Origin of the sequence: Nioella nitratireducens, from assembly GCF_001879715.1 — a bacterium.
Taxonomy (GTDB): domain Bacteria; phylum Pseudomonadota; class Alphaproteobacteria; order Rhodobacterales; family Rhodobacteraceae; genus Nioella; species Nioella nitratireducens.
Genome location: NZ_MNBW01000010.1, coordinates 1 through 112,732 on the forward strand (window position 1 = coordinate 1; position 112,732 = coordinate 112,732).

The 112,732-nt window shown below is 64.7% G+C and carries 110 protein-coding genes (1 of these 110 cut by a window edge); 43 read left to right on the plus strand and 67 right to left on the minus strand.

Annotation, left to right across the window (positions count from 1 at the left end; all coding sequences use genetic code 11):
• Positions 1-302: 302 nt before the first annotated feature.
• Positions 303-2,279, minus strand: a complete 1,977-nt coding sequence (locus tag BKY27_RS11355) for a hypothetical protein (RefSeq protein WP_146636230.1) — start codon at positions 2,277-2,279, stop codon at positions 303-305.
• Positions 2,280-2,516: 237 nt separating this feature from the next.
• Positions 2,517-3,515 (minus strand): NAD(P)-dependent oxidoreductase, encoded by a 999-nt coding sequence (locus tag BKY27_RS11360; protein ID WP_324610000.1) that lies wholly within the window; start codon positions 3,513-3,515, stop codon positions 2,517-2,519.
• Here BKY27_RS11360 and BKY27_RS11365 point away from each other — a divergent pair.
• Together BKY27_RS11365 and BKY27_RS11370 are read left to right on the plus strand one after the other, a co-directional pair.
• Positions 3,514-4,263 (plus strand): SDR family NAD(P)-dependent oxidoreductase, encoded by a 750-nt coding sequence (locus tag BKY27_RS11365; protein WP_071674608.1) that lies wholly within the window; start codon positions 3,514-3,516, stop codon positions 4,261-4,263. The two genes, BKY27_RS11360 and BKY27_RS11365, sit on opposite strands and share 2 nt — an antisense overlap.
• A gap of 26 nt (positions 4,264-4,289) precedes the next feature.
• Positions 4,290-5,480, plus strand: a complete 1,191-nt coding sequence (locus BKY27_RS11370; RefSeq protein ID WP_071674609.1) for a Gfo/Idh/MocA family protein — start codon at positions 4,290-4,292, stop codon at positions 5,478-5,480.
• A 4-nt stretch (positions 5,481-5,484) separates the two neighbouring features.
• Here BKY27_RS11370 and BKY27_RS11375 read toward each other — a convergent pair whose 3' ends face one another.
• Entirely contained in the window at positions 5,485-6,633 is a 1,149-nt protein-coding gene (locus tag BKY27_RS11375; protein ID WP_071674610.1) for an HPP family protein, read from the minus strand.
• 249 nt (positions 6,634-6,882) lie between these two features.
• Between BKY27_RS11375 and BKY27_RS11385 the strand changes: the two genes are divergently transcribed.
• The 3 genes from BKY27_RS11385 (at position 6,883) to BKY27_RS11395 (ending at position 8,763) form a co-directional block, all read left to right on the plus strand.
• Positions 6,883-7,302, plus strand: coding sequence for a DUF2852 domain-containing protein (locus tag BKY27_RS11385; RefSeq protein ID WP_071674612.1), 420 nt, complete (start codon positions 6,883-6,885; stop codon positions 7,300-7,302).
• Positions 7,303-7,375: 73 nt separating this feature from the next.
• Entirely contained in the window at positions 7,376-7,831 is a 456-nt protein-coding gene (locus BKY27_RS11390) for an RDD family protein (RefSeq protein ID WP_084667950.1), read from the plus strand.
• Between the two features lie 107 nt (positions 7,832-7,938).
• Complete coding sequence (locus BKY27_RS11395; protein ID WP_071674613.1) at positions 7,939-8,763, plus strand: arginyltransferase; 825 nt, start codon at positions 7,939-7,941, stop codon at positions 8,761-8,763.
• Between the two features lie 43 nt (positions 8,764-8,806).
• Here the strand turns inward: BKY27_RS11395 and preA are convergent, their stop codons facing one another.
• Positions 8,807-10,111: an NAD-dependent dihydropyrimidine dehydrogenase subunit PreA gene (preA, locus tag BKY27_RS11400; RefSeq protein WP_071674614.1), complete on the minus strand. Its 1,305-nt coding sequence runs from the start codon at positions 10,109-10,111 to the stop codon at positions 8,807-8,809.
• 4 nt (positions 10,112-10,115) lie between these two features.
• Positions 10,116-11,453 carry an NAD(P)-dependent oxidoreductase gene (locus tag BKY27_RS11405; RefSeq protein WP_071674615.1) on the minus strand — a complete coding sequence of 446 codons (1,338 nt, stop codon included), beginning with the start codon at positions 11,451-11,453 and terminating at the stop codon, positions 10,116-10,118.
• 288 nt (positions 11,454-11,741) lie between these two features.
• Here BKY27_RS11405 and accB point away from each other — a divergent pair, with 288 nt between their 5' ends.
• From accB to aat, 3 genes are all read left to right on the plus strand, one after another.
• A complete protein-coding gene (gene accB, locus BKY27_RS11410) occupies positions 11,742-12,251 on the plus strand; it encodes an acetyl-CoA carboxylase biotin carboxyl carrier protein (protein ID WP_071674616.1) in 510 nt (169 codons plus the stop codon).
• 11 nt (positions 12,252-12,262) lie between these two features.
• Positions 12,263-13,609 carry an acetyl-CoA carboxylase biotin carboxylase subunit gene (accC, locus tag BKY27_RS11415; RefSeq protein WP_071674617.1) on the plus strand — a complete coding sequence of 449 codons (1,347 nt, stop codon included), beginning with the start codon at positions 12,263-12,265 and terminating at the stop codon, positions 13,607-13,609.
• An 82-nt stretch (positions 13,610-13,691) separates the two neighbouring features.
• Positions 13,692-14,357: a leucyl/phenylalanyl-tRNA--protein transferase gene (gene aat / locus BKY27_RS11420; RefSeq protein ID WP_071674618.1), complete on the plus strand. Its 666-nt coding sequence runs from the start codon at positions 13,692-13,694 to the stop codon at positions 14,355-14,357.
• On the opposite strand, the gene BKY27_RS11425 is transcribed toward aat, so the two are convergent.
• The 4 genes from BKY27_RS11425 to ald form a co-directional block, all read right to left on the minus strand.
• Positions 14,300-14,737: a DUF2155 domain-containing protein gene (locus tag BKY27_RS11425; RefSeq protein WP_071674619.1), complete on the minus strand. Its 438-nt coding sequence runs from the start codon at positions 14,735-14,737 to the stop codon at positions 14,300-14,302. The genes aat and BKY27_RS11425 overlap by 58 nt on opposite strands.
• On the minus strand, positions 14,734-15,192 hold the full coding sequence (gene mlaD, locus BKY27_RS11430) for an outer membrane lipid asymmetry maintenance protein MlaD (RefSeq protein WP_071674620.1): 459 nt from the start codon (positions 15,190-15,192) through the stop codon (positions 14,734-14,736). The genes BKY27_RS11425 and mlaD overlap by 4 nt, the downstream gene beginning before the upstream one ends.
• Positions 15,193-15,229: 37 nt before the next feature.
• Complete coding sequence (locus BKY27_RS11435) at positions 15,230-15,607, minus strand: NADH:ubiquinone oxidoreductase subunit NDUFA12 (RefSeq protein WP_071674621.1); 378 nt, start codon at positions 15,605-15,607, stop codon at positions 15,230-15,232.
• A gap of 198 nt (positions 15,608-15,805) precedes the next feature.
• Complete coding sequence (gene ald, locus BKY27_RS11440; protein ID WP_071674622.1) at positions 15,806-16,924, minus strand: alanine dehydrogenase; 1,119 nt, start codon at positions 16,922-16,924, stop codon at positions 15,806-15,808.
• A 133-nt stretch (positions 16,925-17,057) separates the two neighbouring features.
• Between ald and BKY27_RS11445 the strand changes: the two genes are divergently transcribed.
• Both BKY27_RS11445 and BKY27_RS11450 read left to right on the plus strand, forming a co-directional pair.
• Positions 17,058-17,513: an Lrp/AsnC family transcriptional regulator gene (locus tag BKY27_RS11445; protein ID WP_071674623.1), complete on the plus strand. Its 456-nt coding sequence runs from the start codon at positions 17,058-17,060 to the stop codon at positions 17,511-17,513.
• Positions 17,514-17,586: 73 nt separating this feature from the next.
• Positions 17,587-18,462, plus strand: coding sequence for a hypothetical protein (locus tag BKY27_RS11450; protein WP_071674624.1), 876 nt, complete (start codon positions 17,587-17,589; stop codon positions 18,460-18,462).
• A gap of 31 nt (positions 18,463-18,493) precedes the next feature.
• Here BKY27_RS11450 and BKY27_RS11455 read toward each other — a convergent pair whose 3' ends face one another.
• From BKY27_RS11455 to BKY27_RS11535, 17 genes are all read right to left on the minus strand, one after another.
• A complete protein-coding gene (locus tag BKY27_RS11455; RefSeq protein ID WP_071674625.1) occupies positions 18,494-19,042 on the minus strand; it encodes an RSP_2648 family PIN domain-containing protein in 549 nt (182 codons plus the stop codon).
• Positions 19,039-20,241, minus strand: coding sequence for an RSP_2647 family RNA methyltransferase (locus BKY27_RS11460; RefSeq protein WP_071674626.1), 1,203 nt, complete (start codon positions 20,239-20,241; stop codon positions 19,039-19,041). Before BKY27_RS11460 ends, BKY27_RS11455 begins: the two co-directional genes overlap by 4 nt.
• Positions 20,242-20,278: 37 nt before the next feature.
• Positions 20,279-20,896 (minus strand): DUF6778 family protein, encoded by a 618-nt coding sequence (locus BKY27_RS11465; RefSeq protein ID WP_071674627.1) that lies wholly within the window; start codon positions 20,894-20,896, stop codon positions 20,279-20,281.
• Positions 20,897-21,116: 220 nt separating this feature from the next.
• On the minus strand, positions 21,117-21,941 hold the full coding sequence (locus tag BKY27_RS11470; protein WP_071674628.1) for a fumarylacetoacetate hydrolase family protein: 825 nt from the start codon (positions 21,939-21,941) through the stop codon (positions 21,117-21,119).
• A gap of 57 nt (positions 21,942-21,998) precedes the next feature.
• Positions 21,999-22,964, minus strand: a complete 966-nt coding sequence (locus BKY27_RS11475; protein ID WP_071674629.1) for a FliM/FliN family flagellar motor switch protein — start codon at positions 22,962-22,964, stop codon at positions 21,999-22,001.
• 72 nt (positions 22,965-23,036) lie between these two features.
• Complete coding sequence (locus BKY27_RS11480) at positions 23,037-25,718, minus strand: ATP-binding protein (protein ID WP_071674630.1); 2,682 nt, start codon at positions 25,716-25,718, stop codon at positions 23,037-23,039.
• The gene (locus tag BKY27_RS11485; RefSeq protein ID WP_071674631.1) at positions 25,718-26,002 is read right to left on the minus strand and encodes a hypothetical protein; all 285 of its coding nucleotides are present in this window, start codon (positions 26,000-26,002) and stop codon (positions 25,718-25,720) included. Before BKY27_RS11485 ends, BKY27_RS11480 begins: the two co-directional genes overlap by 1 nt.
• Positions 25,999-26,385 carry a response regulator transcription factor gene (locus tag BKY27_RS11490; RefSeq protein WP_071674632.1) on the minus strand — a complete coding sequence of 129 codons (387 nt, stop codon included), beginning with the start codon at positions 26,383-26,385 and terminating at the stop codon, positions 25,999-26,001. The genes BKY27_RS11485 and BKY27_RS11490 overlap by 4 nt, the downstream gene beginning before the upstream one ends.
• A gap of 116 nt (positions 26,386-26,501) precedes the next feature.
• On the minus strand, positions 26,502-27,833 hold the full coding sequence (locus BKY27_RS11495; protein ID WP_071674633.1) for a helix-turn-helix transcriptional regulator: 1,332 nt from the start codon (positions 27,831-27,833) through the stop codon (positions 26,502-26,504).
• Positions 27,834-27,908: 75 nt separating this feature from the next.
• Positions 27,909-28,217, minus strand: coding sequence for an EthD family reductase (locus tag BKY27_RS11500; protein WP_071674634.1), 309 nt, complete (start codon positions 28,215-28,217; stop codon positions 27,909-27,911).
• 194 nt (positions 28,218-28,411) lie between these two features.
• Complete coding sequence (locus tag BKY27_RS11505) at positions 28,412-29,398, minus strand: ABC transporter substrate-binding protein (RefSeq protein ID WP_071674635.1); 987 nt, start codon at positions 29,396-29,398, stop codon at positions 28,412-28,414.
• A gap of 54 nt (positions 29,399-29,452) precedes the next feature.
• Entirely contained in the window at positions 29,453-30,382 is a 930-nt protein-coding gene (locus tag BKY27_RS11510; RefSeq protein WP_084667952.1) for an ABC transporter permease, read from the minus strand.
• A complete protein-coding gene (locus tag BKY27_RS11515) occupies positions 30,379-31,371 on the minus strand; it encodes an ABC transporter permease (protein ID WP_071674636.1) in 993 nt (330 codons plus the stop codon). The genes BKY27_RS11510 and BKY27_RS11515 overlap by 4 nt, the downstream gene beginning before the upstream one ends.
• A 95-nt stretch (positions 31,372-31,466) precedes the next feature.
• Positions 31,467-32,252 (minus strand): ABC transporter ATP-binding protein, encoded by a 786-nt coding sequence (locus BKY27_RS11520; protein ID WP_071674637.1) that lies wholly within the window; start codon positions 32,250-32,252, stop codon positions 31,467-31,469.
• A gap of 90 nt (positions 32,253-32,342) precedes the next feature.
• Positions 32,343-33,806, minus strand: coding sequence for a dihydropyrimidinase (hydA, locus tag BKY27_RS11525; protein WP_071674638.1), 1,464 nt, complete (start codon positions 33,804-33,806; stop codon positions 32,343-32,345).
• 93 nt (positions 33,807-33,899) lie between these two features.
• Positions 33,900-34,181 (minus strand): hypothetical protein, encoded by a 282-nt coding sequence (locus tag BKY27_RS11530; RefSeq protein WP_071674639.1) that lies wholly within the window; start codon positions 34,179-34,181, stop codon positions 33,900-33,902.
• A 120-nt stretch (positions 34,182-34,301) separates the two neighbouring features.
• Positions 34,302-35,552 carry a Zn-dependent hydrolase gene (locus BKY27_RS11535; protein ID WP_071674640.1) on the minus strand — a complete coding sequence of 417 codons (1,251 nt, stop codon included), beginning with the start codon at positions 35,550-35,552 and terminating at the stop codon, positions 34,302-34,304.
• Positions 35,553-35,844: 292 nt separating this feature from the next.
• On the opposite strand from BKY27_RS11535, the gene BKY27_RS11540 reads away from it, so the two are divergent.
• Positions 35,845-36,468 (plus strand): TetR family transcriptional regulator C-terminal domain-containing protein, encoded by a 624-nt coding sequence (locus BKY27_RS11540; protein WP_146636231.1) that lies wholly within the window; start codon positions 35,845-35,847, stop codon positions 36,466-36,468.
• Between the two features lie 112 nt (positions 36,469-36,580).
• Here the strand turns inward: BKY27_RS11540 and BKY27_RS11545 are convergent, their stop codons facing one another.
• The 4 genes from BKY27_RS11545 to BKY27_RS11560 all read right to left on the minus strand — a co-directional run bounded on the left by BKY27_RS11545 (position 36,581) and on the right by BKY27_RS11560 (position 41,992).
• Positions 36,581-37,291, minus strand: coding sequence for a hypothetical protein (locus BKY27_RS11545; RefSeq protein ID WP_071674641.1), 711 nt, complete (start codon positions 37,289-37,291; stop codon positions 36,581-36,583).
• Positions 37,292-37,478: 187 nt separating this feature from the next.
• On the minus strand, positions 37,479-39,836 hold the full coding sequence (locus BKY27_RS11550; protein ID WP_071674642.1) for a TRAP transporter large permease: 2,358 nt from the start codon (positions 39,834-39,836) through the stop codon (positions 37,479-37,481).
• A 15-nt stretch (positions 39,837-39,851) separates the two neighbouring features.
• Complete coding sequence (locus BKY27_RS11555; RefSeq protein ID WP_071674643.1) at positions 39,852-40,784, minus strand: TRAP transporter small permease subunit; 933 nt, start codon at positions 40,782-40,784, stop codon at positions 39,852-39,854.
• A gap of 125 nt (positions 40,785-40,909) precedes the next feature.
• Positions 40,910-41,992, minus strand: a complete 1,083-nt coding sequence (locus tag BKY27_RS11560; RefSeq protein ID WP_071674644.1) for a TRAP transporter substrate-binding protein — start codon at positions 41,990-41,992, stop codon at positions 40,910-40,912.
• Positions 41,993-42,604: 612 nt separating this feature from the next.
• Here BKY27_RS11560 and BKY27_RS11570 point away from each other — a divergent pair.
• The 5 genes from BKY27_RS11570 to ilvN all read left to right on the plus strand — a co-directional run bounded on the left by BKY27_RS11570 (position 42,605) and on the right by ilvN (position 48,738).
• Positions 42,605-44,356, plus strand: coding sequence for an acetolactate synthase 3 large subunit (locus BKY27_RS11570; RefSeq protein ID WP_071674646.1), 1,752 nt, complete (start codon positions 42,605-42,607; stop codon positions 44,354-44,356).
• 11 nt (positions 44,357-44,367) lie between these two features.
• The gene (locus BKY27_RS11575; protein ID WP_071674647.1) at positions 44,368-45,612 is read left to right on the plus strand and encodes a glycosyltransferase family 87 protein; all 1,245 of its coding nucleotides are present in this window, start codon (positions 44,368-44,370) and stop codon (positions 45,610-45,612) included.
• 227 nt (positions 45,613-45,839) lie between these two features.
• Complete coding sequence (locus tag BKY27_RS11580; protein ID WP_071674761.1) at positions 45,840-46,259, plus strand: universal stress protein; 420 nt, start codon at positions 45,840-45,842, stop codon at positions 46,257-46,259.
• 66 nt (positions 46,260-46,325) lie between these two features.
• Positions 46,326-47,969 (plus strand): BCCT family transporter, encoded by a 1,644-nt coding sequence (locus BKY27_RS11585; protein ID WP_071674648.1) that lies wholly within the window; start codon positions 46,326-46,328, stop codon positions 47,967-47,969.
• A 208-nt stretch (positions 47,970-48,177) separates the two neighbouring features.
• Positions 48,178-48,738, plus strand: a complete 561-nt coding sequence (gene ilvN / locus BKY27_RS11590; protein WP_071674649.1) for an acetolactate synthase small subunit — start codon at positions 48,178-48,180, stop codon at positions 48,736-48,738.
• Positions 48,739-48,814: 76 nt separating this feature from the next.
• On the opposite strand, the gene BKY27_RS11595 is transcribed toward ilvN, so the two are convergent.
• Positions 48,815-49,090, minus strand: coding sequence for an EF-hand domain-containing protein (locus BKY27_RS11595; protein ID WP_071674650.1), 276 nt, complete (start codon positions 49,088-49,090; stop codon positions 48,815-48,817).
• Between the two features lie 296 nt (positions 49,091-49,386).
• Between BKY27_RS11595 and BKY27_RS11600 the strand changes: the two genes are divergently transcribed.
• The 3 genes from BKY27_RS11600 (at position 49,387) to BKY27_RS11610 (ending at position 51,430) form a co-directional block, all read left to right on the plus strand.
• Positions 49,387-49,920 carry an RNA polymerase sigma factor gene (locus BKY27_RS11600; protein ID WP_071674651.1) on the plus strand — a complete coding sequence of 178 codons (534 nt, stop codon included), beginning with the start codon at positions 49,387-49,389 and terminating at the stop codon, positions 49,918-49,920.
• 135 nt (positions 49,921-50,055) lie between these two features.
• On the plus strand, positions 50,056-51,219 hold the full coding sequence (locus BKY27_RS11605) for an aromatic ring-hydroxylating oxygenase subunit alpha (RefSeq protein ID WP_071674652.1): 1,164 nt from the start codon (positions 50,056-50,058) through the stop codon (positions 51,217-51,219).
• Positions 51,209-51,430: a hypothetical protein gene (locus BKY27_RS11610; protein WP_071674653.1), complete on the plus strand. Its 222-nt coding sequence runs from the start codon at positions 51,209-51,211 to the stop codon at positions 51,428-51,430. Before BKY27_RS11605 ends, BKY27_RS11610 begins: the two co-directional genes overlap by 11 nt.
• Positions 51,431-51,528: 98 nt before the next feature.
• Here BKY27_RS11610 and BKY27_RS11615 read toward each other — a convergent pair whose 3' ends face one another.
• Complete coding sequence (locus tag BKY27_RS11615; RefSeq protein WP_071674654.1) at positions 51,529-51,780, minus strand: YciI family protein; 252 nt, start codon at positions 51,778-51,780, stop codon at positions 51,529-51,531.
• Positions 51,781-51,817: 37 nt separating this feature from the next.
• The gene (locus BKY27_RS11620) at positions 51,818-52,396 is read right to left on the minus strand and encodes a lytic transglycosylase domain-containing protein (protein WP_233491823.1); all 579 of its coding nucleotides are present in this window, start codon (positions 52,394-52,396) and stop codon (positions 51,818-51,820) included.
• Positions 52,397-52,554: 158 nt separating this feature from the next.
• Here BKY27_RS11620 and ssb point away from each other — a divergent pair, with 158 nt between their 5' ends.
• The 4 genes from ssb (at position 52,555) to trpE (ending at position 57,821) form a co-directional block, all read left to right on the plus strand.
• Positions 52,555-53,082, plus strand: coding sequence for a single-stranded DNA-binding protein (ssb, locus tag BKY27_RS11625; protein ID WP_071674655.1), 528 nt, complete (start codon positions 52,555-52,557; stop codon positions 53,080-53,082).
• 95 nt (positions 53,083-53,177) lie between these two features.
• On the plus strand, positions 53,178-54,365 hold the full coding sequence (locus tag BKY27_RS11630) for an aminotransferase (protein ID WP_071674656.1): 1,188 nt from the start codon (positions 53,178-53,180) through the stop codon (positions 54,363-54,365).
• A gap of 81 nt (positions 54,366-54,446) precedes the next feature.
• Positions 54,447-56,303 (plus strand): peptidylprolyl isomerase, encoded by a 1,857-nt coding sequence (locus BKY27_RS11635; RefSeq protein ID WP_071674657.1) that lies wholly within the window; start codon positions 54,447-54,449, stop codon positions 56,301-56,303.
• A gap of 6 nt (positions 56,304-56,309) precedes the next feature.
• Positions 56,310-57,821: an anthranilate synthase component I gene (gene trpE, locus BKY27_RS11640; protein WP_071674658.1), complete on the plus strand. Its 1,512-nt coding sequence runs from the start codon at positions 56,310-56,312 to the stop codon at positions 57,819-57,821.
• Positions 57,822-57,856: 35 nt separating this feature from the next.
• On the opposite strand, the gene BKY27_RS11645 is transcribed toward trpE, so the two are convergent.
• Positions 57,857-58,744, minus strand: a complete 888-nt coding sequence (locus BKY27_RS11645; protein ID WP_199559099.1) for a LysR family transcriptional regulator — start codon at positions 58,742-58,744, stop codon at positions 57,857-57,859.
• Between the two features lie 86 nt (positions 58,745-58,830).
• On the opposite strand from BKY27_RS11645, the gene BKY27_RS11650 reads away from it, so the two are divergent.
• A complete protein-coding gene (locus BKY27_RS11650; protein ID WP_199559100.1) occupies positions 58,831-59,454 on the plus strand; it encodes a class I SAM-dependent methyltransferase in 624 nt (207 codons plus the stop codon).
• Between the two features lie 71 nt (positions 59,455-59,525).
• A complete protein-coding gene (locus tag BKY27_RS11655) occupies positions 59,526-59,933 on the plus strand; it encodes a hypothetical protein (RefSeq protein ID WP_071674660.1) in 408 nt (135 codons plus the stop codon).
• A 107-nt stretch (positions 59,934-60,040) separates the two neighbouring features.
• Here the strand turns inward: BKY27_RS11655 and BKY27_RS11660 are convergent, their stop codons facing one another.
• Both BKY27_RS11660 and BKY27_RS11665 read right to left on the minus strand, forming a co-directional pair.
• Positions 60,041-60,901, minus strand: a complete 861-nt coding sequence (locus BKY27_RS11660) for a VHL beta domain-containing protein (RefSeq protein ID WP_158514979.1) — start codon at positions 60,899-60,901, stop codon at positions 60,041-60,043.
• A 102-nt stretch (positions 60,902-61,003) separates the two neighbouring features.
• Positions 61,004-61,423, minus strand: coding sequence for a DUF6314 family protein (locus BKY27_RS11665; protein ID WP_071674662.1), 420 nt, complete (start codon positions 61,421-61,423; stop codon positions 61,004-61,006).
• 82 nt (positions 61,424-61,505) lie between these two features.
• Between BKY27_RS11665 and purB the strand changes: the two genes are divergently transcribed.
• Complete coding sequence (gene purB, locus BKY27_RS11670; protein WP_071674663.1) at positions 61,506-62,813, plus strand: adenylosuccinate lyase; 1,308 nt, start codon at positions 61,506-61,508, stop codon at positions 62,811-62,813.
• A gap of 73 nt (positions 62,814-62,886) precedes the next feature.
• On the opposite strand, the gene pcaQ is transcribed toward purB, so the two are convergent.
• Positions 62,887-63,816, minus strand: a complete 930-nt coding sequence (pcaQ, locus tag BKY27_RS11675) for a pca operon transcription factor PcaQ (protein WP_233491824.1) — start codon at positions 63,814-63,816, stop codon at positions 62,887-62,889.
• Between the two features lie 114 nt (positions 63,817-63,930).
• On the opposite strand from pcaQ, the gene pobA reads away from it, so the two are divergent.
• Genes pobA through BKY27_RS11705 form a run of 6 tightly spaced genes read left to right on the plus strand, consistent with a single transcriptional unit; the run spans position 63,931 to position 68,552 of the window.
• Positions 63,931-65,100, plus strand: a complete 1,170-nt coding sequence (gene pobA / locus BKY27_RS11680; protein WP_071674665.1) for a 4-hydroxybenzoate 3-monooxygenase — start codon at positions 63,931-63,933, stop codon at positions 65,098-65,100.
• Complete coding sequence (gene pcaD, locus BKY27_RS11685) at positions 65,100-65,888, plus strand: 3-oxoadipate enol-lactonase (RefSeq protein ID WP_071674666.1); 789 nt, start codon at positions 65,100-65,102, stop codon at positions 65,886-65,888. Before pobA ends, pcaD begins: the two co-directional genes overlap by 1 nt.
• Positions 65,881-66,258 carry a 4-carboxymuconolactone decarboxylase gene (gene pcaC / locus BKY27_RS11690; RefSeq protein ID WP_071674667.1) on the plus strand — a complete coding sequence of 126 codons (378 nt, stop codon included), beginning with the start codon at positions 65,881-65,883 and terminating at the stop codon, positions 66,256-66,258. Before pcaD ends, pcaC begins: the two co-directional genes overlap by 8 nt.
• 48 nt (positions 66,259-66,306) lie before the next feature.
• A complete protein-coding gene (gene pcaH, locus BKY27_RS11695; protein ID WP_071674668.1) occupies positions 66,307-67,035 on the plus strand; it encodes a protocatechuate 3,4-dioxygenase subunit beta in 729 nt (242 codons plus the stop codon).
• On the plus strand, positions 67,035-67,655 hold the full coding sequence (gene pcaG, locus BKY27_RS11700; RefSeq protein WP_071674669.1) for a protocatechuate 3,4-dioxygenase subunit alpha: 621 nt from the start codon (positions 67,035-67,037) through the stop codon (positions 67,653-67,655). Before pcaH ends, pcaG begins: the two co-directional genes overlap by 1 nt.
• 57 nt (positions 67,656-67,712) lie before the next feature.
• On the plus strand, positions 67,713-68,552 hold the full coding sequence (locus BKY27_RS11705) for a BKACE family enzyme (protein WP_071674670.1): 840 nt from the start codon (positions 67,713-67,715) through the stop codon (positions 68,550-68,552).
• 139 nt (positions 68,553-68,691) lie between these two features.
• Here the strand turns inward: BKY27_RS11705 and BKY27_RS11710 are convergent, their stop codons facing one another.
• From BKY27_RS11710 to BKY27_RS11775, 14 genes are all read right to left on the minus strand, one after another.
• A complete protein-coding gene (locus tag BKY27_RS11710) occupies positions 68,692-70,260 on the minus strand; it encodes an acyl-CoA dehydrogenase family protein (protein WP_071674671.1) in 1,569 nt (522 codons plus the stop codon).
• Between the two features lie 5 nt (positions 70,261-70,265).
• The gene (locus BKY27_RS11715; protein ID WP_233491825.1) at positions 70,266-70,724 is read right to left on the minus strand and encodes a DUF3237 domain-containing protein; all 459 of its coding nucleotides are present in this window, start codon (positions 70,722-70,724) and stop codon (positions 70,266-70,268) included.
• On the minus strand, positions 70,721-71,593 hold the full coding sequence (locus tag BKY27_RS11720; RefSeq protein WP_071674673.1) for an amidohydrolase family protein: 873 nt from the start codon (positions 71,591-71,593) through the stop codon (positions 70,721-70,723). Before BKY27_RS11720 ends, BKY27_RS11715 begins: the two co-directional genes overlap by 4 nt.
• A 28-nt stretch (positions 71,594-71,621) precedes the next feature.
• The gene (locus BKY27_RS11725; protein ID WP_071674674.1) at positions 71,622-73,436 is read right to left on the minus strand and encodes a feruloyl-CoA synthase; all 1,815 of its coding nucleotides are present in this window, start codon (positions 73,434-73,436) and stop codon (positions 71,622-71,624) included.
• A gap of 4 nt (positions 73,437-73,440) precedes the next feature.
• Positions 73,441-73,920 (minus strand): MarR family winged helix-turn-helix transcriptional regulator, encoded by a 480-nt coding sequence (locus tag BKY27_RS11730; RefSeq protein ID WP_071674675.1) that lies wholly within the window; start codon positions 73,918-73,920, stop codon positions 73,441-73,443.
• 4 nt (positions 73,921-73,924) lie between these two features.
• Positions 73,925-74,689 carry a crotonase/enoyl-CoA hydratase family protein gene (locus BKY27_RS11735; protein ID WP_071674676.1) on the minus strand — a complete coding sequence of 255 codons (765 nt, stop codon included), beginning with the start codon at positions 74,687-74,689 and terminating at the stop codon, positions 73,925-73,927.
• Between the two features lie 11 nt (positions 74,690-74,700).
• The gene (locus tag BKY27_RS11740; RefSeq protein WP_071674677.1) at positions 74,701-75,465 is read right to left on the minus strand and encodes an SDR family NAD(P)-dependent oxidoreductase; all 765 of its coding nucleotides are present in this window, start codon (positions 75,463-75,465) and stop codon (positions 74,701-74,703) included.
• A gap of 104 nt (positions 75,466-75,569) precedes the next feature.
• Positions 75,570-77,066, minus strand: a complete 1,497-nt coding sequence (locus tag BKY27_RS11745; RefSeq protein ID WP_071674678.1) for a TRAP transporter large permease — start codon at positions 77,064-77,066, stop codon at positions 75,570-75,572.
• Positions 77,063-77,647 carry a TRAP transporter small permease gene (locus tag BKY27_RS11750; RefSeq protein WP_071674764.1) on the minus strand — a complete coding sequence of 195 codons (585 nt, stop codon included), beginning with the start codon at positions 77,645-77,647 and terminating at the stop codon, positions 77,063-77,065. The genes BKY27_RS11745 and BKY27_RS11750 overlap by 4 nt, the downstream gene beginning before the upstream one ends.
• Positions 77,648-77,715: 68 nt before the next feature.
• The gene (locus tag BKY27_RS11755) at positions 77,716-78,765 is read right to left on the minus strand and encodes a TRAP transporter substrate-binding protein (RefSeq protein ID WP_071674679.1); all 1,050 of its coding nucleotides are present in this window, start codon (positions 78,763-78,765) and stop codon (positions 77,716-77,718) included.
• 212 nt (positions 78,766-78,977) lie between these two features.
• Positions 78,978-80,198, minus strand: a complete 1,221-nt coding sequence (locus tag BKY27_RS11760; RefSeq protein ID WP_071674680.1) for a 3-hydroxybenzoate 6-monooxygenase — start codon at positions 80,196-80,198, stop codon at positions 78,978-78,980.
• A 105-nt stretch (positions 80,199-80,303) separates the two neighbouring features.
• Complete coding sequence (maiA, locus tag BKY27_RS11765; RefSeq protein ID WP_071674681.1) at positions 80,304-80,954, minus strand: maleylacetoacetate isomerase; 651 nt, start codon at positions 80,952-80,954, stop codon at positions 80,304-80,306.
• Entirely contained in the window at positions 80,951-81,649 is a 699-nt protein-coding gene (locus tag BKY27_RS11770) for a fumarylacetoacetate hydrolase family protein (RefSeq protein ID WP_071674682.1), read from the minus strand. The genes maiA and BKY27_RS11770 overlap by 4 nt, the downstream gene beginning before the upstream one ends.
• Entirely contained in the window at positions 81,646-82,683 is a 1,038-nt protein-coding gene (locus BKY27_RS11775) for a cupin domain-containing protein (RefSeq protein WP_071674683.1), read from the minus strand. The genes BKY27_RS11770 and BKY27_RS11775 overlap by 4 nt, the downstream gene beginning before the upstream one ends.
• A 101-nt stretch (positions 82,684-82,784) precedes the next feature.
• On the opposite strand from BKY27_RS11775, the gene BKY27_RS11780 reads away from it, so the two are divergent.
• On the plus strand, positions 82,785-83,252 hold the full coding sequence (locus tag BKY27_RS11780; protein ID WP_071674684.1) for a MarR family winged helix-turn-helix transcriptional regulator: 468 nt from the start codon (positions 82,785-82,787) through the stop codon (positions 83,250-83,252).
• Between the two features lie 44 nt (positions 83,253-83,296).
• A complete protein-coding gene (locus BKY27_RS11785; RefSeq protein WP_071674685.1) occupies positions 83,297-84,238 on the plus strand; it encodes a formylglycine-generating enzyme family protein in 942 nt (313 codons plus the stop codon).
• Between the two features lie 44 nt (positions 84,239-84,282).
• Here BKY27_RS11785 and nadC read toward each other — a convergent pair whose 3' ends face one another.
• From nadC to BKY27_RS11840, 11 genes are all read right to left on the minus strand, one after another.
• Positions 84,283-85,131 (minus strand): carboxylating nicotinate-nucleotide diphosphorylase, encoded by an 849-nt coding sequence (gene nadC, locus BKY27_RS11790; RefSeq protein ID WP_407668419.1) that lies wholly within the window; start codon positions 85,129-85,131, stop codon positions 84,283-84,285.
• Positions 85,131-86,687: an L-aspartate oxidase gene (locus BKY27_RS11795; protein ID WP_071674687.1), complete on the minus strand. Its 1,557-nt coding sequence runs from the start codon at positions 86,685-86,687 to the stop codon at positions 85,131-85,133. The genes nadC and BKY27_RS11795 overlap by 1 nt, the downstream gene beginning before the upstream one ends.
• A 4-nt stretch (positions 86,688-86,691) precedes the next feature.
• A complete protein-coding gene (gene nadA / locus BKY27_RS11800) occupies positions 86,692-87,744 on the minus strand; it encodes a quinolinate synthase NadA (RefSeq protein ID WP_071674688.1) in 1,053 nt (350 codons plus the stop codon).
• Positions 87,745-87,889: 145 nt separating this feature from the next.
• Positions 87,890-88,093, minus strand: coding sequence for a formate dehydrogenase subunit delta (locus tag BKY27_RS11805; RefSeq protein WP_071674689.1), 204 nt, complete (start codon positions 88,091-88,093; stop codon positions 87,890-87,892).
• A complete protein-coding gene (fdhD, locus tag BKY27_RS11810; protein WP_071674690.1) occupies positions 88,083-88,904 on the minus strand; it encodes a formate dehydrogenase accessory sulfurtransferase FdhD in 822 nt (273 codons plus the stop codon). Before fdhD ends, BKY27_RS11805 begins: the two co-directional genes overlap by 11 nt.
• Positions 88,905-88,908: 4 nt before the next feature.
• Positions 88,909-91,809 (minus strand): formate dehydrogenase subunit alpha, encoded by a 2,901-nt coding sequence (gene fdhF / locus BKY27_RS11815; RefSeq protein ID WP_071674691.1) that lies wholly within the window; start codon positions 91,807-91,809, stop codon positions 88,909-88,911.
• Between the two features lie 91 nt (positions 91,810-91,900).
• Complete coding sequence (locus BKY27_RS11820; protein WP_071674692.1) at positions 91,901-93,418, minus strand: formate dehydrogenase beta subunit; 1,518 nt, start codon at positions 93,416-93,418, stop codon at positions 91,901-91,903.
• The gene (locus BKY27_RS11825) at positions 93,415-93,891 is read right to left on the minus strand and encodes a formate dehydrogenase subunit gamma (protein WP_071674693.1); all 477 of its coding nucleotides are present in this window, start codon (positions 93,889-93,891) and stop codon (positions 93,415-93,417) included. Before BKY27_RS11825 ends, BKY27_RS11820 begins: the two co-directional genes overlap by 4 nt.
• A gap of 87 nt (positions 93,892-93,978) precedes the next feature.
• The gene (locus BKY27_RS11830) at positions 93,979-94,869 is read right to left on the minus strand and encodes a LysR family transcriptional regulator (protein ID WP_071674694.1); all 891 of its coding nucleotides are present in this window, start codon (positions 94,867-94,869) and stop codon (positions 93,979-93,981) included.
• 60 nt (positions 94,870-94,929) lie between these two features.
• Positions 94,930-95,370: a type II 3-dehydroquinate dehydratase gene (aroQ, locus tag BKY27_RS11835; protein ID WP_071674695.1), complete on the minus strand. Its 441-nt coding sequence runs from the start codon at positions 95,368-95,370 to the stop codon at positions 94,930-94,932.
• 67 nt (positions 95,371-95,437) lie between these two features.
• The gene (locus BKY27_RS11840) at positions 95,438-96,355 is read right to left on the minus strand and encodes a DMT family transporter (protein WP_071674696.1); all 918 of its coding nucleotides are present in this window, start codon (positions 96,353-96,355) and stop codon (positions 95,438-95,440) included.
• Positions 96,356-96,553: 198 nt separating this feature from the next.
• On the opposite strand from BKY27_RS11840, the gene BKY27_RS11845 reads away from it, so the two are divergent.
• The 5 genes from BKY27_RS11845 to BKY27_RS11865 all read left to right on the plus strand — a co-directional run bounded on the left by BKY27_RS11845 (position 96,554) and on the right by BKY27_RS11865 (position 102,343).
• Entirely contained in the window at positions 96,554-97,432 is an 879-nt protein-coding gene (locus tag BKY27_RS11845; RefSeq protein ID WP_071674697.1) for a LysR family transcriptional regulator, read from the plus strand.
• Between the two features lie 107 nt (positions 97,433-97,539).
• Positions 97,540-98,991, plus strand: coding sequence for an aldehyde dehydrogenase family protein (locus BKY27_RS11850; RefSeq protein ID WP_071674698.1), 1,452 nt, complete (start codon positions 97,540-97,542; stop codon positions 98,989-98,991).
• Positions 98,988-99,968 carry a membrane dipeptidase gene (locus BKY27_RS11855; protein ID WP_071674699.1) on the plus strand — a complete coding sequence of 327 codons (981 nt, stop codon included), beginning with the start codon at positions 98,988-98,990 and terminating at the stop codon, positions 99,966-99,968. Before BKY27_RS11850 ends, BKY27_RS11855 begins: the two co-directional genes overlap by 4 nt.
• A 39-nt stretch (positions 99,969-100,007) precedes the next feature.
• The gene (locus BKY27_RS11860; protein WP_071674700.1) at positions 100,008-101,702 is read left to right on the plus strand and encodes a hypothetical protein; all 1,695 of its coding nucleotides are present in this window, start codon (positions 100,008-100,010) and stop codon (positions 101,700-101,702) included.
• A complete protein-coding gene (locus BKY27_RS11865; RefSeq protein ID WP_071674701.1) occupies positions 101,699-102,343 on the plus strand; it encodes a DUF3726 domain-containing protein in 645 nt (214 codons plus the stop codon). The genes BKY27_RS11860 and BKY27_RS11865 overlap by 4 nt, the downstream gene beginning before the upstream one ends.
• On the opposite strand, the gene cueR is transcribed toward BKY27_RS11865, so the two are convergent.
• Together cueR and BKY27_RS11875 are read right to left on the minus strand one after the other, a co-directional pair.
• Positions 102,340-102,759: a Cu(I)-responsive transcriptional regulator gene (cueR, locus tag BKY27_RS11870; RefSeq protein ID WP_071674702.1), complete on the minus strand. Its 420-nt coding sequence runs from the start codon at positions 102,757-102,759 to the stop codon at positions 102,340-102,342. The two genes, BKY27_RS11865 and cueR, sit on opposite strands and share 4 nt — an antisense overlap.
• A gap of 11 nt (positions 102,760-102,770) precedes the next feature.
• Positions 102,771-105,281, minus strand: a complete 2,511-nt coding sequence (locus BKY27_RS11875) for a heavy metal translocating P-type ATPase (protein ID WP_071674703.1) — start codon at positions 105,279-105,281, stop codon at positions 102,771-102,773.
• 167 nt (positions 105,282-105,448) lie between these two features.
• Here BKY27_RS11875 and BKY27_RS11880 point away from each other — a divergent pair, with 167 nt between their 5' ends.
• A complete protein-coding gene (locus tag BKY27_RS11880; RefSeq protein ID WP_071674704.1) occupies positions 105,449-105,646 on the plus strand; it encodes a heavy-metal-associated domain-containing protein in 198 nt (65 codons plus the stop codon).
• A 233-nt stretch (positions 105,647-105,879) separates the two neighbouring features.
• A complete protein-coding gene (locus tag BKY27_RS11885; protein WP_071674705.1) occupies positions 105,880-106,281 on the plus strand; it encodes a DUF4177 domain-containing protein in 402 nt (133 codons plus the stop codon).
• Positions 106,282-106,284: 3 nt separating this feature from the next.
• Here BKY27_RS11885 and BKY27_RS11890 read toward each other — a convergent pair whose 3' ends face one another.
• Positions 106,285-106,542, minus strand: coding sequence for a BolA family protein (locus BKY27_RS11890; protein WP_071674706.1), 258 nt, complete (start codon positions 106,540-106,542; stop codon positions 106,285-106,287).
• A 76-nt stretch (positions 106,543-106,618) separates the two neighbouring features.
• Between BKY27_RS11890 and BKY27_RS11895 the strand changes: the two genes are divergently transcribed.
• Complete coding sequence (locus BKY27_RS11895; RefSeq protein WP_071674707.1) at positions 106,619-107,245, plus strand: J domain-containing protein; 627 nt, start codon at positions 106,619-106,621, stop codon at positions 107,243-107,245.
• Positions 107,246-107,344: 99 nt separating this feature from the next.
• Here BKY27_RS11895 and BKY27_RS11900 read toward each other — a convergent pair whose 3' ends face one another.
• On the minus strand, positions 107,345-108,028 hold the full coding sequence (locus tag BKY27_RS11900) for an SIMPL domain-containing protein (protein WP_071674708.1): 684 nt from the start codon (positions 108,026-108,028) through the stop codon (positions 107,345-107,347).
• A 166-nt stretch (positions 108,029-108,194) separates the two neighbouring features.
• On the opposite strand from BKY27_RS11900, the gene BKY27_RS11905 reads away from it, so the two are divergent.
• The gene (locus BKY27_RS11905; protein ID WP_071674709.1) at positions 108,195-111,482 is read left to right on the plus strand and encodes a hypothetical protein; all 3,288 of its coding nucleotides are present in this window, start codon (positions 108,195-108,197) and stop codon (positions 111,480-111,482) included.
• Positions 111,483-111,486: 4 nt separating this feature from the next.
• On the opposite strand, the gene mgtE is transcribed toward BKY27_RS11905, so the two are convergent.
• Positions 111,487-112,732 carry the 3' portion of a magnesium transporter gene (gene mgtE, locus BKY27_RS11910; RefSeq protein WP_071674710.1) on the minus strand. 140 nt of this gene lie beyond the right edge of the window, so only the last 1,246 of its 1,386 coding nucleotides appear in the window; its start codon lies off the right edge, out of view — the gene reads right to left on this strand; its stop codon occupies positions 111,487-111,489.

A 112,732-nucleotide genomic window follows, 5' to 3' on the forward strand; every position in this document is an offset into this window, starting at 1 on the left:
TGGCTGCCAGACGGGTATGCTGATCCAATACGGCTGGTAAGCGCCAACCCCCTGGTCCCACTCGGCTTTCTCGCGCCACCCCCGCGCTCCGGACCGGCGCGAGACCCCGCTGTCCCCCATTGGCCGCACGGGCTTTCCTGGACCCCGCCCGAGCCGCCAAGCCCCCCGCGCCATGGTCCCACGGCGCGGGGGAATTTCCCTTCGATCCCCCAAAACCCCCCGTCGCCCCCCCGTGCACCCCGCGTACACCCCCGGTACACCCCCCGTGCACCGGTTTGGCCGCTTTCGGGGTCTGGAGCGGTTCAGGGCTTGCGGTCACCAGAGCCGGGCGTGGCCCCGTTTGCACTGGCGCAATCCATGGCATCGGTGAATTCGAAACAGAGGCCGGTTCCCCCGGATGGCTCGTCGCAGATGCCGTCGAAGGACAGGTCGCAACTGTTGTTCAGCGCATCGGCGCGACCGGGCGTGCCGCGATGCGGATCACAATCGGCACTGTCGCTGAAGGGTGCGCAGATGTCCTCGAGGGTGACCAGCTCTTCGCAGTGCTGGCCAGAGGCGGTTATGCCACTTTCGGGGCACAGGAAACGGCCAATCCTGAGTTCGTCGCACTGACGGTCAAAGGCCGTGTCGCAAGTATTGGACGCGCGGACAGGCGCGCAATCGGCGGTATCTGTCAGCAGGTCGCACATGCCGGTGCCGAGGATCGGTTCGTCGCACACCCCATCCCGCGCAGTCGGACAGGCATTGACCCCGCCCGTTGTTGCACCGGGCGTGTCGCAATCGAACGCGTCGGTGCCAGCGGCGCAGCGCCCGCCCCCGGAACCGGGGGCGTCGCAGGCAAGGTCGAAGGAGAACAGGCACTGGTTTGCGCCGCCAAAGCGCGACAGGCCAACCCCTTCGTTCCAGCAATCGGTCAGATCGGTCCCGGCCGGGCACCGGCCGCCGCCGCTGCCGCCCGGTTCATCGCAGCGGCCATTGTTTGACCAAGGGCACGCCTCTTCCCACAGATCGACACGGCGCGCCCGGCAATCGCGCGAATCCGTCCCGAAGGCGCACCCGCCGTCGCCGAGGTCCGGCTCATTGCACCGCCCGTTATCGGCGAGGGCACAGGAATTTCGCTGGATGTTCGGCTCGCAATCGAAGGTATCCGTCCCCGGCGCGCAGGCACCATTGCCAATGCCGGGATAATCGCACTCGCCATCAAAGGCGCTGTCGCAGCTGTTCAGCATCTCTTCTGTGCAATCGGTCTGGTCGGTGCCCGGACGGCAGAGGCCCGACCCGATCCGTGGTTCATCGCATTGATCGTTGAGCGCGAATGAACAGGAGTCCGGCCCGCCGACCGGGAGACTGCAATCTGCGGTATCTGTCCCGGTCTCGCAAAGCCCTGTCCCGATCCCCGGTTCATCACACATCCCGGTGAACGCGTATTCGCAAGTGTTTGCGCGCCGTGTTGCCGCGCAATCCGCAACGTCTGTGCCAAGGGGACAGAGCCCGGTTCCGATGACGTCTTCGTCGCAGACACCATTGCGCGCCGTTGGACAGGCATTGCAATCCAGATCATCGGTTCCGGCGGGACAAAAGCCTGTTCCCCCGAGGATGACCGGATCGTCACAGATCCGATCCGCAGCGCGATCGCAGCTGTTTCGCGCCATCACCTCTCGACAGTCTTCGGCATCGCTGCCTGCCTCGCATTGGCCGGTGCCAAAGGTCGGGGCGTCGCAAATACCGTCGCGGGCCGTCGGGCACGCCGCAGGGGGCCCCGCAGCCTGACAATCGACCAGATCCGTCCCTGCCGGACACAGGCCGGTGCCACCGGGATCGTCACAGATACCATTTGATGCGGACGCGCAGCTATTGTCGGAGCGGGCGGTGGCGCAATCTGCTGTATCCGAGCCTGCATAACAATTTCCGGTGCCGATGACGGGTTCATTGCACACGCCGTCACGGGCAAGCCGACAGGCATTCAGACCGAAATAGCAATCATACCCATCGGTGCCGGCCGCACAGGTGCCGTTGCCGATATAAACTTCGTCACAGACATCGTTGGCGGCGGTTTCACAGCTATCCCCGGCGCTGCAATCAACCCAGTCCGATCCCCTCGGGCAGAGCCCGCTGCCGAAGATATTTTCCTCGCACACGCCGTTCCGAACCAACTCGGGCCGACAGGCGGCAGGTTGCGCGCGGGCGCTTGGCGAGGTGGACAAGACCAGAAGGACGGTGGCAAGTCCGATCCAGCCAACGCGTTTCTGGCGTGGGGTATGGCTTGTCCCAATTCTCATCTTTCCCCCTTCCGCCGCATGACCTCTTTGAGGGTAAAGGCGGGTTGGGGGATGCTCGATGATCGGGATCAAGCCCCCGGCCGGGGTCTGGCGATCCTTGGTGGCGGTCTTGGCCACGCTGCGTCCTGCAAGCTGTTTCGCGGCCCGGCGATGCGCGGCGGCCTGCCGCCGCTGTTTCACGCAGGGCGCAGGGTGGCAAAAGGGGCTGGGCGGGGATCGTTCGTCATGTGGGGCAGCCTAGGTTTCAGCCTGCTCCGGCAGCCCGTTCGCGTCGGCGATGTAGTCGACCAGATGCGGCACGTAATCCTCGGCCCCGTTGCCGCCGGTGGCGCAGGCGAGCGCGTAGCTGTTCTTGACCGCGTTGCCGATGGGATTGGACAGCCCCGCCGCGTCGGCCATGCTTTCGAGGTAGCGCATATCCTTGTGGGCATTGGTCAGGGTGAACTTGTGGCTTTCGCGGTTGCCTTCCAGCGCGTAGCCCATGAAGGTGCGGTAAAAGCCGTTGTCCATGCGGCCGCCCCGGATCACGCTGTCGAAGGTCTCGATCGAGATCCCGACTTTGCGGCTGAGCGCCAGCGCCTCGGCATAGAGCGCGCCATAGCCGAGCGAGAGGAAGTTGTTGATCAGCTTCATGCGGTGGCCGTCGCCAGTCTGGCCAATGTGGACGATGGCGCCCGCCCATGTTTTCAGGATCGGCTCGATTCGGGCGAAGGTGGCAGCATCGGCGCCGACCATGGTCGAGAGGTCACCTGCCTCGGCCTGCACCGGGGTGCCGCCAAGCGGCGCATCGGCCAGCGCCACCCCCTGCGCGGCGAGACGCTTGGCGAGGGCTTCGGTCGAGACCGGATCGGCGGTGGAGCAATCCACCACCACGCTGCCCTTGGCCAGCGCGGGGGCCAGGGCCTCGACAATGGCCTCGACCTGCGGCGAGCCGGGGGCGCAGAGGAATACGACATCGCTGGCGGCGGCGAGATCGGCGAGGGTTTCGGCCTCGGTCGCGCCCATGGCCGTCAGATCCTCGACGGGCGCGCGGTTGCGATGGGCAATCACGGTCAGGGCATAGCCCCCGGCGAGGATGTTTTTCGCCATGCCGTGGCCCATCAGGCCCACGCCCACGAATCCAATGCGGTCGGTCATGTTTTGCACTCTCCTTGTCCTGTCGTTGGCATTGTCAACATCTGGCGCCCGGACGCAAGCTGCGCTAGGCCGGGGGGAAACCTGAAAGGAGACACCGATGAGCCAGTTTGCGACTTACCCCAGCCTCAAGGACAAGCGTGTGCTGATCACCGGGGGGGCGTCGGGCATCGGCGCCCGGATGGTGGCGGCCTTTGCCGAGCAAGGCGCGACCGTGGGCTTTCTGGACCGCGACGAGGCCCTGTCCAAGGACATCGCGGCGCGGCACGGGGCCGCGTTTGCACTATGCGATCTGCGTGACATCGCGGCCACCCGCGCCGCGATTGCAGAGCTGGCGGCCCGGACCGGCGATTTCGACGTGCTGGTGAACAACGCTGCCCGCGACGACCGCCATGACTGGCGCGAGGTGACGCCGGAGTATTGGGACGAGCGGATGCAGACCAACCTTCGCCATATGTTCTTCGTCTTGCAGACCGTGGCCGCGGGCATGATCCGCAAAGGCGGCGGGTCGGTCATCAACATGGGGTCCAACTCGTGGTGGGAGGCGGGCGCGGGCTTTCCCGCCTATGCCACCGCCAAGGCCGCCGTGCACGGGCTGACGCGCACCATGGCGCGCGAGTTGGGGGGGCATCGCATCCGCGTCAACACGGTGGTGCCCGGCTGGATCATGACCGAGCGGCAGAAAGAGTTGTGGGCGACGCCCGAGGCGCTGGAAAACCATCGCAAACGCCAATGCCTGCCCGACCTGATCGACCCGGACTACGTGGCGCGGATGGTGCTGTTCCTGGCCTCGGACGACGCGGCGATGTGCACGGCGAGCAATTTCATGGTCGAAGCAGGCTCTATCTGAGCCCGGACCAAAGCGGAGGACGCCAGATGACCCGGACCCCGGATTTTTCCCTGTCGCAAGGGCTGCGGGTGCCGCCGCTTGGCCGCCGCCTGCGGCTTGGCTTCGTGGGCGGCGGGCGCGGCGCCCTCGTGGGCACGTGGCATCGCAACGGCGCTTGGCTGTCGGGGCAATGGGATGTGGCGGCGGGCGCGCTGTCGACCGACCCCGAACGGGCGCGGATATCGGCGGCGGATTGGGGCATCGCGCCGGATCGCGCCCACGCCGACTATCGACACATGGCCGCGGCAGAGGCAGCGCGGGCCGACGGGATCGAGGCGGTCACGATCTGCACCCCCAACAGCAGCCATGCCGGGATCGCCAGCCATTTCTTGCGGGCGGGGATCGACGTGATCCTCGACAAGCCGATGACGATCAGCGTGGCCGAGGGCGCGGCGCTGGTGGCGCTGGCCAAGGAAACCGGTCGCGTGCTGGCCGTCACTTACCCCTATCCCCATCACGCCATGGCGCGACAGGCGCAGGCCATGATCCGCGAGGGCGTGATCGGCACGGTGCGGCAGGTGGTGGTGGATTATGTGCAGGATTGGGGCACCGCACCGGAAGACCCGGCCAACGCGCCGTGGCGGCGGGATCCGGCGGTGGTCGGGCGGACCTCGGCCACCGGCGATATCGGCACCCATGCCTATCACCTTCTGAGGGTGACAACGGGGCTGCGGGCAACGGCGCTGCGGGCCGATTTCCACCGCTGCGGCGGGGCTGCGGCGCTGGAGGACACGGCCTTTATCAAGCTGCGCCTGGACAATGACGCCCCGGCCCATATCTGGGTGACACAGGCCGCGCCGGGCAATGCCTGCGGGCTGCGCATCCGGGTGTATGGCGAAAAAGGCGGCATCGCGTGGGATCAGGAAGATCCGGAACGGCTGCATGTCTCCCTGCTGGATGCGCCAACGCAGGTGATCCTGCGCGGGCATGGCGCGGGGATGCGCCCGAGTGCCGAGCGTCTGGTGCATCTGCCGCGCGGCCATGGCGAGGCGCTGACCGATGCATGGGCCAATCTATATTCCGAAATCGGCATCACCATCGCCGCCCATCGTGCCGGGGTGGATCTGCCCGAGGGGCTGGTGCAATATTCCGACGGCGCCGCCGGGCTGGAGGGCGTGCGCTTCATGACCGCCTGTGCCGACAGCGCCGAGGCGGGATCGGTCTGGGTGCAGATCTGAGGGGTTAGCCGCCGCGCAGGCTGCCGCGAGCGAGGGCACCGATCAGGTCGGTGCGGGTCACGATCCCGACAAGGCGCGGACCATCGAGCACCGGCACGGCATCAACCTCGCCATCGGCCATCATCGGCAGAAGCGCGGCAATCGGCGTTTCGGGCAGCGCGCGAGGACCGGAGACATTCATGATTTCTTCGGCGTGTGCCGGGGCCTCGCGGCCGCGGTCGACCAGCCGGGCCATCGCGGCCCCCAGACCCCGGCGCAGGCGCCCGGCATCTTGCTGGGCACGGGCAATCAGGTGGATCTGGAAGATCACGCCGAGATAGCCCCCCTTGGGGTCGACCACCGGAAGCGCGGTGAACTTGTGCCGGCGAAACAGTGCCGCCACGTCGCCCAGCCCGGCCCGCGGGCCAACCGTGATCAGGCTGCGCGACATGATATCGGCGACCGTCATCGGCCCGGTCCTGTGGGTCGCGGCCTGTAATTCCGCCGCCCCGATCAGGCGGGCCAGATCCTCGACCCCGAGGTTGAAGGACTGGCGATAGCGGTCGAGGATGTCGGACAATTCCCCTTCGGACAGGCCGAGACGCTCGCTTGGGGCCGGATCGCCCGTGCCATGGGTGTTGGGATCGTCGAACTGGCGGAACGGGTAGTGCCGCCCGGTGGCGCGCGCATAGGCGATAGCGACCAGCACCAGCACGATAGTGCCAAGCGCCACCGGCATCAGCACGAACCAGAAACCAAGATGCTGGACGGCCTGCGGGCTCATCGCGGCGGTCATGGCGACGGCACCGGCGGGGGGGTGAACGGCGCGCACAAGGATGGTCGCGGTGATCGCCAGCCCAACGGCAAGGGCAATGCGCAAGGTCGGGTCGGGCACCAATCGGCAGACCGCGACGCCAACGGCGGCGGCCACCGAATTGCCGACCACGGCGGACCATGGTTGCGCCAGCGGACTGTTGGGCACGGCGAAGAGCAGCACGGACGTCGCCCCGAACGGGGCGATCAGGTAGAGGCCAAGCCGCAGATCGACTGACGGCGACAGCACCAAAAGCCCAGCCAGCCCCAACCCGATCAGCGCGCCCAGCCCGGCGCGGATGGCCTCGACCGGGGATGTAGCGGCAACGGCGGGGCCGAGAGAACGGAGAAGATGGGACATGGCGCGCGGGTTCCTTGGGGCTTTTGCCAAGGTGACAGCGCCCGCGGGGACGGGCAAGCCCGTCGCCGCCGTTGCAACCTGTCGGAGCGACGCGACGGACGGGGTGCGGGTTGGCGATCCGCCGGGGCGGCGGGCGATGGTCGTGGAAAATGTAAAATCTTTTTACATTCCCTCTTGAAGGGCCGCGCGGCCTCCCCATCTGATGTAATGTAAAGCGAATTTACATTCACATCCGAGACGGAGGACACAATGACCGCAACCGCAACCGAGACCACGGCCAAAGGCTATTTCGCCCAGGCCGAAGCGTGGCTCGACGACAAGGGAAAAGGGGCCTGGATCGCCGCAATGGTGCTTGGCTTCATCTTTTTCTGGCCCGTTGGCCTCGCCTTTCTTGCCTACATGATCTGGAGCAAACGCATGTTCAAATCCGGCTGCCGCAAAAGCCACCGCATCCACGCACGCCACAATTTCCGCACTTCTGGCAACACCGCGTTCGACAGCTACAAGGCCGACACGCTGCGCCGTCTGGAAGAGGAACAGGACGCGTTCGAATCCTTCCTGCAACGCCTGCGGGACGCCAAGGACAAGGCCGAGTTCGACCAGTTCATGGATGACCGTGCCCGCCGCGCCCGCGACGAGGCGGTGGATGCCGAAACCGTAGAGGCCTGACGCCCCAAGCATGGCCCCTGCCCCGCCGGTTGCGCGATGTCCCCCGCGCAACCGGCCCTTTCTTTGACACCGGATGACACTTATGATTCTCGCCATGACGTCCACTTTGCCCGACCCCGACCGCCAACCCGTCTTTTATGATGGCATTCCCGCCAAGCGCCTGCTGGCGTGGGTGGTGGATGTCATCCTGATTTTCGCCGCCATGATCGTGGTCGGTCTGGCGACCCTGACGCTGGCGTGGTGGCTGTGGCCGCTGTTTTGGGTCGCGGTCAGTTTTCTCTATCGCAGCCTGACCATCGGCACCGGTTCGGCCACGCTGGGGATGCGGTTGATGAATATCCAGCTTCGCAACGCCGAGGGCCATGTGCTGAACGGCAGCGAGGCGATGGTGCACACCGGCCTTTACCTGATCTGCGCCAGCTTCTTCCTGCCGCAAATCCTGTCGATCGCCTCGATCGCGCTTGGCCAGCGACATCAAAGCGTGCCCGATCTTTTGCTGGGCACTGCCGCGATCAACCGCCCGCGCTGATCTGCCTGCTTGGGCAACGTCGGGTCAAAAGGTATTGCCCGGCGTTGCGTCCTGTTGCAGGCTTTTGTCACAGGACGGAAACAAAAGCCCGACGCGGACCCATCAAAATGCGCCACAGTCTTCCACTCGCGCCACAGTTCTATGTGACTGCCCCCCAGACTTGCCCATATCTAGAGGGCAAGCGCGAACGCAAGCTGTTCACTGCCCTGCAAGGCGATCATGCCGAGAAGCTGAATGATTCGCTCTCCAAGCAAGGCTTTCGCCGGTCGCAGAACGTGCTTTATCGTCCGTCCTGCTCGGACTGTTCGGCCTGCCTGTCGGCCCGTATCCGGGTGGCGGATTTCAACCCATCGAAAAGCCAGCGCCGCGCCCGCAACCGTAATCAGGGCCTGACCCGAGAGGCGCGCAGCCCGTGGGCCACGGAAGAGCAATACACCCTGTTCCGCACCTATCTGGACAGCCGCCACGCCGATGGCGGCATGGCCGATATGGACGTGTTCGAATTCGCCGCGATGATCGAAGAGACGCCGGTGCGCAGCCGGGTGATCGAATATCGTGACCCGGACGACGACAACAGCCTGATCGCCGTCTGCCTGACCGATGTTCTCGATGACGGGCTGAGCATGGTGTATTCCTTTTTCCGCCCGGATCTGGAGCGACGCTCGCTCGGGAGTTACGTGATCCTCGATCATATCGAGATCGCCCGCGAGGCGGGGCTACCTTATGTCTATCTCGGCTATTGGGTGCCCGGCAGCGACAAGATGGGCTACAAGGCCAAGTATTCGGAGCTGGAGGTCTATGTCGGCGGCCAATGGCAGCGCCTGCGAGACCCCAAGGATTACGAGGCCGAGACCCACCCGCTGTCGATTGACCCGATCGCGGAACAGGTCGCACGGCTGAGCCTGCCCGACACCCGCCCCGTCAAACCGTAACGGCCCGGCCAAGGGCGATGCGCCCCCGGCCGGACCCGATGCCCTATTCCGCCGCCGTCGCGCCGGGGTTGTTCGGATGCGTCGTCCAATTGGCGTAATCGTCCGAGACCACCTTGCCCGTGCGCGGGTCGGTCGTGCCGGCCTCCATCCGCTCCATGGTGATGCAGCCCTCGACCGGGCAGACATCGACGCAGAGGTTGCAGGCCACGCATTCGGCGTCGTTCACCTCGAAGACGCGGCCCTCTTTCATCCAGATCGCCTGATGGCTGGTATCTTCGCAGGCAATGTAACAGCGGCCACACTTGATGCAGGCATCCTGGTCGATCTTGGCCTTGGCGACGTAATTGAGGTTCAGATACTGCCAGTCAGTCACGTTGGGCACGGCGCGGCCCACGACCTGGTCGACCGAAGTATAGCCCTTTTCATCCATCCACTGGGACAGGCCCGAGATCATCTCTTGCACCACCTTGAAGCCATAGGTCATGGCGGCGGTGCAAACCTGCACATTGCCCGCGCCGAGCGACAGGAATTCGGCCGCGTCGCGCCAGGTGGTGACCCCGCCAATGCCGCTGATCGGCAAGCCGTAGGTTTCGGGATCGCGGGCGATTTCGGCCACCATGTTCAGCGCAATGGGCTTGACCGCCGGGCCGCAATACCCGCCATGGCTGCCCTTGCCGTCGATGGACGGCTCGGGGCTCATCGTGTCGAGATTGACGTTGGTGATCGACGAAATGGTGTTGATCAGACTGACCGCATCGGCCCCGCCTGCCTTGGCTGCGCGGGCAGGTTTTCGCACATCGGTGATGTTGGGGGTGAGCTTCACGATGACCGGGCGGTCATAATACTGTTTGCACCACTCGGTGACCATCTGGATGTATTCCGGCACCTGTCCCACGGCGGCGCCCATGCCGCGCTCGCTCATGCCGTGGGGGCAGCCGAAGTTCAGTTCGATCCCGTCGGCGCCGGTATCGGCCACGCGGGGCAGGATGGCTTTCCAAGACGCCTCGTCACAGGGCACCATGATCGAAGCGATGAGCGCGTGGTCGGGGTAATCTTTTTTCACGCGGGTCATTTCCTCGAGGTTCACCTCCAGCGGGCGGTCGGTGATCAGCTCGATATTGTTGAGGCCGAGCAAGCGGCGGTCGGCGCCGTAGATCGCGCCGTAGCGCGGGCCGTTGACGTTGACGACGGGCGGGCCTTCGGAGCCGAGCGTTTTCCACACGACGCCGCCCCAGCCCGCGTCATAGGCGCGGCGGACATTGTATTCCTTGTCCGTGGGCGGCGCCGAAGCCAGCCAGAACGGGTTGGGGCTTTTGATGCCCAGGAAATTGGTGGTGAGATCGGCCATTGTCTTACCCTCCCGTCAGGCTGGTGTGGATGTCTTCGGCGGCATCGCGGCCCTCGGCCACGGCGGTCACGGTCAGGTCATCGCCGCCGCCGGCACAATCGCCCCCGGCCCAGACCCCGGCAACGCTGGTGCGCCCGGCGCCGGTGACAGCGATCTTGCCGCCCTCGATGCTGACCCCGTCCGGCGCGCCCTGCAATGTCTGGCCGATGGCCTTGAGCACCTGATCGGCTGGGATCGTGAAGGTTTCGCCCGTCCCTTTCAGACCGTCCGGCCCGGACACGGTGTATTCCGCCTCCAGCGCCTGCGCTGCCCCGTTCCCTGTGACGCGGACGGGACGCGCATTGAAGACAAGACGCACGCCCTTCGACGCGGCCAGATCCTGTTCGAAGCGGCTGGCAGGCATGTCATCGCGGCTGCGGCGATACAGGATGGTGACGTTTTCCGCCCCCAACAGCCTGGATTGCACGGCGGCGTCGACGGCGGTCATCCCGCCGCCGATCACCACCACGTTGCGCCCGACCGGAAGCGAGGAGACATCCCCGGCCTGACGCAGGGTTGCAATGAAATCAACGGCATCGGACACGCCGTCCTTGTCCTCGCCCTCGGCCCGCAGCGCGTTGACGCCGGCCAGGCCCATACCAAGGAAAACCGCTTCATACCCGGCCTTCAGCGCATCGAGCGACAGATCCGCCCCAAGCGCCTTGCCGGTATGCAGGGTGATCCCGCCGATCTGCATCAGCCAGTCGACCTCGGCCCCGGCAAAGCCGTTCACCGTTTTATAGGCCGCGATGCCGTATTCGTTCAGACCGCCGCCCTTGGGGCGCGCGTCGAACAGATCCACGTCATGGCCCTTCATGGCAAGGCGGTGCGCGCAGGACAGGCCAGCAGGCCCGGCCCCGACAACGGCGATCCGCTTGCCGGTGGCGTCGGCGCGGGCAAAGGGGTGCACGCCCTGCGTCATCAGCGTATCGGTGGCGTAGCGTTGCAGGCGGCCAATCTCGACCGGTTTGCCTTCAGCCTCTTCGCGCACGCAAACCTCTTCGCAGAGCGTTTCCGTCGGGCAGACGCGGGCGCACATGCCGCCAAGGATGTTTTGTTCCAGAATCGTCTTGGCCGCCGCTTCGGGCGTGCCGGTCGAAATCTGGCGGATGAAAAGTGGAATGTCGATCGACGTGGGACACGCGGTCATGCAAGGCGCATCGTGGCAAAAATAGCAGCGATCCGCTGCCACCAGAGCCTCATGCGCATCCAAGGGCGCGTGCAGATCGTCGAAATTCGCGGCGTAGTCCTCGGGCCGAAGCCGGCCGGGGGCGATTCCCGGGGTAAACGGGCTGTTCGTCATGGGGCCTCCCTGATCGAATGGCGTGTTTTCGCTGTCAGAAAGGCTGGCACAGGGTCGTTTTTTTATCAACTGGTAAAAAATGAATACTGCCGAGACGCAGCCACAAACGACATTTTCCTGCGCCCTTGCCTGCAAAACGGGCACCCGACAGAGCCAGCGCTGCTCGACTGACACGTTTTCCGGGCCAGTTTGCCTTTTCACCTCGAAGGGGAACGCGTATACACCCCCCGATATGATCATTCGTGCGGGGCCGGTTCCGACCCCCCGCCAAAACATCCGAGGGCAGAGATGGCAAACAAGACGCATGACGGGGATGTCGCTTTCATCAAGGCGCTTGCAGAGCTTCTGAACGACAACGATCTGACCGAACTGGAGGTCATGCGCGAGTATAGCGACAACGACAGCCTGACTGTCCGTGTCAGCCGCCAGACCTACGCCGCGCCCGTTGCCGCACCGGCCCCGCTGGCCGCACCGGCCCCAGCAGCCGCCGCCCCGGCCCCTGCCCCGGCAGCGACACCGGCAGCGACACCGGCCGCCGCCGCACCGGCCGATCCGGCAGACGACCCCGGCGCCGTGACCTCGCCGATGGTGGGCACCGCCTACCTGCAAGCCGAGCCGGGCACGCCCCCCTTCGTCAGTGTCGGCGACCAGGTCAGCGAGGGGCAGACCGTCCTGATCGTCGAAGCGATGAAGACCATGAACCAGATTCCCGCGCCCCGCTCGGGCAAGGTGGCCCGAATCCTCGTCGGTGACGGCGACCCGGTCGAATTCGGCACCCCGCTGCTGATCATCACCTGAGGGGCGGGCCTATGTTCACCAAGATCCTCATTGCCAACCGGGGCGAAATCGCGCTTCGCGTGATCCGCGCCGCGCGCGAGATGGGCATCCAGACCGTCGCCGTGCACTCGACCGCCGACAGTGACGCGATGCATGTGCGCATGGCCGACGAGGCGATCTGCATCGGGCCGCCCTCGGGCACGCTGAGCTATCTGTCGATTCCCGCGATCATCTCGGCCTGTGAAATCACCGGCGCCGAGGCGATCCACCCCGGCTATGGCTTCCTGTCGGAAAACCAGAGCTTCGTGCAGATCGTGGAAGACCACGGCATCAAGTTCATCGGCCCATCGGCTGCGCATATCGGCATCATGGGCGACAAGATCACCGCCAAGGAAACCATGAAAAACCTCGGCGTGCCATGTGTTCCCGGCTCGGACGGGGGCGTTCCCGATCTGGAAACCGCCCGCACGGTGGCCGAAGAGATCGGCTATCCCGTCATCATCAAGGCCACCGCAGGCGGTGGTGGACGCGGCATGAAGCTGGCCAAGACCGCCTCCGATCTGGACAACGCCTTTCGCTCGGCCCGGTCCGAGGCCAAGGCCGCCTTCGGCAATGACGAGGTATATCTGGAGAAATACCTTGGCGCGCCCCGCCATATCGAGGTGCAGGTGTTCGGCGACGGAAAGGGCGGCGCGGTCCATCTGGGGGAACGCGATTGTTCGCTGCAACGCCGCCACCAGAAGGTCTTTGAAGAGGCCCCCGGCCCCGCGATCGACGCGGAAACACGCGCCCGTATCGGCAAGACCTGCGCCGACGCCATTGCCGCCATCGGCTATGAGGGGGCGGGCACGATCGAGTTCCTGTTCGAAAACGGCGAGTTTTATTTCATTGAAATGAACACCCGCCTTCAGGTGGAACACCCTGTAACCGAAGGGATTTTCGGCGTCGATCTGGTGCGCGAACAGATCCGCGTGGCCGAGGGGCTGCCAATGTCCTTCACGCAGGACGATCTGCAAGTCGAGGGCCATTCCATCGAAGTGCGGATCAACGCCGAAAAGCTGCCGAACTTTACCCCCTGCCCCGGCAAGATCACCCAGTATCACGCCCCCGGCGGTCTGGGCGTACGGATGGATTCGGCGATTTATACCGGCTATTCCATCCCGCCTTATTACGACAGCCTGATCGGCAAGCTGATCGTGCATGGCCGGGATCGGGAAGAAGCCCTGTCGCGGTTGCGCCGGGCCTTGGGCGAGTTGATCATTGACGGAATCGACACCACCATTCCGCTGTTCCACGCGCTGCTGGATGAAGAGGCGGTCCTGACCGGGGATTACAACATCCACTGGCTGGAAAAATGGCTTGAAACCAATCTCGGCTGATCCTTGCCAGTCAACACATTGTTCACCAAGTAAGCGGCGGAAACCACAAGCGTTTCCGCCGCTCTGCTGTTAGTGTCTCTGCATGGCTCATGACGTTCTGCACCCCGCGCGCCCGGCGCTGACACCCGACTTGTTGCTGCGGGCCTACGCAGCCGGAATTTTCCCGATGTCGGAATCGCGCCAAGCCGACGAGGTGTTCTGGGTCGATCCGCGGATGCGGGGAATCATCCCGCTTGGCGGCCTTCACATCTCGCGCAGTTTGGCCAAGCGCATTCGCCAACAGCCCTATCAGATCCGGGTAAACCACGATTTCGCGGCCACGGTCACCGGCTGTGCCGAGCGCGAGGAAACCTGGATCAACCCGCAGATTTTCGACCTCTACGTGCAGCTTCACCTGGCCGGGTTTGCCCATTCGATGGAGGTCTGGGACGGGGCTTACCTGGTGGGCGGCGTCTATGGCGTGGCGCTTGGCGCGGCCTTTTTCGGGGAAAGCATGTTCTCACGCCGCACCGATGCCTCGAAGATCGCCCTGGCCTATCTGGTCAACCGGCTGCGCTATGGCGGCTTCCAGCTGTTCGACACGCAATTCGTGACCGACCACCTGCTGTCCCTCGGGGCCATCGAGATCCCTCGCGCGGAGTATCACAAACGTCTGGAGCGGGCGCTAAGCTGGGACGCGGATTTCCTTGCTCAGCCGTCCTCGGTGCCGCCGGACGAGGTGTTGCACCGCAGAACCCAGACATCGTAGCGCGGATGTTCCAGCGCCGACAGCGCGGGCGATGACGCGATCATCCAGCCATTGAACAGTTCCACCCCGTCAAGGTCTGTGATCCGCAGATGCGCATAGGCATCGGTGTCGGGGCTTTCCTCGGGGTAGCGGCATTCCAGCAATTGCACTGAAATGCGGCCCAGAACCGATGTCTCGCCATTGGCAAGGGTCAGGTCGTTCGACCGGCCCACGGTCTTGTCCAGAACCCGCAACCTTGCACCGACGGCGGTGGCGACGGGGCCGACATCGGCCACCGACGGGCCGTCTTCAATGGTCAGTTGAACGCCGCTCTGTTGTGCCGCCCCGGCCAGTGGCAGGGCGCACAGCATCAGGGCAAGGGCGATCCACGCCAGCCTCATTGGCCGCCGCCTGTGGCGCCCCCCACGGCGCGCAGGATCAGTGTGGTCAGGCTGACCGCGCTCTGGGTTTCGTAAACCTCGTCTCCGGAGGCAAGGTTGAACGGCGAGCCACCGGGCACCAGTTCGAGGAAATTGCCCCCCAGCAGCCCTTCGGAGGCGATCACCGCCTGCGTATCATCGGGCACCTCGATGCCCTCGCTGACCGAGAAATCCACATCGGCGCGGAACGTCTCGGGGTTCAGGTCCAGCGACAGAACCGATCCCACGCGGACACCGGCAAGGCGCACATCGGTGCCGACGCCGATCCCGTCAGCAGACCGGAAGGACGCGGTCAGCGGGTAATTGCCGCTGTTGCCGGAATTGAACCCGGTGATCTGGCCTGCATAAAAGAAAAAGCCGACCGCCGCCGCCAGAACGGCGCCGCCGACAAGAACCTCTGTGGCATTCTCGGACATCGGCTTCCCCTTTAGGGTAGACGGAGGATTGATGCGGTTATTCGGGGCTCCACGCCTCGTAATCGCTGCGCTCGACCGGCTGCACACGTCGCAGCGAGCCTGCCGGGGCGTAGGCGCCCGCGGTGCCGGTCAGGTTGGGCAAGTGCGCCTTTTCCCACGGCTTGTGAACCATTGGCCGCGAGGCAGGCGTTTCGTCATAGGTGTGGTGCAGCCAGCCATGCCAGTCGGGCGACACGCGCGACGCCTCGGCTTCGCCGTTGAAAATCACCCACCGGCGCTTGGCGTCGGCAGTCTGGTAGTAGATATTGCCCTGCTCATCCTCGCCGACCTTCTGGCCTTTGCGCCAGGTGAACAGCTGCGTACCGATGGTCTGGCCATTCCACCAGGTCACGAGACGATTGAGGAAAGAGAGCATGGGCGGTGCCTCCGGCAAGATACGCTTTCCTGTCTAATGCCGCATGTCAGCGCCAAGGTCCAGCGAGAAACCCTGTTGGAAAGTGTCGCGGGCGGGCGGATGCCACCAGTGAAACGAAATGGCCCCGGACGGGAAGGGAAACCGTCCGGGGCCTGTCCTGCCGGGACTGGAGCGCCCGGCAAGGGAGGATTCGCAGGATCAGGCGGCGAGCGCCTGTTCGGTTGCCGTGAAGTCGAGCCCCAGGTCGCGGGCCACGGCCTCGTATGTCACCTTGTGGTTCCAGACATTCAGCCCGTTGGCCAGATGCGGGTCGCGGGCCAGCGCCCCCTTCCAGCCCAGATCGGCGATGCGCAGGGCATGCGGCAGGGTCACGTTGTTCAGCGCATAGGTCGATGTGCGCGCCACGCCGCCCGGCATGTTGGCCACGCAGTAGTGCACGATCCCGTCCACGGTGTAGATCGGGTCGGCATGAGTGGTGGCATGAGAGGTCTCGAAGCAGCCACCTTGGTCAATGGCCACGTCCACCATCACCGCGCCGGGTTTCATCGTCGGCAGCATCGCACGCGTCACCAGCTTGGGCGCGGCGGCGCCGGGAACCAAAACCGCGCCGATCACCAGGTCGGCCTCGGCCACGCATTCGGCCAGGTTGGCCTGATTCGAGAACCGGGTTTTCGCCCGTGCTTCGAAATAGGTGCCCAGTTTTTCCAGCACTTCCGGGCTGCGATCGAGGATCGTCACATCGGCACCAAGGCCCACGGCCATCTGCGCGGCGTTGAAGCCGACGACACCGCCGCCGATCACGGCAACCTTGCCCGGCATCACACCCGGCACGCCGCCAAGCAGCACACCGCGCCCGCCATGGGATTTTTCCAATGCGGTTGCACCGGCCTGAACCGACATGCGGCCCGCGACCTGGCTCATCGGTTTGAGCAGCGGCAGGCCCCCGCCCGCACCGGTCACGGTTTCATAGGCAATACAGGTCGCGCCCGAGGCGATCAGGTCTGCGGTCTGTTCCGGGTCCGGCGCAAGGTGCAGATAGGTATACAGCACCTGACCCTCGCGCAGCATCTTGCGCTCGGTCGCCTGCGGTTCCTTGACCTTCACGATCATGTCGGCCTTGGCGAAGACCTCTTCGGCGCTGTCCACGACGGTCGCGCCCGCAGCGCGGTAATCGTCATCCATCGCGCCGATACCGGCGCCGGCCTGGGTCTCGATCAGGACGCTATGGCCATGGGCCACCAGTTCGCCGGCGCTTTCCGGGGTCAGACCGACCCGGTATTCGTGATTCTTGATCTCTTTGGGGCAGCCGACGATCATCGGATCCTCCTCCTTGCGCGTTTATCTTTCAGGGATGATATGCGGATATGGATGGAATTTTCTTGATATTTCACCGGAAATTTGCGGAACATGTGCAAGTTTCTTGCGCCATTCAGATAGATTTCAGGAAAAAATGGATCAGACAGACACCCGAATCCTGCGCGCCTTGCAGCGAGAGTCAAATCGCCCCGTGGCCGACCTGGCCGCCGAGCTTGGGCTCTCGGCCTCGGCCTGTCATCGCCGCATCAAGGCGCTGGAGGGGGCCGGGATCATCAAGGGCTATTCCGCCCGCCTCAGCCGCCGCAAACTGGGCTTCAACATCCTCGTCTTCGTGGAAATCACCCTGCGCAGTCAGGAGCGCAGCGTTCTGGAAGGGTTCGAGGCGGCAGTCCGCGCCTCGCCTGACATCCTCGAATGTCACCTGACCAGTGGTCAGGCCGATTACACGCTGCGGGTCGCCGCCCGTGACATGGATGACTATGACCGCATCCACCGCGATTGCCTCGCCGCCCTGCCCGATGTCTCGGCCATGCACACCACCTTTGCCCTGCGCCCGATCAAGTTCTGGCAAGGATACCCGGTGCGTTGACAGCAAAGGCCTTTTTCTTGCCGACGCGCCCGTATAGGGTCGTCCCTGTTGGGCAGCAGAGAGGACAAGTCAGATGCAGGTCGTGTTTCATATCGGCGCGCCATGCACGGATGACGACCGGCTGGTCAAGTCGCTGATCCGCAACCGCGACGCGCTGAGCAAGGATGGCGTGGCCGTCCCCACGCCGGGGCTTTACCGCGATGTCATCAAGGACACCCTGCGCGCCCTCGACGGGGCCCCGGCCCCGGAAGAGATGAGCCGCGCGATCCTGGAAACCGCCCGCGTGCCCGAGGGGACGGAACGGGTGATTTTCTCCGATCCCAAGATGGTGTCGATCAACAGGCTGGTGGTGATCGGCCCGCAATTCTGGCCGATGATCGACCGCGTGGCGCGGTCGCTGCGCAACCTCTTCCCGCGCGATCAGGTCGAATTCATGCTCGGCCTGCGCGACCCGGCCACGCTGATCCCGGCCTTGTTCAAAAGCTCGGCCTTTCGCAAATTCGAAGAATTCACCGAAGACATGCAGCCGCACGCACTGGCATGGTCGGAAATGCTGGCCCGCCTGCGCGAGGCCGCCCCGGAATGCCCGGTGACCACGTGGTATAACGAGGATACGCCGCTGATCTGGGGCGAGATCCTGCGCGAAATGGCCGGGTGCGAGCCGCTGCACCCCCTCGACGGGGTCGATGACCTGATCGAGGAGTTGATGGACCCCGCCGGTTTCCGCCGGATGCAGCGCTACCTTGAAGAAAACCAGCCGGAAAACGAGGTGCTGCGCCGCCGCGTGGTGGCGGCCTTCCTCGACAAATACGCGCTCGACGACGCGCTGGAGGAAGAGCTCGACACGCCCGGCTGGTCGCATGACATGCTGGAAGAGATGACCGCGGCCTACGAGGACGACATGGATGCCATCGCCCGTGTTCCCGGCGTCACGCTGATCGCGACCTGATCCCCGCCACGCCCGCGCGGGCCATTCCCTGTCAGCCGAGGGACGACAGCGCCTTGCCAAGGCGGGGCAGCCGCGCGCGTTTCAGCAGCCCGCGCAACGGCAGACTCTCGCCCGACAGCGCCTCTGCCGTGGCATGAACGCGCTTGGCCACGGCCTCGATCCGGTCGGGGCCATCCAGCCAGAATTGATAAAGCAGAGCGTCGGGATGGTGCAGGTGTTGGCCGTGGGGCCGCAATTCCCCGGCCGGAAAATCGCGCAGGTTCAAGGTGACAATCCCCTCGCCCCCCCCCGCAATCGCCGTGGCCAGAACGTGAATGTCATCGGGATCGGGCAGCCAGAGGCACTGCTCCAACGCGGCATCTGCGGGCACCAGCGCCCCCGGCCACCGCGCATTGAGCAGTGCGATCTCGCCTTCGGCCACCGCCGCATCACCGGGGCCGCGGCGTATCGCGGTGCGGCGCCATTCCTCCAGTATCCGGTCCGACCAGATCGGGGTGAACAGCCCCTCGCCCGCCGCCCCCAGCACCAATTCGCGCAGCACCGTGGGGTACAGCACGCAGGCGTCAACGCAGAGGATCATGGCAACAGTCGGAATGCCAGCGCCTTGAGATAGCCAGTCTCGGTCAGGGCCGGATGCTGCGGATGATCGGGACCGGCAAACCCGGTATGGATCAGGCGCGGATCCCGCCCCGCCCGGCCAATGCCGCGCAGGCAGGACTGCCGGAACTTGCCCAGGTCTGCGGCATGAGAGCAGGAGCACAAGATCAGCGTGCCCCCCGGCGCCACCAGCGACGCGGCAAGGCGCGCCACACGTTCATAGGCGCGCAGGCCTTGTGACAGCGCGGTCTTGGACGGCGCGAAGGCGGGGGGATCGGCGATCACCAGATCGAAATGCGCGCCCTCGTCGGCCAGCGCCTCCATCACCGCAAAGGCATCGCCCTGACGGGTGTCGACCCGATCCGCGACCCCCATGGCCGCAGCGCCCTGCCCGGCAAGCTCCAGCGCGGGTGCCGAGGAGTCGATGCACAGGGCATGGGCCGCACCGCCCGCAAGACCGGCCAGCGCAAAGCCCCCCACATGCGAAAACACGTCCAGCACCCGCGCGCCCTTGGCAAGGCTGGCGGCAAAGGCGTGGTTGGGCCGTTGGTCGTAAAAGAGGCCGGTCTTCTGTCCGCCCATCACATCGGCCAGATAGGTGGCCCCGGTCATCTGCACCGGGATCGGCGCGGTGGGGGCCGCGCCGCGCAGCACGGCCATCTCTTCCGGCAGGCCCTCTTGCGCGCGGGCACGGCCGCTGCCGTTTTTCAGAATGGTGGTCGCGCCGGTCAGGTCGGCCAGCAAGTCGGCGATCATGTCCAGCCGTTCTTCCAGCCAGATCGCATTGGGCTGCACCCCCAATACATCGCCGAAGCGGTCGACGATCAGGCCGGGCAGCGCGTCGCCCTCGGCATGGACCAGCCGGTAGAACGGCTGATCGAACAGCCGCCTGCGCAGGTCGAGCGCGGCCTCCAGCCGGGCGCGCAGCCAGTCGGCGTCGATCCGGGCGGCGGGGTCGCGGTCCAGCACGCGAAAGGCGATCTTGGCATCGACCGTGGCGACGCCCATGGCGAGCGGGTTTCGCTCGGCGTCCTCCAGCACGGCCAAGGCGCCCGGCGCGATGGCGCGCGAGCGGCGGTCAAGAACAAGCTCATCCGCCCAGGCCCAGGGGTGACCATGGCGGATGCGGCGCGAGTCGCCCTTGGGTTTCAGGCGCAAAACGGGAAAAGGAGGCGTTGTCATACGCCCCCTTACCCGGTTTCAGCGGTCTTGCAAACTGTCAGAACACCATGTCGGTGGTCTGGCTTGCGAGGCCGAATTCCTGCCGCGCCCAGCCGATGATCTGGGCCTGGATGCGGTCACGCTGGAAAATGCCCTGCGCCTCTGCCTCGATGGCGTGTTGGCCTCCAAGACCGCGGAACGTGATGTCGATCGGCATTGGGCCGGTCAGCGTCTCGCCGGTTTCGGCATTGCGCACCGTGAAGATGAACTCGATCTCGTGCTCGCCGCCGATGGTATAGCGGGTCCGCTCGGTCAAGGCGTGAAAGCGCGTGATTTCCAGGTTCACGGAAATCGGGGTCGTGCCCTCGGACATCGGGGCAAGGGCGACGCCCAAAGCCTCGTCAAAGATGGCTTGCACCTGCGCGCGGCGGTCGCCGAGCGGGTCTTCACGCCAGACGATATCGGCGCGCGGCTTGATCGAGTTGGCTTCCGAGACCGTCAAGCTCTCGGGCACGACGACGTTGATCTCTTCGACCCGCCAATCGGCCTCTTGTGCCATGATGGCAAGGCGCGACGGCATGGTAACATTCTGCGTCACGTCAACGGGGGGAAGGCTGCTGCATGCGGATACGGCCATGGCGGCCAGTCCAACAAGGATAAGTGCGATACGGTTCATGTCTCTGTCTCCTGCCTGAAAAGCTTCAAACGGCTTTTTTACTGGCGACAGGTTTGACCCCGAAATCGGGCACGATCGTGGAGAGATCTGAGCATTCCCGCGATTTCTGCAATTGCGGACCTGCGATTCCTGCAACATCCGGCCAAACGCCCCGGAATTGTGGCGTATTCAGGGCTGGGGCGCGCGGGGGCGCACCCCGCACGCCCCCGCGCGTCCGGCCTTAGCCCTGCACCACGCGCATACGCTGTTGGCCGAGTCCCTCGACCTCCAGCACCACATCATCGCCCGCGCGCAGGAAGCGCTGCGGCGACATGCCCATGCCGACGCCCGCCGGCGTGCCGGTGGCAAGGATGTCGCCTGCCTGAAAGCTCATGAACTGGCTCAGATGGGCGATCGACTCGACGATGCCGAAGACCATGTCGGCGGTGGTGCCATTCTGCATCGTCTCGCCATTCACCGACAGGCTCAGCGACAGTGCCTGCGGATCGGCGATCTCATCCCCGGTCACCAGCCACGGGCCGACCGGACCGAAGGTGTCGCAGCTCTTGCCCTTGGTGAACTGGCCAGAGCGGTGGATCTGGAAATCGCGCTCGGACACGTCGTTGATGGCAACAAAGCCCGCGATGTGATCCATCACCTCGTCCGGCTCCAGATATTTGGCGCTCTTGCCGAAGACCACGCCAAGCTCGACCTCCCAATCGGTGCTGACCGAGCCGCGCGGCAATTCGATCGGATCATTGGGGCCGCAAATGGCCGATGTCGCTTTCATGAAGATCATCGGCTCTTTCGGTGGGGTCATCTTGGCCTCGGCGGCGTGGTCGGAATAGTTCAGACCGATGCAGACCATCTTGCCGGTGCCCGCGACGGGCGGCCCAAGGCGCGGGTTGCCCTCGACCAGCGGACCATCCGCCCTGAGCGTGCCAAGCCGCCCCAAAACCTCACCCGACAGATCCGGGATCTGGTCCGACAGGTCGCGCAGCTTGCCATCCGCATCCAGAACACCCGGTTTTTCCCGGCCTTTTTCACCGTAGCGCACGAATTTCATTGGGTCGCCCCTCCTTTACCATTTCGGCGCGCATCAAAGGGGCAACCGGCACAGAGGTCAAGCCGGTGGCGCAGCCTCTTTCGACAGGGTCAGCGGCGTCGCGGCAGGGGCGGATGGCGGCGGCGCGGGCGGGGTCAGGCCCGCCCCTTGGGTCAGCCGCAGCGCCCGGTGGCCATCGACCCGCCCCAGCCGGGCGCGGAACCGCCGGGTGCCGGACAGGTCGCACAGCTCAACTCCGGCCAGATCGCCCCGATCCAGCGGCAGCACATCCCCCACCGACAGCGCCTCGATCCGGTGCAGCGGCAGCCAGCGGCGCTGCAGCACCGCCTCCAGCGCCGCGGGTGCCGAAAGCACCGCCTCGCGCCACGCGGCACGCCATGCGCTGTCATCGGGCGGCGGCCCGTCGGGCGGATCGGCCGCGCCGGTGACGGGAACCGCCAACAGAACCCAACCGGTCTTGGCCCCGCCACCAAGGTCGAGCGTCGCACGAAGCAGGTGATAGGGCCGTTCGGGCAACAGCAAATCCAACTGGCGGGCATCGAGCAGCGGCGCGCCATAGGTCAGGGTCTGTGGCCAGTCGATTCCGGTCAGATCGGCCAACTCGCCCTCCAGCGCGCCCAAGAAAAGCCCTGTGAAATCCTTGGCCAGCGCCGCGTCGATCCGTGTCGGCGCGCGGGCCAGTCCCGGCCCGTCATCGACGCGGCCCGTGGTCTGCACCTCGACCAGAGCATCGACCAGACCGGGGTCGAAGAGGCACACCGCCCGCCGGTCTTCGCCCGCCTCCAACAGGGCGATCAACCCGTTCTCGGGCATCGCCGCCATCAGGTCGGCCACGTGCACATCCCATTGCGGGGCTTCGCCCGTGGCCTGTGGCCGAAGGCCGGCATAGGGCGCGCCCGCTTTGCCAAGCGCGCGGGCCAGCGCCGTTTCCACCCCCTTGGGACGGGGCGGGGCATTGGGCGCGCGCGCGCCGCGGGCGCGGATCTTGCGCCGCAGGCCCGGATTGAAGCCGCTGCTGGACATGACTCTCCTGCTCATGCGGGACGGGGGCCGCCCTGCATCCCCCGTTATCAGCCACAGGAGGTTAAGAAACCGTCAAGCTGCCTTCAGCGACCGCGACGGCAGCCGCACCCGGAACGAGCCGCCGCCGCCGCGATGGTTATAGGTCAGGCGGCCGCCAAGGCGCTGCATGATCTCGCGGCTGATCGCCAGACCCAGCCCAGCCCCCTGCGCATCGCGGGCGGTCTCCAGCCGGGTGAATTTCTCGAAAATCAGCGTCCGCTGCCGTTCGGGAATGCCAGAGCCGTTGTCGGCGAATTCCACCTCCACCAGCCCCGGCTGGCGCACCACGCGAATGCGCAATTCGGGACGGTCGGCATCGCAATATTTCTGCGCGTTCGAGATCAGGTTGATGAAGACCTGCACCAACCGGTCGGCATCGGTGTGCAGGGCGATCTGCTCGGCGGCACGGTCACGCAGGATGTGGATGCGCCCCCCCGCTTCCAGCACGCCCGAGGCCGCCTCGGCCTTGTCCAGCACTTCGCAAAGCGTCGCATCGCTTTCGTTCAGGGTGACGCGCCCATGTTCCAGCACCGACAGGTCCAGCAGATCATCCAGCAGCCGCGTCAGACGCAGGCTCTCGTCATGGATGATGTTGGAAAACCGCAGCCGCGTTTCCGCATCCAGCGCGTCCTCTTGCATCAGCAATTCGGAAAACGCGCGGATCGAGGTCATCGGCGTGCGCAACTCGTGGCTGATCTGGCTCAGGAACGTGTCCTTCTGGTCGGCCAGTTCGGTCAGCTTCTGGTTGGCCTCGCGCAGCCGGGCGGCGGTGCGGGTCAGTTCCAGCGATTGCCGTTCCAACCGGCTGGAATATTCCATCATCTGCGCGGTCTCGTCGGCCACTGCCAGCAGATCATGCACCGATACCGTCGCCCCCCCGGTGATCTGGTAAACCATGGCATGGGCCGTCGCCGCGCCCACCGATCCCGCCAGCTCGCGTTCCAGCATCTTCAGGAAATCGGGGTTCGGGTCGGGCAGGCTTGCGGCGCGCCCCTGCGCCGCCGCCGCCTCTTGAAACAGGCGCCCGGCCCGTCCGGTGCCCAGAATCCGCTGCGCCATGATCAGCAAATCATCCGCCGCAGCCGCCGCCCCCTGCCAGCCCGGCGTCGGGGCGGAATGGTCGAAGACATTGACGAATTGCGCGCCCTGCAACCGTTCCATCGGCGACGGAAAGGTGATCAGCGAAATCAACGTAAAGAAAAACGCGTTGGCCCCAAGCGACAACACCATCGCGGTCAACAGCGGATCGGCGCCGCGCAGCCCCAGCGGGGTCGAGGGCCGCAGCCAGCCGATCCCGAAAGGCCCATGCGCCAGAACCCCGCCCATCAGGTCCGAGGTGGCCGCATTGGGCAACAGCAGCACCCACGCCCAGATCACGAACCCCACCGAAATCCCCGATGCCGCCCCGGCCCGCGTCGCCCCGCGCCAGAAAATGCCGCCCAACAACGCTGGCAGCACTTGCGCCACGCCCAGAAAGGCGATCAGCCCGATCGACGCCAGGGCCTCGGACCCGCCGGATAATTGATAATAGATCAGCCCAAGCGCCAGCACCCCGATGATGCTGAGCCTGCGCGCCATCAGCGCCACGCGCCGCATGTCGCCCGACATCGGGTCTTCGCCCTGCGTCACCTTCAGCCAGATCGGCACGATGATATGGTTCGACAGCATGGTCGACAGCGCCAACGCCGCCACGATCACCATCGACGTGGCCGAGGAAAACCCCCCAAGGAACACCAGCAGGGCCAGCCCGTCGCGGTGAAATGCCTGCGGCAGGGTCAGAACATACAGGTCCGGGTTCGCCCCCTCGGGCATCACCTGCAACCCCACCACCGCAATCGGCACCACGAAGAGCGACATCAGCAGCAGGTAGAGCGGAAAGGCCCAGGCCGCCGTCGCAAGGTGGCGCTCGTCGGCGTTTTCCACCACCAGCACCTGAAACATGCGCGGCAGGCACAGGATGGCCGCTGCCGACAAGGTCGTCAGCCCGACCCAACGGGCGCCGTTCGAGGTCCAGTCGGCAATCGGGCTCGCCTCGATCCGCGCCAGAATATCCGCCGGGCCGTCTGCCACGCCCCAGACCACGAAACAGCCCACGGCAATCAGCGCGGTCAGCTTGACGATGGCCTCCAGCGCGATGGCCGAGACAAGACCGGGGTGGCGTTCGTTCACATCCAGCGACCGCGTGCCGAAGATGATGGTGAACAGCGCCAGCCCCCCCGCGACATAAACCGCCGTCGTGTCCGTGCCATAGGCCGCGAAAGACCCCGGCTCGGCAAAGACCGAGAACGACAGCGTCACCGACTGCAACTGCAGCGCCAGATAGGGCGTCGTGCCGATCACCGCCAGCACCGTTACCAGCGCCGCCAGCATCCCCGATTTGCCGTAGCGGCTGGAAATCATGTCGGCGATCGAGGTGATCCGCTGCGCCCGCCCGATCCGCACCATCTTCCGCAACAGCCAGAACCACCCCACGAAGACCAGCGTCGGCCCCAGGTAGATGGTCATGTACTCCAGCCCCGACCGCGCCGCCGACCCGACCGCGCCGTAAAAGGTCCAGGCGGTCGTGTAGATCGACAGCGACAGCGTGTAGACGAAAGGGGAATTCAGCCACGCCGCCCGCCCCTGATCGGCGCGCTTTTCCGCCAGAAAGGCAATCGCGAACAGCCCCGCCACATAGACAAGGCAGAAAATGACCAGCCGGTCCAGCGACAGCATCAGCCGCCCTCCGGCCCGTCACCGGGCCCGCGCTGGCCGTCCTCGCTCGGAAAGGCCCGCCCCAGCGGCACCGACAGCGCCGCGGCCAGCCCCACCAGCGCCAGCCAGACGAAAAAGAAATAGACCAGCCAGCCCGCCGTGCCGCCGCCCACCCCGGTATCCGAGGTCAGGATGAAGACCGGCCCGAAAAACAGGAATGTGCCCAGCACCGGCGCCAGCCGCGCGGCATCCTGCAACCGGTTGCGCCGATAGGTCCGGCGTTCGAGAAACAGCCGCCGGTTCATGTCCCGGCCGCCGCCCCGCCCTCGGCCACCCGGCGTAGGGTCTCGACCATCTCGGCATTGGAAAACGGCTTGGTCAGATAGGCATTGGCCCCAAGCGCCAGCGCAAGATCGCGGTCCTTGGACTGGCCCTTGGCCGTCAGCATCAAGACCGGCAGGTCGGCGGTCTCGGCCTGCCCGCGCAGATCGCGCAGGATATCCAGCCCCGAACGCCCCGGCAGCATCACGTCCAGCACCAGCACATCGGGGTTCAGCCGGGCAACCTCGGCCACCGCCGTGGCGCCGTTGCCATGGCCGCTGACCTCCCATCCGTCACGCGACAGGATGAAGCTGATCGCCTCGAAAATGTTGATCTCGTCCTCGACGAGCAGAACGCGGCTCCCCAACCTGGTCCTCCCCACCATTTTGCGGACTGTCGGGATAGGTTGCCGATGGCCCGCCCATTGTCAAACATTTGTTCCTTTTTGACGCTTGCTCGGCGCAGCCCCCTCCGCACATCCCCCTATCCGAAACGCCCCTCGGCGCGACGCGCAGGGCAGGCCTCGCGCGGGCACAGCGCGCAGCCCGGTCCCACCGGCAAGGTCTCGCCCACGGTCGCTTCGTCCTCCGGCAGGGCGCGCAGCAGCATGGTCGCCTCCAGCACCGGTGCCCCGCCGAACCCCGCCGGGCCAACCGGCTGGCTGACGGCCCAGGCCCGGAACAGCCCCCCTTCGGGCAGGTCCAGCACCGCGCTGTCGGGCACCATAGGCCGCCCCAGCGCCCGGTACATGGGCCACAGCGGGCAGCCCGAGCCATAACGCGGGATCGAAAAGGCGCTGATCCGGCGACGGAACAACAGCGCCCCCGAGGCGTCGCAGATCGCAAGGCCAAAGGCCGGCACCGCCTCGGAGCCACCCTCCGGCAAGGTCGCCAGCCGTCGCAACAACAAGGCCGCATCCCCGCCCGCCATCGCCAAAAGCGCCTGCGGCTCGAACGCCGCCGCCGCCGCCGCCGCCAGAAACCCCTCGAACGGCAATCGCGCCGCGTCCTCGGCATACCGGGTCAACACCTGCTCGGCCAACGCCCGCGCGCTCGGCTCCTGCAAGGTCTCCATCGTATCCAGAACGGCCGGAATCGCCGCCGCTCCCTCGGCTTCGATCCCCGGAAAATGATGGCCCGACTGTTCGAACGCCGCCTCGACCTGTTCCTGCGGGGTGGTCAGCACACCCTTGCGCGCGCCCTGCCCCTCGAAATGCGCCAACAGGTCGGTGGCGCTCAACGACAGCCGCTCCGCCTCCTCGTGCAGGTTGCGGTGAAAGCGCCCGCGCCAGACCGGATCGAGGTCGGCCTCGCGCACAAGGATGTCCGACGTCGAGCGAATGGCGGCCACGGTCGACAACACCTCATGCATCGAGCCCGCCAGCACCGGGTCATGGCCCAACCGGTCCTGCAACCCCTCGACCGCCGCCTCCAGCGCCGCGATCCGCTTCTGCTGGTCCGCGATCAGCCCGGTCCAACCGGGAAACCGCCCGGCCAACTCGTCGATCCGCGCGGTCTCGGGTGGCGGGCCAAAGCGGGGCCCCGCCTTGCGCGCGGCGGCCTGCAACATGTCCTGCAAGGTCGCGTCCATGCCTTGGCTCAGCCGCGCCGGTTCCACCTGCAAGGCCTTGGCGATATCGAGCAGCAGCTTGCCCCCGATCCGGCGCCGGTTGTGTTCGATGAGATTCAGGTAACTGGCGGAAATCCCCACCATTTGCGCCAGGTCGCCCTGCCGCACCGCCTGCGCCAGCCGCCGTTCGCGGATACGGGTGCCGGTCAGGGTCTGGCGGCGGGGGGGCGGGGGTTTCACGGGCATGGCAGCGGCTCCGGCCGGTCTTGACACCGCCAGTTAACAGGAAAACTGTTTTTGGTCAAAGACCTGTTGTCGTGTTTACAACGTCACCCCGATCAACATGTCCGGCTGGCTATTGGTGAAATTGGGGATGTCCTCCAACAGCGGCCCGGCCTTGGCCAGCGCCGTGTTCATCGCCGCCTCGTCGGGAAAAGACAACGTTGCGATGGCGAAATAACCCGGCGGCGTATCCGGTCCGCCCGCCAGCCCGCGCGAAACAGAGGCGTTTTCGGCGACCGTGTGCCCCCAGACCTCGCTCACCAGCGGCAAATGCGTGTTGACGTAGTAGTCAAAGTCGAAGGTCTTGCCTTCCCCCGTCGGGTAGATCACCTGAACTGTCATGGCCATGGTCATGTCCTCCCACAAAACCAGACTATATCACAGCTCGCGCCGCCCCATTTCATCTTGGCAAAAATATCTCTGCAACTACCCCATTCCCGCTCTGGCCGGGCTCCCTGCAACAGGGGCCCACAGGCACCAGAATAGAGCGGCGCGGCCCGCACCAGCGGACCGCGCCACATTTTGACAAAAGGACGAACCGCTTATTCAGACAGCGCCATGTCCGTCACCACATGGGTGAACGCGCCGTCCGGTTGCATGGTGATCACCGGGTCCGAGCCACCGGCCAGCAACGTGTCCACCGTGCGCTGATAGGCGTCCTCGTCCAGCGTCCCGTCCGAGCCGTCGGTCAGCTGCGCGACTTCGCCCATCATGCGGATCTGGTGCTGTTCGGTCTGCGCGCCGCTCTCGTCATAATCCAACACGATCATCGCCGCCTCTTCCGGGTGCTCCGCCGCCCAGTCCCAGCCACGCATCGACGCGCGCACGAAGCGGGCCATGCGGTCGACGAAGGCCGGATCGTCAAGAGACTCTTCCAGCACGTAAAGCCCGTCTTCCAGCGTCGCCACTCCCTGATCTTCATACTGGTAGGTGATCAGGTCGTCGGGGCTGACGCCCGCGTCGATCACCTGCCAATACTCGTTGTAGGTCATGGTCGAGATACAATCCGCCTGACGCTGCAACAGCGGATCGACGTTAAAGCCCTGTTGCAGAACCTCGACGCCGTCGGCGCCGCCCTCGGTCGGAATGCCCAACTGGCTCATCCAGCTCAGGAACGGGTATTCATTGCCGAAGAACCACACGCCCAGCGTATGACCGGGGAAATCGGCGGGGCTTGCGATGCCCGCATCCGCCCAGCAGGTCAGCATCATGCCCGAGCGGGCGAAGGGCTGCGCGATGTTGACCAGCGGCAGACCACGTTCGCGCGCCGCCAGCGCGGCGGGCATCCATTCCACGATCACATCGGCCCCGCCACCGGCCAGCACCTGCGGCGGCGCGATGTCCGGGCCACCGGGGTTGATCGTGACATCCAGCCCCTCGTCCTCGTAATAGCCGTTCTCCAACGCCACGTAATAGCCGCCGAACTGCGCCTGCGTGACCCATTTCAACTGTAGCGTCACCGCGTCCTGTGCGGCTGCCGCGCTTGCGGTCAGGCCAAGCGCCACCGCCGTTGTCATCAGGATTTTCATGGGAAGTACCTCCGTGTTGGTCGTTGGTTTTTTCAGGTTGTTGTCGTGTCGTTTTTACCGCCCGGCCCTCTGCGAGGGATGCCAGAAGGTGAGCCGTTTCTCCGCCAGCGTCACCACTCCGTAAAAGGCCGAGCCCGCGACCGCGGCCACCGCGATCTCTGCCCAGACCATAGCCAATTCCAGCGTGCCGAAAGAGGTCTTGATGCGAAAGCCCATGCCGACGATGGGCGAACCGAAGAATTCGGCCACGATTGCCCCGATCAGCGCCAGCGTTGTCGAAACTTTCAGCCCGTTGAAGATGAAGGGCATCGCCGCGGGCAGCCGCAATTTCAGAAAACTCTGCCAATAGCTGGCCGCATAGGTGTGCATCAGGTCGCGCTGCATCGCCTGCGTATCCTTCAACCCCGCCACCGCATTCACGAGGATCGGGAAGAACACCATGACCACGACCACCGCCGCCTTCGATTGCCAGCCAAAGCCGAACCACATCACCAGGATCGGCGCCGTGCCGACGATGGGCAACGCGGCGATGAAATTGCCCACCGGCAACAAGCCCCGTTGCAGGAAGGACGACCGGTCCACCGCAATCGCCGCCCCAACGGCCAGCACCGCGCCCATGACATAGCCCGACAGCGCGCCCTTCACGACGGTTTGCACGAAATCGGCCCACAGGATCGCGGGCGAGTCGATCAGCGCCACCCAGATATCCGACGGCGCTGGCAAGATCACCGGGCTGATCTCGAAAAGCCGAACGGCCATCTGCCACAGCACCAACAGCGTGATGCCGAAGATCGCAGGCACGACGAAGCGCCTGGCCGCGCCGCCCCTGCCCGACAGCACGATGTTCAGCCCCCATGCCGCCAGCCACACTGCCAGCACAAGGCCCAGACGCCAATCCGTCACCGCGCCGATCACCACCGCCGCAACCGCGACGCCAATCCCGCGCAGGCCAATCTGCGTCTGTCCCAGACTCATCGCCGTCATCGCACCAGCCCCAGTCTTGTCAGCGTCCGCTTCTCGATCGCCCCGATCAACCATACCAGCCCCGCCGCGCAGACCGCCGCCATGATCAGAGCGGCCCAGATCTGCACCGTCTGGCCATAGTAGCTGCCCGACAGCAGCCGCGCCCCAAGGCCGAAGCGGGCCCCTGTCGGCAGTTCTGCCACGATGGTGCCGACCAGCGCCGCCGCGATGCCGATCTTGAGCGAGGCAAAGAGATAGGGCAGCGAGCTTGGCAGGCGCAGTTTCCAGAACTCCTGCGGGCGGCTCGCGGAATAGGTGCGCAACAGGTCAAGGTCCATCGACCCCGGACTGCGCAACCCCTTCACCATGCCGACCACGACCGGGAAGAAACTGAGATAGCTGGAAATCAGCGATTTTGGCAGCAGGCCCTGGATGCCCATGGCGTTCATCACCACGATGATCATCGGTGCAATGGCAAGGATCGGGATGGTCTGGCTGGCAATCGCCCAAGGCATGACCGACAGGTCCATCGTCCGGTTATAGACGATCCCCACCGCCAGCAGGATGCCAAGGCCAGTGCCGATGGCAAAGCCGACCAGCGTCGGCGCCAGCGTCTTCCACGCATGGTAGATCAGCGACCGGCGGTTCTCGATCACCCGCAGGCAGCCGTCCGACAGGCCGGTCCAGTTGTCGCTCTCGGCCCCCCAGCCCTGCCATTCGCAACCGCGGGCAAGGCCGACCGTATTGTCGTAGATTTCGACCACCACGTCCTGTGGCTGCGGCAGGCGCGGCCGTTCAAAGGCATAGGCCGCGGGCAGAACATCGGGATTGTCCAGCATCAGGCGGATCAGCCCGGTCTCGGATTGCTCATCAGGCGTCGCCGGCGTCACCGCCTCGCCGCCTCGCGTCGCCGCATCCAGCGCAAGGCGAAAGTTCATCGGCCCCACGGCCAGATACCAAAGCCCGAGGATCACCGCGACCACGGTCAGGATGGGAACCGCGCTACGCATGGCCACCCCCCCGGAATGTGTCCAAACCGGCGTACGGGGGGTGTACAGGGGGTGTACGGGGGGTGCACGCCTGACAACGGCCCATTTCAGCGCCCTCAGTCATCATAGGCATGGCCAGCCCGCAGCCCCTCCCGCACCCGGTGGGCCACTGCCAGAAACTCCGGCGTGTCCCGAATATCAAGCGGCCGCTCTTTGGGCAGAGGGCTGTCGATGATGTCGGTGATGCGCCCCGGTCGCGGGCTCATCACCACGATTTTCGTAGATAAATAAACGGCTTCCGGGATCGAGTGGGTGACGAAGGCAATGGTCTTGTCGGTCCGCGCCCAAAGCTGCAGAAGCTGCTCGTTCAGGTGGTCGCGCACGATCTCGTCCAGCGCGCCGAAGGGCTCGTCCATCAACAGCAGATCGGCATCGAAGGCCAAGGCCCGCGCAATGCTCGCCCGCTGTTGCATCCCGCCCGATAGCTGCCAGGGATACTTCTTTCCAAACCCTTCCAGATCAACCAGTTGCAAGACATTGTTCACCCGCTTTTCCTGCTCGGACCGGAGAAAACCCATGATCTCCAGCGGCAGCTTGATATTGCCCGCGATCGTGCGCCACGGATACAGCCCCGCCGCCTGAAACACATAGCCATAGGCCCGGTTGCGCCGCGCTTCGTCCGGGCTCATCCCGTTCACCGTCAGGCTGCCGCCCGTCGGCTCTTCCAGCGCCGCGATACACCGCAGAAGCGTGGTCTTCCCGCAGCCCGACGGCCCGATGAAACTGACGAACTCGCCCTTGTCGATCCCCAGATCCACGTCCTTCAACGCATGGACCGGGCCGTCATTCGTCTGGAAGACGAGATTGAGGCCCTCGGCCTTGATCACTGTTTGCTGGCTCAAACCTTATCCCTTCGGCTGCCCGGGTTCGTGCCCCGGATCTTGGCTGGCAACCGCCCCGCAACACGCGGGGCGGCAACGGTTTTTTTCGGCTCAGATCCCCGCCGGAATGTTCATCGGATCACGATGGATCTGCTTGGGCGCGGTCAGCGCCTTCCATTTCGACAGCGCCTCATGCGCCGAGGGGAACGGCGGGCGTGGCACGAAACGGCCCCGGCCCGGCTGCGGTTGGCTGTTCTGCCCCCAGGCCCAGATCACCTCGCCCCGGCTCAGCGTGTAGCGCGCCTGCGCCTTGACCTCGAAGCCCTCGAAAACGTTGTAATCGAGGATCGAATGGTGGTTCGAAGAACTGATCGTCTTCGAAATCTTCGGATCCCACACCACGATATCGGCATCCGCCCCTTCAACCAGCGCGCCCTTTTTCGGGTAGATATTCAGGATCTTGGCGACATTGGTCGAGGTTGCGGCAACGAATTCATTGGGCGTCAGGCGGCCGGTTTCGACACCGCGCGTCCACAGCACCGCCAGCCGTTCTTCCAACCCGTTTGAGCCATTGGGAATCTTGGTGAAATCTTCGACGCCCATCCGCTTCTGCTCGGTCGAGAACGCGGCGTGGTCGGTGGCCACCACCTGCAAGCTGCCGGCCTGAAGCCCGTGCCACAGGCTGTCCTGATGCTCCTTGTTGCGGAAAGGCGGGCTCATCACCCTGCGCGCGGCGTGGTCCCAGTCCTTGTTGAAATATTCCGATTCATCCAACGTTAGGAATTGTATGAGAGGTTCTCCGTAAACGCGCATCCCCTTCTGCCGCGCGCGCCGGATCGCCTCATGCGCCTGCTCGCAACTGACATGCACGATATAAAGGGGCACGCCCGCCGCATCGGCGATGGTGATCGCGCGGTTGGCCGCTTCGCCCTCGAACTCGGGCGGACGGGAATAGGCGTGGCCCTCGGGTCCGGTGATGCCCTGCTCCAGCATCTGCTGCTGCATGTCGGCCACGAGGTCGCCATTCTCGGCATGGACCATGGGCAGCGCGCCCAGTTCCTTGCACCGCTTGAACGAGGCGAACATTTCATCATCCTCGATCATCAACGCGCCCTTGTAGGCCATGAAGTGCTTGAACGAATTGACGCCCATGTCGACGGCGTCCTTCATCTCGTTGAAAATGCTCTCGTTCCAGCCCGTGACGGCCATGTGGTACCCGATATCCGAACAGATCTGCGGCGCCGATTTGCGGTGCCATTCATTGATCGCGTTCTTGATGCTGCCATCGGCCCCCGGCAGGCAGAAATCGACCAGCATCGTGGTGCCGCCAACAGCAGCGGCCCAAGTGCCGGTCTGAAACGTTTCCGCCGCCGTGGTGCCCATGAAGGGCATTTCCAGATGGGTATGCGGGTCGATCCCGCCTGGGATCACATAGGCCCCTTCGGCGTCGATATATTCGTCGCCCTTCAGATCCTCGCCGATCTGCTTGATGGTCTCGCCTTCGATCAGCACGTCGGCTTTCCACGTGCGGTCGGCGGTGCAGACCATGCCGCCCTTGATGACCTTGGTCGTCATTGTCGTTTCTCCCTGTCGTCTGTCGCCCCGCCCTTTCGGCGCGGCGATTGGCTTTTCGGTTTCAGGACACGGGCGGCGCACCACCTTGCCCTGTTACATGTCGTCGGGCCTTTCGCGCGGCGGGTCGCAGACCGGAATGCTCTCTTCGTCGCGGACCGGAACCCAGACGGTTTCCAGCGGGCCGTAGCGCAGGTACCAAAAGCAGCCATCCGGCCCTTGCAGCAGCTCATCCAGCGGGGTCGAGGCGGGAACCCGCGCCCAGACTGCCTGCGGCACCTGATCCCGGCTGGTCGGGGTCGAGCTGGTCCCGACACAGCCCGCAAGCAGGGCGCAGAGCCCCGCAATCCCGATCACGTTCAAACTGTTATGGCGCATATGGTTCCCGGCCCCTGTTGGTTTTGTCACAGAAAGCGAGGGGCGGCGCCGATCCCGGCCCGGCCCTCTGCGCCCCGACCTTAGAGCAAGAGGCCGAGACCGCGAAGACGCCAGAGGCCCTCACTCCACGATCTCCGCCGTTTCGACGACCGCGTGGAACAGGACGTTGGCCCCGGCCTCGGCCCAGGCGGGGCTGATCTCTTCGGCCTCGTTATGGGACAATCCATCGACACAGGGACACATGATCATCGCCGTGGGGGCCACATCATTGATCCAGCAAGCATCGTGACCCGCGCCCGAGACGATGTCCATATGGCTGTAGCCAAGGCGTTCGGCGGCATCGCGCACGGCCGCCACACAGCCGTCGTCAAAGGCGGGCGGGTCGAACTGGCCGACGATCTCGCACGAGAATTCCACCCCGATCTCTTCGCAAAGCTTGGGCGCGCGCTCCATCAACTCGTCGACCATGCCGTTCAGTTTGTCCAACAGGTGGGTGCGCATGTCGACGGTGCAGACCACCTTGCCGGGGATGATGTTGCGGCTGTTGGGATAAACATCGATATGGCCGATCGCGCCCACGGCATTGGGCTGGTTCTTCATCGCGATTTCGTGGACCAGTTCGGTCACCAGCGCCAGACCGCGCCCGGCGTTCTTGCGCATGGCCATCGGGGTGGAACCGGTGTGGCTTTCCTTGCCGGTGATCGTGCATTCGATCCAGCGCAGCCCCTGCCCGTGGGTGACGACGCCGATATCCTTTTTCTCAGCTTCAAGGATGGGCCCCTGCTCGATATGCAACTCGAACATGGCGTGCATCTTGCGGTCGCCAACCGTTTCCGCGCCCTTCCAGCCGATCCGTTCCAACTCGTCGCCGAAACGCTTGCCCTCGGCATCGACGCGATCATAAGCCCAGTCCTGCGTGTGTTTCCCGGCAAAGACGCCAGATGCCAGCATGGCGGGCGCGAACCGCGTGCCCTCTTCGTTGGTCCAGTTCACCAGAACGATCGGGTGTTTGGTCTTGATGCCAAGATCATTCATGGTGCGGAAGGCCTCCAAGCCGCCGAGCACGCCGAGCACCCCGTCATATTTCCCGCCCGTGGGCTGTGTGTCGATGTGGCTGCCCATATAGACCGGCAACGCATCCGGGTCGGTGCCCTCGCGGTAGGCAAACATGTTGCCCATCGTGTCGAGTCCCATGGAACAGCCCGCCTCTTCACACCATGTCTGGAACAGGGCGCGGCCCTTGGCGTCGTCATCGGTCAGGGTCTGGCGGTTGTTGCCGCCCGCGACACCGGGGCCAATCTTGGCCATTTCCATCAGGCTGTCCCAAAGACGCGCACCGTTGATCTTGAGGTTTTCGCCGGGGGCGGACATGTAAACTCTCCCTGTTGTTCACCAGACCTTGGCGGCCATCTTGTGGGGCGTCGGCCCCGCAAGCACGGGGTCGGCGCAGCCGCCCTTGCCACTCGGGCCGGGTCGCCTGCGCAATGCTGTTTTGACCAACTGGTCAAGAACACGCTATCAAAGGTCAGGAGCCAGTCAAGAAATTGAATGCCCCGGCTTGCATAAACGCCAGTCCATTGGGCACAAGGCGGGCGTGGTGCAGGGGATGGCGGCACTGGAAGAACGCCCAATGCCGCCCGTCAAGGGCCGAGGACCGAGTGAGATGACGAGTATGAAGATCAACACGCCCAAGACGCGCATCCAGCGCAAGAACACGCAGGCGATTCTGGACGCGGCCCTGGAGGTGTTTTCCCGGCAGGGGTTTCGCGGTGCGACGCTTGACCAGATCGCCACCGAGGCCGGGTTGTCGAAACCCAACCTGCTTTATTATTTTCCCTCGAAAGAGGCGATCCATGTCACCCTGCTGACGCAGCTTATGACAACATGGCTCGACCCGCTGCGCGAAATGGACGCCGCGGGCGACCCGACCGAGGAATTGCTGGGCTATATGCGCCGCAAACTGGAGATGTCGCGCGACTTTCCCCGCGAAAGCCGCCTTTTCGCCAACGAGATCCTGCAAGGCGCGCCCCGCATGATCGGCGCACTGGAGGGCGAGTTGCGTGACCTGGTCGAAGAAAAATCCACCGTTATCCGCGGCTGGATCGCCGCGGGCAAGATCGCAGCGATGGACCCGCATCACCTGCTCTTCTCGATCTGGGCCATGACCCAGCACTACGCCGATTTCGACGTGCAGGTGCGCGCGGTTCTGGGACCGGGCCATGACCCGTTGGCCGAGGCCGAGGGGTTTCTGACCACGCTGTTTACCAAACTGCTGCGGCCCGAATAGGCCCGCGTCCGGCCTATGGGCCGCAGACGCGGGGTCGGGTTGTGGGACGCCGCCCCTCAGACGGGCAGCGCCCAAGCGCCGAAGGAACGGGCGGGGCCGGGCTGGTCCCTCCCTAGCCGAACTGGAGGAACAATCTGGAATAGGGCACTTTCAACCCGCCAACAGCCGTCCGCAGGGCAGCATCGTCTCCGGCTCGGGCCGCCGCCACGAACTGATCGACAGAGGCCTGCATGGCCGCCGCAAGGGGGGCATATTCGGCGTTGTCGCGGGCCACGGCGGGCGGAGCCGACAGGACGTCGCGGGCCAGATAGGCGAGCACCGCGGAATGCTCCAACAGGCGTTGCCGGGCGGTCGCATCGACAAGGTCCAGATCCATTTCAAGGATCGCTTCCATCTCGGCGTGATAGGCGTTCATCCGGTCGGAAAAGGTCTCGATGTTGTTGCGGGCATGCAGCGAGCCAAGCGCCTCGCGGATGCCCTCCAAGGTGCCATGCGCCGCGGGCAGATCACCGGCAGCGACCTGCGTGGTCGCCGCATCAAGAATGGTCGTGACCTCTTCGATGGTCTCATCCCACATCGGATCGGCTTCGTATTGCGGCGGCGGGCTGGCACGGTATTGCGCCATCAACGCGGACCACGCGCTGTCCAATTGCCCCAGAACGGCCACGGAGCGTTCGGCATTGCCCGCGTTCGTTGCGAACAGGGCGGTTCGATACTGCGCATAGGCAGTGTCGTAGACCGATTCGAAATCCTCCACCGGACCGGCCATGGCCGGGGCGACATGAAGTGAAAGACTCAATGCGGTGGCAAGCAGGCGATTCATCTGTATTTCCCTTGGTAGATGGTCCGTTACGGTCAAGGCATACATCGCCGGTTGGATGACGCGTTGACATGGATCAGCCCGTCCAGAAAGCCGGGTGCCAAAGACCGCTCGCCGTGTCCAAGGCAGCAAGCGGCCTCAAACGAAAACGGGCCCCGCGAAGGAGGCCCGTTTTTTTCATGTGATGCTGTCAGTTGTTCGGCAGCAGGTCCGGCACGATGGTCACGATATCGGGGAACCACCAAAGGATCGCCAGCCCCAGAACCTGGATCAGCACGAAGGGAATGACCCCGCGATAGATATGTCCGGTGGTCACGCTCGCCGGGGCCACCCCGCGCAAGTAGAACAGCGCGAAGCCGAACGGTGGCGTCAGGAAGCTGGTTTGCAGGTTCACCGCGATCATGATCGTCACCCATTTCGGGTCCATCGTGCCGCCGTAGATGACCGGCCCCACGATGGGAATGACGATGTAAATGATTTCGAGGAAGTCCAGCACGAACCCGAGCAGGAACAGGATTCCCATAACCAGCAGGAAGACAACCCATTCTTCATCGAAGCTGCGCAGGAAGGCCTGGATATAGTGCTCGCCCCCGAAAGAGATCACCACGAGGTTCAGCAACTGAGACCCGATCAGGATGGTGAAGACCATCGACGTCACCTTGGCGGTTTCCCGCACGATCGGTGTCAGCACCTTGCCTTTCAGCAACACCCAGCACCCGTAGAGCAGCCCGAACAGCGCAAAGTGATAGGCCGCCAGCGTGATCAGGTAAGCGATCCAGTCCTGCACGGCCACATCGCTGCGGGTCACCCGCAGATCGAAGTTGATGCCGAAGAGGATCATGACCACGATCGACAGGCTCGCCCATAGGATCACCTTGCCCGACTTGTTGTCCTCGGTCAGCTTGCGGTAGGCCGCCAGCATGATCGCCCCACCAGCCCCAAGAGCCGCGGCGGGCGTCGGGTTGGTGATACCGCCGAGGATCGAGCCGAGCACGGCCACGATCAGGACCAGCGGCGGGAAGACCACGCGCAGGAGATCGTTGGTTGCCAGCCGCTTCATCCCTTCCACGACCCCATACATCGTCACCGCGAAGGGGATGGCGAGGATCAGGAAGGTCGTGCCCGGAGTGGTATTTGGACCAATGGCCACGATGTCCGTAACGAAGGCGGCAACCACCCCGAGACCACCGATGATCAGCGGGCGCGGATCGGCCGACGGCATGATGCCGCGCGCGGTGGCCAGCACCAAGGACAGCAGCAGGAACAAGACCGCAACACCGGTGCCGATGGGCGCGATGTTGGACAGGGCGTCCGAGCGGGCCGTTGCCATTTCCTCGTCGCTGCGGGCATGTGATTGCTCGGCCCCGCCGGATGCGTCGATGGCCGCCTGTTGGGCGACGGCGGCATCCCATGCCTCTTGCCCGTGCAGGTCGATCATCGCGGCCCGGCAGGTGTCGGACACGGTGGTGCGCAGATCGGCGGTGTCCCCGGCCTCGGAATAGGACGAGATGAACACCGACTGGCTGCCCACAAGACCCGCCTGTCCGGCCAGCACGATCGCAAGTATCAGCGCCACCGGCACGCCGAGGAACCAGGTCAGCGCCTCATTGCGGGTCACAACCTCGCCGGTGCCGCCTTCGCTGATGACGGCGGGCGCCTTGGACGGGTTGAGCAACGCATATCCAAAGGCATAAGCGCCATAAAGGAACGCCAGGAACACGCCGGGCAGCAGCGCCGCCTGAAAGAGCGTGCCGACCGACAGAACCGCCGGCTGGCCCAGATAGGTCAGCGCGTCACGGCAGCCCGCCGCGATGGCACGGCTTTCCTGCCCGATGGAATAGAGATCCCCGGCCAGAGTGCCCAGAAGCACGATCACGATGGACGGCGGAATGATCTGCCCCAGCGTGCCCGAGGCGGCGATCACGCCCGTCGCCAGTTCCGGGCTGTAGTTGTTGCGCAGCATGGTGGGCAGGGCCAGCAGACCCATGGTCACCACGGTCGCGCCGACAATCCCGGTCGAGGCCGCCAGAAACGCGCCCACGATAACAATGGACACGGCCAGACCGCCGGGCAGCGGGCCGAAGACCCGCGCCATGGTGGTCAGCAGATCGTTTGCGATCTTGGAGCGTTCCAGCGTGATGCCCATCATCACGAACATCAGAACGGCCAGCAAAGTCTCGATCGACTGGCCCGCGATGACGCGTTCGTTCATGCGGTTGACGATGAAGCCGAGATTGCGGTCCAGTGCCTGTTCCCATCCGCCGGGGAACAGGTGTTCTTCGACCCTTGGCAAATCCGGGTATCGGAATATCGAGATCGATTCCCGCGTTATCCCCTCTGCCAGAAGCGATGCGTAATCCGCCGAGCCGGTGTCGATGGCGGCGTGAATGAGAAGCCCCGCATTGTCCAGCGCGGCGATGATTCCGAAGGAAATCACACCTGCCCCACCGATGGCAAAGGCCACCGGGAAGCCGGTCATGATGCCTCCGAAGAGACAGAGGAAGACCACGATCAGGCCGACCTCGACTCCGTCAAGTCCGAATAGCATTAGTCCCTCGTCCCCTTAATGTGCGCCTTCGTAGGCTTCTTCGCCCTCGCCAAGCGTGTCTTTGTCCTGATAGCGCCCAATGGATTCTTCGCCTTCGGCCCATTCCAGGAAAGAGCGCCAGAAGAACGCCATGGCCTGAAGGAAGACCAACGCGCAGTATCCGATGATCATGATCTTGAAGACGAAATAGGCGTTGAAGCCGTTGGGGCTGAACCCGATGGTTTCCACGTTCCAGCGCAACGCCCGGGCCTGCATCATCAGCCGGTCCAGCGCCGCCCCCGCGTTCGGGTTCGGCGTCACCAGATGGCGCCACAGGAAGAACCACGCATACATCCATGTCAGCGTGACCACCGGCATCATGAAGAAGATCGAGCCGAACATGTCGATCATGCGCTTGGTGCGGTGGCTGACCGCGGCGTAGACGAGGTCCACCCGCACATGTCCGCCCTGCACGAAGGTGTAGGTGACACAGAGCGCGACGATCATGGCGTTATAGAGTTTCAGTTCTTCCGAGAACCAGCTCAGGTCATGGGTGAAGCTCAGGCCACCCGGGCCGAACGAGATTTCCGCCACCCGAAAGATCCGTTGCAGAAACACGATAATGATCTGTTGCAGCACCATGATCAGGCCGGCCCAAGCGAAAAACCGGCCGACTCCATTGGCCAGCCCTTCAAGCCCGCGCACGAGACCCCACATGAAGCTGCGTTTCCAGATCCCGATCGCGGTCAGCACCAGGAATGTGGTGAACACCACGAAGAAAAACTCGACCGACCCGCCGTAGTAGATGAAACGCGCCAGAGATTGCTTGATCTCAAGGGCCCGCTCGCCTTCGGCATTGGCCCATCCGCCAAGCCATGCCAGCCACGACCCCGGATGCGTAATCGCATAGCCGAGATTGTAGAAGGACATGGCGATATTCTCCAGCGCCCAGAGAATGCCATCGAACATGAAGATGCTCCCCGTTGGACCGTCCCGGCGCTGTCAGCGCCCCCCGAAGCGGTCTGAAATGACGCCACCGCCCCCCGACTTTTCGGCCGGGGGGCGGGGCTTGTTCATTGGTCCGTCACACCGGCTTAGCCGAGCACACGGTCACGCTGCGCGCGATAGGTGCCTTCCGACGCCTGGATCCAGGCCGAAGAGGCTGCCATCGACTCCATCGCGCTGTTGCGGATGCGGGCGAACAGTTCGTCGCTCATGTTTTCGTCGAGCACTTCCTGCGACGCACGACCGAACGCATCCCAGACCGAGTCGGGGAAGGAGCGGACCTGCACGCCACCGGCAACCAGCTGCTGAAGTGCCGCACCGTTGTTGGTGAGAAACTGGGCGAGGTTCCACTGGTGACATTCGGCAGCAGCGACTTCGCAGATCTTCTGCTGTGCCGGGGTGAAGCTGTCGAACACGTCGCGGTTGAAGGCGACCGACAGGCCGGCGCCCGGCTCGTGGAAGCCAGCGGTGTAGTAGATCTGGGTGATTTCCTGGAAACCCGCCGATTGGTCCGCCCAGGGACCGATCCACTCGGTGCCGTCGATCGCGCCAGAGGCCAGCGCCTGGTAGACTTCGCCGCCGGGCAGGTTCTGCACCGATGCGCCAAGGCGACCAAGGGCCTGACCGCCAAGACCGGGCATACGGAAGCGCAGGCCCTGGAAGTCTTCGGGGCCGGTGATCTCGTTGCGGAACCAACCGCCAGACTGCGCGCCGGTGTTGCCACCGAGGAACGACTTGAGGCCGAAGATCTGGCCCAGTTCGTCATGAAGTTCCTGGCCACCCGCGTGGTAGTACCAGTCAGCCAGTTCCTGCGCGGTCATGCCGAAGGGAACGGCGGTGAAGAACGCGTAGCCGGGATGCTGGTTCACGAAATAGTAGTCTGCACCGTGATACATGTCGGCCTGACCAGAACTGACGGCGTCGAACACTTCGAACGCACCGACAAGCTCGCCTGCGGCGCGCACATCGACGGTCAGCTGACCGTCCGTCATTTCGGTGATCGAGTTGGCGACATGCATCGCGGCGTCATGCACACCGGCCAGACCGCGACCCCAGGTCGTGACCATGGTCAGTGTCCGATTGCCTTGCGCGTAAAGCGGTGCAGCCAGCGTGGTCGACGCGGCAGCAGCCGTGCCGATTGCAGACGTTCTCAGAAAAGAACGACGATCCATATGGTATCCTCCCCATTTGGCAGTCCACGACCCCCGTTGAGCCGCAGATCTAGGTTATTAGTGAAGGCACGTTACCGAAGCCTCGGTTTTGAACAAACCTTAAATTCGGTCGTTTGGCCAGAAAATTGTAAAATCTTCTTACCAATATGGCTCGAAAAAGTGTCGCACCCCTTGCTCTGCCGCCCAGTTTGGGGCGCAACGCGGCCCTTTCAGTGCCGTCAGCCCAGGCCGCAGATGGCGCAGCCAGCCCGGAACAACGGCGGCGGCGGCCCCCAATTGCCGCGGCTTGTGTGGGCAGCCGACGCGGCCCATTGCGCGGCCACGGCATCTTGGGACAGAAAGTTGCTGAAAAACGCCACCCCGCGACATTCTTTCGGCCATGTGCGCTTGACGATGTTTTTCAGCCGTGCATAAGCTGCCGCCACTTGCAGAAAGGAGCCCGCGAATGCTTGGCATTCTCGTACTTGTAGGACACACGCGCATGGGTCGGTAACGGCATCCATACTGGAAACCCATGCGCCCCCGTCAGACCGGGGGCTTTTTTATGCGACAAAGACCGGACCCAAACGATGACATGCCCATGAGGGGCAGCGGCTGGAAGGAGCAAAAGCCATGACACAGATGACCGGCGCCAAGATGGTTGTCGAAGCCCTGAAGGAACAGGGTGTCGATACCGTATTCGGCTATCCCGGCGGCGCCGTGCTTCCGATTTACGACGAGATCTTCCAGCAAAACGAGATCCGCCACATTCTGGTGCGGCACGAACAGGGCGCGGTGCACGCGGCCGAGGGCTATGCCCGATCGACCGGCAAGCCCGGCGTTGTGCTCGTCACGTCCGGCCCCGGCGCGACCAATGCCGTGACCGGAATTACCGACGCGCTGATGGATTCGATCCCGATCGTCTGCCTGACCGGGCAGGTTCCCACCTTCATGATCGGCTCGGACGCCTTTCAAGAGGCCGACACCGTGGGCATCACCCGCCCCTGCACCAAGATGAACTGGCTGGTCAAGGAAACCGACGAACTGGCCAGCACCATCCACGAGGCGTTCCACATCGCCACCTCTGGCCGTCCCGGTCCAGTAGTGATCGACATTCCCAAGGACGTGCAATTCGCGACCGGTGAATACAAGGCCAAGCCGAAGGTCAGCCAGTCTTACTACCAGCCCCGCGTCAAGGGCGATGCCGAGATGATCACCGCCCTCGTTGCCGCGATGGAAGAGGCCGAACGGCCGATCTTCTACACCGGTGGTGGCGTCATCAACTCTGGCACCGGCGCCAGCCAGCTCTTGCGCGAACTGGTCGAGGCCACTGGCTTTCCGATCACCTCGACCCTGATGGGTCTCGGCGCCTACCCCGCTTCGGGTGAGAAGTGGCTGGGGATGCTGGGGATGCACGGGCTCTACGAGGCCAACCTCGCCATGCACGGCTGCGACCTGATGATCTGCATCGGCGCGCGGTTCGATGACCGGATCACCGGCCGCATCGCCGATTTCAGCCCGAACAGCCGCAAGGCGCATATCGATATCGACCCGTCCTCGATCAACAAGGTCATCCATGCCGACTTTCCAATCATCGGCGACGTGGGCCATGTTCTGGAAGACATGCTGCGCATCTGGAAGAGCCGCGGGCGAAAGACACGCTCGGACGCGGTGAAACGGTGGTGGGGCCAGATCGAGGATTGGAAGAAGATCCGCTGCCTCGACTACAAGCCCTCTGAAAAGACCATCAAGCCGCAATACGCGCTGGAACGGCTGGAGGCCCTGACCAAGAACCACGACCGGTATATCTGCACCGAAGTGGGCCAGCACCAGATGTGGGCGGCGCAGTTCCTGGGCTTTGACGATCCCAACCGCTGGATGACCTCGGGCGGCTTGGGCACCATGGGCTACGGCACCCCTGCCTCCATAGGTGTACAGGTCGCGCACCCCGACGCGCTGGTCATCAACGTGGCGGGCGAAGCGTCATGGCTGATGAACATGCAGGAGATGGGCACGGCGGTGCAGTATCGCCTGCCGGTCAAGCAGTTCATCCTGAACAACGAGCGGCTCGGCATGGTGCGCCAGTGGCAGGAGCTGCTGCATGGCGAACGCTACAGTCATTCCTGGTCCGAAGCGCTGCCCGATTTCGTGAAGCTGGCCGAGGCCTTCGGTGCCAAGGGTTTCTGCGTGTCCGATCCCGCCGACCTCGATGACGCGATCATGGAAATGCTGGCCTATGACGGCCCGGTGATCTTTGACTGCCTCGTCGAGAAGCACGAAAACTGCTTCCCGATGATCCCCTCGGGTAAGGCGCATAACGAAATGCTGCTTGGCGAGGCCGAAACGCAGGGCGCCATCGAGACCGGCGGCGCGGTTCTGGTCTGAGGACCACACGGGTGCCCCTTTCCCCCGCTCCGCCCTCTCCCGATCCGTCGGGGGAGGGTCGCCTGCGGCCCCTGACGGGGCGCGCCGCAACCCGTTTCGCGCTGATTGGCGCGGGCCTTACAGTTTTGATCACGGCCCTCTACATCGCACTGACGTGGCGCCTGAGCACCGCCTCCGGGGCCACCGTCTTCAACGTGGATTTCCGGGTGTTCTGGGCGGCGGCGCGGTTGGCCATCGACGGCCACCCACTCGACGCATTCGACGTGAACCGGCTGGCCGAGGTACAGGATTTTCCTGCCGACGACTGGATGCCGTGGGTCTATCCGCCGGGCTTTCTGCTGATGATCCTGCCCCTTGGGCTTGTGTCCTTCTTCATGGCATGGACGGTCTACACCGGGGCCTCGATCGCCGCGATGCTGGCGGCCCTGCGGCCGTTTACCCGCACTGTCCCCGCGCTCTGGATCGGGTTCGCGTTGGCACCCACCGCGCTCGTCACCCTGATGCTGGGGCAGATCAGCCTGTTTTGGGGCGCGGGTCTGGTGGCGGCCCTCGCGGCGTTGCGCAGCGACAGGCCGTTTCTGGCCGGCGTCTTTCTTGGCCTGCTTACCGCGAAACCGCAGCTTGGCCTCTTGATCCCGGTGGCGCTGATCGCCGCCGGACACTGGCGCACGATCGGCGGCGCAGCCCTGACAACCCTTCTGCTGATGGGGGGCGCCACAGCCCTGTTCGGGTTGGATTACTGGCCCGCATGGCGTGACCTGGCGGGCATTCACCTTGAGGTTTTGCGCAGCGATGTGGCGGGCAGCCCGCGCATGATCAGCGTCTATTCCTTTCTGGCCAGGCTTGGACTGGCCGAGCCGGTGGCCTTCGCGACGCAAGGCATGGCCACCGTGCTGGCTGGCGTCGGTGTCTGGCTGGGCTGGCGTCGCCCCGGCCTGTCCTTCGACCTGCGTGCGGCGATGCTGCTGACGGCAATTCCGCTGTGCACACCGTATCTGTGGTATAACGAGACCGCGCTTTTTGCCCCTGCCTTGCTGTTCCTGCTGCGATCGGGGGCACTGCCAATGACGACGCCGGGCCTGATCTTTGCCTTTTTTTACTGGATTGGCATTGGCCCGATCACCGTTGCCACCGTCGCCGGGCTCGGGCCTTTGCCGCCACCGCGTCTGGTCGCCGTGCCCTTGATGCTGGTGGCATTCGCCCTTGCCCTGCGGCCCGTTCTGATGGCACGAAGCCCCCGTCCCAAGCGCTGCTGACGCGGGCGGCTTTCCGGCACGGCAGCCGCCCGCAGTCGGTTTGCAATCAAAAAACTTCTGCACTACCCTCGAAAATACGACCTTCAATGTCGCTTTTCGGCGCAGGCTGGTCGCACTGCCCCATGTCCATCGGGGTATTTCGCGTCCCCATGGCGGACAACCTTTGGTTGCGATTTTGCGCCGGGGCGACAATCGAAAACACTTACCAACGAACGAGGGAGAATGACGTGTTCAGACGGATCATGATACCGGTTGATCTCGGGCACATCGCCGCTCTGGAGCGCGCGCTTCAGGTCGCGGCGGACCTCTCGGGCCATTACGGCGCCGAGGTGGTCTATGTGGGGCTCAGCGGCGAGCAACCGAGCAACCTTGCCCACAACCCTGAGGAATATGCCGCGAAACTCGATGCCTTCGCCAAGGAAGACGCAGCCAAGCGCGGCGTGTCCAAGGCCACCGCTCACCCGGTGATCGCCCACGACCCGGCGGTCGAGATCGACACCCTGCTGACCAAGACCGTGACCGATGTCGGGGCCGATCTGGTGGTGATGGGGTCGCATATTCCGCGCCGCTTCGAGATGGGGTCGCATGGGGGCCGGATGGCCTCGCACACCCCGGTTTCCGTAATGCTGGTGCGCGACGCCGACTGACATCCCCCGACCTCCACCTTCCCAGCACGCGAACGGGAAACGGAAACGGACAGGAAAGGACTTTTCATGACGGACGATACGGAGCTTCAGGGCATACCGGCGCCAGAGGGCGCCGCGGACCTGATCGACACCGATTACGAGATCGGTCAAGACAACCTCGAAGGGACAGTAGGCCCCTTCGGTTTCGATATTCACAACCCGGTCTTCGTGATCTCGGGTCTGGCCATCGTGGCCTTTGTCTTCTACGCGCTCGCCCTGCCAGAGCAGTCAGGATCGCTGTTCACGTGGCTGTTCAACTCGACCACGCAGACCTTCGACTGGTTCTTCATCGGTGCGGCCAACATCTTCGTGCTGTTTTGCCTGTTCCTGATCGTGACACCCTTTGGCTCGGTCCGGCTTGGCGGCGCAGAGGCGACACCGGATTACAGCTATATCGGCTGGTTCGCGATGCTGTTCGCGGCCGGTATGGGCATCGGCCTGATGTTCTACGGCGTGTCCGAACCGATGAGCCACTTCTCCAGTTCCTTCGGCGGCACCGCCATGGGAGAGAACGGGGCGCGCTCGGACTGGGCGCCACTTGGCGCGGCCAGTGGCGATGAACAGGCGGCGATCCGGCTTGGCATGGCGGCCACGATCTTCCACTGGGCCTTGCACCCATGGGCGATTTACGCGGTGGTGGCGTTGGCACTTGCGCTGTTCAGCTACAACAAGGGTCTGCCACTCACGATCCGCTCGGCGTTCTACCCGATTCTGGGCGAACGCGTCTGGGGCTGGTGGGGCCACGCCATCGACATCCTTGCGGTCTTCGCCACGCTCTTCGGGCTGGCCACGTCGCTTGGTTTTGGCGCGACACAGGCCAATGCCGGTCTGAACTACCTGTTCGGCATTCCAGTCAGCGACACGACCGAGGTCATCCTGATCACCGGCATCACCTCGATCGCGCTCATCTCGGTCCTGCGCGGCCTTGATGGCGGCGTGAAGGTGCTGTCCGAGATCAACATGGGGCTGGCGTTCCTGCTGCTTCTGTTCGTGCTGATCGCGGGACCGACGCTGGCAATCCTGACCGGCTTTGCCGACTCGCTCTGGGCCTACATCGAATACCTGCCCGCGCTTTCCAACCCGGTTGGCCGCGAAGACGTGAACTTCAGCCAGGGCTGGACGTCGTTCTACTGGGCCTGGTGGATTTCCTGGTCCCCCTTCGTCGGCATGTTCATCGCCCGCGTCAGCCGGGGCCGCACCGTGCGCGAGTTCATCACCTGCGTGCTGCTGATCCCGTCGCTGGTCTGCGTGCTGTGGATGTCGGTCTTTGGCGGCGTGGCGATCCAGCAGGTGGTGCAAGACGGCTACACCGCCGCGCAAGAAGCCGACCTGCCGCTGCAACTGTTCCTGATGCTGGAGCAACTGCCGCTGACGCAGATCACCTCCCTGATCGGCATCGTGCTGGTGATCGTCTTCTTCGTGACCTCGTCGGACTCCGGCTCGCTGGTCATCGACACGATCACGGCGGGCGGCAAGGTCGACGCCCCGGTGCCGCAGCGTGTGTTCTGGTGCGTGTTCGAAGGGGCCGTGGCCATCGTGCTGCTGCTTTCGGTCGGCGGGCTCAGTTCGCTGCAATCCATGGTGATCTCCACTGGCCTGCCCTTCACCATCGTGCTTCTGGTGATGTGCTGGGCAATCTTGCGCGGCCTGATCGCCGAACGCCGCAACTGACGGGTCACTGCCCTCCGCCCCCCCTCCTTCTTCTTGGTGAAAATACTCCGGGGGGTGCGGGGGGCAGCGCCCCCCGCGGGTCGCCGCCGCAAGGCGGCGATACCGCACCGCGAAACGCCACAGAATGACACCCCCGCCCGATCCGGCCTTGATCGCGCGGGGGCTTCGTGTAACTGAACTCCGACCAACTCAAAGCGCGAGGAACCCCATGTCGCCGCTCAACATCGAAAAAGGCTCGTCCAGCCATTCCGCCTATGATCTCCGCAGCCATATGTCCGACGTTGTGGAAACCCACACCCTCGCCATTCTGGTCGCGAACGAGGCTGGCGTATTGGCACGGGTGATCGGCCTGTTTTCCGGGCGCGGCTACAATATCGAAAGCCTGACCGTGGCCGAGGTCGACCACGCCGGGCACCGCTCGCGCATCACCATCGTCACCAGCGGCACGCCGCAGGTGATCCAGCAGATCAAGATGCAGCTCGAACGCATGGTGCCGGTGCACGAAGTGTCCGACCTCACCGTCGAAGGCCCCCATGTCAGCCGCGAACTGGCCCTGATCAAGGTCGAGGCCAAGGACGAATCCCGCGTGGAAAGCCTGCGGATCGCCGAGATCTTCCGCGCCAATGTGGTCGACTCGACGCTGGAAAGCTTTATCTTCGAAATGACGGGCACCCCTGAAAAGATCGACGCCTTCGCAGACCTGATGCGCCCGCTCGGCGATGTGCGCATGGCACGCACCGGTGTCGCGGCGATGGCCCGCGGACTGTAAAACCCACATGGATCTCCGATAGATCGGGCGCGGCGGGCCATCCCGCCGCGCCCGATCCATATCAATGGGTCAGCCCTCAGGACTCGTCAGCCGGCAGCAAACCAGCGTCCATCGCCGCCGACAGCTCTGCGTCGTCAAGCGCGCCGTCGCCGTTGGTGTCCATGGTCACGAAGGCCTCGGCGCTGATCTCGGGCATCACCGCCTGCACCTCTTCGAGCGTCACCATTCCGTCGGAATCCGCGTCGAGGGTCATGTCCTCGGCCGAAACCGAGGCCGCCAGCAGGGCCGCGCCTGCCAGCGTGAACCCGAAAATGCCGTCGATCCCGGTGCGGGTGAGTTTGGAAAAGGTCATGTCCTGTGCTCCTATTCAGTGTCAGGGCGGGACGCTGCGGTATTGCAGCTCCCGACCTTACAGGACGCAGCAGGGCACGGTTCCTTCCCGGCAGGGCCAAGTCGCGCTACGGTTGCGCGACGGTCCGCCGAAAGCGCGCTGTCTTGCACGCGACAAGACGCCGGGCAAAATTCCGCCGCGCGGGACACCGCGCATGACGGGCGGGACGTGGCCGGTTTTCGCAGATCGCGGCACCGGGCCATTGTCCCGGCGCGCCCAGACCGCAAGATCACCGGCGAGACCTGTTGGAGCCGCCCATGCCCCCTGCCCCCCGCACGATCCCGCCCCGCGCTGCACCCCAGCTTGAAGCGTTGATGCCCGACTTGCTGCGCCTTGCCACATACCTGCTGCGCGACAGACCCGCGGCCGAGGACATGGTTCAGGACATCGTCCTGCGCCTGTGGACGAGGATGCTTGACCCCAAGGCCCCCCCGATCGACGATCTCCGCAGTTACGCTTTCACGTCCCTCCGTAACCGGCTGCGCGACCGGCGCAGCCCCAATGCCGCGCCCCCCGACGCCCTTGCCGACGCCGCCGACCCACGGGCCGAGACCGAGGCCCCCGCCCGCCTCGCCTGCGCGGAAACGCTGGCGGCACTTGCAGGCCTGCCCGAGGATCAGGCCACCCTGATCCGTCTGCGCGCCATTGACGGGCTGTCCTACGAGGAAATCGCCACGCGGCTCGATCTGGCCCCTGGCACCGTCACCTCGCGGCTGTCGCGGGCCCGCGCTTCCTTGCGCGACCGGCTGGACCTGCCCGCCGGCGCGCCGGTGACCTTCCTTATGGACTGACGCCGCCGCCTCTTTGCCCCAAAACCCGACACCCATGTCAATTTCCGTCACGCGCTTGTCGTTGGCGGGCAAGACGCATCGGTCGGCCCCGACTATCAGGGGCTATCAACACAGGGTGAGAGTGGAGGATTGGATATGCCCAGAGATCAGGATCTGAACGCACTGGATGCGGTGCGCGCGCCCATCGCCGTCGCCCGTGGCCTGCCCAATGCGCATTACACCGACCCGGCCACCATCGCCGAAGAAAACGAGGCCGTGCTGCGGCGGACATGGGCGGGGCTTGCCGTGGGCGCCGATATCCCGGAACCGTCAGACTGCAAGCCGATCGAATTCCTCGGCCAACCGCTTCTTTTGGTGCGCGACAAGGACGGCACCTTGCGCGTCTTTGAAAACATCTGCCGCCACCGGGGCATGATCCTGGTCGAAGACGCCCGCAAGATCGAAGGCGCGATCCGCTGCCCGTATCACAGCTGGTGCTACGCAAAGGACGGCCGCCTGGTCTCGACCCCGCATGTGGGCGGACCGGGCCAGAACACACACCCCGACATGGACCGCGCCACGCTCGGCCTTGTCGAGGTGCGCAGCCACGTCTGGCGCGACGTGGTCTTCGTCAACCTCTCGGGCGATGCCGCCCCCTTCGAAGAGATCCACGCCACGCTGCTCAGCCGCTGGAAAGACGTGGAAAAGCCGCTCTTTCACGGGGGATGGGACAGCCAGTTTGCCCTCGACGTGCAGACCAACTGGAAGCTCGCGGTCGAGAATTACTGCGAGAGTTATCACCTGCCATGGGTCCACCCCGGCCTGAACAGCTATTCGCGGCTGGAAGATCACTACCATATCGAAGAGCCGGGCCAGTTCTCGGGTCAGGGCACCTATGTCTATCGCCAACTGGAAGGTCAGGAAGGCGAGAGATTCCCCGATTTCGATGGGTTGCCGAAGTTCTGGGATGCGGGCGGCGAATATGTAGCCGTCTACCCCAATGTTCTGCTCGGCGCGCAGCGCGACCATGCCTTCGCCATCGTGCTGGAGCCGGTCAGCCACACCCAGACCCGCGAACATGTGCATCTCTACTACGCCACAGCCGAAACCGACGCGGCCCTGCGGCAAAAGAATGCGACCCAATGGAAGACCGTCTTCACCGAAGATGTCTTCGTGGTGGAAGGGATGCAAAAGGGCCGCAGCGCGCCGGGCTTCGACGGCGGTCGCTTCTCGCCCGCGATGGATGGCCCGACGCATCTGTTCCACGCTTGGGTGGCAGAAAAGGTGAACGCCTTGCGGAGCGAGCAAGATGCGGGATGATCTGGACAGGCGGCTTCTGGCGGCCCATGCGGCAGACGACCGGTCGGCGCTGATCGCGCTTTATACAGAGGCCGCCGAGATGGCGACCCAGACCGTTGCGCGCAATTTCTTCCTGACCCACGCCTATGTCTTCGCCCTCGAGGCTGGCGTGGCCGTGGCGGCAGACTTGCGGGCGCGGCTGGTGGCGTTCGGGGCCGAAGCGGCAGAGTGAGACCTCAGGCCCCCATGGTCCAGGGCGGTCGCACGGCGGAGCCATCGACCCGGACCTCGCCGGCCTCGTTGTCCAGCATCACCGGGTTGTCAAAAATCTCAAGGCTGGGGCGCACCCCCAAAGCGCCCCTCCATCCAGTCGGCCCACCCGTCATTGAACCATGCCTCGGCGGCCTCGCGGCTGTCGAATTCATAGACCCCGCCGCCACCCGTATCGCCGTTTAGGAAATACTTGCGCCGCAAGCCCTTGACCGCGTGAAAGATCTCGGTGTCCTGCAAGGAACGGGCCGCGACCTGATCGTGCGGACGTTTCGGGCCGTCGATCGGGATTCTGACAATTGCGATTATCATGGGGGCCTCCCTTGGTTCCGGCCCGTGTCTGCCGGTGTCACACGCCCAGAATGGCGCGCACGTAGTCTTGGGTTTCGGCAAAAGGCGGAATGCCGTCATGGGCCACCACCGCCTCGGGCCCCGCGTTGTAGGCCGCAAGCGCCAGCCGCCACGAGCCGAAGCGGCGGTATTGCTGCGCCAGATAGCGCGCGCCACCGTCGAGGTTCTGGGTCTCATTCAACGGATCGACGCCGAGCCGCGCGGCGGTGTCGGGCATCAACTGCGCCAGTCCAAGCGCACCGCGCACCGATTCCGCACGCGGATCCCAGCCGCTTTCCTGTGTGACCAGCCGCAGAAACAGGTCTTCTGGCACACCGTGGCGCCGGGCGGCTTCGCGTGCCACTTGCAGCCAAGGGCCGTCATAGCCGCCCCGATAGGAGGGAATGGACTCGGCCTGATCGGCATCCGGGCGCAGACGGTCCGAGAATTCATATTGCGTGGCCGCGCGGGAATCGAGCAGGTCGAGCTGGTTCTGAAAGCGGCTCAGCCGGTCCGAGGACACGCCCTGCGCCGCCGCCAGCCCGGACGACAGCACCGCCCCGACCAGAAGCCCGGCAAAGAAACGCGCTGCCATCATTGCAGTCCCCCCGTCATCAACCGCCCGAAAATATACGCAAAACCCGCAGGATGAAAAGATATGCACGGAAAATCAGGCAAAGCTTCGCGCATTCGGCTTTTCTTAACCAACATGCGATGGTCTAAGGTGCGTCTGAATCGAACGAACGGGGAGAGAACATGGCAGGCTCGGTCAACAAGGTCATTCTGGTAGGTAATCTGGGCCGCGACCCCGAAGTGCGGTCCTTCCAGAATGGCGGCAAGGTGTGCAACCTGCGCATCGCCACGTCTGAAAACTGGAAAGATCGCAACACCGGCGAGCGGCGCGAACGGACGGAATGGCATTCGGTCGCCATCTTCTCGGAACCGCTGGCGCGCATCGCCGAGCAATATCTGCGCAAGGGCTCCAAGGTCTATATCGAGGGCCAGCTGGAAACCCGCAAATGGCAGGACCAGAGCGGGCAAGACCGGTATTCGACCGAGGTCGTGCTGCGCCCCTATCGCGGCGAACTGACCTTGCTGGATTCGCGCAGTGACAGCGGCGGTGGCGGCGGTTACGGCGGCGGATCGGGCAGCGGCGGTGGCGGCGGCGGTTACCCAGATGACCGCGACGGCGGCTTTGGCGGCAGCAGCGGCGGTGGCGGCAATCAGGGCGGCGGCTTCGGCGGCGGACGCTCGAACGACATGGATGACGAGATTCCGTTCTAAGCGGCGTCATCAAGCCTGCGGGGGCTTTCTTCGGCAGAAAGCCCCGGCGGGGACGTTTTGAAACCCCTAGCCGGACGCCCTGTCGGAGGCCCCAGATGCATGTGCTGAACCCCAGATTCGCCGCCACCTTTCCGCCCCCGGTGATGGAGGCGCGGCGCTGGATCGAGGGGGTCACCTTTGCCGACGACCGGCCACTGATCAACCTGAGCCAGGCGGCGCCGGTCGATCCGCCCCCCGAACCACTGCGTCAGGCCATGGCCAACGCGCTGCTGACCCGGCCCGAAAGCCACCTTTACGGTCCGGTTCTGGGCCTGCCGGAATTGCGCGCCGAACTGGCCAGCCAGACCGGCGGCCATTACGGCGGCGGCGTGCGGGCCGATCAGGTGGCAATCACCTCGGGCTGCAATCAGGCCTTTTGCGCGGTGACGGCAACGCTGGCGCAGGCGGGCGATGCGGTGATCCTGCCGACACCCTATTACTTCAACCACAAGATGTGGCTCGACATGAACGGGATCGAGGCAAAAACGCTCTCGACCGGAGAAAGCCTGATCCCCGACCCACAGGCCGCCGAGGCGCTGATCTGCGACCGCACCCGCGCCATCGTTCTGATTTCGCCAAACAATCCCGGCGGCGTGGAATACCCGGCAGATGTGCTGGCGGCCTTCCGCGACCTCTGTCGCCGCCGCCAGATCGCCCTGATTGTAGACGAGACTTACCGCGATTTCGACAGCCGAGAGGGCGCGCCGCACGACCTCTTTGCCGATCCCGACTGGGACGATACCCTGATCCATCTCTATTCCTTCTCCAAGTCCTACCGGCTGACCGGGCATCGCGTGGGGGCCATCGTGGCCGCGCCCTCCCGGCTGTTCGAGGTCGAGAAATTCCTCGACTCCGTCGCCATTTGCCCCAGCCAGATCGGCCAGATCGGGGCCCTCTGGGGGATGCGGAACCTGTCTGACTGGCTGGCCGGTGAACGGCTGGAAATCCTCGCGCGCCGTGCGGCGATGGAAAGCGCCTTCCAGCGGCTGTCCGGGTGGGAACTGCTCGGTTGCGGCGCCTATTTCGCCTATGTGCGCCATCCGTTCGACATGCGCTCGGATGACGTGGCCCGGCGCATGGTGGGCGACGCGGGCCTGTTGACCCTGCCCGGCACCATGTTCGGCCCGCTGCGCGACGAGGGCGGAGACGGGCTGGCCGAAGGGTCGCTGCGGTTGGCCTTTGCCAACGCCGATGCACAAGGATTGGCCGAGGTCGGGCGCCGTCTTGCCGCGCTTTCCTTCTGAGGGCCTTGCTCCCTTTGCAGCTTGCCAATAAACCTGCGCTGCAGGTCCCGAACCGCGGGCCAAACCAGGGAGAGTGCAGGCATGGCCGAACGCAAGAAGAAAAAAGCCTCCGACTTTATCGTGTGGGGGCTGTTGCTGCTTCTCGTGGCGGGGCTTGGCGGCTTTGGCATCGGCAATTTCGGCGGCAGCGCCACCGAGGTCGGGCGCGTCGGCACCAGTGCGATCACGGCCAATGAATATTCCCGCGCTATCCAGTCTGAACTGCGCGCACAGTCGGCCCAAGGCGGCCCCTACCAAACCTTGTCGGCCCTGCGGGCCGCCGGTATCGACCGGGCCATCCTCGACGGGCTGGTCGCGCGGGCCGCACTCGCCCACGAGGCGGGACGCATGGGCCTGTCAGTGGGCGACGACGAGGTTGCCAGCCAGATTCGCAGCAACCAGAGCTTTCAGGGCCCGACCGGCGCATTCGACCGCGACACCTACGAATATGCGCTGAGCCAAGCGGGTTACACCACCGACCAGTTCGAGGAAACGATCCGCGAAGACGTGTCGCGGCAAATTCTTCAGGATGCGATTGTGGGCGGGCTGACCATGCCCGGCACCTTCGCGCAGGCCATGGTCGCGTTCCAAACCGAAACCCGTGATTTCACCATCGCCCGCGTGACCGAAGCCAACCTCTCTGCCGGGTTGACCGCCCCGACCGAGGGCGACCTGCAAACCTATTACGACGAGAACACCCAACGGTTCGAGCGCCCCGAGACCCGTCGCATCACCTATGCCTGGATCACGCCCGACATGATCCAGGACGATATGCAGATCAGCGACGAAGACCTGCGCGCCCTGTATCAGGAGCGTATCAGCGACTACGTGCAACCGGAACGCCGCCTGTTGGAGCGTCTGGTATTCCCGACGCAGGAAGAAGCCGATGCCGCGCGGGCCGCGCTGGATGCCGGGGAAGCCGACTATGATGCGCTGATCGCCGATCGCGGGCTGACCATCGACGATGTGGATATGGGCGAGGTTTCGGCCCGCGACCTGTCAGACGCTGCGGCAGAATTGATCTTCTCCGACACCGAGAGCGAAATTCTGGGCCCGGTGGAAAGCCGTTTCGGCCCGGCCCTGTTCCGGATCAACGCCGTTCTGGACGCGACCGAGGTGCCGTTCGAAGAGGCGCAGGCCGACCTGCGGACCGAACTGGCCGAAGACGCCGCCCGCCGCGCCATTGATGCCGAGCTTGAAACCTTCGACGACCTACTGGCCAGCGGGGCCACGCTGGAAGAACTGGCGCAGGAAACCGACATGCAGCTTGGCACCATAGACTGGACCGACGGCTCGGATCAGGGCATTGCCGCCTATGCCGCCTTTGGCGAGGCTGCCGCCGCTGCACAGGTCGGCGATTTCCCCGAACTGACCAGCCTGTCCGACGGCGGGGAATTCGCGCTGCGCCTGGACGAGGTGGTTGCGCCGACCGTGCCGCCGCTGGCCGACATCACCGACGAGGTGACACAGGCCTGGCGCGGGTCCGAACTGCGCCGCCGTCTGGAAGAGCGCGCCAACACGATCGTGGGCAATCTGGCCCTCTCCGGCGCGTTGGACGACCAAAACCTGACCCTTGCCACCGAGACCCAGATCCGCCGGCAGGATTTCGTGCCGGACACGCCCCCGACCCTCGTCGCTCAGGTGTTCCAACTGAATGCGCCCGGCGACCTCGTGGTGATCCCCGGCGCACGGGCTGCGTTTATCGTGCGGCTGGATGCGATCACCCCCGGCGCGCGCGACGATGCCGGCGTGATTGCGATGCAAAGCGTCTTTGACCGGCAGATTTCCAACGCCATCGCGGGCGACCTGTTCCAGGCCTATGGTCAGGCGTTGGAGGCCGATATCGGCATCTCGCTGGACTCCAATGTCATCAACGCGGTCAACGCGCAGTTTCCCTGAGGCACAATGGCACTGACACCCTCCTTCGAGGCGTTCGAAAAAGACTGGTCACAAGGCCACAACCAACTGGTCTATACCCGGCTGGCTGCTGACCTCGACACGCCTGTGTCGGTGATGATGAAGCTGTCGGATGCCGGGCGCGATTCCTTCATCCTCGAATCCGTCACCGGCGGCGAGGTGCGCGGGCGCTACTCGATCATCGGGATGAAGCCCGACCTGATCTGGGAATGCCGGGGGGACGAGAGCCGCCTGAACCGCGCCGCCCGCTATGACCGCGACGCGTTCGAGCCGTGTGGCGTGCCGCCCCTGCAGGCGATCCGCGACCTGCTGGCCGAAAGCGCCATAGACATGCCCGCCGACCTGCCCGCCGCTGCGGCCGGTCTGTTTGGTTATCTCGGCTACGACATGATCCGGCTGGTCGAGCATCTGCCCGACGTGAACCCCGATCCGCTCGGCCTGCCCGACGCGGTGCTGATCCGCCCCTCGGTCATTGCCGTGCTCGATGGCGTAAAGGGCGAGGTCACGGTGGTTTCCCCGGCTTGGGTCGAGTCCGGCCTCTCGGCCCGCGCGGCCTATGCGCAGGCAGCGGAACGGGTGATGGACGCCGTGCGCGATCTGGAACGCGCGCCGACCACGGCAGCCCGCGAAATGGGCGAAGCGCATGAGGTGGCCGAGCCGGTGTCGAACTTTGCCAAGTCCGACTACCTGGCCGCCGTCGAGACCGCCAAGAATTACATCCGCGCGGGCGACATCTTTCAGGTCGTGCCGTCACAACGCTGGACACAGGATTTCCGCGAACCGCCCTTCGCGCTTTACCGGGCCTTGCGCCGCACCAACCCCTCGCCCTTCATGTTCTTCTTCAACTTCGGCGGCTTCCAGGTGATCGGGGCAAGCCCCGAGATCCTCGTGCGGGTATTCGGTGGCGAAGTCACCATCCGTCCGATCGCAGGCACCAGGCCAAGGGGCGCCACGCCGGAAGAGGACAAGGCGCTGGAACAGGATCTCCTGTCGGACCAGAAGGAACTGGCCGAGCACCTGATGCTCTTGGATCTGGGTCGCAACGATACTGGCAAGGTCTCCAGGATCGGCACGGTGCGCCCGACCGAGGAATTCGTGATCGAGCGCTATTCCCACGTCATGCATATCGTGTCGAACGTGGTGGGCGAGCTGTCTGACAATCACGATGCGCTGTCCGCCCTGCTGGCGGGCCTGCCTGCGGGCACGGTCAGCGGGGCGCCCAAGGTGCGGGCGATGGAAATCATCGACGAGTTGGAGCCGGAAAAGCGTGGCGTCTACGGCGGCGGCGTGGGCTATTTCAGCGCCGGTGGCGACATGGATATGTGCATCGCGCTGCGCACCGCCGTGTTGAAGGACGAAAAGCTTTATATCCAGGCCGGTGGCGGCGTGGTTTACGACAGCGACCCCGAGGCCGAGTTTCAGGAAACGGTGAACAAGTCGCGCGCCATCCGCAAGGCGGCCGAGGAAGCAAGCCTGTTTTCGGGGCGCGGAAATAGCTGAGGCATCGTGCCCCGGCCACCGAGTTGGGGAGGCCCCTACCCCAATGCCTCGGCCAGCAGGTCGAACACCAACCGGATGCGCTTGCTGGTGTGCACCTCGCGATGCGTGGTCAGCCAGAGCGGCACCGGGATCGGCGTGAACTCTGGCAGCACCCGCTGCATTCCCGGCGTGCGCTCGGCGATATCGGCCCCCATCACCCCGATCCCCAGCCCGCGCCGCACCATTTCCCAAGTCACCACGGTATTTTCGCAGAAAAGCCGGAAATGCCGCCGCTCGATCATGAGCCCGTGACGATGCAGGTATTCCATCATCTGCTCGGAATTGCTGTCGGGGCCGATGAAGACATGGTGGCCCAGATCCGTCAGGCTGCGCGGCGTGCCGAAGCGGCGCAGGTAATCCGGCGCAGCGTAAAGATGGGCCTCGCTCTTGCGCACCAGCCGCGCGATCAGATCGGGCTCGGTCGGGCGCACATGGCGCAGGGCGATATCCGCCTCGCGCCGCCGCAGGTCGCTCAGCCGGTTCGAGGCGATGATTTCCACCTCGATGGCCGGGGCCACCTGTTGCAACCGGGCCAACACGTCAGGCAGCACGTAGGTGGCATAGCCGTCGCCCGCCGAAATCCGCACTTGCCCCTCGATCGACTGGCTTTGGCCCGTGGCGATCAGCGAAATCCGCGACGCCGCCTCGCCCATGTCTTTCACGTGATCGACCAGTTCCAGCCCGGCCTGCGTCAGCACCAGCCCCTTGCCGACCCTTTCGAACAAGGTCACACCAAGCGCCTCTTCCAACCCCGCCACCTGGCGCCCGAGCGTGGGTTGCGTCAGGCCGAGGGCACGGGCGGCGGCGGACAGGTTGCCTTCTTCCACCGTAGCCAAAAAGGCCCGAACTTGGTTCCAATCATAAGTTATGCTGCGCCAATCCATGCATATTTGCATATCATGAATTGGTATTTCGGCAATTTCTTTTGATCGCCCCCGGCGCTATCCCCAGTGTCAAAGGAGATGCCGCCATGATCACTGCCCCTGCATTCTGGGACAAGGTTGCCACGAAATACGCCGCCAGCCCCATCAAGGACGAAACCGCCTACGAGGCAACGCTCGACCGGGTGCGCAGCCATCTGCGCAGCGGTGACCGCGCGCTGGAACTGGGCTGCGGCACCGGCACCACGGCGCTGAAACTGGCGCCCTCGGTCGCGTATTACGTGGCCAGCGACATCTCTGGCGCGATGTTGGACATCGCCCGCGACAAAGCGTGGGACGCAGGCGCACGCACCCTGTCATTCCACCAAGGCGCCCCCGGCGAGGGTGATTTGCCCGAGGGACCGTTCGACGTTGTGCTGGCCTTCAACCTGTTGCACCTGCTGCCCAACCTGCCCGCCGCGTTGCGAGACATCGCGTCGCGCCTGCCGTCCGGGGGGCTCTTCCTGTCCAAGACGCCCTGCCTCAGCGGAGCAATGGGGCTGCTGCGGCCCGTGATCGGGGTCATGCAGCTCTTGGGCAAGGCCCCGGAGGTCAAGTTCTTCTCGCCCGCCGCGCTGGAACGCCAGATCGAAGCGGCGGGGTTCGAAATCATCGAGGCCGCACAGGTGCACAAATCGAACAACAGACCGTTTCTGGCCGCCCGCAAGCTGTGAGAAGCTTTGACAGCCCTGCCGCCGGTTTTTAAGTTGCCTCAGATTGGCCAACCGGCGAGGCAGCGGCATCCATGGCAGAGTTACCAGAGTATTATTTCCGGGTCCGCGATAACGGTGCCGTGATGTTCCGGGTCGACACCCAGAACCGGCAGCGCCGGATCGAGATGACCGAACTCGCGGTCATCAACATCAAGAACGGCAAGGTCAAGGCGCATGGCGACCACAAGCTGAGCGATGCCGAGAAATCCGCGATCCTGACATGGATGAAAGAACGCGAGGCCCTGCTGGCGCGCCGCGATATCGACGACATTCACCGCGCGGTCGATCACCTCAACCTCACCACCCAATGGGCACAGAGCCGCGCCTCGGACGAGGATCTGGAGGACGTGACCGACCGGCTGCTGATGGCGATGCACGATCTGCGCAGCGTCCTGGTCCGCAAGAAGGCGGACCGGTTGATGAAGGCGGACAAGCGGTAAAGCATGTCGCGCAAAAGTGGCAACCGGTTTTGCGCTCCCCGGACATGCGGCATCAATCGGTCGGAGTGGGGGGCGTGATGGCGAATGAACGTCACACGCTCTTGACCCTATTTCGCTGGGTTGGGCAACGGGGCAGGCGCGTTGGGAACCGTAATCTGAAAGCTCGCTTCACCCGCCACCGGGGCCATGACCTCGGTGCAATTTCCCCGGCCATCGGTGATCATGAACGGGTGGGTCAGGTAGGTGTCGATGGTGATCGACTCGCCGGGAGAAAGCCCGCCCATGTCGAGAAACCCGCCATCATAGTCGATCCAGACGATACCGCGCACGCCATCGGCCTGATTGGTGAAGGTCACGCGCTGCGGCGTCACGCCTTCCAGCGACCGCAATTCCCCGATCCGGTCGCAGGACAGATCTAGCGCCGGAGCGCCGGGCGCGGGCATCGTCGGCTCAGGGGGCGGGGCAACGGCAGAGGTCATCGCCGAACAGGCGGCGAGGAAACCGGCCAGATGCTCTTGAAAGCCATCGGTCGACAGCGACAGGGGCGTGCCCTCGTCAAGGTGGTAGTTCACCGATTGCTGGTTGGTCATCAGGTTGAACAACGGGTCATCAAAGCCAAGACGGACGGCCACGCCCGTGATCCCCACGTCGGCGTTCACCCCGGTTATTTCCCCCGGCATCGACACCGGCGCCATGCCGATTCCCGAAACGGTCAACGTCACCGGGGTGCCGTTGGCATTCGCGCCGGTATCAGCCCAGATCTGCGCTTGGACGACGGGGGTTGCCCCCTCGGCGACACAGCGCCCGAAGAATTGGACATTGTCGGTTTCCGGCACCCCATAGACCAACGTCACGTTGGAGGCGTCGAAGTTCACATGGTGACCCCATGAAAAGGCGCCCTGTGCGTGGGCGAGTGCAGGCGACAGGACAAACAGGGCGGCGGCAAGGCCGGGAAGGGAACGGGACATGAAACGATTCTCATCAAGGGACATAAACACGGATGCGACCATGCTAGGGGGCGGTGCTCGCCTCAAAAAGTTTAAAATGGACACGTTCAAGGCCAATCCAACCTACCTCTTGGTGACGGGGCGATAGCGACTGACCATCCGATACTCCTTGCGCGGGCCGGTGACATCCCATGTCGCGGTCCAGTTTGGCCAATCGTCAAAGCGGTAGGCGACCCGGTAATCATCTGGCGGGCAATCGTGATGCGCCGCGGGCGCGTCTGCCGAGAACCAGTGGAACGGACGGCCATCTTCGAAATAGACGGCAACCCCCCCGGCCTCTGATCGCCAGAGATACCGTCGCGCGGCCCGCATCGGCGCGCCTTCTCCATAGCGCAACTCACCGGTCTCGGTCAGGATCAGCCCGCCCTGCCCCGGTCGCCAACACGCCTGCCCCGTCAGATGCCCGGTCACGCCCGCGCGTGAATCCTCGATCACCCGGTCAAGCCGCCAGTCGCCTTCGAAATCGGCCAGGTCCAGCGCCATGCTGCGACACCCCTCGTCTTGTGGTCCGCCTGTCTAGCCCTTATGACGACGCCAATTCCACCAGACAAGCAAGGCTGCCCGCATGATCCCCCGCTATTCCCGCCCCGAGATGGTCGCCATCTGGGAGCCCGCCACCAAGTTCCGCATCTGGTACGAGATCGAGGCCCATGCCTGCGACGCGATGGCAGAGCTTGGCGTGATCCCCAAGGAAAATGCCGACGCCGTGTGGAAGGCCAAGGACGTGGAATTCGACGTGGCCCGCATCGACGAGATCGAGGCGGTTACCAAGCATGACGTGATCGCCTTCCTCACCCACCTGGCCGAACATGTGGGCAGCGACGAGGCGCGTTTCGTGCATCAGGGCATGACCAGTTCCGACGTGCTCGACACCTGCCTGAACGTGCAGCTTGTGCGCGCCGCCGATATCCTGCTGGCCGACCTCGACAAGGTGCTGGCAGCGCTGAAGAAACGCGCGATGGAACACAAGATGACCGTGCGCGTGGGCCGCAGCCACGGGATTCATGCCGAACCGACCACGATGGGCCTGACCTTCGCCCGCTTTTACGCCGAGATGGACCGCAACAAGGCCCGCCTGCAAGCGGCGCGCGCAGAGGTGGCCACCGGCGCGATTTCCGGCGCTGTCGGCACTTTCGCCAATATCGACCCGGCGGTCGAAGAGCATGTGTGCAAGATGCTGGGCCTGACACCAGAGCCGATCAGCACCCAGGTCATCCCGCGCGACCGACATGCGATGTTCTTTGCCACGCTCGGTGTTATCGCCTCGTCGATTGAAAACGTCGCCGTCGAAATCCGCCATATGCAGCGCACGGAAGTGTTGGAAGGGGCCGAGTTCTTCTCGATGGGCCAAAAGGGCTCGTCCGCCATGCCGCACAAGAAGAACCCGGTGCTGACCGAGAACCTGACCGGCCTCGCCCGGCTGGTGCGCATGACGGTGATCCCGGCGATGGAGAACGTGGCACTGTGGCACGAACGCGATATCTCGCATTCCTCGGTCGAGCGCGGCATCGGGCCGGATGCGACCGTGACGCTGGATTTCGCGCTGAACAGATTGGCGGGCGTGATCGACAAGATGCTGATCTTCCCCGAAAACATGCTGGACAACATGAACAAGTTTCCAGGCCTCGTGATGAGCCAGCGGGTGCTGCTGGCCCTGACCCAAGCCGGCGTCAGCCGCGAAGACGCCTATGCCATGGTGCAACGGAACGCGCTGAAGGTCTGGGAAGACCGTGTCGATTTCCGCGAGCAGTTGCTGGCGGATGAGGATGTGGTCAAGGCGCTCGGCGTCGAGCAGATCAACGAAAATTTCGACATGGACTATCACACCAAGCATGTCGATACCATCTTCCGGCGCGTCTTCGGCGACACCTGACCGGCCTTGGGGCGGCAGGGATCAGCCCCCCGCCGCCACACCATTTTCAGAGCGGACCCCGGTCCGGCGCAGCTCAGCCAGCGGTGTCCAGCCCCATGCTGGCGATGGTCTTGGTCAGGGCAGACAGGAACAGGCCCTCTTCCGCGCTCGGCTCGGCGTCTTCGCGGCGCAAAAGGCCGACGGGGCCACGGGTCAGGCTGGTGTCGAAGGGTAGTCGCGCAAGGCGACCCTCGGCCAGTTCGTTCCAGACCACCCCGCGCGAGATGATCCAGATCGCATCGCTTTCGCGGGTATAGACACGGCCGAACGCGCCCGAAACGGTTTCGACCGCGATATTGGGCCGCCCCACCCCGTGCCCGATCAGGAAGCGTTCAACCAAGGGCCGGATCGCGGCGGCGGCGGGGGGATAGATCACCGGCCAATTGGCGATATCCTCGATCTTCGGGCCTGCCGACAGCAGCGGGTGATTGGGGCGAACGACGAAGTCCACTTCTTCCTGATAGAGTTGCGTGAATGAAAGGTTCTGCATCAGCGCCGGCTCTCCAAGCCGCCCCAGCACCATGCCCACGGCCCCATCGCGCAACAGGTTGACAAGATGGGCCACCGGGCCATCGACGATACGCAGGGTGGCGCTTGGCAAGAGCCGCTCGAATTCCACAACCGCACGCGGCAGCAACCCGGCCGCGACCGACGGCAGCGCGGCCAGCGCAACCTCGGCCCGTTTGCCGGTGGCGTCGAGCTGCGCAATGCCATCCAGCCCGTGATCGAGGGCCGACAAACTCATCTGCGCGAAATGGGCAAAGACCTCGCCCGCGTCGGTCAGGCTTGTGCCCGCGCGGGTACGGATCAACAGGGTCTTGCCAAGGATCTCTTCCAACTCCTTCAGGGTCTTGGACATGGCCGGTTGGGTCAGGTTCAGACGGTCGGCGGCGGCCTTGAGGCTGCGTTGGCGCACAGCCTCGGTAAAGCATTGGATATGGCGCAGCTTGATACGGCGGCGCATGTTATGGTTATTCGTTTGGTTAATCATGACGGCCAATATATCAATATTTCCACCTAAAGAGTTATGCTAAATCTGGCGCAAGAGGTCTAGTCTTTCGGTTCGGGGAGGAACGTAATGCGCTCGCAAGTCGTGATTATCGGGGGTGGCCCATCGGGGCTGTTGCTGGGGCAGTTGCTGCACCGCAAGGGCATTGACGCCGTGGTGTTGGAACGCAAAACGCGCGACTATGTGCTGGGACGCATCCGGGCGGGGATTCTGGAAACCGGCTTCGTCAACCTCATGCGCGAGGCGGGGGTATCCGACAGGCTGGACAAGGAATGTTTCATCCATGACGGCACGCTGATTGCCGACGGCGAAGACATGTTCCACATCAATTTCAAAGAGTTGATCGGGGACTCCGTGGTGCTCTACGGGCAGACGGAAGTGACCCGCGACCTCTATGATGCGCGCGAGGCCGCGGGGGCCGAGACCTACTTCAATGTCGAGGACGTGGTTATCAACGATGCCGATAGCGACGCGCCGTTCGTGACCTTCACCGTCGGCGGCGAAACCAAGCGCATCGACTGCGATTATGTTGCGGGCTGCGACGGGTTCCACGGGGTCAGCCGCCAGACCATTCCCCTGAGCGTGCGCAAGGAATACGAAAAGGTCTACCCGTTCGGCTGGCTCGGCATCCTGTCGGAAACGCCCCCCGTGAATGAAGAGCTGATCTATTCCAATTCCGAGCGCGGCTTTGCGCTGTGTTCGATGCGCAACGCCAATCTCAGCCGCTATTACATCCAGTGTTCGCTGTCCGACCATGCCGAGGACTGGACCGACGCCGCCTTTTGGGAGGAACTCAAGCGCCGCATTCCGCAAGAGGCCGCCGACGCGCTGGTGACCGGGCCGTCGATCGAGAAGAGCATCGCCCCCCTGCGCAGTTTCGTGACCGAGCCGATGCGGTGGGGCCGCCTGTTCCTGTGCGGCGACGCCGCCCATATCGTGCCGCCCACGGGGGCCAAGGGGTTGAACACCGCCGCGTCAGACATCCACTACCTCTACAACGCGCTTGTGCAGGTGTATGAAGAGAAGGACGCCGAAGGCATCGACCGCTATTCGGAAAAGGCCCTGGCCCGAATCTGGAAGGCCGAGCGCTTCAGTTGGTGGATGACGACGTTGCTGCACCGCTTCCCCGAGATGAACGCCTTTGATCTGCGGATGCAGCAAGCCGACATCGCCTTTCTGCGGGAAAACCGGGATGCACAAAAGGTCATGGCGACCAACTATGTCGGGCTGCCCTACTGATGCGGGTGGTCGAGGCAAATGGCGTCAAGCTGACTTGGCAGGAAGATGGCGATCCGGCGGGCACGCCCGTGGTCTTCGCCAACTCGCTCGGCACCGATCTGCGGCTGTGGGATCAACTGGTGCCGCTGCTGCCCGAGGGGCTGCGGGTGATCCGGTTCGACAAGCGCGGGCATGGGCTGTCGGACTGTCCCCGTGCACCCTATTCCATGGATGACCTGGTGAGCGATGCCGAGGCGCTGCTGGATACGCTCGATGTCACGGACTGCATCTTCGTGGGCCTCTCTATCGGCGGGATGATCGGGCAAGGGCTGGCCGCGCGCCGCCCTGACCTGATCCGCGCACTGGTGCTGTCGAATACGGCGGCCAAGATGGGCGAGGCCGAGATTTGGCAGACCCGGATCGACGCGATCCGCGCGGGCGGGATCGACGCGATGGCCGACGCGGTTATGGAGCGCTGGTTTTCGCCCGCCTTTCGTGCGCGTCCCGAACTGTCGGCGTGGCGCAACATGCTGACGCGCACCCCGGTCGAGGGCTATCTGGGCTGCTGCGCGGCGATTGCTGGCTGTGACCTGAGTGCGACCACCCGCGAATTGACCCTGCCGACGCTGGCCATCGCGGGCAGCCACGATGGCGCCAGCCCACCCGATCTGGTGCGAGGCACGGCAGAGTTGATCGCTGGCAGCCGCTTTGCCGTGATCGACGGGGCGGGCCACCTGCCCTGCGTGGAAGACCCGGTCGCCTATGCCGCGCTGCTCACCGATTTTCTGAAGGAAACCACCCATGTCTGACCGCTTTGACAAAGGCATGAGCGTGCGCCGCAAGATCCTGGGTGACGCCCACGTGGACCGGGCCGAGGCAACCAAGACCGACTTTGACGAGCCGTTCCAGACCCTGATTACCGAGGGGGCGTGGGGCACGGTCTGGGCCTCTGACGGGATCAGCGATCGGGAACGTTCGATGATCACGCTGGCGCTGCTGGCGGCCACGGGAAATTTCGAGGAAATCCCGATGCATATCCGCGCCACCGCGCGCACCGGGGCCAGCAAACAGGACGTGTTGGAGGCGTTTCAGCATGTCGCCATCTATGCTGGCGTGCCGCGCGCCAACCACGCGCTGAAGCTGGCCAAGCAGACCTATGCCGAAATGGAACAGAAATAATCCGGGAAACGCGCAAGAAATCCCAGAGCCAAGGAGGAGACCGCCGTCATGACAAGCCCCGGCGAATTTTACCAGCGGGACCGGATGTGGCATCCGCCCGCCTACGACAAGGATTACAAGACCAGCGTGTCGCGCTCGCCGCAATATTCGCTGATCTCGTTGCAGAACTCGATCTCGGAAGTCACCGGGCCGGTCTTCGGGCACAACGATGTCGATCCGCTCGATAAAGACCTGATCTTCAACTACGCCAAGTCCGGCGAGAGCGCGATCGGTGAGCGGATCATCTTGCATGGCCGCGTGCTGGATGAAAACGCGCGGCCCGTGCCGAACACGCTGGTGGAAATTTGGCAGGCCAATGCGGGGGGGCGGTATCGCCACAAGAAGGACACCTACCTCGCGCCGATCGACCCGAATTTCGGCGGCTGTGGCCGGACGATCACCGACGAGAACGGCTATTACTATTTCCGCACCGTAAAGCCGGGCGCCTATCCGTGGCGCAACTGGGTCAATGACTGGCGGCCCGCGCATATCCATGTGTCGGTTTTCGGCCACGCCTGGACGCAGCGCCTGATCACGCAGATATATTTCGAGGGCGATCCGCTGATCGAAACCTGTCCGATCGTCAACACGATCCGCGACAAGGCCGCCATCGGGCAACTGATCGCGGCGCTCGACCGCAACGCGACGATCCCGCTCGATTCCATCGCCTACAAGTTCGACATTGTTCTGCGAGGGCGCCGCTCGACCCTGTTTGAAAACCGGCTGGAGGGGAACTGATGACCCAAACACTTGATTATCTGAAGGAAACCGCCTCGCAAACAGCCGGCCCCTACGTCCATATCGGCCTTGCTCCCGGTGCGGCGGGGTTCGACATCTACCGCGAAGAGCTTGGCTGGGACATCGCCGGCCCCAATGCCAAGGGCGAGCGCATCCGTGTCGAGGGCCTTGTCATCGACGGCACCGGCAGCCCGGTGAAGGACGTGCTGCTGGAAGCGTGGCAGGCGAATGCGGACGGCAACCATGCGCATCCCGAGGGCGGCGGCGACGTCGAAGACGGGTTTCGCGGCTGGGGCCGCGTGATCACCGATTTCGCCACCGGCGAATGGGGGTTCGACACCGTGAAGCCGGGACGTTGCCCAGGCCGGAATGTCGGGATGCAGGCGCCGCATATCAACCTGTGGATCGTCGCGCGCGGCATCAATGTCGGGCTGAACACGCGGCTCTATTTCGAGGATGAGCCAGAGGCCAATGCCGCCGATCCGGTGCTCGGCCTCATCGAATGGGAACGCCGCCGCGCGACCCTGATCGCCAAGCGGACCGAACGCGATGGTCAAATTGTCTATCGCTTCGACATCCGGTTACAAGGCGACGGCGAGACGGTTTTCTTCGACATCTGAGACCCGGCCCCCCGGCGGCGTGCCCGCCGGGGGCCTTATTTTCAAGGACGACACGCGATGACCACCCCTTGCATCATTTGCGTGGCGATCACCGGATCGCTGCCGACGAAAGACAACAACCCGGCGGTGCCGATCACCGTCGCGGAACAGATCGAAAGCACGCAGGAGGCTTTCGAGGCGGGCGCGAGTATCGCCCATTGCCATGTGCGCAACGATGACCAGTCACCGACGAGCGACCCGGAAAAGTTCGCCCGCCTGCTGGAGGGGCTGAACACGCATTGCCCCGGCATGATCGTGCAGCTTTCGACCGGGGGCCGGTCGGGCGCGGGCAAGACGCGGGGGGGCATGTTGCCGCTTGGCCCCGATATGGCGTCGCTCTCGGTCGGGTCCAACAATTTCCCGACGCGGGTCTATGAAAACCCGCCCGACCTGGTGGAGTGGCTGGCCTCGGAGATGCGGGCGTATGACGTGAAGCCCGAGATCGAAGCCTTTGATCTGAGCCATATTTTTCAGGCCAAGGCGATGCAGGAGCGGGGTGAACTTCAGGGCACGCCCTATGTGCAATTCGTGATGGGTGTGAAGAATGCGATGCCCGTCGATCGCGAGGTGTTCGACTTCTACATCCACACCGTCAAGCGGCTCTTTGGCACGGGCGCGCCGTGGTGTGCCGCAGGGATCGGACCGAACCAGATCGTGGTGAACGAGTGGGCGGTTTCCTCTGGCGGGCATGCGCGGACCGGGCTGGAAGATAACGTGCGCATCGACCGCGACACGCTGGCGCCGTCGAATGCCGCGCTGGTGGGCCGGGTGGTGGATCTTTGCGAGAAATACGAGCGACCGGTGGCGCGCTGGCAACAGGCGCGCGAGATGCTGGGCGTGCCGCAAAAAACCGCCTGAGGGGCCGTCGCCACCCATACACCCCCTGTACACCCCCCGTACACCGGGCGTGCAGACAAATTGCGATTTCCCCGTTCCGCGCACGGCGACCCACGCGGCCCTTTCGGGCCGGGATTTTTCGACAACACTGACGTCGAGGTTAGAGCCCCATGCGCGCGGCATGTGCCGGGCCGAAGGCCATGGCCGTGGCGCGGCCATGGGCAGCGGCGCGACGCAGGCGGGCCGGGTCGGGGTGTTGATCGGCGGCGGCCTCGATGCGCGCGTAGAGCGCGGCGAGGAGGGTCTGGACGGTCAGCACCATGACATCGTGGGCCAGCGGGGCCGGGTCGGGCTGTTCCGCCAGATGGGCGCGGGCCCGATGCCAGAGCGGCAAGAGGCCAGCAGTGTCTTCCCCCGCGAGGAAGGCCTGGAACGCGTCGCCCGCCGGGCCGGGCAGCAGGCGGGTGGCGAGCATGCGTTCATGGATGCCCGTCGCGCCCTCGTAAATCGTGGTGATACGCGCGTCGCGGTAGGTCTGTTCCAATCTGTATTCGCTCAGGTAGCCGTAGCCACCAAGGATCTGGATACCCAGGTCGGCGGCCTTGATGCCGCCCTCGGTGCCCGCGACCTTGGCCACGGGGGTGAGGAAATCGACAAGCGCCGGGGCGTCGCCGCGTTCCATCGCCACGAAGGCGACGTGGCTGATCGCGCGGGTGCCGAGGGCGAGCGCGTCGATCTCGGTCAGCATGCGCTGTACATCGGCATGATCGGCGAGAACGGCGGGTGCGCCGTCCGCTTTGCGGCCCTGTGTCCGTTCGGCGGCGTAGCTGGCGGCCACATCGTAGGCGCGGGCGGCATGGGCGGTGCCTTGCAGCGCCACGTCGGCGCGGGCGTGGTTCATCATCGTGAACATGGCGGCCAGCCCCTGCCCCTCGGCCCCGATCAGCTCGGCCTCGGCGGTGTCGAAAGCCAACTGGCAAGTGGGCGAGGCGTGGAGGCCCATCTTCTCTTCGATCCGGGTCACGGTAACGGTGTTGCGGGTGCCGTCGGCCTTTGTGCAGGGACAGAGGAAGAGCGAGAGCCCCTTGACACCCTTGTCGGAGGTGCGGGCCAGAACGAGGTGCAGGATCTCCTCGCTCATGTCCTGATCGCCGCCGGAGATGAAGATCTTCTCGCCGGTGATCTGCCAGTGATCGCCCGTCTCGGTTGCGCGGCAGCGCACGCGCGACAGGTCGGACCCCGCGCCGGGTTCCGTGAGGCACATGGTGGCCAGCGTCGCGCCCGAGGCAAGCCCCGGGATGTGGCGGGCCTGCTGGTTGGGGGTGCCGAAGCGGGTCAGCACGCGGACCGCGCCGGGGACGAGGCCCGTGACCATCTGCAAGCTGTGATTGGCCCCGGAAAAGATCTCGGACGTGATGGCGAGCATCATCGCCCCCATGCCCTGGCCGCCATGCTCTTGCGGCGCGGTGAGGCCCGGCCAGCCCTGATCGGTATAGGCCTTGTAGACCGCACCGAACCCGTCGGGCATCCGCACCCGCCCGTTTTCCAGCCGGCAGCCCTGCCGGTCGCCCGGTTCATCCAAAGGCGCAATCTCGCCTTCCGCGAAGGCCGCGAAATGGGCGCCGATCTCGCGCGCCATGTCGGCGTCCCAGTCGGGGGTGCTGTCCGCGCCCGCCACATGGGTCAGCGTGAAGAGGATATCGTCCAATGGGGCGGTGAAGGGTTTCATGGCGGTTACTCCACGGCGAATAGATGCATCTCGACGCCCGAGGCGCCGCGCGCCCCGCTTCCGACGAGGATCAGGTGATTGACCCATTGATAGCGCGGGTCGCCGCTTTCCAGCCTTGCGGTGGTGTGGAAATAGTAGTCGGCGGGGTCCACGACCTCGCCCTTTGCCAGCCGCGCCATCACCTCGGGCGGGCCGTGGCGCACACCCTTGTTGACGATCTCGATCAGCGCGCCATCCTCGGTTTCCATCGCGTAGCGCGTGTCGATATCAGCGGCCCCGTCGGCAAAGATGGTCTGCCAGTCGGCGCCGAGACTGAGGATATCGCCTTCGATGCGCCCCGTGACCGTACCGCCGACAATGGGAATGATCCGCCGCTGCCCGGCGCGGCCCGGCCCCATTTCCCGCAGGGGGCCAAGCTGCACATGAAGCGTGCAGAAGGGCGTCAGGCGCGGGGCCTCCATCATTCCAGCCCCAGCAGGCGCGCGGCGTTGCCCTTGATGATGTCGGGGCGCAGCTCGTCCTTGATGGCGATCTTCTCGAAATCCGAGAGCCAGCGTTCGGGCGTGATCATCGGCCAGTCAGAGCCGAACAGCACCTTTTTCTTCAGGATCGAGTTACAGTATTTCACGAGGATGTCGGGGAAATACTTGGGCGACCAGCCGGACAGGTCGATATAGACATTGGGCTTGTGCTGGGCGACGGCAAGCGCCTCTTCCTGCCAAGGGAAACTCGGGTGGGCGAGGATGATCTTGAGGTCGGGGAAATCGACCGCCACGTCATCCATATACATCGGGTTGGAGTATTTCAGGCGCATCCCGTTGCCGCCGGGCATACCGCTGCCCACCCCGGTCTGGCCGGTGTGGAAAAGGGCAATGCCGCCCTCGTCCTCGATCGCGCGGTAGAGGTCATAGGCAATGCGGTCATTGGGGTAGAAGCCCTGCATCGTGGGGTGGAACTTGAACCCCTTGATGCCGAAGTCGCGCATCAGGCGCTTGGCTTCGCGCACACCCATCTTGCCCTTCCACGGGTCGATGGACGCGAACGGGATCAGCACGTCGGAATTTTCCGCCGCCAGTTCGGCCACTTCCTCGTTCTTGTAACGCCGGTAGCCGGTTTCGCGTTCTGCATCGACCGGGAAGATCACCGCGGCAATGTTCTGCTCGCGGTAGTGGGCGGCCGTTTCCGGCACGGTCGGGGGGTGGTCCCACGGGGCGCGGAAATATTTGGCCATGGTGGATTGCAGGTCGTCATAGCCGTCATCGGCGTGGCAACCGCAGGGTTCCTCGGCATGGGTGTGGATGTCGATGGCGCGGATCTTGGTGATATCGACCATGGTCGGTCCTCCTGTCGGGGGCAGTCGGTCAGAGCGTGACGGTGGCAGGATCGGCGTCGGTGTAGAGCCGGTCGAGCAGCTTGGCGCGGCGGGTCAGCACCTTGCGGAAGTTGAGGTTGCCCTTGGCGGTCAACTCGCCGTCGGGCATCGAGGCGGGGTCCGCCAGCACGATAGCGCGGGCCACGCGAGACGAACTGCCAGACACTTCGCGGGCGCGTTCGGCCAGACGGCGGTGCACGTCGCCAAGCAAGAGCGGGTCGGTCAGCGCGCCGTCAGCCTCGGCCAACGCATATCCTTCGGCTTTCAATTCGGCCCGGTTGGGGAAGATCATCACGCCGATCTCGGTCTTGTCGGCACCGGTGATCACCAGATCCGACGCCAGCGGCGACAGGCAGGCCAGCATGTCGATACGCAGTTGCGCCGCGCGCACCCATGTGCCGGTCAGCAGCTTGAAATCCTCGGAAATGCGGCCGTCGAACTTCATGCCCTTGTCGATGTCGTCAGGGTCGACGAAAACCATCGCGTCGCCGGTGATGAAGAAGCCCTCGTCGTCGAAGGCCTCCTTGGTTTTTGTCGGCGCGGCGAGATATCCGGGCATGATGTTGGGCCCCTTCACGCGCACTTCACAGCGCATGTCGGCATCGGGGATCAGCTTGACAGTGGTGCCGGTCATCGGCACGCCGACCACGCCCGACCGGTCGATGGGTTCTTGCTGCATCATCACGGCAGGGGCGGTTTCGGTCAGGCCCCAACTGGTGGTCATCAGGGGCACTTCGCCCTTCACCTCCATCGCCATCGCCTCGAATCCCTGCCAGACCTCTTGCGGCAACGAGGCACCGGCGTAGAAGACCAGATCGAGATCGGCGAAGAAGCGGCGGCGCAGATCGGCATCGGCCTGCATCGCCTTGAGCAACATCCCGTAGCCCACTGGCACGTTGAAGCTGAGCGTGCCGGTCATCAGCCGCAGGTTTTCCAAGGTCCGGTCAAAAAGCCCCGGCACCGGTTTGCCGTCGTCGATGTAGAAGCTGCCGCCATTGGCGAGCATCATGTTGAAATTGTGCGAGCCGCCAAAGACGTGGTTCCACGGCAGCCAGTCCACGATCACCGGCGGGCGGGCGCGCAGGAAGGGCAGCGAGTCAGCCAGTTGGGTCTGGTTCACGCACATCATGCCCTGCGTCGTCAGCACCCCCTTGGGCGAGGAGGTGGAGCCGGAGGTCATCAGGATCTTGACCACTGTCTCGGGCGTCACGGCATCGAAGGCCGCGTCCACGTCGATCGAGTCGCCCGACAGCAGGGCATCGAAGGCGGTCACGCCGGGGCGGCCATGGGGGTGGCTGGCGACGATCTCGATCCCGTCCAGCGCTTCCAGTGCCAGAGCCTCGCCATATTGATCGGCATCGACCACATAGGCCAGTTTCGGGCGCACAAGCTCGATGGCGTGGCGCAGGCGGCCATGGGCGCCATGGATCAGAGAATACTGCTCGGCCACCGGGACCGTAGGAATGCCCGCGTATTGCCCGGCCAGCGACAGCAGTCCGTGATCGACGCCGTTGCCCGACATGATCAGGATGGGCGTGTCGTTGCCGAGGCCGCGCGCCAGCAGGCTGGCGGCCAGCGCCCGGACCTTTTGCAACGCCGAGGCGTAGCTTTCGGATCGCCAGCCCGCGCCAGAGCGTTCAGCGAGGAAGACGCGGTCCGGCGCCTCTGCCGCCCACCTGTGCAGCCAGTCGCCGGTGCGGCGCGCAACGGGGCCAAGCGGGTAGCCCGAGCCAAGCAGGATCGTGCCATCGGCGCGGGTCTGGCGCGTGACCTTGTGGGGCAGGAAATTCGACGTGCGTTTCATGGGATTACTCCTCCGATCCCCGAAGCTCGATCTGTGAAAGCGCCCGGACCACCTCTTTGATTTCGGGCGGAGCGAGGCCGGCAAGCAAACGTGCCTCGTGGGCTTTGACCGCCGCGATGGCCTTGTCGCAAAGCTGGCGTCCGGCAAGGGTTGGCATCAGCGCATAGGCGCGGCGGTCTGTCGGGACTTTCTCGCGCAGGATCAGGTCGCGGCGTTCCAGCTCGTCGATGATGACGACAAGGTTGGGTCGTTCGACATCCATCGCGGTGGCCAGTTGGGATTGGCGCAGGCCCGGATTGTCGACGATCAGCACCAGCGCCGAATAGGTCACCATGCGCAGATCGAAGGGGCGCAGCGTCTTGGCCAGATCGCCCTGAATCACGTTCATGGCGCGCTTGACGTGGTAGCCGACGAACTGGCGCAGGGTGTCGTCGCTGACATGCTCGACCACGGGCGGGGCGTCTTGTTGCCTGGGTTTGGTCATGGGATCAGCCGAATTTCGGCGCGCGCTTTTCAAGGAAGGCTTGCAGACCCTCCAAGGCGTGCGGGCTGGTCTGGGTAAGCGCGGCGCAGAGGCTTTCGGTGAAAAGCCCGTCGGCCTTGGACATATCTTCGATGCGGGAAATCGCCTGGATCATGATGTAGTTGGACAGCGGCGCGTTGGACGCGATTTGTGCGGCAAGCTTGCGCGCCAGCGGCAGCGCCTCGCCCTGCCCCACGCTGTAATGCGTGAGTCCGAGCGCCAGCCCCTCGTCGGCGCCGTATTTACGGCCCGTCAACATCATCTCGACCATGCGGTCGGCACCAAGGATGCGCCCCACCCGCACCGATGCGCCGCCGCCGACGTAGATGCCGCGCTTGCCCTCGGGCAGTTGGAAGATGGCGGAGGGTTCGGCGATGCGCACATGGGTCGACGTGGCCAGTTCCAGCCCGCCGCCGATCACCGCGCCGAACATGGCCGAGACCACCGGCAGCCCGCCATACTGGATCTTGTCCATGATCGTGTGCCAGCCGCGAGAATGCCGCATGGTGCCTTCGGCGTCGCGCTGCTTGTGTTCGGCCAGGTCGAGACCCGAGCAATAATGCCCCTCGGTGCCGGTCAGGATGGCCACCTTCACCTCTGCCGGGGGCTTGGAAAAGAAGGCGTCAATCGCTTCCAGCAACTCGTCGCACATGGCGTTACGCTTGCCGGGGCGGTTCATGGTGAGGGTGGCAATGCCGTCCTCGACCTCGATTTTCAGGATATCGGACATGGGCGGACCTTTTAACGCGGGGGCAGCCGGACCGCGCCGTCGAGGCGGATCGTGGTGCCGTTGAGATAAGGGTTCTCGATGATCTGGGCGGCCATCAGCGCGTATTCCTGCGGCTGGCCGAGGCGGGCCGGGAACGGGATGTTGGCGGTGATCTGTGCGGTAACGTCCTCGGGCAGGCCCTCCATCATCGGGGTGTGGAACAGCCCCGGCGCGATGGACATGACACGAATGCCTGAACGCGCGAATTCCCGCGCGGCGGGCAGGCACATGGACGCAATCGCCCCTTTCGAGGCCGCGTAGGCCGCTTGGCCAAGCTGCCCGTCCTGATACGCGACGGATGCGGTGTTGATGATCACCCCGCGTTCGCCGGTGTCGGTCGGGTCGAGCTCGGCCATCAGGCGGGCGGCATGGCTCATCATGTAATAGGTGCCGAAGAGGTTCACGCGCAGGGTCTTTTCGAACACGTCGAAGGACATCTTGCCTTCGCGCCCGACGATGCGGGCGGCCATGCCGACCCCGGCGCAGCTGACGGCGATGCGGGGGGGCGAGCCGAGTTCCTTGGCTGCGCCTTCGACAGCGGCGCCAACGGCGGCCTCGTCGCTGACGTCCACCGGGCAGGCAATGCCGCCGATGTCCTTGGCCACGGCCTGTGCGCGGTCAGCGTCAAAGTCGAGGATCGCCACCTTGGCCCCCTGCCCTGCAAGATGCCGCGCGGTCGCGGCGCCAAGGCCCGAGCCACCGCCGGTGACCAGCGCCACCTGACCCTGAATGAGCATGTCGATTCCTCCCTTTCCGTCTTCTGTATAATAGTTATAATTCATAACTATTAGAGACGCAAGAACCCCCGGCGCACCGGGGGGTCTGAATTTACAGGTCTTGCCTAGATTGGCAGCGCAAAGAGCGTGATCGCCGGGAACAGCACGAGGATGACCACGCGCACGATGTCCGAAGTCACGAAATACATCACCGCCTTGTAGGTCTCGACGATCGGCGTTTCCTTGTCCATCGCGTTGATAATGAACAGGTTCATGCCAACGGGCGGCGTGATCAGGCCCACTTCCACCACGATCAGCACGAGGATACCGAACCAGATCGCCGTCATGGTCGTGGTGACGTCTTCCAACTGGTATTCCGTCACCGGGCGCATCCCCAGATCGCGGAACTGGTCACGGGTCAACTCGGTGCCCGCCGCCAAGAGATCCTGCGCCTGTCGTATCAACTCTGGCGCCGCATCCAACCCCTGGACGATCGCCGCATCCAGACGGGCGGATTGCAGCGAGATCATGTCAACCAACCCGAAATCCAGCGCCGAGATGACGGGAAAGAAGATCGGGATCGTCAACAGGATCATCGACAGCGAGTCCATCAGGCAGCCGAAGACGAGGTAGAAGACAAGGATCAGCGCCAGCACGATCCACGGGCTGAACCCTTGTTCCAGCACGAAGGCAGACAGGGTCTGCGGCACCTGCGTCAGCGCGAGGAAGCCGTTATAGAGATGCGCGCCAAGGACGATGAAGAAAATCATGGCCGAACCGATGGCCGTGGCGATGATGCTCTCGCGGAACACCTTCCATGTCAGCGTGCCGTTGAAGAAGGCGATCAGACCGGTGCCGAAGGCCCCGACCGATGCGCCTTCGGTCGGCGTGAACCAGCCAAGGTAGATGCCGCCCACGACCAGCCCGAAGACAAGGATCACCGGCCAGACGTCGATCATGGCGCGGACTCGCTCGGACATCGGAACCGCCGGGCGGGTGCCTGCCGAGTCGGGATTGACCCGGACATAGATCGAGATGGTTATGATGTATCCCAAGGCCGCCAGAACCCCCGGCACGATGGCCGCGAGGAAGAGCGAGGCGATGTTCTGCTCGGTCAGGATCGCGTAGATCACGAGGATGACCGAGGGCGGGATCAAAATGCCGAGCGTGCCGCCCGCGGCAAGCGTCGCGGTGGAAAAGCCGCCGGAATAGCCGTAGCGCTTGAGTTCCGGCAGGGCGACCCGGCCCATGGTGGCGGCCGTGGCCAACGACGAGCCGCAGATCGCGCCAAATCCCGCACAGGCCCCGACGGCGGCCATGGCGACCCCACCCCGGCGATGGCCAAGCCAGCTTTCCGCCGCCTTGAACAGCGACGTGGACATGCCCGACAGCGTAGCAAACTGCCCCATCAACAGGAACATCGGCACGATCGACAGCGAGTAGCTGGAAAAGGTCGTGTAGGTTTCCGTCTTGAGCCGCGCAAGGAACATGGAGGGCGTTCCCGTGGCCAGCCACAGCCCGCCGGTTCCGGCAAGAAACATGGCAAGGCCGATCGGCATACGCAGGAAGATCAGCAGAAGAAGGGCGGGAAAGGACCAGAGCCCAAGTTCGAACATGCTCAATGGACCGCCCCCCCGGAGCCCGGCAGAATGGCGCGGCCGCTGACCAGCTCGATTACGCGGGACGCGGCGCAGTAAACCCCGACCAACGAGGTCGCGACTGCGGCGATGAAGCTGGCGCCATAAGCCCACCAGACAGGATATTGCAGCAGGAAAGACGTCTGCCCGTTTTCATATTTGTCCATCGTGCCCACGAACAGTTGAACGGTGATCAGGATCAGGACAGCCGTGAGGGTGATCTCCCACAGGGCCTGAAGGAATTTGTTGATGCCACCGGGCATCATCGAGGTGAAGACATCCACCGAGGCGTGCCCGCCATAAAGCTGGCAGATCGGCAGGAAGCAGAAGATCACGAAAGCGATGCTGGACTCGACCACTTCGAAATCGCCCTCGATGGGGCCGACACCGGTGCCGATCAGCCAATCGGCGAAACCGCTGGCGACGCTGTGCAGCCAGTCGGAATTGCCAAGCGTGTTCAGCCCGCGCCCCAGGACGCTGATGAACACGAGGATCACGATGATCGTCAGAATCATGCCGCCAAGCACGGCCATACCGCGGGACAGCCGGTCCACGAGATTGGGCATCTCATCCCCCATCAATTGCGGAAATCAAATGGCCCCTGCGCCATCTGCGGGCGCAGGGGCCGTCTGAATCAAGCGCTGTAATCAGCGATCAGCGCGCGGGCCTCGGCCAAGAGGCCGGTGCCGTCCATGCCGGCTTCGTCCATTTCGGCGACCCATGCATCGATGGTCGGCTGGGCCGCCTCGCGCCACATGTCCACCTCTTCCGGGGTCAGCTCGATGATGTTGTTGCCGCGATCCACGGCCTGCTGGCGCGGGCCTGCATCGTATTCCTGCATCGTGGCCCCGGCCCATTCGGACAGGTCGGCGCCCGAGTTGGCGTCGATCACCGCTTGCAGGTCGGCGGGCAGCGCATCGTAGGATTCCTGATGCATCCCGAAGATGAAACTGGTGGTATAAAGCGACGCGCCCGGGAACTCGGTGTGGTTTTCCACAAGTTCCTGCACGCGCAGGATACCCACGACTTCCCACGGGATCACGGTCGCATCGACCACGCCGCGCGACAGCGCCTCGGGGATCGCCGGAACCGGCATACCGACAGTGGTCGCGCCGAGGTTCGAGAACATCTGGTTGGTCACGCGGGTCGGCGCGCGCAGCTTGACCCCGCTGAGGTCGTCAGGCGTGCGGATCGGATCGGCCGAGTGAATCAGGCCGGGGCCGTGCACCCAGACGGCAATCGGCTTGAAGGCCGCGAAATCGGCATCCATCATGTGACGCTCTGCCATCGTCCAATAGGCGCGGCTGGTCGGGCCTGCGGTGGTCATCATGAAGGGCAGTTCAAAAACCTCGGTCCGCGGGAAGCGGCCGGGAGTATAGCCCGCCACGGTCCACACCACGTCGGCGATGCCGTCAATGGCCTGGTCGATCAGGTCGGGCGGCGTGCCGCCGAGCTGCATGGAGGGGTAGCGTTCCACGGTGATGCGGCCGCCGGATTCTTCTTCGATGGTGTCTGCCCAGACATCCAGAACATGCGCCGGAACGTTGGCTTGCGCGGGCAGGAACTGGTGCAAGCGCAGGGTGAATTCGCTGGCGCTGGCTGCCTTGGGCAGAATGCTGGCACCGATGACGGCGACACCGGCCGCACCTGTGCCTTGGATCAGTTGGCGACGAGAAATGGTCATGTGGTTTCCTCCCTTGTGACCGATAGCGTAGCCCCATTTTTTATCGGCGCCACGTGATTCTCCCTTTCGGGGTCATCTTCTCACGGCATATAGGTATTAGACATAACTATTTCTGTCCATACCTTTCCGAGCCACCCTCGCGGCCCGAAATACCGTTTCAAATAAAACGACCAACCGTTCGGTAACTCAATATTCTCTCTCGCGCAACATGTCTATTCGACAACGCGGCGCATGGTCTCGGTCGAGACCGCCCCATCCAGCCCGGTCGAGCCGTAAAGCCAGGCGATCATGTCATACCATTCCTCAGGGCTGCGCGCGCTCATCACCGCGTTGCGCAGGTCCGCATGGGCACCGGACGCGTGGTAGATATGGTCGCCGATCTCGCGTGATTGCAGCTGGATGCGGGCGGTCCGCAGGCGGCGCATGTCCTGATAGGCAGGCAGCGCCCGGTCGATATCGCCCGAACAGGCCTCCATCTGGTGGGCCAGCGCCACGGCATCCTCCATCGCCATGCAAGCGCCTTGGGCAAAGTATTGCAACTGCGGATGTGCGGCGTCGCCAAGCAGCACCACGCGCCCGTCCTGCCAATTCATCACCGGGTCGCGGTCGCACAGAACCCACAGTTTCCAGTCCTTGCCCTTCTCGATGATCTGCCGGGCGACCGGGTTCACATGTTCGAACCCCCGGCGCACCTCGTCATGGCTGACAGGTTTGCCCGCCACCGGTTCCGCCGCATCATTGTGATAGGTCACCACGAGGTTAAAGAGCTTCCAGCCCGACAGTGGATAGTGAACGATATGGCATTTCGGCCCGGCCCAAAGGGTGGCCGCGTTCCAGCGCAGATCCTCGGGCATGTCCTCGACCGGGATCACGCTGCGATAGGTGGTGTGGCCCGACACGCGCGGTTTGCCGTCCCCTACCACCCGGTTGCGGATGTTGGACCACAGGCCATCGGCCCCGATCAACGCACGGCCCGCGACACGCTCGCCATTGGCAAGCACAGCGGTCACGCCGCTGTCGTCCTGCTCGTAATCTTCGACGGCGGCGTTGGTGCGCAGCTCTACCAGGTCATGATCCCGGCAGGCGCGCAGAAACACACCGTGCAGATCGCCGCGATGGACCACCGCATAAGGGTTGCCGAAGCGCGTGCGAAAGGCGTCATCCAGCGGAATGCGGGTGATTTCATGGCCGCTCATGGCATCCATCAGGCGCAGGTTGTCGATATAGACCGCCATGTTTCGGGCCGCGTCGCCGACGCCCAGATAATCAAAGGCATGAAACGCATTGGGGCCAAGCTGAATGCCCGCACCGATTTCTCCCAGTTCCGGTGCTTTTTCCAGCACCAGCGAGCGGATGCCCTTTTGCGCTAGGCCGATGGCTGTCGCCAGCCCGCCAATTCCGCCGCCTGCGATGATGATCCTGTCTTGTGCCATTTGGCGCACTCCTTTTCGAAGCATGACTGTCCTGATCGCCCGCGTGACCGACACGTGGGCGAGGCGTTTCCGGTTCGGGAAACTCACAATGGGTTGGGCGGGACCCTACGGTTCCGCGTCGGGTTGCAGGCCGGGGGCCGCGTCGGCGAAGGCGGGCAGCGCCTGACAGGCGTCATAGACCGCGTTCACCCGTGTCAGGTGGCTGATACCAAGCTTGAAGCGCGCTGCCGAAAAGACCTGCGGAACAAGGCAGATATCGGCCAGCCCCGGCGTGTCGCCAAAGCAGAACGCGCCGCCGTGGGTCTGTTTGGCCAGCAGCGCCTCGCACGCGGTCAAGCCATCCCCGATCCAGCATTGACACCAGGCGTCCTTCACCGCCTGATCGGCGCCGAGATTCTGTTCCAGATAGTCCAAAACGCGCAGATTTTGCAGCGGATGCACATCGCAGGCGATGACCTGCGCAAAAGCCCGGATCTGCGCGCGAAGATCTTTACAGGCGGGCAGCAGCGCGGGATCCGGATAGGTCTCATCCAGCCATTCGACGATGGCCAGCGATTGCGTCAGCACCAGCCCATCCGCCTCCAGCGCGGGCACCAGCTTCTGAGGGTTCAATTCCCGGAAGGCATGGCTTTTGTGTTCCCCGCCGCCCCGGCGCAGATGCACCGAGGTAAAGTCATGCGCCACGCCCTTGAGATTGAGCGCTATGCGCAACCGATAGGCAGAGGAGCTGCGGAAATAGCCGTGGACGTGGATCATTCCGGCGCGCCGATGGTCAGGGCAATCGGGTCCAGCCCGTCGATACCACCGGTGATCTTGTCGCCCGCCACGACCGGGCCAACGCCCGCGGGCGTGCCGGTCATGATCACGTCACCGGGCGCGAGGTGGTAGAATTTGGACAGGTCGGCAATGACTTCGGCCACGCCGTGAATCATGTCCGACAAGCGGGCGTCTTGCTTGATCTCGCCGTTCACCTCCAGATGGATGCGCTGCGGCCCGATCTGGCCAACCTTGCCCGCCGTGGTCAGCGGTGACAGCACGGCAGACCCTTCCACATCCTTGCCCAGATCCCACGGGCGGCGCTTGTCCTTGCCCGCCTGCTGCAAATCGCGCCGGGTCATGTCCAGCCCGCAGCCATAGGCATAGATCGCCTCGGCCGCGTCATCGACACTGACGCGAAAGGCCGGTTTCCCGATCACCATCACCAGTTCCATCTCGTAGTGCAGGTTGCTGGTGCCCGGCGGGTAGGTCAGCGTCGATCCGCTGGCCAGCACCGCTTGCGGCGACTTGGTGAAGTAGAACGGCGCTTCGCGGTCGACCTCGACCCCCATTTCGGCGGCATGGGCGGCGTAGTTGCGGCCCACGCAGAAGATGCGGTGCACCGGGTATTCGGCGGCTTCGCCTTTTACCGGAATGGACTGAACCTTGGGTGTGTCGAAAAGATAGTCGGTCATCGGGCGCGTTCCTCGTAATATCCTAGTTTGTCTTGCAAGGGCCGGTCGTGGACACGCACAAGGTAGGCGTCTTCCTCGGCGGCCAGCGTGATTTCGGCAAAGACCGGGGCGGTGAAGGTATCCTTCGGGCCGAACGTGATTGTTTCGCCGTTGATGGTGGCAATGCCGCGGCCCTTGATGACATGGAACGCGGCAGAGGACGAGCGCAAGGGGGGGCGATCCGCCTGCCCCGCCCCGATCCGCATGGCGGTGAAGCCCATCGTCGGCAGCACATCGGCGCCGGTTTCGGGGTTCACGTAATCCAGCTCAGCCAAGCCGCCATCGGTATAGGCGGCCATTTCGGTCAGCGCGGCCTCGGTCCGGCCCCATGGATACCGCATCATCGGGTAGCGGCGCGCCGCACCGCCCAATTTGCGCGACGGCGCAAGGCCGGATGACAGGTATTCAACCTGACTCGCATCCGGGCGGTTGCGCTGCGCCTGAAGCGGGCCTTCGGTCGCATAGGAGCCTTCGAGGTAATAGAACAACGGCAGGTCGAGCGCGTCGAGCCAAACCACCGGCTCGGTCCCCTCGTGTCCGTGATCGTGCCATTCGCCGCCGGGGGTCAGAACCAGATCGCCCTCTTCCATCGGCAGCTTTTCCCCGTCCACCACGGTGTAGCCGCCCTTGCCCTCGACCACGATACGCACGGCGGATGGCGTGTGCACATGGGCGGGCGCGGTTTCACCCGGCAGCAGCAATTGCAACCCCAGATAAATCGAGGCGGTCGCCTGCATGGCCCCTGCCCCACGACCGGGGTCGGACAGCACCAGAACCCGGCGCTCGGCCTTTTCCACCGGGGTCAGGGCGCCCGCGCGGTGCAACAGCGGCCGGATTGCCTGATAGTTCCAGTAGCCCGGACGCGTCACGGGCCTGGGCGCCCCATGCGGCAAGACGTTGCGCATCATCGGCCACAGCGGCGCGACCCCGGCCGCAGTCATGTCATCGCGGTAGTCCTGCGGAAGCTCTTCCAACGTTCCCAGTTGCTCTGCCATGCGGTCCTCCCTTGGAATCGATGTTAGTCAGTATGCTGATTATTAGTATGCTTGTCAAACCGTCCCGACTCTGCGAGTTTCAAACAGGATGGGAGGGCGGCATGGTCGAAATCTACAACATGGCCGGGCACTTGATCCGGCGCCTCAACCAGATCTCGGTCGCGGTCTTCGCCGACCACATGGCCGCGCTCGGGGTAGAACTGACGCCGGTCCAATTCGCGGCCCTTTCGGCCATCGACACCCGGCCCGGCATCGCGCAGGCAGAGTTGGCCGGGACCATCGCCTATGATCAGACAACGCTTGGTGGCGTCATCGACCGGCTCCAGCAAAAGGGCCTTGTGCAGCGCGAAATCAGCCCGACCGACCGCCGCGCGCGGGTTCTGACGGTCACCGGGCCGGGCCGGGCCCTGCTGGACCGGATTCGCCCCGAGGTCCGGGCGCTACAGGACGATATCCTGTCGGGGCTGGACGAGGGGGAAAAGGATCACCTCTTGCGGCTGCTGAAGAAGACCACGGATGCCGGTAACGACAAGAGCCGCGCACCTCTGAGCCCCCGGAAAACCCGCTAGACGGCGGGGGTCTGCCAACTTAGACCTGTGTGGCAAGAGGCCCCATGACTGACACTTTGAATTCCTGTTGTAGCCCCAAGCGTAACGGCCAGACCTTACCCGCGCCCGCAGCCATCGACAGGCCCGGCGTCACCGATCCGGGCCGCGATGAAAGCGTCGTTATTCCCGGCGGGGTGGCTTTGGTCGGCACCGACAGGCCCGACATCCCGGTCGATGCCGAAGGGCCGCTCAGGAAAAGGAAGATCAAGCCCTTTCGCATAGACGCCACCGCCGTCACCAATGCCCGCTTTGCGCGCTTCGTGGCCGCAACCGGCTATGTGACCGAGGCCGAGCGGTTTGGAAATTCCTTCGTGTTCCACAGCTTCCTGCCACCAGATGCTCCGCCCACCCATGGCGTTGTCGGCTCCGAATGGTGGCGCATGGTCGAGGCGGCGCATTGGCGCCAGCCGCACGGCCCGCTGGTGCCCGAGGCCTATCACGACGACCACCCGGCAGTGCAGATCAGCTGGGCCGACGCCACCGCTTTTGCCGCATGGGCGGGCGGGCGCCTGCCGACCGAGGTCGAATGGGAACATGCCGCGCGCGGGGGCCTTGGCGATGTGCGCTTTCCATGGGGCGATCAGGAACCCGACGACAGCGATTTTCTGCCCTGCAACATCTGGCAAGGTCCGTTTCCACGGCACAACACCGGGGCCGACGGTTTCGTCGCCACCGCCCCCGCGCGGTCCTTCGCGCCAAATGGCTACGGCCTATACAACATGGTGGGCAATGTCTGGGAATGGACATCGGAACCGTTCCGTGTGCGCTCGCTCAAGAAAGCGGCGCAACGCGCGCATCAGGGCAAAGCGGGCTACAAGTTGCAAAAGGGCGGCTCGTTCCTGTGCCATATCTCTTATTGCTATCGCTACAGGATAGCCGCCCGGCACGGCAATGCCCCCGACACCGGCACGCCGCATCAGGGAATGCGGCTGGTCTATGACATGTGACGAAACCTCGAAAAATCCTCTGAAAGATTTTCGCTGCGCGGCCTTCAGAAATCGAGGCCGAGGTCCAGCGTCCGCGCCGAATGGGTGAGCGCGCCCGATGAAATGTAGTCTACCCCGGTCGCCGCAACTTCCGCGATGCGGGGCAATGTCATGTTCCCCGACGCCTCGGTCATCAGGCGCCCGCCCACCATCCGCACCGCCTCGGCCAACGTCGCGGTGTCCATGTTGTCGAGCAGCACCACGTCGGCCCCGCCCACCTCCAGAACCTCGGTCAGTTGGTCGAGGCGATCCACCTCGATCTCGACCCGCATCATGTGGCTGGCGGTTGCCTTGGCCGCCTCCAACACCGCGCGCACGCCACCTGCTGCGGCGATATGATTATCTTTTATAAGAATGGCGTCCGATAGGCTGAACCGATGGTTGAAGCCGCCGCCATGCAGAACCGCCTGTTTTTCCAAAATCCGAAGCCCCGGCGTCGTCTTGCGGGTGCAGGTGATCCGCGTCGCGGTGCCAGTGGTCTCGGCGACGAACTGCGATGTCAGCGTTGCAATACCCGAAAGACGGCCTGCGAAATTCAGCGCCACGCGCTCGCCCGAAAGGATCGAGGCGGCGCTGCCCTTGATCGTCATAAGCGTGTCACCCGGTTGGCAGGGCGCGCCATCGGGCGTCACAGTCTCGACCAGCAAGGACGGATCGACCAGATGAAAGGCCAGCCGCGCGATCTGCATACCCGAGACGACGCCTGCGGCCCGCGCGTTCAACCGCGCGTCGTAGGTCACATCCGCCGGAATGACCGCCCGCGTGGTCACGTCGCCATAGGTGCCGAGATCTTCCATCAGGGCCGACCGCACCAGCGGCTCAAGGATCAGGTCGGGCAAAGGAGCGTGCAGCATCATGGGGCCTCGTTCAACACGGACTCGCGCAGGACCATCGCCTCGGACAGGGTCATCCGGGTGCGGTGCGCAAGGTCGGGGGTCGGATTCGGAAAATCGTCGCGGTAATGGCCGCCCCGGCTTTCCTCGCGCGCCAGTGCGGCAGCAGCGATGAGCGTGGCCGTCGCGGTCATGTTGCGAAAGATGGGATCAGCGGCGTGTTCGGTTTCGAGACGCGCAATGGTGCGAAGGGCGGTTTTCAGCCCTTGGCCCGTGCGCCGCACGCCGACATGGGCGGTCATGGTCTGGCGCAGTTCAGCCACGGCGGCGGGGTCCGGGGCTGCGCCGCACTCGGGGAAGGTCAATGAAACCTCAGTCGCGTCTGCGAACGGCACGGTTTCGGCAATGTCCTGCCCGGCGTTGCGGGCATAGACCAGGGCCTCCAACAACCCGTTCGAGGCCAGCCGGTTTGCGCCATGCAGTCCCGTGGACGACGCCTCGCCCGCCACCCAGAGCCCCTTTAGGCTGCTGCGCCCATGGTCATCGGCTGCAACGCCGCCCATATGGTAGTGGGCGGCAACGGCCACCGGGATCGGGTCCGCCACCGGGTCGATCCCGGCCCGCGCGCAGGTTTCGGCCACGGCAGGAAAGGCTGTCAGCACCTCGGCCCCGAGGGCTGCGCGCGTATCGAGCATCGGGCGGCGGCCCGCCTGCGTCTCGGCAAAGATCGCGCGGGCCACGATGTCGCGCGGGGCCAGTTCAGCGTCAGGATGCACGTCCAGCATGAAGCGTTTGCCGTCGCTGTTGATCAGCACCGCCCCCTCACCGCGCAGCGCCTCGGTCGCCAAGGGGGCCGGGTCTTCGCCAATGTCAAACGCGGTCGGGTGGAATTGCACGAATTCGGGATCGCCCATCACGGCCCCGGCCCGTGCAGCCATGCCAATCACCTGCCCGCGAATGCGCGGCGGGTTGGTGGTATGGGCATAAAGCCCGCCAGAGCCACCGCCAGCCAACAGCACGGCGGGCGTTGTGACCAATACGTCGCCCGTCTGACGGGTGGCAGACCGCAGCCAGACGCCGGTGACGCGGCCATCTTCGGTCTCCAACCCTGTCGCCAGAGCGCCCTCCAACACCTGAACCGACGGCGTGGCGCGCAGGGCGGCAATCAGGGTTTCCATGATCTGCTTGCCCGCCTGATCACCCTGCACCCGCACCACGCGCGGGGCGGAATGGGCTGCCTCGCGGCTCATTACGTAGCCGCCATCCGCATCGCGGTCGAAGGGCGTGCCAAGCGTCGTCAGGTCCAGAATATGCTCGCGCGCCACGCGGGTGACCATGGCGGCGACGTCCTTATCCACCGTGCCCGCCCCGGCGCGCACCGTGTCTGCGGCATGGGCCTCGGGGCTGTCGCTGTCGGCCATCGCGGCGGCCACGCCGCCTTGGGCCCAAGCGGAACTGGCCCCCTCACCAAGGGCTTCAGGCGAGACCATCAGGACCGGGCGCGGTGCCAGCTCCAATGCCGCGTAGAGCGCGGCCAGACCCGCGCCGACGATGACAATCCTGTCGGTCTGGATCACTGGGTCAGATCCCCAACTGCCGGGACAGGTCGATCATGCGCTGCACCGCCAGCCGTGCTTTTACGGCCACCTCTTCCTCCACCACAACCTCGGGGTTGAGGGTGTGCAGCGACCAAAGCACCTTTTCCAGCGTGATCTTTTTCATGTAGGGGCACATGTTGCAGGGGCCGACGAACTCCACCTCGGGCAACGCATCGGCGATGTTCGAAGCCATCGAACATTCTGTGACCAGCATCGCGTGCTTGGGCTTTTCGCGCGTCACATAGTCGATGATGCCGCTGGTCGAGCCGGAAAAGTCCGACGCATCGACCACCGAGGGCGGGCATTCGGGATGGGCGATGATGCGGGTGTCTGGGTGCCACTCGCGGAAGCTGTTGATATCCTCGGCCGTATACTGCTCGTGCACGATGCACGACCCTTCCCACCAGACCACGTTTTTCTGCGGCACTTCGCGGGCAACGTTCTGGGCCAGATACTGGTCTGGCGTCATGATCACGGTCTTGCTGTCCATCGCCGCCACGATCTGCGCGGCATTGGACGAGGTGCAACAGATATCGGAGGCAGCTTTTACCTCGGCGGTGGTGTTGACATAGGACACGACCGGCGCGCCGGGATATTTCGCGCGCATTTCCGCGATACCGGCGGCGGTGATGCTCTCGGCCAGCGAACAGCCCGCGTCCATGTCGGGCATCAGCACGGTCTTTTCGGGGCTGAGGATCTTGGAGGTCTCGGCCATGAAATGCACGCCGCATTGCACGATCACATCGGCGTCGGTCTTGGTCGCCTCGATCGCCAATTGCAGACTGTCGCCCACGAAATCGGCCACGCCATGATAGATGTCGGGCGTCATGTAGTTATGGGCGAGGATGACCGCGTTTCGTTTCGCCTTGAGGCTGTTGATCGCGGCGACATAGGGCGCGTGAATGGCCCAATCCACCGGTGACACGACACGATCCATGCGGGCATAGATCTCGGCCATTTCGGCGGCGAGATCGGGGTTGGGCGCGAGGTCATAGGCCTCGGCCAGCGAAGAACGCATGGTGACAAGATCGAACATCGGGCCCTCCCGGGGTGGTCCAATTCCAGACAACGGGTGGCGCCTTCTTTCATGACGCGTGGGCAGCTTCAAGCACTAGCGGCATCGCAAAATGTCCGCTTTGAACGGTTTTGCCTGCGCTTCCGGTTCGATCGGAAAGGTCGGGTCAGATCTTTTGTGCAGCCGACAGCACCAGATCGTCCAGCCCTTCTCCGCCATCCGAGACGTAGGACAAAAGCTGTTCACGCATCCGGGGATCCCAGAAATCCCGAAGGTGGGCAGCCACCTTGTCGGACTGGTCTGGACCCGGCTGGGTCTTGAAGAAGGTTGCGATCTGGTTGGCCATGCGGACCATCTTGTCAGGGGACATCGGGCGCCTCGGTGATGATGCGATGTGGATGGGAATAAAGGTCGAAACCGCCGCCGCGCGCAAAGGCGGCAATGGTCAGCCCCGCCGCCTCGGCGAGGCGAAGGGCATGGGCCGTGGGGGCGGATACCGCGATCAGCATCGGGCAGCCCGCGACGGCGGCCTTCTGCACAAGCTCGACCGACACACGGCTGGTCAGGACGAATGCTCCGGTCGCGGGGTCGATCCCGGTGCGCGCAAGCGCCCCGATCAGTTTGTCGAGCGCGTTGTGGCGGCCCACATCCTCGCGCGCCGTCACGATGCCCTGCCCCGGCACCAGAAACCCCGCCGCGTGAACGGCACGGGTCTGGTCGTGCAAGGGCTGTTGCGCCCGCAGCATGTCGGTCGCGTTGGCGACCTCTGCCGCTGCAATGCGCAGCTCATCGTCGTCGATACGGGGCAGATCGCGCGTGGCCTCTTCGAGGCTGTCGATCCCGCACAGGCCGCAGCCCACCGGCCCCGCCATCTTGCGCCGACGCGACTCCAGCGCCTTGGCGCGGTCACCGGTCAGCCAGAAGCGCGCTTCCAGCCCGGCCGCGTGCTCGACGAGGTCAAACTCTTCGATCTGGTCGAGCGTCTCGATAAACCCTTCGCTCAGCGAAAACCCGTAGGCGAAATCGGCCAGATCGCCGGGGCTTGCCATCATCACGGCCTGCGTGGTGCCGTCATAGACGACCGCAACCGGCACCTCTTCGGGCAGGTTGCGGCGGACGGCCAGTTGACCGTCCGCCTGGACCGAAAGGCCCGGCAGGCTGCGCGAGGGCGCGAAGGGCATGGGCCTACTCCGCCGCCGGCAGGATGCGCCGCGACCGTTCGGCCTGCGCGGAGTAGTCTTCCTGCCATTCCGAAGGTCCGTTCGACGCGCTGACCTGCACTGCCGTCACCTTGTATTCCGGGCAGTTGGTCGCCCAGTCCGAAAAATCGGTGGTGATCACGTTGGCCTGCGTATCGGGGTGGTGGAAGGTGGTGTAGACCACGCCGGGGCTGACCCGGTCCGTCACCTTGGCACGCAGGGTGGTCTCGCCAGAGCGAGAGGCCAGCCGAATCCAGTCGCCATCCTTCAGACCCCGGTTCTCAGCGTCGTGGGGGTGGATTTCCAGAACGTCCTGATCGTGCCAGACCACGTTTTCGGTCCGACGCGTCTGCGCGCCCACGTTATACTGCGACAGGATGCGCCCCGTCGTCAGCAACAGCGGGAAGCGCGGGCCGGTCTTTTCATCGGTGGCCACGTATTCGGTGACGATGAACCGCCCCTTGCCCCGCACGAAGGCGTCGACATGCATCAGCGGCGTCCCCTCGGGGTGCGCTTCGTTGCAGGGCCACTGGATCGAGCCTTTTTCCTCGATCAAATCATAGGTCACCCCGGCGAAGGACGGCGTGGTCGCGGCGATCTCGGCCATGATCTCGCGCGGGTGGGTGTAGTCCCATCCAGCGCCCATGGCGTTGGCCAAAAGTTGTGTCACTTCCCAGTCGGCATAGCCGTTGCGCGGTGCCATGACCTTGCGAACCATGTTGATGCGCCGCTCGGCATTGGTGAAAGTGCCGTCCTTTTCGAGGAAGGTCGACCCGGGCAGGAACACATGCGCGTAGTTGGCCGTCTCGTTCAGGAAGAGGTCGTGAACGATCACGCACTCCATCGCGGCAAGGCCCGCCGCCACGTGTTTCGTGTCGGGGTCGGATTGCAGGATGTCCTCGCCCTGAATGTAGATGCCCTTGAACGAGCCATCCACAGCCGCGTCGAGCATGTTGTTGATCCGCAAACCGGGCTCGGGGTCGATCTCGACGCCCCATGCCTGTTCAAAGATCTCGCGCACCTCGGGCAGCTTGACATGGCGATAGCCGGGCAGTTCATGCGGGAAGCTGCCCATGTCGCACGACCCCTGCACGTTGTTCTGGCCGCGCAGCGGGTTTACGCCCACACCGTTACGGCCCACGTTTCCGGTCATCATGGCAAGGTTCGCCAGACCCATGACGGTGGTCGAGCCCTGGCTGTGCTCGGTCACGCCGAGGCCGTAGTAGATGGCCCCGTTGCCGCCGGTGGCAAACAGGCGTGCCGCCTTGCGCAGCTCCTCCGCCGGGACGCCGGTGAGCATCTCGGTCGCTTCCGGGCTGTGGCGCGGATCGCTGACGAACGCGGCATAATCCTGGAACTCGTCCCAATCGCAGCGCTCGCGGATATAAGCCTCGTCCATCAGGCCCTCGGTCACGATGACATGGGCAAGCGACGTCACGACAGCCACGTTGGTGCCGGGGCGCAGCGGCAGGTGGTGCGCCGCCTTGATATGGGCCGATTTCACCAGGTCGATGCGGCGCGGATCGACCACGATCAGCTTGGCCCCCTGCCGCAGCCGCTTTTTCAACCGCGACGCAAAGACCGGGTGGCCATCGGTCGGGTTGGCCCCGATCACCAGCACAACGTCGGTCTTTTCGACCGAGTCGAAATCCTGCGTGCCGGCCGAGGTGCCGAAGGTCTGGCCAAGGCCATAACCGGTCGGGGAATGGCAGACGCGGGCGCAAGTATCGGTGTTGTTGTTCAGGAACACGCCGCGCGCCAGCTTTTGCACGAGGAAGGTTTCCTCGTTGGTGCAGCGGCTGGAGGTAATGACGCCGATGGAGCGGCGGCCATGCTCTTTCTGGATGCCCTTCAGTTTGCTGGCGGCAAAGCCGAGCGCCTCGTCCCAGGACACCTCTTTCCACGGCTGATCCACGCTGTCGCGGATCATCGGGTTCAGGATGCGGTCCGTGTGGCTGGCATAGCCATAGGCAAAGCGGCCCTTCACGCAGGAATGGCCACGATTGGCCTTGCCGTGCTTGTAGGGGACCATGCGCACCAGTTCGTCGCCATTGAGTTCGGCCTTGAACGAACAACCCACACCGCAATAGGCGCAGGTGGTCACGACCGACCGTTCCGGCGTGCCAAGCTCGATCACCGACTTCTCTTGCAACGTCGCGGTCGGGCAGGCCTGCACGCAGGCGCCGCAGCTCACGCAATCGGAGGACAGGAAATCGTCCAGCGACGTGCCCGCCGACACGCGGCTGTCAAAGCCCCGGCCCTCGATGGTCAGCGCGAAGGTGCCCTGCACTTCCTCGCAGGCCCGCACGCAGCGCGAGCAGACGATGCATTTGGACGGATCGAAGCTGAAATAGGGGTTGGACGCATCGACCGGGCGCCATTCGGGGTTGGCCTCGCCCGCGCCGGTCCGGGTCTGGAAGTGGTTGGCCAGACCTGCGCCCTCGGGCGCCTCGTAGCGGACATCGCGCAGGCCGACCATCCCGGCCATGTCCTGCAATTCGCAATCGCCATTGGCCGAACAGGTCAGGCAATCGAGCGGGTGATCGGAGATATACAGCTCCATCACGCCCTTGCGGATCTTCTTGACCTTGGAGGACTGGGTGTGAACCACCATGCCATCCGCCACCGGCGTGGTGCAGGAGGCGGGGGTGCCCCGGCGGCCTTCGATCTCCACGACGCACAAGCGGCAGGAGCCAAAAGCTTCGATGCTGTCGGTCGCACAGAGCTTGGGGATCTGCATCCCCGCTTCCGACGCTGCGCGCATGACGCTGGTGCCCTCGGGCACGGTCACATCGAAGCCGTCGATGGTCAGCGTGACAGGCTTGCCCTCTTTCGCGGGGGTGCCGAAATCGGTGTCCTCGTCCCAGGGAATGATCATGTCTTTCATTGCGCGCACTCCGATCCGAATTGGGGGTTGCACTGCATCGACGCAGCGCGGACACGAGCCATGGACAGCTCGCCTGCGAAATATGTCACCGTCATTCCGCGGCCTCCTTCGCGGTTGCGAAGTCATCGGGGAACTGGGTCAGCGCCGACATCACCGGATAGGGGGTGAAGCCGCCGAGCGCACAGAGCGAGCCGTCTTTCATGGTCTCGCACAGGTCGGTCAGCAGCGGGATCGCGTCGGTCTCGCCTTGGGCAATGCGGTCGATGGTTTCGACACCGCGCACCGCGCCGATCCGGCAAGGGGTGCATTTCCCGCAGCTTTCGACGGCACAGAATTCCATCGCGAAGCGGGCCATTTTCAGCATGTCGGCCGTGTCGTCAAAGATAACGACACCGGCATGGCCGATCAAGCCGCCGGCCTGATCGAATTCCTCGTATCCAAAGGGCGTTTCGAACTGATCGGGGTGGAAATAAGCCCCCAAGGGCCCGCCCACCTGAACCGCCTTGACCGGGCGGCCCGACGCCGTGCCACCGGCCACACCGTTGACCAGCTCGCCAAGCGGCAGGCCGAAGGCTGTCTCGAACAGCCCGCCGAATTTCACGTTGCCCGCGATCTGGATCGGCATGGTGCCGAGCGAGCGGCCAAGGCCGAAGCTGGCGTAATGATCGGCGCCTTTTTCGAAGATTACCGGCACGGTGGCCAGCGACAGCACGTTGTTGACCACCGTGGGTTTTCCGAACGCGCCTTCAAGCGCCGGAAGCGGCGGCTTGGCGCGGACGACGCCGCGCTTGCCTTCAAGGCTGTTGAGCAGCGAGGTTTCCTCGCCACAGACATATGCGCCCGCGCCCACACGGATTTCCATGTCGAACGCCGTGCCGGAGCCAAGCACATCGGCCCCAAGAACGCCCCCAGCCCGCGCGCGCCGCACGGCCTCTTCCATCACCTTGATGGCATCGGGATATTCCGAGCGCAGGTAGACATAGCCCTTGGTCGCGCCGACGCCGACACCGGCAATCGCCATACCCTCGATCAGGCTGAACGGGTCGCCTTCCATGATCATGCGGTCGGCGAAAGTGCCACTGTCGCCTTCGTCCGCATTGCAGACGATATATTTCTGGTCCGCCGTTGCGCCCAGAACCGTGTTCCACTTGATTCCGGTCGGGAAGCCCGCGCCACCACGGCCACGCAGGCCTGAGGCGGTAACTTCCTTGACGATCTCTTCGCCGCTCATGGCAATCGCGCGACGCAGACCGACGAGGCCGCCATGCGCCTCGTAGTCCGCCAGATCGAGCGCGTCGATCACGCCGCAGCGGCCAAAGGTCAGGCGGGTCTGACGGGCGTAGAAGGGAATTTCCTCCACCGGACCGAGAGAGGCCATCTTGCCATCCAGCAGCGCCGGAACATCGTCAACCGACACCGGGCCATAGCCGATGCGGGTGCCGTCCTGATCCAGCTCCACCAGCGGCTCCAGCCAGATCATGCCACGGCTGCCGTTACGGACAACCTGCACGTCAAGGCCGCGCGACGCCGCCTCGGAGGCGATGGCCTGGGCCACTTCATCCGCGCCAAGCGCCTTGGCGGCACTGTCGAGGGGAACGTAGATTTTCATGCGCCCGCCTCCGTCAGCAGCTTGTCCATCTTGGCGTCATCAAGGCGGCCCACCACCTTGTCATCGACCATCGCGGCCGGCCCACAGGCGCACAGGCCAAGGCAGTAGACGGGTTCGATGGTGACCGCGCCGTTGGGGGTGGTGCCGTGCCACGCGGTGCCCAGCTTTTCCAAGGTGCGAGCGGCCAGGGCCTCGGACCCGTTGGCCTGACAGGCTTCGGCGCGGCAGATCTTGACGACATGGCGGCCTGCCGGAACCTCGCGGAAATCGTGGTAAAAACTCATCACCCCGTGCACCTCGGCGCGGGTGATGTTCAGCGCGTCGGCAATCGGTTGCAGCGCCGTCTGCGGCACATGGCCGAAAGACTCTTGCAGAGCATGGAAAATGGGCAGGAGCGGCCCTTCCAGATGAAGCTGACCCGCGATGATCTCGCGGATTTCCTCATCGGAGGGGGCTAGCGTTGATGACAGCATGGCTGGCCTCCGGGAAAACTTGCCACTTAGTCACCGACAACACCCCCAAAGATCAATATCGTAATTCCGTCGGACGATAGATTTTTTCTATCGCACAATCTCCGACATCCGCCGCGCCTCTGTCAGCAGCGCCTCCAGCACCGGGGTGTGGATCTCTCGGTATGGGGCGACCAGTCCGACCGTGTGCCCCCGCCCTGCCCCGGTCAGAGGGATGATCTCCAACGGTTTATCAGCAGCAAGGAACTGCGCGATATCGGCAGGCAAGATGGTGATGAAGCCGCCATGCAGCACGTTCGAGACCAGAACGACGGTTGAATTGGACTCCACAAAGGCTTCGGGCGCGATTCCCGCTTGCAAGAAATTCTTGTTGATAATCCGCCGGTTCTGCATATCCGGCGTCAGCAGGCACAGCTTTTGCCCGTCCAGTTCCTGCCATGCCACCGACCCCCGCCCGGCAAAGGGGGAGCCGGTGCCGCAGATCAGCATGAAGCGTTCTTCGCAAAGCGGTTCGGTGCTGACCCGGCCAAGCGGTTCGTTGTCGAGATACGAGATGCCCGCGTCGACTTCGAGGTTCTCCAGCATCGACAGGATCTCGATCGAGGTTCTTGACAGGATTGTGAAGCGCACATTCGGGTGCTTTTCGGAAAACCGCGTCGTGACCTTGCCTGCCCAAGTCAGCGCGGTCGGAATCACCGCGATGCGCAATTGCCCCGACAGACCGTAATGCTTGGACCGCATTTCCTGCTTGAGTTGGCGCGCATCGCCCACGATCTGACGCGCCCAGATCAACGCGCTTTGCCCTTCCGGCGTCAGCCCGCCATAGCGCGACCCGCGAAAGATCAGCTGCACACCCAACTGTTCCTCCAGGTTCTTGATCCCCGCCGACAAGGTCGGCTGGGTAATCCCGAGCGTCTGCGCCGCGCGACCGAAATGGCCCTCTTTCGCAACAGCGATGAACATTTCCAGTTTGTCCAGCATGATAGAAAATCCCGATCAAGGCGTGCACCATGATAGCCAAGCCCAATCAGGACTCCAAGCTCACTCGGCCAGCAGATGCCCCATATGGCGCGTCGCCAGCCCGTAGCCCTGCACACCGAATCCGGCCATCACCGCGTCGGCCCGCTGACTGACATAGGAGTGGTGCCGAAAACTCTCGCGCTTGTGAATCTGGCTGACATGCACCTCGATCACCGGGCCTTCAAAGGCATTGAGTGCGTCGAGGATCGCCACCGAACTATGGGAATACCCGCCCGGATTGATAATGATCCCCGCCGCGCGCTCGCGTGCTTCGTGGATCGAGTCGATGATCTGCCCCTCGTGGTTGGACTGGAACAAAAGCGTTTCCACCCCGAACTCCGCCGCCGTGTCGCGGCACATCTGCGCCACATCGTCGAGCGTCGCGTGCCCGTAGATGTCGGGCTGGCGCTGGCCCAGAAGGTTCAGGTTGGGGCCGTTCAGGATGTAGATCGTCTGTGGCATGGGGCTGTCCTCGGTTGGTCAGACAGGCATGGCAGGGGCGCACTGTTTTTTCAAGCGCGGGCCTGCATCAGGGCACGGTGATCGGGGGCGGTTTGCGCCGCGCCCCGGACACGGCGTTGCCCGCGATGGCGGCCAACAGGATGGCCCCGCCGATCAGCGTGTTGAGCGTCGCGGTTTCCCCGAGGAAGAGCCAGACCCAGACCGGCCCCAGCAGCACCTCGGCCAGCGACAGCAGTGTCAGTTCCGCGGCGGGCAGGCTGCGCGAGCCAAGGGTATAGAGCACCAGCCCCGATCCCACCTGAAAGACGCCCATTCCCATGGCGATGCCGCCATCATGCGCCGACAGCACCAGCGGCAGACCCGTGGCAAGGCAGATCGCCCCCGTGATCAGAATGGCAAACAGGCCCGACAGGAACACGGCGGGCAGCATTTCTCCCGATTTGCCCCAGCGAAGCGCCACGGTGAACACCGCGAACCCAAGGGCCGAGCCGATGGCCGCAAGGCTGCCGCGCAGGGCCGCCCCGTCGCTTTTGTCGGCCACCATGATCCCGACGCCACAGATTGCAACGGTAATCGCGACCCAAGTGGCGCGGCGCACCCGCTCGCCAAGGATTACCCGCCCCAGGACCGCCGCCAGAAACGGCGCCGTCGCAAACAGCAGCATGGCATTGGCGACCGACGTGGCCTGAATGGCGTAGATGCCGCCGGAATAGGCCGCGACCAACGACAGCCCGGCAATGACGGACGCCCCGCCATTGGCGCGGATCAGCGCGAACGGAGACCGCCCCGTGCGCAAGCGGATGACGGCGAACAGGAAGACAGACAGGCTGAGCGACCGGTAAAGCAGGATCTGCCAGACCACGGCATCGTCGATCAGCCGTATCCCCAGCCCGACCGTCGACCAGAGCACACCCGCCGTGAAGACGAAGATCAGCCCCCGCCGATGCGCGGCATCGACGCCGCCAATATCCTCGGCCAAAGCCATGCGCGTCCTCCGGTCAATGCTGTGTGATGTATCTTGCCTAGCAAAGCGGCCAAACCCCCTGCCCGCCCATCCACGACACACCTGGGTCGCGGATGGGCCTTGGCCGGTGCGGCGCCGGCGACGATAGACAGACGGAGAAGCCGACCATAACCTGAAATCCAGTGAATTAACTTCAGTCAAACTGAAACGAGTCGCGCCATGTCCATCAAGATCGAGATGCTGCGCTGTTTCCGGGCGGTGGCCGACCATGGATCCCTGGCCGAGGCCGCCGTGGTTCTGGGCCGCACGCCCTCGGCCGTGTCGATGATGCTCAAGCAGTTCGAGGACCATGTCGGCGCGCCCCTGTTCGAAACTGCCCGCAAGTCGCGGGTGACCGCCCTGGGCCAGCAGGTGCAGGACGAAACCCGCCGCGAACTGGAGCATTTCGACCGGACGGTCGCCACCATCGAGGGGTTGAGCCGGGCGGAATTGGGGTATGTGCGGCTGGCGGTGACGCCGTCGCTGGCGCAATCGGTGCTGCCGCCGATCCTGCAACGCTTTCTGGCCGATCATCCCAAGGTGCGGGTGGATATGCGCGACATGGATTCCGCCACCGTGCAGCAAGAGCTTCAGGCCGAACGCGCCGATATCGGGCTGGCCAGCCTTGGTGCCCTGCCCGGCCTTGACGCGCACCGCCTGTTCACCGACCGCTTCGGCGTGCTCTGCCGCGACGATCACCCGCTGGCGCGCGATTGGGACAGGCTGGGGTGGCAGGATCTGTCGGATATCCCCTTTATCGCCAACGGCCTGTGCGACCAGATCCGTGACGCCGGGTTTCAGCCGATCCTTGCCGGGGCGCGTCTGATGGTGCGCAACACGGCTTCGCTTCTGGGGCTGGTGCGCGCGGGGGTTGGCGTGACGATCCTGCCGCGCCTCGTGGTGTCGCCGGAAACGCACGGCCTCGCCTTCCTGCCGCTGGCCGATACCGATGCCCGGCGGGAAGTTTGGATGATCAGCCAACCGCATCACGGGCTGCCGCCCGCCGCCCGCGCCCTGGTGGCCGCCATTCGGGCGGCCAACCTGCAAAGCGACGGCTGAATTTCAGCGTTTCTGAATAAACCTCAACTTCTTTGCGTTTGATTGAAGCGGCGCCCTGTGCCTTTCTTTGCGCAGATGATTTGCACGCGCGAACAGGGGACCACCAGATGACCGAGACCAAGCTGAACTATATCGCCGGGGAATGGGCCGCCGGGGCCTGCGAGGTTGAAAACCGCAACCCGTCGGACCTCAGCGATCTGGTGGGACTGTTCGCGCAGGCCACCGCAGATCAGCTTGACGACGCGTTGAATGCCGCCGAACGGGCACAGGCCGAATGGGCAGCCTACGGGATGGAACGCAAGCAGGCCGTCCTGATGAATATAGGCAACGAGTTGATGGCACGGGCCGAGGAGCTTGGCACGCTGCTGTCCCGCGAAGAAGGCAAACCGCTGGCCGAGGGCAAGGGCGAGGTCTATCGCGCCGGGCAGTTCTTCACCTACTACGCCGCCGAATGCCTGCGCCAGTTGGGCGAGAACGCCGACTCCGTTCGCGCGGGCGTCGAGATAGATGTCCGGCGTGAACCTGTGGGCGTGGTCGCGGTGATTTCCCCCTGGAACTTCCCGACCGCCACCGCCAGTTGGAAGATCGCCCCCGCCCTTTGCTACGGCAATGCGGTGATCTGGAAGCCCGCCAACGCAACCCCCGCCAGCGCCGTTGCCCTGACCGAGATCATCAGCCGTCAGGACATTCCCAAGGGTCTTTTCAACCTCGTCATGGGCGCAGGCCGCGACGTGGGCCAGCGGCTGGTCGAAAGCCCGCGCGTGAACGCGATTTCCTTCACCGGGTCTGTTCCGGTCGGACGCGGCATCGCCGCGGCTGCCGTGCAGAACTTCACCAAGATCCAGGCCGAGATGGGCTCCAAGAACGCTCTGGCCGTGATGGATGACGCAGATCTGGACCTGGCCGTGACGCTGGCCCTTGGCGGCGCGTTTGGCGGCACCGGGCAGAAATGCACCGCGTCCTCGCGGCTTGTGGTGCATGAAGGCATCCACGACGCCTTCGTTGAGAAGCTTGTGGCAGGGGCCAAGGCGATGAAGGTGGGTCATGCGTTGGCGCACGGCACCCAGATGGGGCCGGTCGTTAGCCAACAGCAGCTGGACGAAAACCTGGCCTATGTGGATCTGGGCAAGTCCGAGGGCGCTGAACTGGCCTGTGGCGGCCAGCGTCTGACCATGGAAACCGACGGCTATTTCATGTCGCCCGGCGTCTTCCTGAACACGACCAACGCCATGCGCATCAACCGCGAGGAAATGTTCGCGCCGCTGACTTCGGTCATCAAGGTGGGCAGCTATGACGAGGCGCTGGCGACGGTCAACGACACCAGGTTCGGCCTGACCTCGGGCATCGTCACCCGCAGCCTTGCCCGCGCCACCCATTTCCGCCGCAACGCCCGCACCGGCGTCGTCACCGTCAACCTGCCCACGGCAGGCACCGATTACCACGTTCCCTTCGGCGGACGCGGCGACAGCAGCTATGGCCCGCGTGAACAGGGCCGCACAGCGGCAGAGTTCTACACGACCGTGAAAACCGCCTACATCTCGGCAGGAACCCCGGCATGACCTATCGTATCGACTGCCTGCAATACGCCAACTGGTCGGAAAAGATATTTCGCCAGATGCGCGAGGGGGGCGTCGATGCGGTGCACGTCACCATCGCCTATCACGAGATGTTTCGCGAAACCGTGCTGAATTTCGAACGCTGGAATCGTTGGTTCGAACAATTCCCAGACCTGATCATGAAGGGCCAGTGGGCCAGCGATATCGACATCGCCAAGGCCAATGGCCGCACCGCGATCTTCTTCGGCTTCCAGAACCCCAGCCCCATCGAGGACGATATCGGGCTGGTCGAGATCCTGCACACGCTCGGCGCGCGGTTCATGCAACTGAGCTATAACAACCAGTCGTTGCTGGCGACGGGCTGCTACGAGGCCGAAGACCCCGGCCTGACCCGCATGGGCCGCGAGGTTATCAGCGAAATGAACCGTGTCGGGCTGGTGGTGGACATGAGCCATTCGGCGGACCGCTCGACCATCGAAGCGGCCGAGCAGTCCACCCGCCCCATCGCCATCACCCATGCCAACCTGCACAGCTGGCAGCCCGCCTTGCGCAACAAGCGCGACGACGTGGTGCGCGCAGTGACGGAAAACGGCGGCATGATGGGCTTTTCGCTCTACCCCCACCATCTGAAAGACAAATCCGCTTGCTCGGTCGAAAGTTTCTGCGCGATGGTCGCTGACGCCTGCGACCGCTTCGGCGTCGATCATTTCGGCATTGGCAGCGACCTGTGTCAGGACCAGCCCGACAGCGTGGTCGAGTGGATGCGCACCGGGCGCTGGACCAAGGGCGTGGATTTCGGCGAAGGCTCTGCCGATGCGCCGGGCTTCCCGCCACAGCCCGACTGGTTCCGCGACAACCGCGATTTCGGGAATATCGAAGCAGGGCTGCGCGCCAAGGGCTTTGACGAGGCCGATATCGCCAAGCTCATGGGCGGCAACTGGTATCGTTTTTTCGCGGAAAACTTCACCCCGCCTGCCTGAACGCGGCATGATATGAATATGACGGCAGGAGGAGACCCCATGGACCAGACGACCCACGCCACGATCGCCCCGCGCGATCCACAGACGGTGATGACGCTGGCGCGGCTTGGCTCGTTCCACCAGTCGCGGTTGTCTTTCATGCGGGTGCTGCTGCGCCGCCTGAAATCCGAACGTTGGACCTTCGACCGCCCGCGTTTCGACATCGACGATACCGGCGTGGGCGTCGCCGTCTATTCCGCGCATGGGCCAAAGCACAGCTATTCCCTGATCGCCTTCGCCAATGATTTGCCGCCCGAAAAACGCTCTGATCGGGTGATCGCCACCGAATGGGACGCGACCTTTACCCTTTACGACGGGGTGCCGTCCGACGCTGATATCGAGCGGCTGTCGCACAACATCCCGAAACAAGAGGCCGGCCGCGTCAGCGAGCGCGAGCTTTCCGTCAGCCGCGCCAACCGCTCTGTCCGACTGTGGGATGACGTGGTCGAAAGCCTCGCCGCCGGGCACCAACCCGATACCGCCCGCGTGACCGAGGTGGGCTATTTGATGCGCACGACCGCTGTCTACGGCTCTGGCAAACTGGGGGCCGCCGACCGCGAGGCCACCGCGGATCGCCCCGAATTTCAAGCCCCGTTCCAGATCGAGATGCTGAGCGTTTTCCTGACCCGCGCCTTCGTCATGGACCTTGTCGAGCACATGGCCCAAAGGCGCGCCCCCGAGACAGCGGTGCCGCTCGACCCCGCCTTGCGCCGCCGCTTCGGGATCGGAAATTCCACCGGCCTCGGAATGGCGCCTTACCTGATCAATCACCCAATCCTGCTGAACAACTGGATCGCCGCGCGGGAAGAGGCCCTGGCCCGCGTCCGCAGCCTGCCGCGCGCCCTGCCCGGCACCGCCGAGGCGTTCCGCGTCTTTGCCCGCCGCGCGCGGGCCAATGCCCATGCGTGGCAGTCCGAGCACCCGCTGCAACAGGAAAAACTGGCTGGCCTGCGCCGCGACATGGATATGCTGGCCACCCATCTCGCGGCTGCCGACCTCGACTCTGGGCAGCCGTGGAACCGGCTTTGGAACTGGGCTGAAACCACCCTCGGGCTGGAAGGGCAGGAACAACTCGCCTCGCTCCTGCTGGAACCCCATGGCGAGCTGGTCGATGGGCTGTCGGGCTGCATGGCCGCCGATGAAGCCGGGACCACCCGGATCGACGGAGCCATGCCGCGCGCCCGCCTGCTGGCACTGGTCGAGGACATCTACGGTTGGGCCCTGTCCATCGACTGGGACGCGCGCGACGCGCAGGCGCGGGTCTGGTACACCTCGGAAGAAAAGCTGGAACCCCGCCTTGGCGAGCGCTTCGAGGAAGAGATCGAACCCTACGAACAGCCGCTCTGCCCCGGCCGCGATGCCGCGCGGATGAACGCCGACCTGATCGCCAGCGATGCCGCGACCGTGGCGGCGTTCCTGATGCGCCATCCCGAACACCGCCATATCGCACGCCGCACCCAGATCGCCGCCCGCTTCCCCTATGCCGAGATCCGCGACAACACGATTGCCGCCGACATGCTGCCCATCGACCTGTTGCGCGCCAAGCTGTCCTTTTTCGGAGCCTGCCATTTCGACCCGCGCTCGGACCGGTGGGTGCGGATCAACATGTATCAAAACGCCCCCTTCCCCGCCGATCTGGCGGCGGGCGCCGCCGATGACTGGACCCTGCCGCAGCTTGAGGAGACAGCCCCATGACGCCCACATGGTCGCTCAACGAACTGGAGGCGCTGTCGCGCAAGGCCGCGCGCGGCGCGGGCTACAGCTGGGGCCTGTCGGAAGAGGCGGGCCGCGCCACCCGCTGGCTCTGCGCGCGCGGCCTCGCCGGGGCCGAGGCGCTGGTGCGGCTGCTCGACTGGCGTGACCTGCGCGACCATGACGCGACGGTGCCCATGCTGCACCCCCAGCATTGGCAAGCCGCGCCCAAGGGCACCTGCCCCATCGTCGCGGGCACCCTGCTCAGCGATGGCGTGGGCGAGGTCTCTCCCCTCGCGCTGCATCTGCAAGGCGTCCAAGAGCCACTGTTGCTGCTGCCCTTCGTGGCGTGGCGGGCCGAGGCGGCGGGCGATGCCCTGTCGGTCTCGTTCGACGGTCTGCGCTATGTCACACGACCCGATGGCCACCTGCTGCGCAGCGCCGAGGCCGGGTCAGCGCATGACGGGGTAGAGGTGTCGGCGGTCGCCGCCCCGCGCGGCACCCCGATAATGGCCCACACACGGGCCGAGGTCGCGCCCGAAACAATGCAGCGGCTCACCGCCTTCGCCACCCGCACCTACGCCCCGGCGACCGAGGCCAGCCGCCTTGCCGGTGCAGGCGCGGGCCTGTCGGATAACGACTAGGCGTCGTCCGGGCCGCAACAGCTCTTCGCCCCCAGCACGTCCAGATCGGACAGGATCGGGCAATCGGGCCGGTCATCGCCCGCGCAGGCATGGACCAGATGGGCCAGCGTTGCCCGCATGGATTGCAGTTGCGCAATCTTGTCGTCGATCTGGGTCAGATGCTCTTGGGCGATCCGCTTGACCGAGGCGCTTTCGCGCCCCTCGTCCTCATACAGCGCCAACAGCGCGCGGCAATCCTCGATGGTGAAGCCGAGCGCGCGGGCGCGCCCGAGGAACGCCAGTTTGTGCAGGTCGGTCTCCCGGAACGCGCGATAGCCATTTTCGCTGCGCAGGGGCCGGACCAGTCCGATATCCTCATAGTAGCGGATGGTCTTGGCAGGCAGGCCCGACAGGCGCGAAACATCTCCGATATTCATGGCGGTCCCTTTCATTCTGCCGCGACCGGGGCGGACGCGGTCGGGGCACCGCGCACCCGCGCGCCCTCGTCCATCGCGGGCGCGATCCGGCGCAGCCGCAGCGCGTTGGTCAGCACGAAGACCGACGACAACGCCATCGCCCCGGCGGCAATGACCGGCGACAACAGCAACCCCAAGGCCGGGTACAGCGCGCCCGCCGCCAGCGGGATAAGCGCGGTGTTATAGGCAAAGGCCCAAAACAGGTTCTGCTTGATGTTGCGCATGGTGCGGGTCGAGACCTCGACCGCGTTGACCACCCCGCGCAGGTCGCCCGACATCAGCACCACGTCGGCGGCCTCGATCGCCACGTCCGTGCCGGTGCCGATGGCGATGCCCACATCCGCATGGGCCAGTGCTGGCGCATCGTTGATGCCGTCGCCCACGAAGGCCACCTGCCTGCCGCCCGCGCGCAACGTGTCCAGCGCGGCGACCTTGCCGTCGGGCAGCACCCCGGCGACAACGTGGTCGATCCCGGTTTCCGCAGCGATGGCGTCTGCCGTTTCGCGCTTGTCGCCGGTGATCATGGCGACCCTGAGGCCCTTGTCATGCAGGGCGGCAATGGCCGCGCGGCTGGCGGGTTTCACCGGGTCGGCCACGCCAATCACCGCCGCGATCCGGCCGTCGATGGCCGCGAACAGCGCCGTGCGCCCACGGCTGGCGAGGTCGGTTTCCGCATCAGACAGCGCACCGGGGTCCACGCCCTCGCGCAACATCAGCCGGTCCGCGCCGACCAGAACCGCGCGGCCATCCACATTGGCCGTCACCCCATGGCCGGTGATCGACTGAAAGTCGCTGGCCCGCAACCGGCCCGCGCCTTCCGCGCGCGCCGCCCGCACGATGGCCGCGGCAATCGGATGTTCCGACAGGTCTTCCACAGCGGCCACGCGGGCCAGCACATCGGCCCGGTCAAAACCCTCTGCCAGCACCAGATCGGTCAGTTCCGGGCGGCCCTCGGTCACGGTGCCGGTCTTGTCCAGCGCCACCACGTCAACCGAGGCCAGCCGTTGCAGCGCATCACCCTTGCGAAACAGCACCCCCATTTCCGCCGCGCGACCCGTGCCCACCATGATCGAGGTCGGCGTCGCCAGCCCCATCGCACAGGGGCAGGCGATGATAAGAACCGAAACCCCGGCCACCAGCGCCAGCGTCAGCGCGGGCGTCGGGCCGACAATCAGCCAGATCAGCACCGTCAGCACGGCGGCGGTCATCACGGCGGGCACGAACCACAGGGTGATCTTGTCCACCAGTCCCTGGATCGGCAGCTTGGCACCCTGCGCCTCTTCCACCATGCGGATGATCTGGGCCAGCGTCGTCTCGGCCCCCACCCGCGTGGCCTTGAATTGCAGGCTGCCTGCTCCATTGACGGTCCCGCCCGTCACCTCATCTCCGTCGGTCTTTTCCACCGGCACAGGCTCGCCCGTGATCATGCTTTCATCGACGTGAGAGCGGCCTTCCGTCACCTCGCCGTCCACGGCGATACGTTCGCCCGGACGCACCACCACCACATCGCCCAGCGCCAGCGCGTCGATCTCGATCTCGATCGGTTCGCCATCACGCAAAACACGGGCGGTCTTGGCCTGCAACCCCAGCAATTTCTGGATCGCGGCGCCGGTGCGGCCCTTGGCGCGCGCCTCCAGATAGCGCCCGATCAGGATCAGCACGACGATCACGGCCGCCGCCTCGAAATAGACCGCGCGCACCGCTTCGGGCAGCAGCCCCGGCAGGAAGGTCGCCACCACCGAATAGCCATAGGCCGCCCCAGTGCCGACGGCGACAAGGCTGTTCATGTCCGGCGCGCCCTTCAGCAACGCGGGAATGCCCTTGGCGTAGAACACCCGCCCCGGCCCCACCAGCACGACCGTGGTCAGGAAGAACTGGATGATCCAGCTCGCCTCCTGCCCGATGCTGGCGTTGATCGCGTGATGGATGGCAGGGATCGCGTGGCCACCCATCTCCATCAGAAAGACCGGCAGCGCAAACACCGCGGCGAAGGCCGTCCGGCGGGCCAGCCCCCGCGCCTCTTCTTCCTTGCGGCTGGCGCGGTCCTCGGTCGCGTGGTCCGTGGCCACTGTCGCCGGATAGCCAATATCGGTGCTGGCCCGGATCAGGTCGCCGACGCTGACCGCGCCCTCGGCAAAGGTCACCGTGGCCGTTTCCGCCGCAAGGTTGACACTCACCTCCAGCACCCCCGGCACCGCCTCCAACGCCTTGTCCACCCGACCCACGCAAGACGCACAGGACATCGACTCGACGCTCAGCGTCACGGTTTCGGTGCGGGCGGGATAGCCCAGATCGTCAAGCGCCTGAACCGCCTCGGTCAACCGCCCTGGACCGTCCAGCGTCATCCGGGCCTGTTCCGTGGCAAGATTTACCGCCACGTCCGACACGCCCGGCAGCGCGGCAAGGCCGCGCTCGACCCGCCCCACGCAGGATGCGCAACTCATGCCCTCGACTTGAAGGGTTGCGGTTTGTGTCTCTGCCATGGCGGTCTCCGGTCGTCTTTGGTCCGATATGGGAGGTATATGGGGCTTCCAGTTACTGGAGGGTCAAGGGAGGACGTAAGATTAATTTCGCTCGTCCCTGTTCTTGACCTTCCAGTTGGGGGAAACCCTACCTGACAGGGCGGATCATCGAAAAAAGGAGTCCTGTCATGAAATTCACTGTCCCCGACATGAGCTGTGGCCATTGCGTTGCCGCGATTGAAAAGGCCGTGGCCGCCGCCGGACCGGGCCTTGGCGTGGCCTGCGATCTGGAAAGCAAGACCGTTGCCCTGGCCGGCTTCACCTCGACCGACGCCGCGCAAGAGGTTTTGCGCAAAGCGGGGTACGAGGCGACCCCGGCCGCCTGATCCCGCGGGTTCTTGCCCAAAGGTTAAGCCGCCTTTGGCCGGATTAACCACACCCGGTCCGGTTTCGGGGGGCCGGGCCAGCGGCCAAACCGGTGTACGGGGGGTGCACCGGGGGTGTACGGGGGGTGTACCGGGGGCGACACACCCGTTTCGCCGTGACCGGCAGGGCTTTTACACCCCACGGTTTAGTCGTTAATGTCCCCCCTGACACGAGATCGAAGGCAGTTTTCGACATGGCCCATTATGAATACAAGGTGGTCCCCGCCCCCGAAAAAGGGGTGAAAGCCAAGGGCGTGAAACGCTCCGAAGACCGCCTTGCCCTCGCCTTGTCGCAGGTCATGAATGCGCTCGGCGCGGACGGCTGGGACTATGTCCGCGCCGACATCCTGCCAACCGAAACACGCTCTGGCCTGACCTCGAAACAGACGGTCTACCACACCCTTCTGGTCTTCCGCCGGGAACGGCAGGAAGCCGCCGATATGCCTGCCCCCGAACCAGACGTCCAGTCCGCCGAAACGGCCCTGCCCCCCGTCGAGCCAGACGTCAGCGAGGCCCCGTTGGACGACGCGCAAGACGTCCAAACGCCCGAGGAAGAGGCCCCGGACCTGCCACGCCGGGATGTCGCCGCGCAGTAGTCGTCAGACCTGGACCACCAGCGCCAAGGCATGGATTTCACTCAACAAATCCTTGCCGATAGCATCGTGGACCGCGCGATGGCGGGCAATGCGGCTCATTTCATCCAACCCGTCCGCCGCGATCACGACGCGAAAATGGCTCTCGCCGCCATCCTGATACCCGGCATGGCCACGATGGCTTTCGCTCTCGTCGATCACCTGCAAACGGCGCGGAGACAGGGCCGTTTCCAGACGGGTTCGTATTTTCTCTGCGCGGCTCAACTTTCTGCCTCCTGACCTCTTCACTCCCCTGCGGAAAACACTAGACTGCCTGCTCCGAGTCGAGAAGGGATGACCCATGGCCAATAACGACCCGTTCAATTTCGATCTGCGCGTCTCGACGGACAAGAAAAAGCGCCGCACCGGGCGGCGCGGAATGTCAGGCGCCTTCGAAACGTCGCAGCGGCAATGCGAGCACCCCGGATGCGAGGAAGCCGGCCAATACCGCGCGCCCAAGGCGCCGGACGTGTTGGATGACTATTACTGGTTCTGCAAGGACCACGTGCGCGAATACAATCTCAAATGGAACTTCTTCGAAGGCACCACCGAAGCCGAGATGGAAGCGCAGATGGAACGCGACCGCGTCTGGGACCGCCCCACCAAGACGTTCAAGAAATCGGTCGAGGAACGGGCCTGGTCGCGGCTTGGCGTCGACGATCCGCATCAGGTTCTGGGTGGAAACGCCACCCGCAATCCCGGTAAAGGCGCCAGCAATGGCCGCCGCCTGCCGCCCACCGAACGCCGCGCGATCGAGATACTGGAGGCCAAGGATCACTGGACCAAGGCCGAGGTCCGCAAGGCCTACAAGGCGTTGATCAAGGTGCTGCATCCCGACATGAACGGCGGCGACCGCAGCCAGGAAGAACAGCTGCAAGAGGTGGTCTGGGCATGGGATCAGATCAAGGACAGTCGCAACTTCAAATAGGCCCTGTCCCGTCTTGCCCGTCTTGGCGCAGGCAAAGCCCCGCACCGACATGCCGTCGCTGCGGGGCTTTGCCATGGCGCGTGGCCATGTGACGACAGGCTACTCGATCTCGTAGGTGATCGTCACCTGTGCGCTCACCGATACCGTGCCTTGCGCCACCGGCACGTTCATCACCGGCATCGCCATGGTGTCGGCCCGCATCACCGGAGACGAGGTGCCACCCTCGGAAATGCCGACAACGCGCCGGATCTCGACCCCGGCCGCCTCGGCATAAAGCTCGGCCCGCGCCATCGCGTCGGCCACCGCCGCGCGCCGCGCCTCATCCTGCACCGGCGACGGGTCTTCCAATCCGAACTCGATCCCGTTGAAGTCATTGGCCCCCGCGCGGGCCACGGCATCCAGAACGCCACCAAGACTGTCGAGGTCCATCACCTGCACCGACAAGGCATTGCTGACCTCGTATCCCTCGATCCGCGCCGGGTCTTGCGAATCGTAGCTGCGGTTGGTCCAGATCGGGTCGATCTGAAAGCGGCTGGTCTGCATGTCCCCGGACGCGACCCCGGCGCGCGACAGGACTGACAAAACACGTTCCAGTTGTGCGCTGTTCTGCTCCAGCGCCCGTGCCGCCGCCACGTCATGCGTAACAACCCCCACCCGGATCGTGGCCATGTCGGGGGCTGCGGCCACCTCTGCGCGGCCTGTGACCACCATTGTCGCCATGTCTGCGGCCATGGCCGGTGCGGCCAGTGTCAGAACCGCCAATGCGACTGCAATCTTTTTCATCCTCGAACTTTCCTTTTGAAGTTGGATAGGAACAGCTTAGGATAAATTCCGCCCACCCGCAGCCGGCGCGGGTGGGTCGGGTTTTTTCCGGCGGCTTTCTGCTATAAGGCCGAGGATCGAACGGGAACCCGGTGTATATGGGAGGCCCGGACCGGCAGAGGGTTGCATGGCACCACAATTCGCGTTGTTCCTTTCGCCCGAGGGGATCGCCCTTGCGCATCGCCAGACGGCTGGCCATTGGGCCGTGCTCGGCGACACTCCGCTTGACGTGCCCGATCTGGGCGCGGCCCTTGTCGTGTTGCGCAAACTGGCGCAGGAACGGGTCGAGGGCGATCTGCCGACACTGGTGGTCTTGCCCGACGATCAGGTGCTTTATACCTCGCTCACCGCACCCGGCCCGGACGAGGCGGAGCGGCTTGAACAGATCCGCACCGGGCTGGAGGGGCTGACTCCCTACGATGTCGCCGATCTGGCCTTCGACTTCGTGCCGCTGGAGCCTGTCGAGGATGGCCGGGTCAAGCTGGCCGTGGTGGCCGACGAGACCTTGGAGGAAGCCCGCGCCTTCGCCGTCGAACACGGGTTCACGCCGGTTGGCCTGGCGGCGCGGCCACTGGACAACCGCTATCCCACCATCGCCCATTTTGACCGCAGCCTGCCGTGGCTCGACGAGGTTCCGGATATCGAATTCGGGCGGGACACCTGGCAAAAGCCCAAACCCCCCGAACCGGAGCCCGCCGCAGATGAGGCCAGCGACGCCGGTGACGACACCGTGCCTGCCACCGAGGCCGCAAAAGACCCCGCCCAAACCGGCGAGGCTGCGCCGCTTGATGCGCCCATGGCAGAGCCTGACCCTGCCGAGGAGAACGCCACCGATACGGACGGGTCGCTGGCGAAGGCCACCGCACAGGCAGGCGTACCGCCCGGCGAAAGCATCATGGCCCCGCCGGGCACCCCCGACGCAAGCGGCGTCGACGAGACCTCGCTCAGCGCCCAATCCCGCCCATCGGCCAGCACGTTGACCCTGCCCGCGTCTGCTGGTCTCGTCCGACCGACGTCGGACACGGCTTCCGCCGAAGACAGCGCCGCTGGCCAGCCCCCCGAGGCAGTGGACGCACCGCTGCAGATTCCGGCAGGCTTCGGCGCGGGCCGCAGCGCGACCGAGGGACAGCCCGGTGCGCTGGTCAGCCGCCGCCGCTCGCGCTTTGGGCCTGCTGCGGCCGACGACAGCCCGACCCTGCCCCGCACCACGCGAGACGACGGCGACGAAAACGCCCAGCCGACCTTTGGGCGCGGCAAGTCCAAGGACAGCGACGACGAGGCCAAGGCCCCACGCGGCAAACGTGGCCGCAAAACCCCCAAGGCACCGGGCCGCCCGGCGCAGGCCGGGCCCGAGCCGAAAATGCCCCCGCTTGCGCGGCTCAAAACCGAAATAGAGACCCGCAAGGCAGAGACCAAAGACCCGCTGCCGCTGCCGACTCGCAAACCATTCGAAAAGCCGACCGCAGAGCCGCCTTCAAGCAGCAGCTTCAAGACGCGGGTCGCCAGTCTGGGGCGGCAAATTTCGGCAGGATCGGAAAAGGCCCAGACCAAGGCCCGCGACGCGGCGTCCGATGCCAAGGGAAAGCTCACCGGGCAGGGCGGCCTCCGGAACCGGCTGAAAGGCCTTGCACCGTCTCGAACGCCCAAAGCCAAGGACGGCGATGCCCCCAAGGCCACCCCCAAAAAGGCCGAGACCGAGATCACCCCGCCGCCCGTTGAAAAACCGGCGACGCCGGCCAAACCGGCGCAGGACAAGGGCCGCCGTGGCGGGCTTGGGCTGCGCGGGCGCAAGGGCGCGCCCAAGGGGCCGCTCGACGCCGCTGCCCGCGATGCTCTGGCCGAGGTGATCACGCCCCCAACCGCCGCGCCGCCCCCGACCGCCGCGCCCGAACGCACACGCTTTGACACCTCGCGCGGTCGCCGCAAGACGCAGGAAATCTCGGAAGCGGACGCGCCGATCCTCGGCGGCCTGCTGGCACGCGGGTCCATCGCCACGCAGCGCGGGCCATCGCTGCGCGGCGGGCTGATCCTGACGCTCATCCTGCTCGCCGTGCTTGCCCTGGCCGGGTTGTGGGCAGTGTTCTACCTGCCCGAAACGGCGCTTGGCCGCTGGATGGGGCTGACGCCCGAAGACGACCCTGTGGTCATTGCTGAAACCGCGCCCAACGGCCTCGCCCCGCCGGAACCGGGGGCCACGACGCCCTCGGCCGAGCCTGACTCGCCGATGGACCTCGGGAGTATTGCACCTGACGCGGTTTTGCCCGGCCCGATCACAACGGCACCGGACGCCCCCGACCTGCTGCCCGATATCGACGCGCCGCTGGATCTGGACCCTGCCCCGGTCACGGGCCCGCCGGTCGATCCTGAAACGCTGCTGCCGTCAGAGGAAGAAAACGCCAATTTCTATGCCCGCACCGGGGTTTGGCAACGTCCCCCGGTCCTGACGCTGCCCACCCCCGACACCAATATCGCCGATGACGTGATCTTCGCCGGGCTCGACCCGCATGTGAACAGCCACGACGCCATTGCGCTGGCCGCTTCCGGCCCGCTGCCCTCCGCCATGCGCCCCGCTGGCCTCGAGCCGCCGCTGGCCCCGGAAATGCAAGTCGCCCTGAACCCCGAGGATCTCGTCGATCCCAGCCCCGATGGCACCCTCGCCCCCTATGGCGTGCTGATCTATTCCGGCCCGCCCGGTGTCCTGCCCGAACCGCGCCCGACCGACGCACCGGCAGTCTTGGCCGCCGCCGCGGCAGAAGCCGCCGTTCAAGCCGATGCCGACGCCCAAGCCGAGGCCACCGCCGCCGACGCAGTGACCGCCGGGGCGGTCCAAACGGCGCTGTTGCAATCCTTCCGGCCTGACACGCGGCCTAACGATCTGGTCGAACAGCAGGAACGTTACGTCCTTGGCGGCATCACCTATGACGAACTGGCCGCGATCCGCCCCGAAGGCCGCCCACAATCCCTACAGGAACAGGCAGCCGCCGAGGCCGCCGTCGATGCGACGCCCGGCGACATTACCGACGCCAGCACTCTTGCGGTGGCGGTATCCTATATCCCGCGGACCCGCCCCTCGAATATCGAGGCGATGGTGGCCGCCGCCCGCGCCGCCGGAAACGTTCCGCCCGATGCCGACACGGCGACGTCCGACACCCTCCAGCCGGACATCCCAAGCTCGGCCTCGGTGACCCGCGCCGCCACCGAGGAAAACGCCATCAACCTGCGCAACGTGAACCTGATCGGTGTCACCGGCGCATCCGGGGCCCGCCGCGCGTTGATCCGCTTGCCCACGGGCCGGTTCGTGACTGTCGAGGTGGGTGATCGGCTCGATGGCGGGCAGGTTGCCGCGATCGGAGAGGACACGCTGCAATACGTGAAACGCGGGCGCACCATCACCCTCGAAGTGCCTGCGGGCTGATTGACTAAAGCAGCACCGCCGCCGCCAGCCCGAGAAACGCAAAGAACCCAACCACGTCGGTCACGGTGGTCACGAAGGCCCCCGAGGCCAGGGCGGGGTCGATTTCCAGCCGATCCAGCACCACCGGGATCAGAATGCCCGCCAACCCGGCAATGACGAGGTTGATGACCATCGCCACCGCGATCACCGCGCCAAGCGCCAGCGAGCCGAACCAGAACAGCCCGACCGCGCCCATGACGGCGGCGAAAACCAGCCCGTTGATCAGGCCAACGCTGGCCTCGCGCATGACCACCCGCATCAGGTTCGATCCGGTCAAGTCCTTGGTGGCAATGGCGCGCACGGCGACCGTCAGGCTTTGCGTGCCCGCATTGCCCCCCATCGAGGCCACGATCGGCATCAACACCGCCAGCGCCACGAATTGCGCAATCGTATCCTCGAATTGCGCAATGACCAGCGAGGCAAGGATGGCCGTGATCAGGTTCACGAACAGCCACGGAAAACGCTGCTTGGTGGTCTCGAAAACACGGTCCGACAGGCTGCCTTCGCCCACACCGGCGAGGCGCAGGATGTCTTCCTCGGCCTCTTCGTCGAGCACGGCCATGGCGTCGTCGATGGTGATCACCCCCACCAGCCGCCCGTCATCGTCGACGACCGGCGCGGATATCAGGTGATACTGGTTGAACGCATAGGCCACATCCGCCTCGGGCTGGCTGACCGGGATGACCATGAAGATCTCTTCGACCAGATCCTTGAGTCTCACGGTCCGCCCCGTCGACAAAAGCCGCCCAAGCGTGACATTGCCCACCGGTTTCATGCGCGGATCGACGAGGATCACGTGGTAGAATTGATCCGGCAATTCGGTGGTTTCGGCGCGCAGGTAGTCGATGGTCTGGCCCACGGTCCAGAAATCCGGCACCCGCACAACTTCGCGCTGCATCAAACGACCGGCGGAATATTCCGGGTAGCTCAGCGCCTCTTGCACGGCCGCCCGGTCGGCGGCGTCAAGTGCACTCAGGATCGCGGTCTGCTGATCCTGTTCAAGGTCTTCCAGAAGATCGACGACATCGTCGCTTTCCAGATCGCGCACCGCTTCGGCCAGTTGCAGCGCCGGCAGCAGTTCGATCACATCCTCCCGGATGCCCTCGTCCAGTTCCGACAGCACTTCGCCGTCGATGCCTTCGCTCCAGACCAAAAGAAGCGCAGCCCGTTCGCCATGCGACATCTGTTCAAGAAGGTCGGCGATGTCAGCC

Coding starts and splice junctions, on each gene's coding strand:
- BKY27_RS11355 (WP_146636230.1), bottom strand. CDS start 2,279: ATGAGAATTGGGACAAGCCATACCCCACGCCAGAAACGCGTTGGCTGG.
- BKY27_RS11365 (WP_071674608.1), top strand. CDS start 3,514: ATGAGCCAGTTTGCGACTTACCCCAGCCTCAAGGACAAGCGTGTGCTG.
- BKY27_RS11370 (WP_071674609.1), top strand. CDS start 4,290: ATGACCCGGACCCCGGATTTTTCCCTGTCGCAAGGGCTGCGGGTGCCG.
- BKY27_RS11375 (WP_071674610.1), bottom strand. CDS start 6,633: ATGTCCCATCTTCTCCGTTCTCTCGGCCCCGCCGTTGCCGCTACATCC.
- BKY27_RS11385 (WP_071674612.1), top strand. CDS start 6,883: ATGACCGCAACCGCAACCGAGACCACGGCCAAAGGCTATTTCGCCCAG.
- BKY27_RS11390 (WP_084667950.1), top strand. CDS start 7,376: ATGACACTTATGATTCTCGCCATGACGTCCACTTTGCCCGACCCCGAC.
- BKY27_RS11395 (WP_071674613.1), top strand. CDS start 7,939: ATGCGCCACAGTCTTCCACTCGCGCCACAGTTCTATGTGACTGCCCCC.
- preA (WP_071674614.1), bottom strand. CDS start 10,111: ATGGCCGATCTCACCACCAATTTCCTGGGCATCAAAAGCCCCAACCCG.
- BKY27_RS11405 (WP_071674615.1), bottom strand. CDS start 11,453: ATGACGAACAGCCCGTTTACCCCGGGAATCGCCCCCGGCCGGCTTCGG.
- accB (WP_071674616.1), top strand. CDS start 11,742: ATGGCAAACAAGACGCATGACGGGGATGTCGCTTTCATCAAGGCGCTT.
- accC (WP_071674617.1), top strand. CDS start 12,263: ATGTTCACCAAGATCCTCATTGCCAACCGGGGCGAAATCGCGCTTCGC.
- aat (WP_071674618.1), top strand. CDS start 13,692: ATGGCTCATGACGTTCTGCACCCCGCGCGCCCGGCGCTGACACCCGAC.
- BKY27_RS11425 (WP_071674619.1), bottom strand. CDS start 14,737: ATGAGGCTGGCGTGGATCGCCCTTGCCCTGATGCTGTGCGCCCTGCCA.
- mlaD (WP_071674620.1), bottom strand. CDS start 15,192: ATGTCCGAGAATGCCACAGAGGTTCTTGTCGGCGGCGCCGTTCTGGCG.
- BKY27_RS11435 (WP_071674621.1), bottom strand. CDS start 15,607: ATGCTCTCTTTCCTCAATCGTCTCGTGACCTGGTGGAATGGCCAGACC.
- ald (WP_071674622.1), bottom strand. CDS start 16,924: ATGATCGTCGGCTGCCCCAAAGAGATCAAGAATCACGAATACCGGGTC.
- BKY27_RS11445 (WP_071674623.1), top strand. CDS start 17,058: ATGGATCAGACAGACACCCGAATCCTGCGCGCCTTGCAGCGAGAGTCA.
- BKY27_RS11450 (WP_071674624.1), top strand. CDS start 17,587: ATGCAGGTCGTGTTTCATATCGGCGCGCCATGCACGGATGACGACCGG.
- BKY27_RS11455 (WP_071674625.1), bottom strand. CDS start 19,042: ATGATCCTCTGCGTTGACGCCTGCGTGCTGTACCCCACGGTGCTGCGC.
- BKY27_RS11460 (WP_071674626.1), bottom strand. CDS start 20,241: ATGACAACGCCTCCTTTTCCCGTTTTGCGCCTGAAACCCAAGGGCGAC.
- BKY27_RS11465 (WP_071674627.1), bottom strand. CDS start 20,896: ATGAACCGTATCGCACTTATCCTTGTTGGACTGGCCGCCATGGCCGTA.
- BKY27_RS11470 (WP_071674628.1), bottom strand. CDS start 21,941: ATGAAATTCGTGCGCTACGGTGAAAAAGGCCGGGAAAAACCGGGTGTT.
- BKY27_RS11475 (WP_071674629.1), bottom strand. CDS start 22,964: ATGTCCAGCAGCGGCTTCAATCCGGGCCTGCGGCGCAAGATCCGCGCC.
- BKY27_RS11480 (WP_071674630.1), bottom strand. CDS start 25,718: ATGCTGTCGCTGGACCGGCTGGTCATTTTCTGCCTTGTCTATGTGGCG.
- BKY27_RS11485 (WP_071674631.1), bottom strand. CDS start 26,002: ATGAACCGGCGGCTGTTTCTCGAACGCCGGACCTATCGGCGCAACCGG.
- BKY27_RS11495 (WP_071674633.1), bottom strand. CDS start 27,833: ATGCCCGTGAAACCCCCGCCCCCCCGCCGCCAGACCCTGACCGGCACC.
- BKY27_RS11500 (WP_071674634.1), bottom strand. CDS start 28,217: ATGGCCATGACAGTTCAGGTGATCTACCCGACGGGGGAAGGCAAGACC.
- BKY27_RS11505 (WP_071674635.1), bottom strand. CDS start 29,398: ATGAAAATCCTGATGACAACGGCGGTGGCGCTTGGCCTGACCGCAAGC.
- BKY27_RS11510 (WP_084667952.1), bottom strand. CDS start 30,382: ATGACGGCGATGAGTCTGGGACAGACGCAGATTGGCCTGCGCGGGATT.
- BKY27_RS11515 (WP_071674636.1), bottom strand. CDS start 31,371: ATGCGTAGCGCGGTTCCCATCCTGACCGTGGTCGCGGTGATCCTCGGG.
- hydA (WP_071674638.1), bottom strand. CDS start 33,806: ATGACGACCAAGGTCATCAAGGGCGGCATGGTCTGCACCGCCGACCGC.
- BKY27_RS11530 (WP_071674639.1), bottom strand. CDS start 34,181: ATGCGCCATAACAGTTTGAACGTGATCGGGATTGCGGGGCTCTGCGCC.
- BKY27_RS11535 (WP_071674640.1), bottom strand. CDS start 35,552: ATGTCCGCCCCCGGCGAAAACCTCAAGATCAACGGTGCGCGTCTTTGG.
- BKY27_RS11540 (WP_146636231.1), top strand. CDS start 35,845: ATGACGAGTATGAAGATCAACACGCCCAAGACGCGCATCCAGCGCAAG.
- BKY27_RS11545 (WP_071674641.1), bottom strand. CDS start 37,291: ATGAATCGCCTGCTTGCCACCGCATTGAGTCTTTCACTTCATGTCGCC.
- BKY27_RS11550 (WP_071674642.1), bottom strand. CDS start 39,836: ATGCTATTCGGACTTGACGGAGTCGAGGTCGGCCTGATCGTGGTCTTC.
- BKY27_RS11555 (WP_071674643.1), bottom strand. CDS start 40,784: ATGTTCGATGGCATTCTCTGGGCGCTGGAGAATATCGCCATGTCCTTC.
- BKY27_RS11560 (WP_071674644.1), bottom strand. CDS start 41,992: ATGGATCGTCGTTCTTTTCTGAGAACGTCTGCAATCGGCACGGCTGCT.
- BKY27_RS11570 (WP_071674646.1), top strand. CDS start 42,605: ATGACACAGATGACCGGCGCCAAGATGGTTGTCGAAGCCCTGAAGGAA.
- BKY27_RS11585 (WP_071674648.1), top strand. CDS start 46,326: ATGACGGACGATACGGAGCTTCAGGGCATACCGGCGCCAGAGGGCGCC.
- ilvN (WP_071674649.1), top strand. CDS start 48,178: ATGTCGCCGCTCAACATCGAAAAAGGCTCGTCCAGCCATTCCGCCTAT.
- BKY27_RS11595 (WP_071674650.1), bottom strand. CDS start 49,090: ATGACCTTTTCCAAACTCACCCGCACCGGGATCGACGGCATTTTCGGG.
- BKY27_RS11600 (WP_071674651.1), top strand. CDS start 49,387: ATGCCCCCTGCCCCCCGCACGATCCCGCCCCGCGCTGCACCCCAGCTT.
- BKY27_RS11605 (WP_071674652.1), top strand. CDS start 50,056: ATGCCCAGAGATCAGGATCTGAACGCACTGGATGCGGTGCGCGCGCCC.
- BKY27_RS11610 (WP_071674653.1), top strand. CDS start 51,209: ATGCGGGATGATCTGGACAGGCGGCTTCTGGCGGCCCATGCGGCAGAC.
- BKY27_RS11615 (WP_071674654.1), bottom strand. CDS start 51,780: ATGATAATCGCAATTGTCAGAATCCCGATCGACGGCCCGAAACGTCCG.
- BKY27_RS11620 (WP_233491823.1), bottom strand. CDS start 52,396: ATGATGGCAGCGCGTTTCTTTGCCGGGCTTCTGGTCGGGGCGGTGCTG.
- ssb (WP_071674655.1), top strand. CDS start 52,555: ATGGCAGGCTCGGTCAACAAGGTCATTCTGGTAGGTAATCTGGGCCGC.
- BKY27_RS11630 (WP_071674656.1), top strand. CDS start 53,178: ATGCATGTGCTGAACCCCAGATTCGCCGCCACCTTTCCGCCCCCGGTG.
- BKY27_RS11635 (WP_071674657.1), top strand. CDS start 54,447: ATGGCCGAACGCAAGAAGAAAAAAGCCTCCGACTTTATCGTGTGGGGG.
- trpE (WP_071674658.1), top strand. CDS start 56,310: ATGGCACTGACACCCTCCTTCGAGGCGTTCGAAAAAGACTGGTCACAA.
- BKY27_RS11645 (WP_199559099.1), bottom strand. CDS start 58,744: ATGGATTGGCGCAGCATAACTTATGATTGGAACCAAGTTCGGGCCTTT.
- BKY27_RS11650 (WP_199559100.1), top strand. CDS start 58,831: ATGATCACTGCCCCTGCATTCTGGGACAAGGTTGCCACGAAATACGCC.
- BKY27_RS11655 (WP_071674660.1), top strand. CDS start 59,526: ATGGCAGAGTTACCAGAGTATTATTTCCGGGTCCGCGATAACGGTGCC.
- BKY27_RS11660 (WP_158514979.1), bottom strand. CDS start 60,901: ATGTCCCGTTCCCTTCCCGGCCTTGCCGCCGCCCTGTTTGTCCTGTCG.
- BKY27_RS11665 (WP_071674662.1), bottom strand. CDS start 61,423: ATGGCGCTGGACCTGGCCGATTTCGAAGGCGACTGGCGGCTTGACCGG.
- purB (WP_071674663.1), top strand. CDS start 61,506: ATGATCCCCCGCTATTCCCGCCCCGAGATGGTCGCCATCTGGGAGCCC.
- pcaQ (WP_233491824.1), bottom strand. CDS start 63,816: ATGCGCCGCCGTATCAAGCTGCGCCATATCCAATGCTTTACCGAGGCT.
- pobA (WP_071674665.1), top strand. CDS start 63,931: ATGCGCTCGCAAGTCGTGATTATCGGGGGTGGCCCATCGGGGCTGTTG.
- pcaD (WP_071674666.1), top strand. CDS start 65,100: ATGCGGGTGGTCGAGGCAAATGGCGTCAAGCTGACTTGGCAGGAAGAT.
- pcaC (WP_071674667.1), top strand. CDS start 65,881: ATGTCTGACCGCTTTGACAAAGGCATGAGCGTGCGCCGCAAGATCCTG.
- pcaH (WP_071674668.1), top strand. CDS start 66,307: ATGACAAGCCCCGGCGAATTTTACCAGCGGGACCGGATGTGGCATCCG.
- pcaG (WP_071674669.1), top strand. CDS start 67,035: ATGACCCAAACACTTGATTATCTGAAGGAAACCGCCTCGCAAACAGCC.
- BKY27_RS11705 (WP_071674670.1), top strand. CDS start 67,713: ATGACCACCCCTTGCATCATTTGCGTGGCGATCACCGGATCGCTGCCG.
- BKY27_RS11710 (WP_071674671.1), bottom strand. CDS start 70,260: ATGAAACCCTTCACCGCCCCATTGGACGATATCCTCTTCACGCTGACC.
- BKY27_RS11715 (WP_233491825.1), bottom strand. CDS start 70,724: ATGATGGAGGCCCCGCGCCTGACGCCCTTCTGCACGCTTCATGTGCAG.
- BKY27_RS11720 (WP_071674673.1), bottom strand. CDS start 71,593: ATGGTCGATATCACCAAGATCCGCGCCATCGACATCCACACCCATGCC.
- BKY27_RS11725 (WP_071674674.1), bottom strand. CDS start 73,436: ATGAAACGCACGTCGAATTTCCTGCCCCACAAGGTCACGCGCCAGACC.
- BKY27_RS11730 (WP_071674675.1), bottom strand. CDS start 73,920: ATGACCAAACCCAGGCAACAAGACGCCCCGCCCGTGGTCGAGCATGTC.
- BKY27_RS11735 (WP_071674676.1), bottom strand. CDS start 74,689: ATGTCCGATATCCTGAAAATCGAGGTCGAGGACGGCATTGCCACCCTC.
- BKY27_RS11740 (WP_071674677.1), bottom strand. CDS start 75,465: ATGCTCATTCAGGGTCAGGTGGCGCTGGTCACCGGCGGTGGCTCGGGC.
- BKY27_RS11750 (WP_071674764.1), bottom strand. CDS start 77,647: ATGCCCAATCTCGTGGACCGGCTGTCCCGCGGTATGGCCGTGCTTGGC.
- BKY27_RS11755 (WP_071674679.1), bottom strand. CDS start 78,765: ATGACCATTTCTCGTCGCCAACTGATCCAAGGCACAGGTGCGGCCGGT.
- BKY27_RS11760 (WP_071674680.1), bottom strand. CDS start 80,198: ATGGCACAAGACAGGATCATCATCGCAGGCGGCGGAATTGGCGGGCTG.
- maiA (WP_071674681.1), bottom strand. CDS start 80,954: ATGATCCACGTCCACGGCTATTTCCGCAGCTCCTCTGCCTATCGGTTG.
- BKY27_RS11770 (WP_071674682.1), bottom strand. CDS start 81,649: ATGACCGACTATCTTTTCGACACACCCAAGGTTCAGTCCATTCCGGTA.
- BKY27_RS11775 (WP_071674683.1), bottom strand. CDS start 82,683: ATGGCAGAGCAACTGGGAACGTTGGAAGAGCTTCCGCAGGACTACCGC.
- BKY27_RS11780 (WP_071674684.1), top strand. CDS start 82,785: ATGGTCGAAATCTACAACATGGCCGGGCACTTGATCCGGCGCCTCAAC.
- BKY27_RS11785 (WP_071674685.1), top strand. CDS start 83,297: ATGACTGACACTTTGAATTCCTGTTGTAGCCCCAAGCGTAACGGCCAG.
- nadC (WP_407668419.1), bottom strand. CDS start 85,131: ATGCTGCACGCTCCTTTGCCCGACCTGATCCTTGAGCCGCTGGTGCGG.
- nadA (WP_071674688.1), bottom strand. CDS start 87,744: ATGTTCGATCTTGTCACCATGCGTTCTTCGCTGGCCGAGGCCTATGAC.
- BKY27_RS11805 (WP_071674689.1), bottom strand. CDS start 88,093: ATGTCCCCTGACAAGATGGTCCGCATGGCCAACCAGATCGCAACCTTC.
- fdhD (WP_071674690.1), bottom strand. CDS start 88,904: ATGCCCTTCGCGCCCTCGCGCAGCCTGCCGGGCCTTTCGGTCCAGGCG.
- fdhF (WP_071674691.1), bottom strand. CDS start 91,809: ATGAAAGACATGATCATTCCCTGGGACGAGGACACCGATTTCGGCACC.
- BKY27_RS11820 (WP_071674692.1), bottom strand. CDS start 93,418: ATGAAAATCTACGTTCCCCTCGACAGTGCCGCCAAGGCGCTTGGCGCG.
- BKY27_RS11825 (WP_071674693.1), bottom strand. CDS start 93,891: ATGCTGTCATCAACGCTAGCCCCCTCCGATGAGGAAATCCGCGAGATC.
- BKY27_RS11830 (WP_071674694.1), bottom strand. CDS start 94,869: ATGCTGGACAAACTGGAAATGTTCATCGCTGTTGCGAAAGAGGGCCAT.
- aroQ (WP_071674695.1), bottom strand. CDS start 95,370: ATGCCACAGACGATCTACATCCTGAACGGCCCCAACCTGAACCTTCTG.
- BKY27_RS11840 (WP_071674696.1), bottom strand. CDS start 96,355: ATGGCTTTGGCCGAGGATATTGGCGGCGTCGATGCCGCGCATCGGCGG.
- BKY27_RS11845 (WP_071674697.1), top strand. CDS start 96,554: ATGTCCATCAAGATCGAGATGCTGCGCTGTTTCCGGGCGGTGGCCGAC.
- BKY27_RS11850 (WP_071674698.1), top strand. CDS start 97,540: ATGACCGAGACCAAGCTGAACTATATCGCCGGGGAATGGGCCGCCGGG.
- BKY27_RS11855 (WP_071674699.1), top strand. CDS start 98,988: ATGACCTATCGTATCGACTGCCTGCAATACGCCAACTGGTCGGAAAAG.
- BKY27_RS11860 (WP_071674700.1), top strand. CDS start 100,008: ATGGACCAGACGACCCACGCCACGATCGCCCCGCGCGATCCACAGACG.
- BKY27_RS11865 (WP_071674701.1), top strand. CDS start 101,699: ATGACGCCCACATGGTCGCTCAACGAACTGGAGGCGCTGTCGCGCAAG.
- cueR (WP_071674702.1), bottom strand. CDS start 102,759: ATGAATATCGGAGATGTTTCGCGCCTGTCGGGCCTGCCTGCCAAGACC.
- BKY27_RS11875 (WP_071674703.1), bottom strand. CDS start 105,281: ATGGCAGAGACACAAACCGCAACCCTTCAAGTCGAGGGCATGAGTTGC.
- BKY27_RS11880 (WP_071674704.1), top strand. CDS start 105,449: ATGAAATTCACTGTCCCCGACATGAGCTGTGGCCATTGCGTTGCCGCG.
- BKY27_RS11885 (WP_071674705.1), top strand. CDS start 105,880: ATGGCCCATTATGAATACAAGGTGGTCCCCGCCCCCGAAAAAGGGGTG.
- BKY27_RS11895 (WP_071674707.1), top strand. CDS start 106,619: ATGGCCAATAACGACCCGTTCAATTTCGATCTGCGCGTCTCGACGGAC.
- BKY27_RS11900 (WP_071674708.1), bottom strand. CDS start 108,028: ATGAAAAAGATTGCAGTCGCATTGGCGGTTCTGACACTGGCCGCACCG.
- BKY27_RS11905 (WP_071674709.1), top strand. CDS start 108,195: ATGGCACCACAATTCGCGTTGTTCCTTTCGCCCGAGGGGATCGCCCTT.